Origin of the sequence: Sorangium sp. So ce124 (genome assembly GCF_051525235.1) — a bacterium.
Taxonomy (GTDB): Bacteria; Myxococcota_A; Polyangia; order Polyangiales; family Polyangiaceae; genus Sorangium; species Sorangium atrum.
Genome location: NZ_CP150312.1, coordinates 10,317,109 through 10,432,451, shown reverse-complemented (window position 1 = coordinate 10,432,451; position 115,343 = coordinate 10,317,109). Strand labels below are relative to the sequence as shown.

Sequence of the window (115,343 nt, the reverse complement as noted above, 5' to 3'; positions counted from 1 at the left end):
GCCCGCGCTGGCGCTGCCAGCGCGAACAGGCGTGATACGCTGCTCTCCATGAAGACGGCCGTGAAGCAGCGGGCCAGCGCCTGCGGCATGCTCTTCTGCGTCGGGGCTGTGCTCGCGCTCGGCGGCGCGGCGATGACCGCGTGCGAGGACGAGGTCGCGAAGCAGCGTCCGCGCAGCGGCAGCGGTCAGGGGGCGCAAGAGCCGGTGGACGGGTTCGATCCGGACACCGAAGACCCGAGCGGACCACCGGCCGCGGATGCGGGTGGGCTCTGCGGCAAGCGGATCCACCAGGTCGAGATCGCCGAAGCGCCGAACATCTACTTCGTCCTCGATGCGTCAGGCAGCATGCTCAGCCCCGCTTCCGCGAGCTCGAGCGCGACCCGATACGACCGGGTCCGTGAGGCCGCGGTCGACCTCGTGCGGAACCTGGGCCCGCTGATCAACGTCGGCGCCGCCGTGTTCCCCGTGGACGCGACCGACGAGGCGCCGTGCAGGCCGGGCGGCGAGGTGTTCGCTGTCACGCCGGGGGCTCCCTTCGCAGAGGGACAGGAGGGCTCAACGACGACATCGCGGTTCCGCGCGGCGACGCGGGCCGCGCCGCTCGGCGGGACGCCTACCGCGGCGACCCTCGCGGCGCTGACGCCGAAGCTCGTCGGGCTCCCCGGAAAGACCATCGTCGTGCTCGCGACCGACGGAGGTCCGAACTGCAACAGCTCGGCGAAGTGCGACGCCAACGGGTGCATCGCCAACATCGAGCAGCAGTGCCCCGAGGAGAACTGCTGCTCGCCCTTGGGTCCCTCGGGCCCCGAAGGGTGCCTCGATCGCGACGATACGGTCGCCGCGATCGAGCTGCTCGCGGCGAGCGGGATCGATGTCTATGTCGTCGGCATCCCCGGGAGCGAGTTCTACGGCGATGTCCTCGACCAGATGGCGCTCGCCGGCGGCACGGCGCAGTTCGTCAGTCCGTTCTACTTCAAGGTGGACAACCTCGACACGCTTGGGAACGTCCTCTCGAAGATCGCCAGCATCGTCGTCTCCTGCGAGTTCGACCTGGTCGACCCGCCTCCCGAGGCGGGACAGACGAACGTCTACCTGGACGACGAGCTGGTCGCCTACGACCCGGAGAACGGCTGGCGCTGGAAGTCGCCCGCGGTGGTCGAGCTCCTCGGGGAGGCATGCACGAAGCTCAAGAGCGGGCGGGTGGGGCAAGTCCAGATCGTCTCCGGCTGTCCCACGGAGGTGGCGAGGTGAAGCGCGAGGCGACGAAGCTCTCGGCCTCGCTGATCCAGCTGACGGCCGACGCTGCGGACGACGCCGCGCTCGACGAGATCGACGCGGTCGCGGCCGCGGCGTTCGACGTGCCGCAGTTCTCCGCGCGAGAAGAGCTGCGCCGCCCCTGGACGCGCTGCTGGGTCGCGCGCGAAGAGCGGCGCGCGCTCGCCTTCCTCATCGCGTGGCACGTCGCCGACGAGCTCCACGTGCTCAACGTGGCCACTTGCCCGGCCGCGCAGCGGCGCGGGCTCGCGACGGCGTTGATGAACCGGTCGCTCGAGTATGCACAGGAGCAGCAAGTGCGGCTGATCCTGCTCGAGGTGCGCCGCTCGAACCGGGCAGCGATCCGGCTCTACAGGAAGCTCGGCTTCACCGCGATGGGGGTACGCCCTCGGTACTACAGCGACAACGGCGAGGACGCGATCGAGATGGTGCTCACGCTCGATCCAGCGACAGGCGCGGTGCAGCCAGGCCGCGACGAGATCCGCATCGAGATCTGAGCCGCGCCGCGTGGCTCAGCGCGGGGCCGCGGCAGGCGCCGCCGCGGGGAAGCGAGACACCGCGGCGAGCGGCGGCAGCCGCGCCGCCACCACCTGCATCGGGGTGAGCAGCAGCGGCCGGAGCAGCGTCTTGGCCCGCTCGTCGAAGGGCTGGAGGAGCGCGTCGGCCTGTCGCGTCGCCTCGACCAACCGATCGGCCATGAGGCGCGCATCGACGTTGGGGTTCAGATCCTCGAGGCGCTGGATCTCGTCGCGAAGAGCGCTGAGCAACGAGATGTACCTCGCCAGGGGCGTGTCCGTGATCGGCGCCGAGCCGCTCGGCGCGGCCGGCACGCCGAACTCGACGGTCCGCTTGAACTCGTCCGGCACCGAGCTCGGCCGGTTTCTTATGAGCTTGACGTTGACGGGGACCTTCAGCCTCGTCTTCTGCTCGATCTTCCGCTCGAGGTACTCCTTCCCCCGCTTGGCCAGGGCCGAGTCCTCGATCGCGCCGCGATCCCGCTTCCACTGCGTGTTGTCCTCGAGCGCTCGGATGATGCGGAGGTACGGGTAATCCGCCTGGGTGAGCGCCTGGTACGTCTCCTTCGCCTCCTTCAGGTTGGCCGGGACCCGCACGGTGAGGTCCGCCATCCAGTCGGTCCACTGCGCGATGTAGCTGGCGTCGTAGTCGGCCGCGAGGCCGTCCAGGTTCTTGCTGATCGAGGCCTCCTCGCCGGGCGCGAGGTCCACGACCCACCGCTCAGCCATCAAGCTGTCGGCGCCGCTCTCGAGCCTCTCGAGCACCGCGAAGTGCCCCCTCTCGGTGTACGGACCGTCCACCTCCTTCCAGCGCTTCTCCTTCGCGTACAGCTTGCTGCCGATGATCTTCAGCACGGCGGGGCGGTCGGCGAACATGTCGCCGAGCGTGTGCGGAGGGTACTTGCGGTTGGCGCGGCTGTTGTCACCCGTCTCGTCGTACTTCTCCTCGATGATCGCGTTGACGAAGAAGTCGTAGTACCGCTTCCGCGGTGGCACGGCCTGGAGCGTCGCGCGCACGCTCGCGACCAGATCCTCCTTGCGCGCGATCGGCGTGACCCGCTTCTCCTTGATGAGCGTCAGGTAGTACTCGACGTGCCGATCGAGCTGCTTCTTCAGCTCGGTCTCGGTGAGGTTGGAGGTCGCCCGCAGCACCTCGGCCCAGAGCGAGGTGAACCTGTCCTTCGCCCACGCGACGTCGAGGTGCTCGACGTCGCTCAGCATCAGGTACAGCTTGAGGTCGTTCCGCTCGCGGAGGTAGTGGTCGCCCTTCGCGAGCTTGAGGCGATCCTCGAGCCGCTGCTTGCACGGGATCACGAAGCCGTTCTGGAGGCTCGCGACGTAGACGTGCACGAGCGGCGGGTACACCGTCTCGCCCTGGAACATCGTCCACCCCTTCCCGTCCGGCGGCCCCTCCTCGCGCGCCTTGTCGATCTCCTTCAGCCGGTCCAGCGCAGGCCCCAGCGCGGCGAGCTTCTCCGAGAGGGGTCGCGTGTCCTCCCATCGGAGCGCGCTGACGGTGCGCGCGTCCGCCTCCACGTCGCGCAGGAACGCGCGGTTGTTGACGAACGACACCACGCTGGGGATCGCGAGGATGACCCCGAGCGCCGCGGCCGCCGCGCTGATCGCGCCGCGGACGAGCCGCTGGCGCCGGATCTCGCTCGCGCTCCTCGCGGCGATGTCCCCGTCCGGGAAGACGACGTTCATGAAGACGTCGTGGAGGAAGTAGCTCTTCGACTCCACGTTCTGCTGCGCCGCGGCCTCGTGCGTGCGGATCCCCATCGCCTGGCCCATGCGCTGGAGGACCCGGTCGAGCGGCCTGCCCTCCTGCGTGCCGCTCGTGAAGTAGAAGCCGCGAAAGATGGGCGTCCCCTGGAACGCGTTGACCATGAAGACGGTCGAGACCAGATCGGAGAGGTTCCGCCGGATACCCGAGAACTCGAGCGGGAACTGGTAGACGCGCTCGCGCACCTCGCGGCTGCGCTCCATCACGAGCCGCTTCAGCGAGCGGCCGTGGATCTGCCTCGCCAGGGCGTCGAACTCGGCGTCGAAGAGCCTCCCTGGGTCGGCCTTGTCCGCGCTCAGCTTGAGCGTCGCTCCCCACGCCTGCGCGCGATCGCTCTTGCGCATGTCGCCGAAGAACTCCGAGAAGCCCGCGATGAGGTCGCACTTCGTGAACAGGAGGTAGACGGGCAGCACCATGTGGAGCTGCGTCATCACCTCGTCGATGCGCGCCCGGAGCTTCTTCCCCATCAGCTCGATGTGCTGCTCGCTCGCGTCGATGAGATCCGCCACGCTCACGGCGACCAGGATGCCGTTGAGCGGGCGGCGAGCGCGGTGCTTGAGGAGCATCTGCAGGAACGCGATCCACTCCTCGTGATCGTCCTGCTCCGTCGTGTAGCGCCCCGCGGTGTCGAGGAGGATCGCCTCGTTGGTGAACCACCAGTCGCAGTTGCGCGTGCCGCCGACGCCGCGCACGCCGCCGCCGTTGCTCGGGTGCGCGTACGGGAAGACGAGGCCCGAGTGCTTCAACGCCGTCGTCTTCCCCGCCCCGGGCGGGCCGATGATGACGTACCAGGGCAGCGAGTAGAGCGCGGCGTTGCCGTGCTCCTTTCCCTTGCCGAGCTTCGAGCTCTTCAGGGCGCTGATGCCGCCCTGGACCTGCCGCTGGAGCTCCTGGATCTCGGCGCGGCGCTCGGGCCGCGCGTTGAGCGCCTGCTGCGCTCCTTGCTGGACGATGGCCCGCTCAAGCGCAGAGGCGGCGCGGCGCGCGTTGATCCGGCGGTACACGAAGAGCGCGATCGCGGAGAGCGCGATGACGACGCTCGTCGCGATCGGGATCGCGGTGGGCAGGCCGAACGTGAAGCACGCCGCCCACGAGATGAGGAACAACAGCCCGAAGAGGACCCACAACACGCCAGCGACGATACCACCGGTCGCCGCTCCCGGAGCACGTCCGCGCGGCGCCGCCCAGCGAGCGTGATCTGCCCGCGCGCGGCGATCCCGGCGTCAGTCGCCGCCGCGCTCGTAGTCGCCCGGGTCGAGCGCGGCGTCGGTGTCCTCGCCGGCCGCGAGCCGACGCGAACGGATCGCGTCCACGGCGATGTCGATCACCTCGAGCCGCGTCGAGGGGGCGTAGTACTCGTTTTCCGAGACCGACGGCAGCTCCGCGAGCCTGGCCGCGACCGCCTCGCGATCGTCTTCCTGCAGCTCCAGCGCCGCCGGATCGCCGCTCAGGGAGTCCTCTGCGAGGTCCAGCGCGGCGTCGGCCCGATGTCCGCGCGTGAGCGCCTCGCGCACGAAGAGGACGGGGCTGAAAGCGAGGTAGACCGACCCGAACTGCACCTGCCAGTAGGTCGGATCTTCGCCATCCAGGCGCCACCACGACGCGTGCCGGCGCCGGATCACCTCGCCGAAGTAAGCGCCTGCCATGTGCGCGACCATCGGCAAGGCCTCGACCCGCTCCGACGTCGCGCCGCGCGCCTGCTCGAGGTAGTGGTCGAGCAGAGGCAAGGTCTCCGGCCGATAGTCAAGCCGTACGCCGAGGGCGCGCTCCACAAACCGCACGCACCCCTCGGCGAGATCCTGCACGGTGGACGGCGGCGGCGCGACAGGTTCGACAGCTGTAGCGGACAGCGCAGACTCGGCCGGCCGCTCCGCAGAAATCGGAGAGGTCCCTGCACCGTTCTGTTTGGTATTCATGGGCTCCACGCTATTCTTCTCCGGTGCGGGTGGCCGCTCGTCAATGTGGTCGTGCTAGGAGCGCCTCGGCAAGCTCCGCAAGGACCGTGTCCGGCCCTCGACCGTCCTCTGCAGATCCCCGGGCGCAGCGTGAGCACGGGCCGTCGGAACCAACAAAGCTGACGAAACCGACAAAGCCGATGAATCTGGCGGAGCCGACGGAACCGCCGGAGGCAACGGAACCGCCGGAACCAGCAGGACCGACGAACCAGCCGACACAGCGGGAACGCCAACGAGAACGAGAACGAGAACGAGAACGAGCTAACAAAGCTCGGCGCCGGTCCAACCGGCCCGTCCGCGGATTCGGGTTTGAATTCCTAACGGAAGTCGAGGCCTTCGTGCTAAGCTCCGCCCTCGCGTCGAAATGAGACTCGGGATTTTCAGCGATACGCACGCCAACTACGAGGCGCTCAGCGCTGTGCTCGAGTCCTACCGCCACGAACGTATCGACGTTTACTACTGCCTCGGGGATACGGTCGGCTACGGCGGCTCGCCGAACGAGTGCGCCGATCTCGTCCGCAAGGTGGCCAAGAAGACGATCCTCGGCAACCACGACGCGGCCGTCGCTGGTCGGATGGACTACTCGTATTACTACGAGGCCGCCCGGCAGGCGCTCGACACCCACGCTGCGATGCTGTCCGCCGAGAACGCGGCCTGGCTCCGGAGCCTGACGTACCAGGAGAAGTTGACGGACATCAACGTCGACCTCTGCCATGGCTCACCCGTCCGGCTCGAAGAGTTCGAGTACATCTTCGCCCCGGAGCAGGCGCGCGAATGCCTCCCGATGTGGAACGAGCTCGGTCACATCACGCTGATCGGCCACTCCCACCTCTGCAAGGTGTTCGCGCTCACACCGAACAGCGTCGAAGAGCTCCCCGCGGTGGACTTCCAGCTCGAGCAGGGTCGCAAGTACATCGTGAGCGTCGGCTCGGTCGGACAGCCGCGGGACTACGACAACCGCGCGAGCTACACGGTCTACGACAGCGACACGAAGCGCTTCGAGTTCAAGCGCGTCGAGTACGACATCGAGACGGCGGCGGAGAAGGTGCTGCGCGCCAAGCTCGAGCGCAACTTCGCTCATCGCCTCTACATCGGGGTCTGAGACTCCAGGCAACGGCCGCATCTGGCGCGACCTCGGTGCGGCAGGACCAGGGGCACACGCGCGCTGGTGCGCGGACACGTCGCGCATGGCCCGATACCGACCTGGCGCCGCTACAGGGCGGCCCGAGGCGCTGCAGGCTCCGGGCGTTCGAAGGCCGGTGCCGCGCCCCCTTCAGCGGCCCCCTTCATTTCCAGGGCGGCGGGCCCGACCAGAACGGCGTGGCCGGCAATGATAGAGCAGCATGCTCGTCTGGTTGTCGGGCGGCTCCGGGGAAAAATCGCTGCGAAGCGCCGTGAGCTCGAAGCCGTTGTAGTGGAGCAGGGCTTCGAGCTCCTGCGGGTAGAACTGACGATGGGCGAGCGGCGTCATCCAGCGCTCGCCGCCGTCGACGGGCGAGAACTCCATGGAAACGAACAGGATCTGCCGGACCTTGTCGTAGTCGAACCGCTCCGTGTACCGGACGAACTCGCCAGGGCCATCCTTCGCGGGGTACCGGAACCGCGGCGTGGCATAGGCGCGATCCGGATCTCGCGCGAGCTCCGCCGGCTCGGGCATGGAAACGTCGAAGACGAGCTCGCCCTTCGGCGTCAGATGCTCGCGCGCACGCGCGAGGAATCGCTCCACGTCCACGCGCGTGTACAGGTGCAAGAAGGCGTTGAACGGGCAGATCACGAGCGGAAAGCGGCGCCCTAGCCGCAGCGCCCGCATGTCGCCCCGCCGGAGGCTCACGCGAGAGGAGACATCGCGCGGCTCGCGTCCAAGCTGCGCGCGCAGATCGCCGAGCATCGGCGCCGACAGGTCCACGCCGGCGATCTGGACCCCCGCCCTCGCGACAGGCAGCGTGATCCGTCCGTTGCCGCAGCCGTACTCGAGCACTGGGCCCGCCGACGCGATGGCGAGGTCGACGTAGTAGCGGACGTCATCCTTCCGGCGCGCGTACGTCTTCGCGTAGTACGCCGGATCCTCGTAGTGGGCCGACGTCCCAGCCTCGAGCTCCGGATCGCGACGCTGGCCGGAGCCCGAACCATGCGCCGGCCGCTTCGTGGCCATCCCGCTCATGCGAGGCAACAGATCAAGCGGAGCGCTGGCACGGTAACGGGAGCGAGCTGCGGAACGGAGCCCCGACGGAGGCGCGCATCACCGGACGCGCGCCCTTCCGATGCGGCATCAGCGCTGGCCGCCGGCGTTCATCTGCTGGAGCCACTCGGAGACGACCTCGTGGGAGCTCCGGTGGAAATGCACCTTGCCCGCCGCGATCTCTCGGAGGCTGGTCACGGCAGGCTTGTTCTTCGTCTTCACGAGGGCGTCCGAGCCCTTCATGAGCTGCCGCGTCCGGTTGGCCGCGAGCACGACGAGAGCAAAACGGTTTTCCTCGCGCTCGAGGCAGTCTTCCACAGTCACACGCGCCATAGGGGGGCCGAGAGTAGCTCCCCGCCCCGGCAAGCGCAAGGTACATGCCGCCCCGGCGGTCCTGCCTGCTCTGCCTGCTCTGGTTCCTCTGCTTCCTCTGGCTCCTCTGGTTCCTCTGCTTCCCTCCGCTCCCTCTACTCTCTCGGCTTCCTCTGGTTCTGCTTTCGCTCTTCCTCCTTGGCCTCCTTGGCGGCGCGCGCTGCCGCTTGGCCCGAGCGATGGGTCACGTTGCTCGTTGCCCTCCACGCAGGTCCCGGCTACGAGGTCGCACCGTGGCCGCTGACCAGGACTCTCTCCTTCCCCCTCCCCCTCGTCCGGCCCCCGGGCTGAAGTACCGCCGCATCGTGCTCAAGCTGAGCGGCGAAGCGCTCTGCGGCGAGGAAGGGGGGTTCGGCATACGTCCCGAGACGCTCCACCACGTGGCCGGCGAGGTCGCCGAGCTCCAGCGGATGGGGGTGCAGATCGGGGTCGTCGTGGGCGGCGGCAACATCTTCCGCGGGCTGAAGGGCGCGAGCGCGGGGATGGACCGCTCCCAGAGCGACTACATGGGCATGCTCGCCACCGTCATCAACGCGCTCGCCCTGCAGGACGCGCTCGAGAAGACGGGCGTGCCGACGCGCGTGATGACCGCGATCGAGATCCGGCAGGTCGCCGAGCCGTACATCCGCCGCAGGGCGATGCGGCACCTGGAGAAGGGCAGCATCGTCATCTTCGCCGCGGGCACGGGCAACCCGTTCTTCTCGACCGATACGGCGGCAGCGCTGCGGGCCATGGAGATCCAGGCGCAGGCGCTGTTCAAGGCGACCAAGGTCGAAGGCATCTACGACCGCGATCCCGTGCGCCACGAAGGCGCGCAGATGTTCGCGCACCTGAGCTACGACCGCTTCCTCGCCGACAGGATCGGGGTCATGGACTCGACGGCGGTCACGCTCTGCCGCGAGAACAAGATGCCCATCCGGGTGTTCAAGCTCATGACCCGCGGCAACATCCTCCGCGTCTGCAGGGGCGAAGAGATCGGCACGATCGTCGACTGAGCGCGCGTTCGAGCGCCTTGCGCGCGCGACGAGCCGAGGCGTCCGCCGACGCGCCAGCCTGAACGAGGCGCAGCGACCTCGAGCCACGCTGAAACCGTGCTAGACCCCGAGCCAGCAATGACCCGAGCTCCGGTGCGCCGACCCCTGCTCGCCATCTCGCTCGTCGCGCTCGTCGCGAGCTGCGACGAGCCCGCCCTCCAGGTCCCCTCGGACGCGGGGGATCCGGTCTTTGGCCTCACCGCCGAGCAGTCGGCGCGCGTGCTCGCGAAGGTCGGGGACAGGGTGATCACCCTGGGCGACTTCGGCAGGACGCTGGAGCGCATGGATCAGTTCGATCGGCTCCGGTATCAGACGAAGGAGCGGCGCCGCGAGCTGCTCAGCGAGATCGTCGACGCGGAGCTGCTCGCGCTGGAAGCCCGGCGCCGGGGCCTCGACAAGGACCCCGCTGTCGAGGACGCGATCCGGCAGATCCTCCGCGAGGCGATGATCGCACGGGCTCGAAAGGGCCTGCCGGCGCCGGCCGACATCCCCGCGTCCGAGGTGCGCGCGTACTACGAGGCGAACGCGGACAAGTTCAGCGAGCCCGAGCGCAGGCGCGTCGCCGCCATCGTCGTCGGCGACAGAGCGCTCGGGGAGAAGGTCCTCAAGGAGGCGCAGAAGGCCGGGAGCAGCAGCGCGTGGGGGGAGCTCTTCCTCAAGCACTCGCTCACGGCGCCGAAGGACAAGAGCGCTGCCCCGCCGCTCGAGCTCGCCGGAGAGCTCGGCATCGTCGGCCCGCCCGGCGATCAGCGCGGCGCCCACCCCCGCGTCCCACAGCCGGTCCGCGAGGCCGCCTTTCGCATCGGCAGCGTGGGCGCGGTCGGCGAGGAGCTCGTCGAGGCCGAAGGACGGTTCTTCATCGTCCGCCTGAACGGGCTCACCAGCGGGCACCGGCGCGAGTTCGCGGAGGCCGAACGCTCGATCCGGGTCGCGCTCCTCCAGCAGAAGATGCAGGACCAGGAGCGCGCCATCGAGGACGAGCTGCGGAAGAAGTTCCCCGTCGAGATCAACGAGGCGGCGCTCTCCTCGGTCAAGCTGCCGGAGCAGCTCATGCAGACCGGGAGCGCGGCGCAGCCCGATCCCGCGAAGCCCCGCGCGCCACGGCCGGAGCAGGCCGGCGCTGCCGCGGCGCCGTCGAGCGATGCCGGAAAGTAGCGAGCTCGTCGCCGCCGCGCGGCTCGCCCGGCGACCCGGCGAGGAAGGCGCGAACGCCCGCGCCGTCGCGCTGCCGGAGCGACCGGGTCCGCTCGCCACGAGCGCGCAGGAAGCGCGACCAGCCCGCGTGAAGGCGCGGAAGAGCGACTGGACATGGCAGCTGCGCCATGCGCTCTCGAGCGCCGACGACCTCCACCGGGCGCTGTCGCTCACGCCGGAGGAGCTCGCCGGCGCCAGGCGCGCCGAAAGGGCGGGGCTGCCCGTCCGCGTCACCCCCTATTACCTGAGCCTCTGCGACAAGGGCGATCCGGCGTGCCCGATCCGCCGGCAGTGCGTGCCCCTCGCGGACGAGGCCGCCGAGGTGCCCGGCGATCTGGTCGATCCCCTCGGCGAGGTCGCGCACGAGGTCGCCCCCCACCTCGTGCAGCGGTACCCGGATCGCGCGCTGCTCCTCGCGACCGACCGCTGCGCCGTGTACTGCCGCTTCTGCACCCGCTCACGCATGGTCGGCGACGGCGGCGGCGCGGTGGCGCTCGAGCGCCTCGCGCCCGCGATGGCGTACCTGGAGGCGCACCCGGAGGTGCGCGATGTCATCGTGAGCGGGGGCGACCCCCTCGCCGTCTCGACGGACCGCGTCGTGCGGCTCATCGCTCGGCTGCGGCAGATCCGGAGCGTGGAGACGATCCGGATCGCCACGCGCGTGCCGGTCACGCTGCCGCAGCGGATCACCGCAGAGCTCGTGCGCGCGCTCAAGCCGTACCACCCGCTCTGGGTGATGACGCACTTCAACCACCCGAAGGAGCTCACGCCCGCCGCCGAGCGCGCCTGCAAGCGCCTCGCGGATCACGGCTTCCCCGTCATGAACCAGACCGTGCTGCTGCGCGGCATCAACGACGATGCGACGACGCTGGCCACGCTCTTCCGGGGTCTCGTGCGCTGGCGGGTGCGCCCCTATTACCTGCTCCAGATGGACCCCGTGCGCGGCACGGCGCACCTGCGCACACCGCTCGCGACCGGCGTCTCCCTCATGGAGCAGCTCCAGGGCCGGCTCACCGGCATCGCGCTGCCGAAGCTGATCGTGGATACGCCAGGCGGGATGGGCAAGGTGCCCATCGGCCCCGAGTACGTCGTCGATCGCGGGCCGGGGCGCACCGTCCTCCGCACGCACCGCGGCGTCGAGGTCGAGTACGTCGACCCCCCGGCCGGGTCTGGCGGCTGAGCCGCCGGCTCAGCGACCCGGGCCCCGCGAGAGCGGCTTCGCGACCCGGAACGACAGGTTCAGCGCCCGCGCGATCCCGAAGAAGCGGGTGCGCGACGCGCTCCTGCACTGCTGCGAGTCCGCGGCCCAGTTCCCGGAGCGGGCGATGCGCCACGGCGGCGCGTCCCCGCCAGCGTCGGCGGCCGATTCGAGCTCGCCCGACGTCTCCGCCCACGATCTCTCGCCGTTCACGTCGGCGACCCACTCGCGCACGCCGCCCGCCATGTCGCGCACGCCGTAGGGCGAGGTGTCGATGGGAAAGGTCCCGACCGGCTCTGGCTGCGCCAGGAACGGCCGCGACGAGCGCATCAGGCAGAACGTCGGGTCGAAGTGATCTCCCCACGGATAGAACCGGCCGTCGGTCCCGCGAGCCGCCTTCTCCCACTCCAGCTCGGTCGGGAGTCGGAGCTCGATCCCGTCGCGCTCGCTCCGGAAACGGCAGTAGGCCACGGCGTCGAACCAGTCGATGAGGATGACCGGCAGGTTCCAGAGGTGCCCTTCCTCCGCCGGGAACCGCTTCTGCGCGTCGCCCTCGACCACGCTGGGCAACGGCTCCCAGCCGCCGCTGCTGGCGGGCCGCGCGACGTAGCCCTCGGAGCCGCGCGTCCCGTGCGGCGCGCGCTTGAGGGCGAGATCGAGATCGCGCGTCTCGAGCTCGTTCAGGAACTCGCAATACTCGCGGAAGGTGACGGGGAACTTCGCGATCGCGACGTCGGGGACGTGGAGCTCGGCGCGGCGGAGCGGATCGTAGGCCTGCGCGTCGCCGCCGGCGATGAAGGTCCCCCCGGGGATGTACACGAACCCCTCGCCGATCTCCGCGTCGGTGTAGAGGTTGACCTCGACGCGGTGGTGGGTGCCCCGCTTGAGCAGCAGCGGGTAGCGCACGTCTCGGCAGCCGGCGCGCTTCAGGATGAAGAGGTAGCTGCCTGGCTTGAGGTGCACCTCGCGGAGCGGGGTGCGGCCGAGCGAGCGCTCGTCGCTGGCCACGAGGATGCGATCCTTCTCGACGTAGCGGTACGCGACGACGCTCGCGCCGGGCGGCGACGAGTCGAACGAGAGGACCGAATCGGCGGTGAGCAGCGCGGCGTAGCGGCCCACGTCGAACTCCGCCACGAGCGCCTCGTGGTAGATGCGCGCCGCGTGCTGGTGCTCCTGGTCCGCCCGCACCGCGCGCGACCAGTACAGGTCCGCGAGCCCTGCGCGCGCCTCGACCAGGTCCGGATCGTACGCCAGCGCCTTCGTGTAGAGATCGATCGCCTCCGCCGCGGCGCGCGCCTGCTCGCGCTCGACCCCGGCGGCCCTGTCCTCGAGCTGCCACCCCGCCCGCTTGCGCTCGATCGCCTCGTACTCCTTCACGTCCTTGAGCAGCCGCCGCGCCTCCTCGACGAGCCGCTCGCGCTCGCCGTCGAGCCGCCGGTCGCGCTCGAGCGGCGCCTTGGCGAGCTCGCAGAGCTTGATGGCCTCCTCGCGGCGGCGCATCCGCTCCTTGGCGCCCTCGAGGAACGCCTCCGCCTCCGCCGCGACGCGGTCGGCGGTCGGCGGCCGCTGATCGGGATCCTTCGCGAGCATCGCCAGGCAGAGGTCCTCGAGCAGCAGCGGGCAGCTCGGCGCGATCGAGCGCGGCGGCCTGGGGTCGCGCGTCTGCGTCGCGAGGATCACGGCGAGGACCGTCGGCGCGTCGAACGGGTGCTCGCCGGTGAGGATCTCGTAGAGCACCACGCCGAGCGCGAAGATGTCCGCGCGGTGATCGATCCGCGCGTGGTCCCCTCGGATCTGCTCGGGCGCGATGTAGCCGGGCGTGCCCGAGAGCGCGCTCGCGATCGCCTCGTGCCGCCTCCTGCCGAAGTCCTGCCCGCTCGGATCGACGGAGATCGGCTCGCTCACCTCCGCCCTCGCGAGCAGCTTCGCGTTGCCCCAGTCGCCCAGGTAGACCTCGCCGTAGTCGCCGAGCAGCACGTTCTCCGGCTTGATGTCGCGGTGGGCGACGCCTCGCCGGTGCGCGTAGGCCAGCGCCCGGGAGATCTGCACGAACGCGCCGATGAGCCGGACGAGCGGCCATTGCCTGCGGAGCTCGGGGTTCGTCAGCACGTTCTGCAGGCTCTGCCGCTTGACGACCCGCATGGAGTAGTAGGGCTGGCCGTTCGGCAGCGTGCCGAGGTCATAGACCGGGATGATGTTCGGGTGCTCGAGCTGGGCCGTGATCCGCGCCTCGGTCCGGAAGCGGTTGCCCACCGCGGAGTCCTCCTCGGCCCCCGGCTTCAAGGTCTTCAGCGCGACAACGCGCCCGATCTCGCGGTCGCGCGCCTTCACGACCTTCCCGGCGCCCCCGGCCCCGAGCGCCTCGCCCACCTCGTACCGGCTGCCGCCGGAGTTCACGGCGCGCGTGGCGGAGGTCGCGAGCGTCGGGAAATCGGCCCCGACGTCCTCTCCTGGCAGGTCGATCTCCCGCTGGGTGTCGAAGCGCAGCGCGTCCTCGTCCTCGCTCTGCGGCGAGAGGGCGCGCGCGACGGGCGGGCTGCGGCCCTCCTGCGCGAGCAGCTCCGGCAGCGCCGCCAGCTGCTCGGGCGTGAGGATCCCCTCGAAGAGCTCCTGGGGCGTCGACGCGCCGCCGAGCGTCCATCGGCAAGCCATATCCCAAAGGGCGTTGGGCTCGATGAGCCCTCGCGCCACGGCGGCGACGGCCAGGGCACGAGCCTCACGAGTCTGAGCGAGCTTCACTCGAGCGACCTCTCGTCCGAAACGATCTCACCCCGCGACGCGAGGCGGAAGGCCACGCTGAGGCCGTCGAGCGCGAGGCGCCGCGAGCCAGGAGCGCGTGGCGCTCCCGCGAACGCTCGAGGGCTGCCGGTGACGCTGTTCCGTGCGCATCTCACGAGGCGCCGCACGTCAGTTGCCGTGGCAGGCGACCGCTCTGCTGCCACGCCGGCCCGAGCTGCCCCGTTCGAAGTCGCGGCGCGGCGGGTCCGCAGCGGCGATGGCGGCCCCCGCGTCCCGGTCTTCAGATGGTCTACGTATCGGGAATTCCTGCATTTACCATCGGCAGCTGAGCGCCGTTCAGCGTACGTGGTGTCCCCTCGCCCGCGCAAGAGAGTAGGGCGGAGCCGCTCGAGGACCCCGGTCATTTTTCGTCGCAGGCCCTCGCTCCTCGCACGTCTCCGCGTCGCGCAAGCTTCGCGTGCTTCGCGTGTTTCGTATGTTTCGCACGGTTCGCACGTTTCCGCCGGCCTCGCCCCCTTGTCGCACCGGCTGCAGGGGTCGTCGCCCTGCCATGGCATCGCGCCGTCGCGCGCAGCAGGATTTCGATCCCTCCGGGGCGCCTGTCAGGGCGCCGGCATGGCTGCTCCGACGACCCCCCAGACCTCCGGCGCTCGTTTGTCCCGACTCCATGAACCGCCGCGCGCTCGCCGGGGGGCAGGACTTCACCGTGATCGGCGGCTCGCTCTCCGGCGCGTACGCATCGAAGATCTGCCAGGTGATGGCCCTCGCGATGAAGATAGGCGCCCCATCATCGCTCACGGAGCGAAGCTCCTCTATGCGTTCGCCAGAGCCACCGTGCCCAAGGTGACGGGGATCACCCGCAAAGCATACGGCGGCGCTTACGACGTCAGGGCTCCAAGCACATCCGGGCCCGATTACAACCTCGCCTCCCCAGCGGCCGAGATCGCGCTCATGGGCCCGGAAAGCGCGGTGAGCATCGTGTACCGCGGCGAGCTCCAGCGAGCGGCCGACCCGGCCGCCGGCCGCGCATGCTTCGCCGATGACGACAAGGCGAAATTCGCCAACCCGTACAAGACGGCCGAGCTCGGCTTCTCGGCTTCATAGACGAGGTGATCTACCCGCGCATGCTCCACACTCGACTGGCTCGGGCCCTCGACCTCCTGCGCGACGAGCGGGACAGGAACCCACCGAAGAAGCACGGAGACATCCCGCTTTAGCAGAATTTTGCGACAGCTGGGGCCCCGCGAGAGCGGTGCTCTGGCCGTGCTCTTGGAGAGATCTGCGAGCAAACCGCTTAGAGCGCCACGGCAGGTGGGTGCCGGGGCGAGCGACGCCGTTGCGCGGCCGATCCCGAGCGTGTAGAAACGACTTGCGTGGCTGTTTTTCTTTGAACTCCACGCGCGATGCTTCTCTCTGACCGACGATCTGCACAGGTGCACCCGGGGGCCGGTCGCAGGAAAACGGGTGGTTTGGCAGGCATGCCGAGCGTTGGGGGGGCGCCGAGTACACGAATGAAGGGTCGGTTGGGTTCTGTGGAGGTATTGAGCATGAAATCTTGGGTATTCGCTGCGGTTCTGATTTCCGGCTGCGCCCTCGTGGCTTGCGGTGATGACGGCAACACGCCGTCGGGCTCCAGCACCACCAGCAGCAGCGGGAGCAGCAGCTCTGGCGGCGGCAGCGGCGGTGGCGGCGGCAACGGCGGTAATGGCGGCTCCGGCGGCAGCGGCGGCGCCGGCGGAGAAGGAGGCGCGAGCGCCACGAGCACTTCCTCGACGGGTACCCCGACCTGTGATGACACGACGGACACGTGCGGCCGCGACACGAATACGGGCTGCTACAAGTGCGCCGTCGATGGGCCGTGCAAAGAGGTCCGCAAGGCCTGCGTGGACAGCGGCGATTGTCGTGCTCTGGTGGTGTGTATCGATGGCTGCGCCGCGGAGGCAGACCCGGCCGCGTGCATCGAGACGTGCCGCACGGACAAGGCGGCCGGGGTCGAGGCCTACGACGCCCTCCTCACGTGCACTGTTTGCGAGGAGTGCGCCGAACGCTGCGATGCCGCCGGAGAGCCGGTGTGTGGCCTATGAGCTTCTGACAACAGCAGCGCATCTCCGAAGGGGGCGCCAGATGGCCGCCCCCTTCGGCCTTTATGCGGGCCGAGCCTCGACGGACGGCTCGCCCGCGCCGGCCGCCGCGGGCCGGCAGCCGGCGCAGGGCGGCGCGGGGCACGAAGCCGGCGGCCCGGGAGCAGGACGGAAGCGGCGGCGCGGGGCCTAGGGCTAGGGGACGAGGGGAAAGGGCGGTTCAGGCCCGAGCGAGGGCCGGGAGGGCCTCCTGAGGGACGTCGCCCCAGGTCGCGCGCCCTCGCCGCCGTGCGCAGGCCTCGACCCGGCGCTCCTGGCCCAGGGCCCGGCCCAGCCCGCAGGCGCCGGCGGTCGGCGGGCTCGGCGCCGGGCCCCGTCGAGGCAGAGCGGCGTAGACGCGAGGTAGCTCACGCGCTGGCGGCCGGCCTGCCTCGGCGACCTCCGGTCCCGGGCCCCAATCGCGCAGCATACTCCGGGTTGCGCCTTCATGGGCCGGGCAACCCGTGGTAACGCTTGGCGGCGCCGCCGATGTGCGGCATCCGACATGGGAAAGAACCTTCTCGTCATCAATGTGGACATCCGCGAGACACGCGTCGCGCTGATCGAAAACGGGATCATCGCTGAGCTGCATCTCGAGCGGGAGAGCTCCAAGGGGACGCTCGGAAACATCTACCTCGGCAAGGTCAGCCGCGTTTTGCCCGGAATGCAGGCCGCGTTCATCGACGTGGGGCTCGAGCGAGCAGCCTTCCTGCACGTCGAGGACCTCATCCGGCCCGACGATTTCGAGGCGTACCTGGCTGGGCACCGCCGGACTGCCGAGGAAGAGCGCGCCTCCTCGCGAGGCCGCGCCGCGCGCGGCAGCGAGGCGCCTGGGCCTGAGGAAAGCGAGGTGCATGAGCTATCGGGCGCAGAAGCCGCGCCCGAGAGCCCCGACCTGGCCCCCGGACGCCACGAGCTCCGGGAACCGGCGGACTTCGGGGCAGACGAAGGATTCGAGGCCGGCGTCCCGGCCGAGGCCGGCGGCTCGCTCGACGAAGGGAGCGACGTGCCGATCGAGCTGCCGACGGCGCTCGACGTGCTCGGAAGCCCCTCCGGCCAGGCGTTCGCCGGCGTGGGGACGATGGTGGCGCTCGACGAGGCCGACGACTCGGAGCCGGAGATCGACGACGGGCACGCGCACGACGGCGCGGACGACGACGACGAGGAGCTGGTCGCGCCTGGCGGAGGCAGCGACGCCGACGAAGCGAGCGCAGAGGAATCCGGCCCCGACGAGGTGAGCGTCGAGGACGACGACGAGCTCGACACGCCCGCCTACGAGGTCGAGCCTGCCTCACCGCCACCGGAGGATGGCGCGGACGCGTGGAGCGCGGCCGAGGAGCATCCGGAGGCGCTGAGCAACACGGCGGACAGCGGCGAGACGGAAGCGCATGATGCGAGCACGTCGGACGAGTCCGTCGCGCACGGCGCTGCCGGCGAGTGGCCGGCCGGACAGGAGGCGAGCGCGCCGCCGGTCCCGGAGGCCGCGGCAGCCGCCTCGGGCGATGACGTCCCGCCGGCAGCGCGGGCGCGCAGCGGGCGCGCGCGCGGACGGCGGGAGGCGCGCGTGCGCCGATCGGGACGGACGCGCGACCGGCGCGCCAACCTCGAGGGCGGCAGCGCCGCGCCCGTGGAAGCGGCCCCCGCGGAAGCACGCGAGGGGCGCGAAGGCCGCGAGGCGCCGCGCGAGGGACGCCACGCGCCGCGCGAGGGCCGAGAAGGCCGCGAGGGGCGCGAGGCGCCGCGCGAAGGCCGCGAGGGGCGCGAGGCGCCGCGCGAAGGCCGTGAGGGGCGTGAGGCGCCGCGCGAAGGCCGTGAGGGCCGGGACGGACGCGAAGGGCGCGACCGGAGCGGCAAAGGACAGCAGGGCGGGCGTGACCGCGAACAACGCGGGCGCGAGCAGCGGGCGCGTGGGCGCGAGCAGCCGCGGGACGGCAAGGGCAAGAGCGCAGCGCGGGGCCAGCAGAGCTCACGCAGCTGGCAGAACGAGCCGCCGCGGATCTCGAAGTCGACGCCGATCCGCGAGGTCGTCCGCGAAGGGCAGGAGGTCATCGTCCAGGTCTCGAAGGAGCCGATCGGGACGAAGGGCGCCCGGGTCACGAGCCACATCTCGTTGCCCGGCCGCTATGTCGTGTACCTGCCGACGGTCGATCACATCGGGATCTCCAAGCGCATCGGCTCGGAGAAGGAGCGATCCCGGCTGCGGGACGCCATCGAGGCGATGAAGCCCCCGCAGGGCGGGCTCATCGTGCGCACGCTCGCCGAGGGCCTCACGAAGAAGCAGCTCAAGGCCGACGTCGGCTACCTCGTTCGCCTCTGGGGCGAGGTCGCGAAGAAGCGCGAGAGCGGCGTGAGGGCGCCGGCGGTGCTCTACACCGAGCTCGACCTCGTGCTGAAGACCGCCCGCGACCTCTTCACCGACGACATCGAGAAGATCGTGATCGACGACCGCGAGGAGTACATCCGGCTGCGGCGCTTCGTCGAGATGTTCATGCCCGAGCGCGCCGACGCGGTGGAGCTCTACGAGGGGACGGAGCCGATCTTCGACGCGTACGGGATCGAGGACGAGATCCAGCGCGCGCTGTCGCGGAAGGTCCCGCTCCCCTCGGGCGGGCACCTGATCATCGATCAGGCCGAGGCGCTCACCGCGATCGACGTGAACACAGGGCGGTTCGTCGGCAAGGGGTCGAAGGATCTCGAGGAGACGATCCTGACCACGAACCTGGAGGCGGTCGAGGAGATCGCCTATCAGCTCCGGTTCCGCAACATCGGCGGGCTCATCATCCTCGACCTCATCGACATGGAGCGCGCCCAGAACCGGGAAAAGGTGCGGCGCCGCCTCGAGGAGTTGCTCTCCAGGGACAAGGCGAAGACCACGCTGAACCGGATCTCCGATCTGGGCCTCATCGAGATGACCCGGAAGCGGACGCGCGAGAGCCTCGGGCGGACGATCCTCGAGCCGTGCTTCTACTGCGACGGGACGGGCCAGCTGCAGTCCAAGCAGACGGTCGCCTACGAGATCCTGCGGCAGATACGGCGCGAGCGGATGAACCTGCCCGGCTACTCGGTCGTGGTCAACGCGCACCCGGCCGTGATCGATCTGCTGAAGAACGACGAGCGCATCGCCGTGCAAGAGGCGGAGCGGCTGTTCCAGCGCCGGATCGATCTCGTGCCCCGGAAGGAGTACCACCTCGAGCAGTTCGATCTGCAAGGCAGGTAAGGCGTCATGGTGGACGATCAGGGTTCTCCGGAGAGCAGCGACGCGAAGACGGGGCGCAAGGAAGAGCGCGTCACCATCAACAAGGAGTTCGAGTCCTACGACGCGTTCATCAACGAGTACGTGACGAACATCTCGCGGACCGGCGTGTTCGTGCGCTCGAAGACACCGCTCGCCGTCGGGACGAAGGTGAACCTGCGGTTCACCGTGATCATGGACGACATCGAGACGGTCGAGGGCGTCGGCGAGGTCGTGCGCGTGCACGACGATCCGCAGGGGATGGGGGTCGTCTTCACCGAGCTGTCCGGCTACTCGCAGGGGCTCATCGACAAGCTCCTGACCAGCCAGGGGCACCGCACCTCGAAGGGCTAGGCAGAGGGGCGTCGGCGATGTTCACCGGGCTTGTCGAGACGATCGGGGTCCTCCGCCGCCGGAGCGGCGGCGCCGTGGCCCGCGCGCTCGTCGAGGCGAGCCTCGGGCCGCTGACGCTCGGCGAGTCCGTGAGCGTGAACGGCGCCTGCCTCACCGTCGATCGCATCGCGCCCGGCGGGTTCGAGTGCGACATGTCGGCCGAGACCCTCGGCCGCACCACGCTCGGCGCGCTGCCGCTCGGCGCGCGCGTCCACCTCGAGCGCGCGACGCCGCTCGGCGCGCGGATGGGGGGGCACGTGGTGCTGGGCCACGTCGACGGGCTCGGCCGCGTCGTCGAGCACGCGCGGGCCGGCGACGCGATCCGCCTCCGGGTGAGCGCCCCGCCCGAGCTCGCGCCGTACCTCGCTCCCAAGGGCTCGATCGCCGTCGACGGCGCGAGCCTCACGCTCAACGCCGTGTCCGCGCCGGGCGCCGCCGAGATCTGGTTCGATGTGATGCTGGTGCCGCACACCATCGGCCGGACTCTCCTCGGAGAGCTCCGCCCCGGCGCGGCCGTCAACCTTGAAGTTGACGTGCTCGCGCGCTACGTGGCGCGGGCGCTCGAGGTCGCATCGCTCGCCAGCGTGAAGGGCCTCTCGAGCCAAGACGCGCGCGGCGGCGATGCCTCCGCCGAGCGCGGCGAAGAGCGCGGAAATACGGGAGAGCATGCGGATCACGACGAACGACTCCTCGCAAAGCTGCGCGCGGGGGGATTCTGGTGAGGCTGTGTCAGCCGCCTCGAGCGGCAGGCTCGACCAGGACATGACCTCCGGGGGCCCGATGCCTCATCGGCTGACCATCGACAAAGCGGTCCTCGACCGTGTGAACACCGCGCTCGATCACATCCGCGCGGGCAAGATGGTGATCCTCGTCGACGACGAGGATCGCGAGAACGAGGGGGATCTCTGCATGGCCGCGGAGGCGGTCACCCCCGAGGCGATCAACTTCATGGCCATGCACGGGCGCGGCCTCATCTGCCTCGCCCTCGACGAGGAGCAGGTGGCGCGCCTCGAGCTGCCGATGATGTCCGCGCCAGGGCGGAGCGGACCGCCGCTCGGCACCGCCTTCACCGTCAGCATCGAGGCGCGCACCGGGGTGACGACCGGGATCAGCGCCGCCGATCGGGCGCACACGATCCGGGTCGCGATCGCGCGCGACGCCGCGCCCGAGGATCTCGTCACGCCGGGGCACGTCTTTCCGCTGAAGGCGCGCCGCGGGGGCGTGCTCGTGCGGACGGGGCAGACCGAGGGGTCCGTGGATCTCGCGCGCCTCGCCGGGCTCCGGCCGGCGGGCGTGATCTGCGAGATCATGAACGACGACGGCAGCATGGCCCGCATGCGGGACCTCGAGATGTTCGCCGCGAAGCACGGCCTGCTGATCGTGACGGTGGCGGACCTCATCCAGTACCGGCTCCAGACCGAGCGGCTGGTCCGCTGCGTGGGCGAGCGGACGCTGCGGCTCGACCTGACGGGCACGGAGTGGACCGTGTACGTCTACGAGGTGATCAACGAGCAGCGGCAGTTCCTCGCGCTGACCAAGGGCGTGGTGGCGACGCCGGACCCCATCCTGTGCCGCGTGCACTCCGGGTCGACCATCGCGGACCTCTTCAGCTCGACGCCCCTCGACGGCGGCTCGAACCTGCGCGAGGCGCTCCTCGCGATCGAGAGCGCCGGCGTCGGGGTGGTCGTCTACATCCCGTCGCGAGGGGACCTGGGCCGCGAGCTGGAGCTGCTGAAGGGCTCGGGCTCCGACGAGGCGCTCCCCGTCGTGAAGACGCAGCAGCCGTGGACGCTGCGGGAGTTCGGCCTCGGCGCGCAGGTCCTGGCGGACCTCGGGGTGCACCAGATCCGGCTCCTCACGAACAGCCAGCCGAAGATCGCGGGGATCACCGGGTACGGGCTCACCGTGATCGAGCGGGTGCCGCTCGTCTCGATGAAGGGCGAGGCCTGACAGACGGGCGCGCTCGTCTCGATGAAGGGCGAGGCCTGGCAGACGGGCGCGCTCGTTCGCTGGTAATAGGACGCTCGGACAGGTTCGCGATCGCGGCGATCGCGCGCCTCGCGCGGCAGGAGAGAGGAACGGCGGATGGCAGAGCAAGCGGTCGGGCAGGCACAGGCGAGGGTGATCGAAGGGAACCTGGTGGTCCCGCCGGGGGCGCGCTTCGCGCTCGTGGCGAGCCGCTTCAACCACTTCATCGTCGACCGCCTGGTCGAGGGCGCGCTCGACGCCATCGCGCGGCACGGCGGCGCGCTCGGTCGGACGTCGATCGTGCGCGTCCCGGGCGCGTGGGAGATGCCCACCATCGTGGGGAGGCTCGCGCACAAGAAGAGCGTCGACGCGATCATCACCCTGGGCGCTGTGATCCGGGGCTCGACGCCGCATTTCGACTACGTGGCGGCCGAGGTCACGAAGGGGATCGCGACCGTGTCGCTCCAGACCGGGGTGCCGGTCACGTTCGGGGTGCTCACGACCGACTCGATCGAGCAAGCGGTCGAGCGGGCGGGCACGAAGCATGGCAATAAGGGGTGGGAGGCCGCCGTCAGCGCGATCGAGATGCTCGCGCTCGGCGCCGCGCTGGACACCGCTGGCCTGTAAACGAAGGTTCTGAGAGATGGGTGCGCGCTCTACCGGCCGCGAAGCGGCCTTGCAGATGCTGTTCGCGGTGGAAGCTGGCGGGAGCTCGGCGCCGCGCGTCGTCGCGACCTTCTGGCGCGAGACGCCGGGCGATCCCGAGGGACGCGCCTACGCGGACGAGGTGGTGGTCGGGGTCGCCGAGGATCTCGCGGCCGTGGACGAGGCGATCCGGAAGGCGAGCACGAACTGGCGCCTCGAGCGGATGGCGCGCGTCGATCGGAACGTCCTCCGGCTCGGCGCGTGGGAGCTCATGAACCGCCCGGAGGTGCCGCGCGCGGTCATCCTCGACGAGGCGGTCGAGCTCGCCAAGCGCTACGGCAGCGAGGAGAGCGGCGCCTTCGTGAACGGCGTGCTCGACCGGATCGCCGAGAACCTCGGCCGCGTCGACCGGGATCGCTGAGCGTCACGGCGCGCCCGTCGCTCGGGCGCGCGATCGCTCACCACTTCAGCCAGGCGACCGTCACGCCGTCGCCGCCCTCGCTCGGGCCGCCCGGGCGGAGGCGCGCCACGTACGGGCTCCCGCGCAGCGCCTCGCGGACGGCATCGCGCAGGGCGCCCGTGCCGTGCCCGTGGACGAGGAACGTAACCTTGCGGCCCGCGCCGAGCGAGCGGTCGAGGAACTGCTCGGCCATGGCGACCGCCTCGTGGGCGCGCAGGCCGCGGAGATCCACCGTGTTGTCCGCCGTCTGGATCGGGACGTCGGGGTCGGCGGCGGCGTCCAGATCGACGCGGCGCTGCGGCGGCGCCGCGGCGGCCGGCGGCGCGCCGGTGCCGCGCAGCTCGGCGATCGAGGTCGTGAGCTTGAGCGAGCCGGCGGTGACCCGCAGCTGGCCGCCCGACAGGACCTCGACCACCTCGGCCTCGGCCCGCAAGCGAGGCACGTAGACGCGGGCGCCGACGCGGATCGCGGCCGGATCGATCGCCGGCCGCGCCTGCGGCTCGTCCTTCGGGCGCAGCTCGAGCTCGCCGCCGATCGACGTCTTCTGCCCGACCGCGTCCATGGCGCGAGCGGCCGCGCGCACGTCCTCCTCGGTGGGCTTGCCGCGCAGGCGCGCCTGCGCCGCCTTGAGGTCCTCGCGCGCGCGCCGCAGGCTGGCGAGCAGCGCCTCCCCCTCCCGCGTGATCACGCCGCGCTCCTTGTCCCGAGCCCGCTCGATCTCCGCCTCCAGCTCGCGCCGCTTCGCGCGGGAGGCGGCCGCTTCCCGCGCGGCGTCCTCGCGCGCGAGCTCGAGCGCGCGGCGCTCGGCGGAGAGCTTCTCGACCATCTGCTCGAAGGTGACCGCTTCCTTCGTGAGGAAGCGCTCGGCCCGCTCGAGCACGGCGCCCGGGATGCCGAACCGCCGCGCGACGGCGAGCGCGCTCGAGGCGCCGGGCACGCCGACGACGAGCCGGAAGGTCGGGCTCATGGTGGCGAGATCGAAGCCGACCGAGGCGTTCTCGAAGCGCTGATCCCCGAGCGCGAGCGCCTTGAGGCCCTCGTAGTGCGTGGTGCTGGCGACGGTGCCCCCGCGCGCGCACAGCGAGTCGAGCACGGCCGCGGCGAGCGCCTCGCCCTCGCGCGGATCGGTGCCGCCGGCGAGCTCGTCGAGCAGGACGAGCGCGCCGGGGCGCGTCTCGCCGAGGATGTGCCCCAGGTTCTTCACGTGGGCGCTGAAGGTCGACAGGTTCTTGTGGAGGTTCTGCTCGTCGCCGACGTCAGTCAGCACGACGTCGAAGAGCGCGACGCGAGAGCCCTCCCTCGCCGCGACCGGCAGGCCCGCGCGGACCATCAGCGCCGCGAGCCCGAGCGTCTTCAGGGCCACGGTCTTGCCGCCGGCGTTCGGTCCGGAGACGATCATCGCGCGGCCCGCGCTCATCGCGAGGTCGCTCGGGACCACCTTCACGCCGTCGAGCGCGAGGAGCGGGTGGCGGCCCCCGACGAGCTCGATGGAGGTCGGCCTCGAGCCGCCCTCCGAGGCGCCCCGCCCGGCATCGAAGGCGTCCTCCGGGACGTGCGGGAAGGTGAGGTCGAGGTCCTCCGCGAGCCGCGCCGCCGCGGCCCGCACGTCGGCGTGGGCCAGCGCGCGCGCGGCGGCCGCGACGCTCTCGACGTCCTCGGCCACGCGGGCGGTGAGCGCCGCGTAGATCGCGAGCTCCTCCCGCGCGACCTCGGCGTCGACCATCTTCATCCGGTTGCCCGTCTCGACGAGCACCCGGGGCTCCACGAACACGGTGGCGCCGCTCGCGCTCGTCGCGTGGACGATGCCGGGGAAGCGCTCGTGCGCGTCGGATCGCACCGGCAGCACGTAGCGCCCGTCGCGCTCCGTCCAGTAGCGGTCCTGGAGGATGTCCTCGTGCTTCTGGATGAGGTCCTCGAGGCGCCGGACGAGCCGCTCGCGCACGGCGCGCCGCTCCGCGCGCAGCGCCTCCAGGCGAGGCGACGCGCGATCGGCGAGCGTGCCGTCCGGGTCGAAGGCCGCCGCGAGCTCGCGCGCGACGGCGTCGAGCTCCGGGTTGGTCGCGCACGCGGCGTAGAGCGCGGGCGCGATCTGACGCCGGTTCTGCAGGTACTGCCGCGACGTCCGCGCGGCCTCCAGGAGGCCGAGCACTGCGCGCAGCTCCTCGTTCGCGAGCGCCGCGCCGATGCGGGCCCGATCGAGCGCGTCCTCGAGCTCGGCGACGTCGCGCGACGGCACCGGCTCCCCGGCGCGAGCGAGCTCCACCGCCTCGCGCACCTCCGCGAGCGCGGTGAGGGCCTCGGCGCGCGTCGACGCGAACGGCAGCGCCCGCGCCAGCCGCTTCCCGCCCCGAGACGCGCATCGCTCCGCGAGCGCCTCGAGGACGCGATCCCACTCGAGGTCGGCGCGGGTCTTGGTGGGACAGGGATCTGCGAAGGGCCCTTCGGGGTTGTAGTCCATCACGCTTCGGTCGGATCGCGGGCCACGCCGCCGGCCCCGCTCGGCATCGGGTTCTGCTCCTTCTCGAGGTAGCGGAAGATGGTGCGCGGGTCGACGCCGAGGTCGCGGGCCGTCTGCGTGCGGTTGCCGTTGTTGCGCTCGAGCGCCTCCAGCACGTACCGCCGCTGGAACTCCTCCTTGGCCTTCTCCAGCGGCATGATGGCCGTCTCGGCGCCCGGGCCGAGATCGAGGTCCTCCACGGCGAGGAGCGCCTGGTCGCAGAGGACGAGCGCCTTTTTAATGCGGTTCTCGAGCTGCCGGATGTTGCCCGGCCAGGGGTACTTCTTGATCGCGGCGAGCGCGGCCGGGCTGAAGCCTCGCACGGCGCTGCCGAGCTCGTCGGCGTATTTCGAGAGCAGGACCTTGGCGATGATGAGCACGTCGTCGCCGCGCTCGCGGAGCGGCGGGAGCCACAGGTTCACGACGTTGAGCCGGTAGTAGAGATCCTCCCGGAAATTGCCGGCGCGGATCTCCTCCTCGAGGTTCCTGTTCGTGGCGGCGACGATGCGGATGTCGACCTTCTCGGGCTTCGAGTCGCCGACGCGGAAGACGACCCGCTCCTGGAGCGCGCGGAGGAGCTTCACCTGGAGGTTCAGCGGCAGCTCGCCGATCTCGTCGAGGAACAGCGTGCCCTTGTCGGCGATCTGGAACTTGCCCGGGCGGCTGGCGATGGCGCCGGTGAAGGCGCCCTTCACGTGGCCGAAGAGCTCGCTCTCGATGAGGTTCTCGGGGATCGCGCCGCAGTTGATGGTGACGAAGGGGCCGCCCTCGCGCGGGCTGCGCCGGTGCAGCTCCCGCGCGATGAGCTCCTTCCCGGTCCCCGTCTCGCCCGTGATGAGCACGCTGATGTCGGTCGCCGCGACCTTCTGCAGCTTGCGGAACACCTCGAGCATCGACGGGCAGGCGCCGATGATCTCGCCGAACTTCTTGTCGTGCAGCTCGGCGACGAGCTTGGCTTTGTCGGCCCTGAGGGCGTTCAGGAGCATCGCGTTCTGGAGGATGAGCGAGGCCTGGGACGCGAAGATGCTGAGCAGGTCGAGCTGGGCGCGGTCGAAGAGGTGCTTGATCTTGTCGTTGCCGACGTAGAGCGCGCCGATGATCTGGCCCTGCGACAGGAGCGGCGCGCACATCACGCTGGAGAGCTTCATCGCGATGACGCTGTCGCTCCGGCCGAACTGCGTGTCGGCGAGCGCGTCGGACACGATCACCGGGCGGCCCGAGACGATGACCTGGCGCACGATGCTGTCCGAGATCCCCCCGGCCGCGTCGGTGATGGCCTCCTTGCGGACGTTGCGCGACGCGCGCACCGCCAGCTTGCGCTCGCCGCCCGCGGCCGGAGCGCCGCCGCACACCGCCGTGTCGGCGGCCGCCTCCGCCCCCTCGAGGAGCAGGAGGAAACCCTTGTCGGCGTGCGTCAGCTCGATGACGTCGTCGAGCATCGCCTCGAGGAGCTCGTCGACGCTGCGCCGGTTGATGAGCTTCTCGCTGAACGCGAACAGCTTGCGGACGCCGGCGAGCTCCGACGAGCCCTGCGGCGGCGCGGACCGCTCTGCCCCGCCGTCGCCCGCCGGGAGCCGCTCCTGGACGGTCGGCGCCTCGGCGAACATCGAGAAGCCGACCTCGACCGTGCCGAGCTGGAGCCGGTCGCCGTGCACAAGGCGGGCGCGCCGCTTCTTCTTGCCGTTGATCGCGATCTCCCCGTCGCGCTCGCACTCCTCCAGCACGAAATCGCGCCCGTCGAACACGATCTGCGCGTGATGGTCCAGCACCCCTGCCCCCGCAACGGCGACGTCGTTTCCGAGCGCCTTGCCGATCGTCGTGACCGGTTTGTGGACGCTGTACAGGCGTGGCGCGCCCTCGGAGGGGAAATACTTCAGGGTCGGCATCGAGGGGAGCATAGCAGGCGTGCCGCGGCCTCATGCAGCCGTGTTGGACGGCACACCGCGGCTTACCAGAGCTCTCCGACGACGACGGCGCCGAGCCCGCCTCGGTAGGGCGTGAGGCTGCCGCCGAGCACGCGCGCGAACGGGGGGCGGCCACGATCTTCCTGGTCGTCCAGGGCGACGGAGGAGCTCGAGTCCGGCCTCCCGAGGAACAAGGCGCCCGCGACGAGGCCGAGGGTGCCCGCCGCGCCCTGGGCGATGAGGCCGCGGCGGGGGTCGTGATCGCTCCCGATGTACGCGAGGTAGATGGGCAACGACACCACCGTGCCGATGCCGAGCCCGCCCCACATCCACGCGAGCTGGTTCCACGAGGGCGTCCACGCGACGGACAGGCCGACGGCGCCCGCGGTCGCGACGTTGAAGCCGATGAGGCCCCCGAGCGAGACGCTGTCGTTCGACTCGCTCCAGTCGCCATTGCTGGCGGCGGCCCCGAACGCGCTGCCGATGAGCGAGCCCCAGACGGCGCCCGAGGCGACGAGCATGTTGGTCTGCGGCTTGGGCCGGAGGAGGTAGTAGAACCCCCAGCCCGCCGCGCCGCCGACGGTGGAGCCGACCACCTCGGCGGTCGCGAGCCCGAGGAAGCCCCACTCCTTGCCCTTCCGCGCGCTGACGTACTGGTAGGAGGCGATGCCGAGCCCCTCGCCCGCGCCGATCACCATGCCCGTGGCGATCGCGGACGGCATGCCGCGCGGCATCGGCGGCGAGTCGAGGAAGTAGACGCCGACCGGCGCCGCGACGCCGAGGAGCGCGGGGGCGATGAACTGCACGCCGGGATCGTCGATGCCGGCGACCGCGTCGATCCAGATGCCGGTCCCCACGCCGTAGGCCACGGAGGTGGCGTAGAGGTAGCCGACCTCGAGCGGCGTCGACTTGGGCTCGCTCTTCTTCTGCGGCGCGTACCCGTAGCCGCCGTACCCGCCGCCGTACTGGCCTCCGTACCCGCCGCCGTACTGACCGCCGTACGCGCCGCCCTGCTGACCACCGTAGGGCGGCGTGCCGTACTGGGCAGCGGCCGTCGAGCTTACGCTCGACAGGAGGAGCGCGGAGAGGAGACTCACGAGAGGTCGCGTTTGCATCGCGCCGCCACTTTACACGCTCGCGAGAGGCGAGGCGCGCTGCGGCGCGAGAAAGTGCCTTCCCGCGAGCCGGCCCCGCGTCTCACTCTCTCGTGAGGGCGCGGGTCATGAGGTCCACGACGGCCTGCTGCGGCGGCTTTCCCTCGTACAGCATCCGGTACACCTCGATCGTAATCGGCGCGCTCACGCCCAGCTTGTCCGCGAGGTCGTGCGCGCTCTTTGCGGTCTTCACGCCCTCGGCGACATGGCCGAGGCCGGCGAGGATCTCGTCGAGCTTCCGTCCCCTGCCCATCTCGATCCCGACGGTGCGGTTGCGCGACAGCTCGCCCGTGCACGTGAGCACCAGGTCGCCCATGCCGGAGAGCCCCGCGAGCGTGAGCGGGTTCGCCCCCTTCGCCGCCGCCACGCGGCCGATCTCCGCGAGGCCGCGCGTGATGAGCCCGGCGCGCGCGTTGTGGCCGAAGCCGAGGCCGTCGCAGATGCCGGCGGCGATGGCGATGACGTTCTTGAGGGCGCCGCCGACCTCCACGCCCACGACGTCATCGGACGAGTAGACCCGGAACCGATCGGTCGCGAACATGCGCTGCACCGCGTGCGTCTCCCGCTCGCTCCTGCCGGCGACCACGACCGTGGTCGGCTGGCCGGCCGCGACCTCGCGCGCGAAGCTCGGGCCCGACAGGTACGAGAGCCGCGGCTCGGCCTCGCGCCCGAGCTCGTCGACCAGCACCTCGCTCATCAGCATCAGCGAGTCGTTCTCGATGCCCTTCGTCGCGCTGCACACGAGCGCGTCCCGGGGGATGTGGCGCCCTGCCTCCCGGACGACCTCGCGCAGCGCGTGCGACGGGACGACCACGACGGCGAGCTCCGCGCCGCGGAGCGCGTCCTCGAGATCGCCGGTCGCCCGCAGGCTCGCGGGCAGCTCCACGCCCGGCAGGTACCGGTCGTTCTGGCGCTCGCGGCCGATGCGCTCGGCGAGCTCGCCGTGGTGCGCCCAGAGCGCGGTGGGGTTGCCCTTGTCCGCCAGCAACTTCGCCAGCGCCGTCCCCCACGCGCCGGCCCCGATGACTGCGACGTTCGCCATGGGAGTGACCCTATCACCACCCACGCGCAGAGGCCGAAGGCGACGCGCCTCGCGGCGCGTCGGGGCCGAAGGCGACGCGCCTCGCGGCGCGTCGGGGCCGAAGGCGACGCGCCTCACGGCGCGCGGCTCGACCCGCCGGCGCGCTGCTCGACCCGCCGGTGTTTCGACTATGCTGCGCCCATGCTCTTCCGCACCGCCGCGCTGCGCGCGCTCGGCCTCGCGCTCTGCCTCTCGCTGCTCGGAACGGTGTGCGGCGCGTGCGGCCAAGGCGCGCTCGGCGTGATGCCCGGCGTCGTGAACGATCCGGGAAACCTGTCCCTCCGCAGGGCCATCCTCGCCTTCGCGACGAGCCAGCTCTGCAGCGAGATGCGGAAACGGAGCGTTCCGCTGCGCCTCCGCGACGAGGATCCGGTGACGGGCCGGTTCTACCCGGGCTCGTGCGTCGCCCAGGAGCTCGCGAACGGGCACCTGTTCCTCCAGTTCGGGGGGAGCGGCGTCGTCTGGACGAACCTGACGAAGCGCATGAGCTTCGATGCGAGCGCGGCCGTCGAGTACGACCACGACTTCCTGATGGATGGCGACACGATGTACGTGTACTTCCGCCAGCGCTCGACCACGGCGGCGACCTTCACGACCAAGCTCATCGAGCAGCCCAGCGCGGTCTCGCTCGGCGGCGTGTCGCTCGCCCAGGGCAGCGCGTACGCGAACGCGCTCGGCGCCCAGCTCCTGAAGACCGAGATCGCCCGGGGGTTCACCGTCATCCGCGACGACGACGGCGCCGTGCAGTTCGGGCTCGGCATCATCGAGAAGGGGCAGCGGCCCGACGCCCCGTACCAGCGCCGCGACAACGGCAAGCTGCTCCTGGCGAACGAGCGCACCGAGGTCCACCAGGAGCAGCGCGATTACATCGGCCCCCTGGAGATCGCGGGCAACGGCGAGGCCCTGACGCTCACGGTCGCCGTCGAGGGCGCGCCCGGCGTTGACGTCATCCTCGTGCCTCGAGGCACCGGGGAGCCGTGGCTCCAGGCGTACCTGACGCAGCCCGCGCCGGCGCCCCTGACAGCCGCGCCGCTGCTCGACGAGCCTGTGTACTCCGGCGCCCCCTGGCGGCGAACGGTGCCGCTGCCCAAGGGGCAGTACTACCTGGTCATCGACAACACGAGCGCCGCGGGGCGGACACAGCCAACGACGTACGCCCGCGACGACCGCGCTGCCCTCGTGAGCTACGCCGTCGAGGTCGGAGACGCGCCCTGACGAGGGCAAGCGAGCGCAAACGAGCGTAAACGAGCGCAAACGAGCGTAAACGAGCGTAAACGAGCGTAAACGAGCGTAAACGAGGGCAAACAAGGGCGACGAGGGCGAACGAGGACACGCGGGCGACGACGCCGACGGACCGCGCGTCGCCCGCCGCGCCTGCGCACTTGCCGCGGCGAGGGGCGGCGTATACATAAGCTCTCTCTTGCCGCCGCGCCCCGATGATCAACCCCAGAGCGTCCCGTCGGTCGCGGCCAGTCGGTCCGCAAGCTCGGAGTTCAAACCCTCGATGAGGGGAAGCGCGAGCTCGGAGCCCCGCGTGAGCGCGGCCAAGGCGACCGGCGGCGCGGACCCGCGCTCGACTGGCAGCTCTCCTCCGCCAGGGGGCAGGGACGGCCGGGCGCCGCTGCGCTTCCTGTTCCACCTCGTGTGGATCTGCATCGTTCCCTTCGCGCTCGCGGTCCTGAACGTCTGGCTGCTCACCCCGCCGGCGGGAGGGAGCTCCCAGCCGCTCCGGGTCTTCGTCGGCGAGCAGCAGATCCCGGCCGGCATCGTGCTCTTCACGATCTTCGCGATGATCCTCTGGCGGTTCCGCCACGAGCTGCCGTTCGCGTCGGCGATCGGCGTCGGCGGCCGCCGGGACATCCCGCCGAAGGCGCGCGCTCGCTTCGAGGACGCCGCGGCGCTCCTCGAGGAGGCCAACCGGATCCTGCGCAGCCGCAAGCGTGACGTCGAGCGCGAGCTGACGAGCGGCGAGCGCGAGCAGGTGACGCAGGCGATCGCGGCCCTCGAGCGCGCGATGAGCGCCGACACGTTCGACGCCGACGAGTTCGACGCGGCCCACAGCCGCGCCGATCGCGCGGTCGGCGAGCACCTCGGCCGCTGGCGCAAGGGCGAGATGCGCGAGTACGCGGAGTCGATCGGCATCGCCGTGGCCGTCGCGCTCCTCCTGCGCGCCTTCGTCGTCGAGGCGTTCAAGATCCCGAGCGGCTCGATGATCCCGACCCTCATGGTCGGCGACCACATCTTCGTCAACAAGTTCACCTACGGCCCGCTCATCCCCTGGACCGACCAGCGCCTCTTCCCTCGCCTGCCGCCGTCGCGCGGGGACGTGATGGTGTTCAAGTTCCCCGAGAACAAGGAGCAGGACTTCATCAAGCGGACGATCGCCATCCCTGGCGACACGCTGGAGGCGATCAACGGCCGCCCCGTCATCAACGGCTGGCTCGTCCCCCACTGTCACGTCGGCCCCTACCACTACGAGGGCCGGCAAGCGGAGCTGTTCGTCGAGTACCTCGGAGACAAGTCGTACTTCACGCTCTACGAGAAGAACCCCGACGGGATGATGTGCGTGGAGAGCGACGACTGCACCCCGGGCTCCACGTGCCGGGGCGGCATCTGCGGCGATCTCCAGGGCCCCTTTAAGGTGGCCGCCGACGAGGCGTGGGTGATGGGCGACAACCGCAACAACAGCCACGACTCGCGCAGCTGGCGCGGCGGGCTCGGCGCGGGCGTGCCCTTCGATCACATCAAGGGTCGCGCGATGTTCGTGTGGATGAGCTTCGGCCCCGGCGGCGGCATCGCGCAGGATCGCCTCTTCGTGAACGTCATGGGGCGCCCGAAGCTCCCCGGCGCCCACGAGGCGGCCCTGCACGACGGCCTCGACAAATGCCTCCGCGAGCGGCCCCCCGTCTCCGAGACGACCCCGCCTCCCCCGCCCGCGCGCCCTCAGTCCAAGCGCCGCTGAAGCCCGTCGGCAGCGCGTGGGAGCGCGGTCTCCCCCACGCGTGTGTGCGGTCCCGCCGCCTCGCGGTCGACGCGGCGAGTCATCCGCTTCAGGGCGACGGTGCAGACGGTGCGCCCGGGGCGCCGCGAGATCGAGCCGAAGAGGCCGAGCGAGGCGCCGGAGACGGGATCAACCCGAGCGCAATTTTCTAGTGGGCGCTCGCTCGTTCACGCGCCACGCTTCACGTGCCCGAGGCGCCCGTGCGGCAGCTGCGTGCGCCTCGAACCCCGAACAGGAGCCAGGTGCATGAGCGACGCGATGTGGGCGCTGACGTACAACCGCGAGAAGCAGCCGTGGGAGTCCACCGTCGGGCTGTCCAAGGATCAGGTCGAGCGCCCGGCGATCGATGAGGCCAGGGACTACCACGACCGCGCGAGCGTCCTCGTCAAGCCGATCATGACGGGCTTCTGCGGCTCGGATCGCGGCATCTGGTTCCGCAGCGCCTTCAAGGACATGATCCTCTCGTCGCTCGAGCGCGATCGGAAGGCGACGCGCACGATCGGCCACGAGCTGCTCGGCCGCGTGGTCGACCTCGGGACCGACGCGCGCCGGTCCTTCGGGCTGGAGATCGGGGACATCGTGTCGACCGAGAGCCACATCGCCTGCGGCGCTTGCTACCAGTGCCGCGTCGGCGACACCCACGTGTGCGCGGACGACAAGATCATCGGGATCAGCGAGGATGGCTGCTTCGCCGAGCTCGTCAAGCTGCCCGCGAAGAACCTGTGGCGCACCGACATCGCGAGGATCCGGCCCGAGGTCGCCGCGGTGCAGGAGCCGTTCGGCAACGCCGTGCACGCGTGCACCAAGGTGAACCTCCGCGGCAAGCGCGTGGCCATCTTCGGCTGCGGCACCATCGGCCTGTTCGCGATCGCGATCGCCCGCGCGATGGGGGCGATCTACGTCATCGGCGTGGAGCCGGCGGAGCGGAACGCCGAGATGGCCCGCCGCCTGGGCGCCGACGCTGTCCTGCGCCCGCACCGGGCGAGCCCCGAGCGGCCCCACGCGAGCGATCCCGAGCTGACGGAGCGGGTGCGGAAGCTCACGGACGGCGTGGGCGTCGACGTCGTGCTCGAGATGAGCGGCGTGAACAGCAGCGTCAACAACGCGATCCACGCGGCGAGGCGCGGGGGCGACGTGATCCTCTTCGGCCTGAAGAGCGGCGACGCGGTGATCGAGAACTTCGATCGCCTCATCGTGGACGGCATCAGCCTCCACAGCGTGATCGGCCGACGCATCTTCGAGACGTGGCACATCACGCGCCACCTGCTCGAGTCACGCGATCCGAACATCCACGACCTCATCTGGGAGGTCATCCTGAACCGGGGCGAGGGGACGGTGTTCGACTTCGAGGACTACGACGCGGCGGCCTTCCAGGAGGCGATCTCGAGCCACCCGAAGGTGATCCTCCGGTACTGAGCCGCTCAGGCGACGACGCCGAGGCGCCCGCCGACCCGCCGGAAGGCGTCGATCGCCTGATCGACGTGCTCGGGCTCGTGCGCGGCCGAGAGCTGCACCCGGATGCGGGCCTCGCCCTTCGGCACGACGGGGTACGAGAAGCCGATCACATAGATGCCCTCGGCGAGCAGCGCCTTCGCCATCTCGTTCGCGAGCTGCGCCTCGCCCAGCATGATGGGCACGATCGGGTGGGGGCCGGGCTTGATGGTGAAGCCGGCCTGCGTCATCCCCTGCCGGAACCGGCGCGCGTTCTCCATCACCCGCATGCGCAGCGAGGGCTCCGCGTCGATGAGGTCGAAGACGGCGATCGAGGCGCCGGCGATGGCCGGGGCGAGCGTGTTGGAGAACAGGTACGGCCGCGATCGCTGCCGGAGCAGGTCGACGATCGGCTGCCGGCCGGTCGTGAAGCCGCCGCTCGCCCCGCCCAGCGCCTTGCCCAGGGTGGAGGTGATCACGTCGACGCGGTGCATGACCCCGCAGAGCTCCGCGGTCCCGCGGCCCGTCGGCCCGATGAACCCGGTCGCGTGCGAGTCGTCGACCATCACCATCGCGCGGTACTTGTCGGCGAGATCGCAGATGGTATCGAGCTTGGCCAGGTACCCGTCCATCGAGAACACGCCGTCGGTGGCGATGAGCCGGAGCCGCTTGCCGGCCGTCGCGCGGAGGATGTCCTCGAGGGCGGCCATGTCCCCGTTCGGGTAGCGGTGCCGCTCGGCCTTGCAGAGGCGGATACCGTCGATGATCGACGCGTGGTTCAGCGCGTCCGAGATGACGGCGTCCTCCTCGCCGAGGAGCGTCTCGAAGAGGCCGCCGTTCGCGTCGAAGCACGACGAGTAGAGGATGGCGTCCTCGGTGCCGAAGAAGCGGGCGATCCGGGACTCCAGCCGGCGGTGGAGGTCCTGCGTGCCGCAGATGAAGCGCACGCTGGAGAGGCCGAAGCCGTGCGTGTCGATTGCCTCCTTCGCCGCCGCGATGACCGCCGGGTGCGACGACAGGCCAAGGTAGTTGTTCGCGCAGAAGTTGAGGACCCCGGCGCCACCTTCGGTCCGGATCACCGGCCCCTGCGGCGTCGCGAGGATCCGCTCTTCCTTGTAGAGGCCCGCCGCACGGATGTCCTCCAACGCCCGTACGTACAGTGACCGAGCGACATCGAACATGACTTCGTTATAAAACGGGGCAGTCAGCGGGTCGACGGGGGAACGGCGTCCGGGCGGCGCCGCTGCTCATGGGCCTGAGCGCCAGCAGGCGACCCCGGACACGAGAGGCAGGGTGCACGCGGCTTTGTCGCGCGCAGCGCGGCCGGGGCCTACTCGACCCGGGAGCCCCGTGGCAGAACGGGCAGCGTCCAGCGCCGCGCGATCGCCGTGCGGCTCGGGTCGCGTGCGCCAGCGCGCGCCGCGCGAGCCGAGCGCACGAGCGGCGCCCTCGGGAGGAGCAGGCATGACGGAAGCCAGGGGGGACTTCCGGCGAAGCGCCGGTGTGCTGTGCGCTGTCGCGTCGCTCGCGGCCGCCGCGAGCAACCCGGGCTGCAGCCGCGCGGAGGATCCGCCCGGACGGACCAGCGCGAGCTCCACCGGAGGGGCACCAGGCACAACTGCGGCGAGCGGTACGGGAGGCGGGGGCGGCGCGGGGGGTGATGCTCCCTATGCGGTCTCGCCGCTCGTCCCGGCGATCGCGTTCGACGCGACGCCGGATGCCGGCGGAGCTTACGTGTACTTCACAGGCCTCGGCGCGGACGGCAGGGCCGGCGTCTTCAGGATCGGCGCGCAAGGCGGCGCCGGCGCCGCCGAGATCGCCGCCGGGCCGCCGCTCGTCGCGCCGCTCGGGATCGCGACGAGCGCCGACGGCGGTCGCCTCTTCGTGGCCGACCCAGGCGCGGGCGGCCCGGCGCTCGACGACGCGGGCGCCCTCTTCGCGATCGACCTGCCCGGCGGCGCGATCGCCCCGATCGACGGCGGCGAGGGGCTGCAGGCGCGCGGCCTCGAGGTCGCGCGCGGCGCGGACAACGAGGAGCGGATCATCTTCTCGGGGCGCGATCGCGACGACGGTCAGCCCGGCGTGTTCTCGCTGCCGGCGCACGGCGGCGAGGTGTCGGCGCTCGCCAAGGGGAGCCCGCTTGTCGACCCGAGCGGGATCGCGGTCGCCGGCCCGGGCGACGTCTTCGTGTGCGACGCCCTCGCGAGCCCCGACAAGACGGCGACCATCTTCAGGATCGAGGACGGCTTCGTGAGCCCGTTCGCGACCGGGCTCCACGTCGGTTATCCGTGCGGCATCGCGCTGACGCGCGACGACGCGGCGCTGCTCGTGCTCACGCGCGACCCGACCCGAGGCGCCGACGAGATCGTATGGATCGAGGTGGCGTCCGGGGCGCGGTCGGCGACGGCCGCCGGCGCGCCTGGCCACGACGAGCCCGGGGGGCTGCACCGGGCGAGGGGCGCCGACGTCTTCGCGTTCGTCGATCACAGGGCCCAGGAGCAAGGCTCGGTGTTCCTGCTCAGGCAATGAGCCGCAGAGGAGCGATGGAAGGACCCGCACGCATGATCCACCGACCGTCGCGCGCCGTCGCCGTCTTCACGGCGTCCGTCGCGCTCAGCGCGCCCGGCCTCGCCGCGGCGTCGAGCCACCGCGAGGCGCCGGCCATCGCGAGGGATCCGGCCGCCGACAACACCGACCTGTACGCGTGGGTGGAAGGCGGCAACCTCGTGATCCTCGCGAGCTACATTCCGCTCGAGGAGCCCGCCAGCGGGCCGAACTTCCACGGCTTCTCGGACGACGTGCTCTACGAGGTGCACGTCGCGCGCGGGCCGTCGAGCCTCGAGGACGCGCTGACCTATCAGTTCCGGTTCTCGACGAGGCCGTACCCGGCGGCGGATCCGGCGGGGATCACGCCGGCGCCGAGCGGCGGCAACGAGTTCTTCTCGCAGCTCGCCGGCGGGGAGCAGACGTACACCGTGACGAAGATCGAGGGCGGAGCGTCGACCGTGCTCCTGAGGGACGCCCCGGTCGCGCCGCCGAACATCGGGAGGAGGACGAACCAGCTCGCCTACCGGATCACGGGCGGCGGTTACCCGGCCTTCGCGACGTCCTCGAAGTTCCTCAAGCAGATGGCGGGCGGCGCGGGGCGCGCCTGGGCCGGGCCGCGCGACGACGGGTACTACGCGGATCTCGGCCGCGCGTCCGATCTGGCGGGGCTGTGCCCGCTCCTCGCGGCGCCGAACCCGTCGTGCACCGCGCGCGACAACCTCGCCGGCTTCAACGTCCACACGCTCGCGCTCGAGATCCCGCTCGCGGCGGTCAACGGCGGCGCGGAGCCCACGCCGGGGCCGAGCGACCGGCAGACGCTCGGCATCTGGGCCTCCGCGAGCCGCCGCAAGGTGCGGATCCTGCGCGCGAACGGCAAGGAAGACGGCCTCGGTCCCTGGGTCCAGGTCTCGCGTGTCGGCCTGCCGCTGATCAACACCTGGATCATCGGCCTGCAGGACAAGGACAAGTACAACCGCGCGCACCCGCGCGACGATCTCGCCAACTTCGGGGCCTATTTCCTGAACCCGATCCTGGTGCGCGACGCCGAGTTCGCCGGGCTCTACCAGGCAGGCCAGCCGCTCGCGGCCTTCGATCCCGAGGCGCTGAGGCAGGGCCGGACCGACCTCATCGACACCTTCAACCTGAAGCCCGCGAGCCTCGGAGGGCACAACCTGGAGACCTTCGGCGACGTGCTCCGGATCGATCTGGGCATGCCGTCGGGCTTCCCGAACGGCCGGGCGCTGGTCCCCGGCGCGGATCACGAGCAGACCGACGTCACCGACGCGGTGCTCACGCTCATGCTGACCGGCGCGCTCGGCACGACGGCGGGGGACGGCGTCGCCGCGAACGACGCGCGGTTCCTCCCGGCCTTCCCCTACCTCGCGACGGCCTGGGAGGGCGCGACCCAGGGCCACTTCCGGCCCTGAGCCGCCCGACGTGGCGCCGCGCGCGGAGCTCGCCTGTCACGGCGCCGCGCATCGCATCCCGCACGCGCCGCCTGCGGCGTCCCCGCGCCCTCCTCGAATACACGCGGAGCGGCACTCGCCGTCGCGCGTGCAGGCCTCGCCCTCGGCCTTCGGCGCCGCGCAGCGCCCGTCCACGCACCGCGCGCCGGCCGCGCAGAGCCCGCCGATGCAGGCGGCGCCGGCGGGGGGCAGCGCCGCCTCGCTGCAGCGCGCGTCGACGCAGCGGCGGCCCCGCCCGCAGGCCGCGTGGGCCTCGCAGCGGCCGCCGAGCGGAACGTCATCCGCGCACGCGCGCCCGGCGCAGTGGCCGCGGCACTCGGGGTGCGCCTCGGCGTAGCGCGTCTGCCGGGTGACCGCGGCCAGCGCGTCGACCGAGAGGCCGCAGGGCCCCGCGGCGCGCGGGGCGCGGCAGGTGCCCGCGTCGGTGGGGCCGGCGCCATCGCAGCGCAGCCCGCCCGCGCACTCGAGCGACGACCGGCACCGGGCCCCCTCATCGAGCGCGCCCCGCACGATCCCCTCGCACGCGGGCGGGACCGGGGCGGCGAGCGGAGAGACCCAGTCGCACCCATCGAGCGACCGTTCCATCGCCTCGACACAGCGGCCCACCTCGTCGGTCGATAGCGTCACCGCCCGCGTGCGCACCGCGAGGCTCAGCGCGCGCGCACACTCGGCGGCGGCGTGGAAGCCCGCGGCGCCGCCGCAGCACGCCGCCTTGCGCCGCGCGGGCAATGCGTGAAGCGCGTCGCACAGCCGGGCCGCGAGCGGCTCCGGCGCGCCCTCGGCCTTCCCGTAGACAGGGGTGATCTCGTCGCCCGGCGGATTCTCCGCAGACCACGTCGGCGAGGGCGCCGCGTCCGCCTCCGGCGAGGGCGCCACGGTCGCGCCCGCATCCGGTGAGGACGCCGCGGTCGCATCCGCCTCCGGCGAGGTGCGGCGAGCACACGCGGCGCAGAGGTGCAGGATCAGCGTCGCGGCGCAGAGCCGCTGCAGGCGGTCGCCATCCGTCTGGACAGGCAATGCGATCTCCTCCGCGCTGCGCGCTGCTGGTCGATCGAACGATGCGCTGGAGCGGCGAGCTTGCCGGCGCAGACCGGCGATGCAAGCTCTTTCGCGATCGGATCGAGCCTGTGGCGCCCCCGAGAGAGCCGCGGCGCGCCCAGGGCGGAGCTCCAGCGCGAGGGGAGGTCAGCGCTCCGATGCTGCGATGAACGGCTCGCGGGACGAGGACGACGCAGCCGCGCTCGGGGCGCTCAGCGACGCCGCCCTCGAGCTCGGCGCCTTCCAGGTCGCGGCCCAAGCGACTCAGCGGATGGTCGACCAGCGGCCCGGCGCGCTGACGGTTCGTGCGAGGAGCGGCGCGCGAGGCGCGCTGGGGGTGAACACGCGAGGCGTGCCTTGGTGGTGAGAGCTCACGAGTCCGGCCGAGCGGGGACTCGACGTCAGGTGTCGTATTTCACGGTCGACGGGACCACCATCGGTGGAGGGGCGATCGCAGGTTGCGACGGCGCCGGGGCGGACTCATCGTTAGGACCCGAGCCTGGCTGGCTCTTCGGTGGCTGGCCATGGAGCTCCCGCAGCCGGGCGGGCGCGGGCTCGATCGCTGTCGGGGCCTCTTCTCCTCCCGCCTCGACCTCCGCTGTGGGGGGCACGCTCACGGCGGGCGGCGGCGGGACGAACATCCTCGGCACTTGGATGGAGCGGGCGATCGACGCGACCTCCGGGAAGCTCGTGGCCATCCGCTCGACAAACGCCGCACGGGCCGCATCATCGGGGGCGCTCGCCGAGGCCTTCGCGACCCGCAGCGCCGACCAGAGCTCATAATACCAGGCGGAGAGGGAGGCATGCGCTTCCAGCAGGTCACGAATGGTATCCTCGGAAACGATGATATTCTTGCCCATGGGCGAGAGGATACATGACCGAGCGACGCCTCCCACCTCGTTCGAGCGGCCCAACACCGGCGGAGCAGGCGCCGGACCCGACCTCGGCGCGCGCGGCGCCCGGCGCTCTCCGCGGCCCCGGGACACCGGGCGACGGCGGCACGCCGCTCAGGATCGTCACCTATAACGTCCGCTACTTCGGGCACGGCACGCGGGGCATCGCCTCGACAAGCGCCGCCATCACCCGGATCGCGACGACGCTCGCGCGGATGTCCCCGCTGCCCGATCTCGTGTGCCTCCAGGAGGTCGAGACCCAGTCGCTGAGGTCCTCGACGATGAACCCGCGGTGGCACCCGGAGGAGACACAGCTCGATCGCCTGATGACCGAGCTGCACGCGGCGCTGGCGCAGGCAGAGCGGCGCGAGCGCTACGTCGCCTACTACTTCCCCGCGCACGCCTACAGGCTTACCTCGCGGACGAACATCTACACGACCGGGCTCGCGGTGCTCGCGCGCGACACATTCCACATCGGACACCACAACGCGGAGCGCCCGCACGACATCACCCATCGGCGGGGGGTCAAGAGCCTGAAGCAGACGCGCATCTGCGCGCACGTGTCGTTCGAGCACGAGAGCGGGCTGAGCTTCGATGTGTTCAACACCCACCTCAGCCTGCCGAGCGTGTTCTCGCGGGAGTTCTGGACCGGCGAGGCGAGGATGGGGTTCGGGCCGAATCAGATCGAGGAGGCGAGGGTGCTCGCCGATTTCGTCCGCCGCGAGCGCCGGAGCGACAACTTCGTGGTGGTCGGCGACTTCAACTCGCTGCCAGGCTCGCCGGTCGATCGCTTCCTGCGCGAGGAGATCGGCTTCGTGGACGCGTTCGCCAAGGTCCGATGCCTCTCCGAGACGGAGGCGCGCGCCTTCCCGACGGCGGGCTTCATGAACCTCCGCATGCACCTCGACCACGTCTACTCGTCCGAGCGCCTCGAGTGGCTGGACTTCACGGGCACGCACCCGTTCGGGCACAAGGGCGCGTTCGCAGGGCTGTCCGATCACGTCCCCCTGATCGCGCGCTGCCGCCTGCCGGGCGCCGCCGGCTGACCGCCGCGCCGCGCAGGAGCCCTGCGCGCGGCGCGCCGGCCGCTCACCCCGGCAGCCAGAGCAGGTCGTCCATGATGGGCTCGAGGCACGCGGAGATCTGGGGGCCCAGATCACCGCCGCACGCGAGCTTGCCGAAGCAGGCGCGGACCGCGTGCCGACCGCGGCTGTTCATCGCGCCGATCGCCCGCTCGAGCTGCGGGCCGAGGCCTTCCTCCAGGCTCTGCCGGCAGGTGTCGTAGTCGAGGTCTCCGCACCCCGCGAGGCGGCCGCAGAGGACGGCCATGTACGGCGCCAGGTCGGCGCGCGGGAGCGTGGTGGCCGTCATGGCCTCGGAGCCGCAGCGGCTCACCTCCTCCGCATAGGCGGCGGTGAAGGGATCGCCATCGAAGCGCCGCAGCGCTGCCAGCGAGCACTCCGAGGTCGCGCGGAGCATCTTCGGCGAGGCCATCGTCGTCATCTGCGTGCACTGGTCGAACTTCGGCCAGCCCTTCGCCTGATCGGTGGCCCGCTGGTAGAGCTCCTCGAGGTACACGCACCAGGCGCGCTGGGCCTCGCGCTGCTCGCGCTGCTCGACGCTCGTCCCCCGCGCGCCCTGCCCATCGGACGATGCCTGCGCGGGCCGCGCGGGCGCCTTCACGGAGGCGGCGGGCGTCGACGCGCCGCCGCATCCCGACGCGAGGGCCGCGGAGATCAGCGAGGCCGCGCCGAGCATCGAGACGGCGGCGCGGAAGCTGCGTTCATGGATTGTGCCTTTCACGGGAGCCCCCCTTCGTCGAACAGGCTGCGCAGCAGCTTTCGTGGCCCATCGAGGCCATGCGCGTGCAGAACCGGACCAGCGACGTGCACGTGCACAGCCCAGGCCACACGCGCGCCGGCCGAGGCGGCGTCGAGCGAGCGGAGGCGCTGCGGGTGCGCGGCGGCGGACCGGCGCGCGGTCTTTGCTCAATCAGCGGCTGGCCCGAGAGCCGGGCCGCTGGCCGATGAGCAGCTTGAGCTTGAAGAGCGCGCCGATCTGCCCGCGGTCCATGGCGATGCGCGGGAAGTTCAGGGGGTCGAAGGACGAGAGCATGCAAAGGCCGGAGTTGTTGGTGAAGCCGATCTCAAAGCCGGCCTCCCTCACGGCGCGATGGAAGGCGCCGCACAGGCTGTATCCGACGGGGTACGCGACCGCATGCACGGCCTCGTTCAGGGCGTCGGAGAGCACGCGGCGGGAGCGCGCAAGATCGCGAGTAGCTTCTTCGGGCGAGAGCGTCTGGAGGACACGATGGCTGTGCGAGTGCGACTGCACGTCCATGCCCGCCCGCCGCAGCGCCCCGATGTGGTTCCAGTCCATGATCGTCCTGGTCGCGAGCGCGCGCTCCTCGCCGAGGTCGATCGACACCCCCGTGGCGCGCTCGATCTCGTCCCAGAGGCGCCCGATGTCGACCCCGGAGGTGTGCTTGATGGTCTGGCAGACGAGCATCGCCGCGGCGATCGGGTCGCGCAGCGGCTCGAGCACGAGCGTCGCTGGGTAGGCGATCTCGACGCGCGCCCGGCGGCAGCGGTGCATGAGGAGCGCGACGCGATCCCACCAGAAGAGGCGGCCCCTGTCGGGGTACTCGGTGGCGATGAAGAACGTGGCCGTGACCCCGGCGCGCTGGAGGAGGGGCAACGCGACGTCGTGGTTGTCACGGTAGCCGTCGTCGAACGCGACCATGACGGGGTTCGGCGGGAGCTTCCGGCCCTTCGCGAGGAGCCGCACATCCCGGAGGGACACCACGGTGCCGTGCGTCTTGATGACCGCGAGCTGCTCCTCGAACTCGCGCGCGCTCACCTCGGCGACCCCTGGATCGAGCTCGTCCACGTCCGAGACTTCCGCGATGCGGTGGTAGGTGAACACGGAGAGCACGGGCAGCCGAAGCTTCGCGCGCAGCCAGAGGAAGCGATCCAGGAGCCCGAGGGTGTCGAGCACCCCGGCGGCCAGCACACGACGACCGCGCGGCAACCTCCTGCGAATCCACGTCAGTGGATGTGCGACGACGTACACACATGTATTCCAGCACACAATCAGCGTTCGTGCTTGCTCTCGCGGCCGGCTCCGACGGCGAAGCTCCTGCGCTTCCGGCGGGCGAGCCGCCGACCGGGGGAATCCGGTCCGGCAGCGATCCCGCTAAAGTGGCGCCCGATGTTCTTGACGGACAAGGAGGTATCCCAACCTGGGTCGGATGTGCCTCAACCCGGGTCGGCCAGCGTCAACGTGCCTCAACCCGGGTCGGCCAGCGTGGACGTACCTCAACCTCATCAACCTCAACCTGGGTCGGTCATGCCTCAACCCGGGTCGGCCAGCGTGGACGTACTTCAACCTCAACCTGGGTCGGACGTGCCTCAACCCGGGTCGGCCAGCGTGGACGTACCTCAACCTCAACCTGGGTCGGGCGTGCCTCAACCTGGGTCAGGCGTAGGCGTGCCTCAACCTGGGTCGGACGAGGGCCCCCCGTCGAAGCCGCCCTCGCCTCAACCTGGTTCGGTCTCGCCCCAAGCTGGTTCAGCCGAGGCCCCTCTGTCGAAGCCGCTCTCGCCGCTCGGCACCGCCGTGGTTGCGCTCGCGACTGCAACCATCCTGTTTGCGCTGGGGGTCTACACCGTCGAGACGAGCCTGCCAAAACTGGCGGCACGCGGCCGAGCGTCTCGACCGGCGACCGTGGTCACCGGCAGTCCTGTAAGCATCACCGCTGTGGCCTCAAAGCAAGCGGCCGTCCCCGTGCAGCTGGCAGCCGCGCCCCCGGCGAGCGCGACCGACGCCACCGCGCAGCCGACGCCGACCGCATCCCCGACGCCACGTGCTGAGACCGCGGCACCCCCAGCACTGCCAGCTACCAAGGTCGCGGCACCTCCAGCACTGCCAGCCACGGAGGCGGCGGCACCTCCAGCACTACCCGCTATCGAAACGGCAACCCTTCAACAGCAGACATCCGTCGACGCTGCAGCGACGACTCCGCCAACCCCGCGAAAGGGCCACGGCCTGCTCAAGATCAGCTCCTCCCGGAACGCGACCGTCTACGTGACGGGTGTGCCGGTAGGGCCCAGCGATCGACCCGTCGAGGTACGCTGCGGGCGCTTTTTCGTTCGACTGGGCGAGCCGACGCGCGACGGCACGCGGTGGCTCACCGAAGGCAGGACCGTCCGCGTCAGGTGCGGTGTGCTGACGGAGGTGAGCTTCTGAGCTCGTCCGCCCCGCTCTCGGCCGTTGCGAGGACGAGGTAGATCACCGAAGCTGCGCCCGCGCCAAGGAGCGCATCTCGACACGCGGCGAGCGTGGCCCCCGTGGTGGCCACGTCATCGATGAGCGCGACCCTCCGGCGCTGCACGCGCTCTGGCGCGTGCACGCGAAACGCACCCGCCACGTTCTGCAGGCGGACGTCGCGCGGGAGCTGCGCCTGCTGCGCGGTGGGACGGACACGGCAGAGGGCCCGCGGGGCGAAGGACACCGCGAGTCCGTCAGCGACGTGCGCGGCCAGCAGGGCCGCCTGGTTGTACCCACGCTCGGCGAGACGGCGCGGATGCAGCGGCACCGGGACAACCAGGTCGACGCGCACCTCCGCATCGCGCGCCGCGCAGAGCATCAACCGGCCGAGCGGGCGTGCGAGATCGGGGCGATCTCCATACTTGAAGCGCCGGATCCCCTCCGCGATCGCCCCTCCAAACGGAGCGAACGCGACGAGAGGCGTCCCCGCCGCGGCGCGCGAGCCCGCCCCCCCTCGCGGGGCCCCCTCTGCGTAAGGCACGGAGGTCTGCGCGCAACCGGCGCAGAATACCGAGGCATCGGCGATCGGGGTGTCACAGCCCGCACAGGCCGGCGGGCTGAGCGTGCGCGCAGCGGCGGCGAGCACAGAGCGGACTGCGGCGACGAGGGCGCGGGAAGGGCTCATGAGCGACCAGCGCGATCTTCGTCGTGAGTGGGCGTGCGGTTGCGTGGGCGCACGAAAGAAGATCTCTTTGCAAACGACGCGCGGTACGATCGCGATCGTCGTGGTTCACGTCCTGAAATTCCGGCGCTCTACCAGCTGGCGGAGGGACCCCCGTTGAGCGCGTGGAGATGGACGGATGAGCGCGGCGTCCAGCGGAGCCTGAGCACCGCCGAGCTGCGCAGCGCGCTGTCTGCCGGGATCATTCCAGGCTCCACGCTCGTCTGGCGCAAGGGCATGGACGCCTGGGCGCCCGCGTCCAGGCAGCCTGAGCTCGCCGATGCCGCCCAGCTCCGGCGCAAGCCCGAGGCGCGCACCGCCGCGCCCGAGAGGCCGGCCGCCGGGGCCGAAGAGGCTGCTCGCGAGGACGGGGCGGCGCTGGAGATCGAGCTCATCGAGGATCTGGGTCCGGCGCCCGCGCGCAGCGGCCAGCCCATCGGCCCGGCGCCCGCGGAGAGGTCCGCGAACGGGCGGAAGCCGGCGGCGCAGCACGCGACCCGGGCGACCACGCGACCGCAGCCGCCTCCCCCGCCGCGCAAGCGCGAGTCCATGCGGACGCTCACGGGCGTCGAGGCACCGACAGACGCGCCGGCCAGCGGACAGAACGCGCCGATCGTCGTGCCAGCCGCGGGCGGATCGTTCGATGCGGGGGTCGCCCGCGCGATCACCCAGCTGCCCCGTTACGACGGTCCCTCGCCCGGCGACCATGGAACGACCGAGATCCCGCGCGCGCCCAAGCTCCCCTCGGGGGCGGAGGAACCCGAGGAGACCTCGGCGGGTCAGCGCCCTGCCGCAGACGCAGGCCGCGCCGCGGGCGATGCCGGCGCGAAGGCGGACGGCGATCAGCCGGCGCCGCCGAGGCGCGCGGCGGGCGCGGCTGCGCCCAGCAGGCCGGGGGCAGCTGCGCCCAGCAGGCCGGGGGCAGCTGCGCCCAGCAGGCCGGGGGCAGCTGCGCCCAGCAGGCCGGGGGCAGCGCCGAAGGCCGCGGGCGGTACGACGTCGCGCGCGGAGGCGAGACCACCCCGGCCCCCGCCTCTCCCCCTCGATCGCGACGCGGCGCTGACGGGCGCTGCGCCGCAGAACGATGGGCGCGGCGGAGCGACGACCGGCGCCGATCAAGGCGCCGGCAAGCCCCTCTCGGCGACGCCACCGGCGCCCTCGAGCCCCGGTCGCGCCACGAAGCGCCCCGCGCCCACGGGGAAGCGCTCCGTGCCGCCACCTCCAGTTCCGGTCCGGTTCCCCGCCGTCGCCGCGAAGCGGCCTGCGGGCCCGCGCGCGCCTGACGCACCGGATCAGACGGCGGCCGGCGCAAAGGCACTCGTCCGTCTCGGAGCGCTCCCCGCGCCGCCGCCGCGCCCCCCTGCGGACGCGCCCCGCGCCGCGCCCTTGGCAGCAGCGCCTCCCTCGCCGTCGGCCGCGCTGGCAACGCCGACCTTGCCCATCGCCGCGCCGGCCCCACCGGCCGACGCTGCGCCTGTCACGGGCGCCGTCCCCACGGCGATGGCGTCGCCAGGATCGCGCCCTGCGAGCCCAGCGACGTCCACCGACGGTCCCTCGCCCCGCAGCATCGAGGAGGCGCCGGCCGGCGACGGCCGCGAGCCCGCGGCGAGCCGCGATCGCGGCGACGCCCCGGAGCCCTCCACCACGGTGCTGCACCGCGAGACCCCGGAGCTCCCCGCGCCGCCCGTGCCCAGCGAGACGAAGCGCTCTCCTCTGGCCGCCGAGGCGCCGATGGGGCGCCGCGAGTACGCGACGATCCCGTCGGTCGGCGTCGGATCGAGCGCGTCGCAGGGGCACCCGGCGATGCGCTCGTGGCCAGGGCTGCCAGGGCTGCCGAACCCGCAGCGCAGCTCGGCGGCTGCCGACGCGCTCCAGGCCTCGGGCCAGCGCTCGGATCGCGGCTCCGTCCCTGGATCGGGCAACGGCCCGCCAGCGCTCAACCCGCGCGCGCTCGCGGCGCGACGCGGCGACGGCAAGGGGCTCTCTGCAGCCGTGACCGTGCCGGTCTCGTCGCTCATCGGCCTCTGCGGGGCGGCGGTGCTCATGAGCGTCGTCGCCTTCTTCGCGGGCCGCCGCTCCGTCATGGCCGCGGGGCAGCCGCCGGTCGGGACGGCGCGCACAGCGCTCGGCGCAGCGCAGGACGCCGCGCGCTCGGCGATCCCCGTCCCGCCGAAGCCCTGCTGGGTGGCGCGTCAGCCCCAGCCATGGGCGCCGCTCGTTGCGAAGAGCATCCCCTTCGAGGTCACGGCAACGAAGGGCGGCAAGCTCGTGGTGGGGTACGCGAAGAGCCCCATGGAGGCCATCGGCCTCGAGATCGATCCCGCGACCGGGGAGCGGAGCGAGCGGTTCTCGAACCGGGAGGCCGCCGACATCGTGAGCATCTCGCCGGTCGAGGAGCGCTTCACCGTCCTCACGGCCGCGCAGCAGGCCATCCGCTCCCCCGTCAGCGTGCCGGGGCCGAGATCATTCGTCGTCGGTCTGGCGAACGGCGCTCTGGTGGCGGCCGATGCCCCCGACGCCGCCCCCTCCCCGCTCTGGCCGGTGCAAGGTGACGAGCCGCTCGAGGCGCCGCGCGCGCTCGCGGCCGGCTCCGGCGGCTACGCCGTCGCGTTCCGCCGCGAGAAGGCCGTGTGGGCAGGCTGGCTCGACGCCGAGCGCAAGCCCGTCGGTGAGCTCACCCGGGTGACCGGCTCCGGAGGCTCGATCGGCAAGCCATCGCTTGGATGGAACGAGCGCGCGCTCGCCGTCGTCTTTGCCGATCGGCCAGCGGATGGGCGATGGGAAATCCGCGCCGGGCAGGCCGCTCCCGGTACCATCCCCGGGTCGACCCAGGTGATCCCGCTCCCTTCCGGCGGCCCCGGGGGCGACGCCTTCGCGCCGGATATCGCGGGGCTCGGCGATGGACGCTGGCTCCTCGTGTGGACCGAAGGCCCTCCGGGGAGCCGCGCCATGCGCGCGCAGACCCTGGCCGCCGACTTCTCCCCGATCGGGGATCCGATCGCGCTCTCGCCGCCGGCCGGCAACTTCGGGCAAGGCGTGCTCGGCGTGTCGTCGCGCTCCGGTTACGTGGGCGTGGTGTTCCTCTCGAAGCCTGCCGCGAGCTACGAGCTCTGGGGGGTCATCCTCCAATGTGGATGACAAGGCCGCCGGACCGCGCGAGCCGGCTCCGCGCGGCGGCGCTCGCGCTGCTGCTGGTCGCGCCGCCCGCGCCCTTGCTCGCCGCGTGCGCCGCGCAGGTCTCGCTGCTCGATCAGGGGCGGGCCCTGCGCACGGGCAAGCAGCCCTACGACGAGTTCTTCGAGGCCGCCCGGGCGCTCCGCGACGAGTCGCTGAAGGCCGAGGAGCTCTCGAATGCTGCGCCGGCCGAGCTCTCGCGCGCGCTCGGGCTCGATCCGAAATCGGACCGCAAGGCGGCTCTCGAAGCGGCGCGCGCGCGCGCCGCGGAGCTCCGCGCGGCGGGCGTGCTGCTCCAGGTCGAGCTCGTGCCAGAAGCGCGGATCGTGAGCGCCCGAGGCGGTCGCTCGCTGGACGCGGGGGACAGCGATGCCATCGAGGCGTTCGAGGCGTCCTTGAAGAGCTCCCTCGCGATGTCGAAGCAGCTCGGCGAGCTCTCGAACCGCGCCGCGGAGCTCGAGAAGAAGCGGGCGTCGCTGGCGGCCGCATGGGCCGAGGCGCTCGCGGACGATCCGCAGCGCCGCGAGGTGAAGCACGAGCTCGAGGCGGCCGAGCGCGTGATCGCGGAAGCGGGCGCGGCCGCGGATCGACACGCCGGCAGGGCGTCGAAGCTCGCGCTCGATCTGGTGCTCGCCGTCGATTCGGGCGACGCTCCGGCGCGGCGGGGCGCGGCGAGCCGACCACCGCCGAGGCAGCCCGCCACGAGCGTGAAGGCGCCGCCGCGGCGCGGTAGCGGCGCAGGGGCCGCCCCGAAGCCACCCAAGCCGCCGGTGTCGCGCGGCGAGGACGATTTCGATCCCTGACGTCGTCGGCCAGGCGCATGGCGCACGCCGCATGGCGCACGCCGGCATGGCGCGCGGCACGCCAGCTGTCCCCGCAGGACGCCGGGGCCGTCGGGAAGGAGCGGAGCCGCTTCCCCACTTGTCCGACGCGCATCGGGACGCCTATCCTCCGCGAGCGATCCAGGAGCGCCGCCCGCCCGAACGCCGCGGTCCTGGCCGCACCTCTGCAGTCCGACGACCCCGCGCTCCGGCCCTCTTCGCTGATGATCCGATCCCTGCCGTTCGCCTCCATCGCTCTGGGATCGGCGCTCCTCGCGCTCACGTTCGCGCCCGGAAGGGCGGCGGCGCAGGCGTCGCCGCAGTCGGAGGGCCTGGCCGTCGGCGGGTTCACGTTCCGCCCCTCCGTGGAGTTCCGGCTCCGCGGAGAGTTCCGCCGGTACCCGGTCGACACGGGCGGCGACGTCTACAGCTCGAACGCGGTGCTCGCCGAGGGCTTCGGAGGCGCGCTGCCGCCGCTGAGCGACACCGGCAGCGTCGTCAAGACGCAGTGGTTCTTCGCCCAGCGCGCGCGCCTCGGGCTGACCGTCGAGCGCGGCCCCGTCACGGGCGTCGTCACGCTGCAGGACGCGCGGCTCTGGGGGAACGACGACGCGATCTTCGTCGGGCCGGGCGAGCCGGCCCTCCCGGAGACGGCGCCCTACGAGGCGTACATCGATCTGCACAGACGCTCGGGACGCCGCGCCTTCGTCCGGCTGGGCCGGCAGCGGATCGCGTGGGGCGATGGCCGCCTGGTCGGAGCGGACGACGAGACGCTCACCGGGCGATCGCTCGATGCGGTGCGCGCAGGGCTGCAGCTCGGCAACGTCGACATCGAGGCGATGGCCGTGGTCCTCGCTGCGCCAGGAGGCGCTCCGCCCGAGGTGGCAGGGACGCGCAAGCCCATCGCCGCCGGGACAGGGGCCCAGCTCTACGGCCTGAACGCGATCTGGCGGGTCGCTCCCCTGCTCCACCTCGAGGCCACGGCGCTCGCGCGCATCACCCGGGAGCCGCGCCCGACCTGGCTCACGCCCGGCGACACCGTCGTCCTCGACGCGCGCGTCTCGGGCGACCGCCGGGGCTTTCGCTATGCGCTCGAGGGGGCGTACGAGCTCGGCCGCGTGGCCACGTTCGCGGCCGACCGCGCTCTCGGCGCGTTCGCGGCCGCAGCGCGGGCAGAGCTCGAGACGGCGCTCCCCGCGCACCTCACCTTCAGCGCCCGCGGCGCCTACGCGACGGGCGACGATGGCGCGCTCGAGGTGGGCGAGACGCAGCGCCGCTTCGATCCGATCCTGCCCGACGCGCAGGACAACCACGGCCCCATGGGGCTCTACGGGTGGTCCAACGTGATCGAGGGAGGCGGAAGCGTCCGCGCCTCGCCCTTCGAGCCGCTGACCGTCTCCGCCGGCTACACGTTCATCGGCCTCGCCTCTCCAACAGGCAGGTGGGTGACGGCGCGCCTCCTCCCCGTCGGCGCCGCCAGCGACAACGAGAGCCGGACGCTGGGCCACGAGATCGATCTCTCGCTCGCCTTGCAGCCATGGGAGCCGCTGCGGCTCGCGCTCGGCTACGGCCTGTTCATCTTCGGTGACGGCGCCAAGGCGATCTTCACGAGCGCGAACCGCGCGCACGACGACGGCCGCCCGGCCGATCTGCAGCAGTGGGCGTTCCTGCAGGCAACGCTGACCGCCCCCTGAGGCGATCCGGGGAGCGCGCCGGCCGCGCGCTTCGCTCTTCTAATGGGGCAGGGAATCGAGGGGACTCGGGGCGCCGCGCCATCCCGCGCGGCGCCGCAAGTGCGTTGGGGGTGCCGCCCGAGGGCGTCGGGCGCCACCCCCGCGCTCCGGGATCAGGTGCTCGGAGCGGGCTTCGGGGTGCCGAAGATGCTGGCCGCGCGGCGCTTCTCCTTGGCGGCGCGATCCCGATCGCTGTAGCTCGGGATCACGACGCGCTGGCGCTGCGGCAGCTCGCGGCCCCCGACGATGGCGTCGACCTCCTCGGCGTCCAGCGTCTCGCGCTCGAGGAGCGCCGTGGCGAGCCGCTCGAGGATCTCGCGGTTGTCCGTGAGGAGCTGCCGCGCCTCGGCGTGGGCGTCGAGGATGAACCGCCGCACCTCGTCGTCGATCTGGTTGGCGATCGTCTCCGAGTAGTCGCGGCGCCGGCTCGTGAAATCGCGCCCGAGGAACACGCTCTCCTCGTCCGCGCCGTACGAGATCGGCCCGATCACGTCGCTCATGCCGAACTCGGTCACCATGCGCCGCGCGAGGTTCGACGCTTGCTTGATGTCGTTGCCCGCGCCCGTCGTGAACTGGCCGAACACGATCTCCTCCGCCACGCGGCCGCCCATGAGCACCGACAGCCGCGCCTTGGCGAAGTCGCGCGACATGCTGAGCCGGTCCTCCTTCGGCAGCTGCTGCGTGAGGCCGAGCGCCGGGCCGCGCGGGATGATCGTCACCTTGTGGACCGGATCCGAGAACTTCTCCAGGAGCTTCGCGACGAGCGCGTGCCCGGCCTCGTGGTAGGCCGTGGTCCGCTTCTCCTCGTCGCTGATGACCATGCTGCGGCGCTCGGCGCCCATCAGCACCTTGTCCTTGGCCATCTCGAAGTCGACCATCGTGACGACGTCCTTGTCCTGGCGCGCCGCGAGCAGGGCCGCCTCGTTGACAAGGTTCTCGATGTCGGCGCCGACGAACCCGGGCGTGCCCCGCGCCAGGATCTCCATGTCGACGTCCGGACCGAGCGGGACCTTCTTCGTGTGCACCCGGAGGATGCCCTCGCGGCCGCGAACGTCAGGGCGGTTCACGACGATGCGCCGGTCGAAGCGGCCAGGCCGCAGGATCGCAGGGTCGAGGACGTCGGGGCGGTTCGTCGCGGCGACGATGATCACGCCCTCGTTCGACTCGAAGCCGTCCATCTCGACGAGCAGCTGGTTCAACGTCTGCTCGCGCTCGTCATGACCGCCGCCGAGCCCCGCGCCGCGGTGGCGGCCGACCGCGTCGATCTCATCGATGAAGATGATGCACGGCGCGTGCTTCTTGCCCTGCTCGAACAGGTCGCGCACCCGGCTCGCGCCGACGCCGACGAACATCTCGACGAAATCCGAGCCGGAGATCGAGAAGAACGGCACGCCCGCCTCGCCGGCGATCGCGCGCGCGAGGAGCGTCTTGCCCGTCCCGGGGGGGCCCATCATCAGGACGCCCTTCGGGATCCGGCCGCCGAGCTTCTGGAACTTCTTCGGGTCCTTGAGGAACGCGATGATCTCCTCGAGCTCGTCCTTCGCCTCGTCGATGCCCGCGACGTCGGCGAACGTCACCTTGTTCTGCGCCTCGCTGAGCAGCCGCGCGCGCGACTTGCCGAAGCTCATCGCCTTGCCGCCGCCGGCCTGGAGCTGGCGCATGAACAGATAGAACATCACGAGCAGGAAGACCGTCGGCAGGAGGTACATGATCGCCCCCGGCCAGAACGGCGACGTCTCTTCCTTCTCGAAGAACACCGCGACCTTGTTGTCGACGATCGTCTTCGTGATCTCGTCGGCGTTGTCAGGCCCGATCGTGACCTTCTTCGTCTTCGTCCCGCTCTTCGGGTCCTTGACCCAGAAGGTGTACTCGCGGTCCTTGATCGTGACCGACTCGACGTGCGGATCCTTGTCCTTGGCCTCGACCTGGACCTGGGCCATGAACTCGCTGAACGCGACTTGTGTGGCGGGCCGGGAATCCGGGCTCAAGAACTGCCAGATCGCCAAGAACATCATGATCAGCAGAACCCAGAGCAGCAGCGTCTTGTGCGATTGCTTCACGAGGACCCTCTAAGCTCGCGGCGGCGAGCCGGCGTGTACTGAAATTGTACGCGTGTTCCAGTCAGCATGCCACCCGTCGGCTCGGTCGTCGACCGCAGGTCTCCACCGTGGTGACGCAGCGAAAAAAGGGGACTCGACAGGGGCCGCGGGTGGGGTGCATGCGGTCAGGTCCCGCGACGTGCAGACCCGTCCTCGATAAGCACGCTGGACTCCTCTGGAAAGCCCACGGCGATCTCTTCGCCGCCGCGAACGCGGACGCGCAGCGGCCGCCCCAGCTTGCGAGCCCGCTCGAGCGCGAATCGCTGCGCCCGACCGAGCGGAATCGACAGCGGCTCGCTGCCGTCGAGGACGTCTGGATCGCCGCCATGCGGCCGATCTCGCCCGGCGACGAGCATGTCCGAGAGCGCGCAGAGGTGCTCGACGATGGCCGGCGACAGGTCCTCGAGGAGCGGGAGGAGCTCGCGGCGGACGCGGACGCGCGTGAAACGAGGATCCCTGTTGCTGGGATCCTCGGCGAACGCCAGTCGATGTCGGCCGAGGTGGGCGAGGACGTCGGCGCGGCGGGCCTGGAGCAAGGGACGGATGAGCTCGATGTTCGCCGCCGACCCCGGCTCCTGGTCCTGGCACGCCGCGCCAGCGGCGTCGGACGGGAGCGGGGCGCGCGGCGGCAGGACGGCGAGCCCACGCGGCCCCGCGCCCCGCAGCAGGCGCAAGAGCACCGTCTCTGCCCGGTCGTCCGCGGTGTGGCCGGTCGCGATCGCGCGGGCGCCGCACGCCGCCGCGGCAGCCGCCAGCGCGGCAAACCGGGCGGCGCGCGCCCTGGCCTGGAGGTTCGCGCCGGGAGCCACGTCCACGCGGGTCTCGGCGTAAGGAACCCCGAGCTGCTCGGACAGGTCGCGCGCGATCGCGAGCTCGGCCGCGGCCGCGGCGCGGAGGCCGTGGTCGACGCCGTGCGCGACCACCTCGTGGCCGATCCGCCGCCGGAGCAGCGCCAAGACGTGCAGCAGCGCGGTCGAGTCGGGGCCTCCGGAGCAGGCGCAGAGCACGACGTCGCCGCGAGCGAGCAGCCGCTCGTCCCGAATCAGCCGCTCGGCGAGGCGGATCAGCGACGGGGGGTGCGACCGGCCCCGCCTGGGCGGCGGGGGAGGTCCGGCAGGAGGGCTCATCGCAGCTCGAACGCTTTGCAGAAGATGATCTCGTCGCGCCCCTCGAGCGAGGTGCTCAGGTGCGGCGCGACCGGGTAGCCGAGCGAGCAACGAGGCCCGCGGCCAGGCGGCCCGGCGCCCGCCTCATCGGGGTCGGGGGCCACCGGATCGAACGAGGCGCAATCGGGGCAGGCGAACACGAGACGATAACGCCGCGCCTCTTCGCGGAGTCGATCGTCGAGGTGGTGAATCATCCCCGGCAGCGTAGCGCAAGCCGCCGGACGACGGCGCCACGCGGCCGCGCGCGGCCCTCCGGCCGAGCTCGTCGGAGCAGCGGTCGGAGCGGCGAGCAGGCCGGCATGCCCGCGCGGATCAGCGAGCGGATCTGCGGGCGCGGGAGAGCCGGACGATCGACTCGATATGGCTCGTCTGAGGAAAGAGCTCGACCGCCTCGATGTCCGTGATCTCGAAGCCGCCGCGGAGGATCCCGCCGAGATCGCGCGCGAGCGTGGCCGGGTCGCACGAGACGTAGACGACCACACGCGCGCTCGAGGCGGCGATCGCGCGCGCCGCGCCTGGAGCCCCGCTGCGCGGCGGATCGAGCACCACGACGTCGGTGCGCGCCGGGATCGGGTGCTGATCGGCGTCCGCCTCGATCGCCTTGCCGGCGAGGCCTCGAGCGGCGAGGTTCTGCCGCAGGCAAGCGACCGCTTCGGACGAGAGCTCGACGGCCGTGAAGGACGCGAGCCCCGCGTGGCCGGAAGCGGCAGCTCCGGCGGGCTCGGCGGCCGGGGAGGGTCGCTGCGCGCCGCGCGCGAGCAGCACGGAGAGCGTCCCGCTGCCGGCGAACAGCTCAAGGACGTGCGGCGGCCGGGTGGAGTCGAGGTGGGCGAGCTCGGCGGCGCGGCGGGCGAGGACGGCCGCCCCTTCCTCGGACGGCTGCCCGAAGCCGCCCGGCGCGAGGAACAGCGGCAGGCCGTCCGCTCCCAGGATCGCGGGCCGCGGATCGCCGAACGACGCGGCCTCGCGCGCGCCGTCGAGCGTGACGCGAGCGCCGGCCCACTCGCCGCGCGCCGTGCGCTCGTCCAGCCGCTGCCACACGGCCGGCGGCAGCTGACCACGCCACAGGATCTCGACCACCGGGCGGCTCGAGGCGCCCAGCGAGATCAGGACATCGCCCTCCCCCACGGCTCCACGGAGGACGCCGGGCAGCTCGCCGGCGAGCGGCGCGATCGCGTCGACAAGCACCACGCAGCGATCGACCGCCGCCACGGCGTGCGTCCTCGGCGCGCGATAGCCCACGCGCACCTCGCCGCGCTCCGCGCGCGCGAACAACCTCGCCCGCGACCGGTAGCCGAGCGGCAGGGGGGCCGGATGGACGCGGATCGGCGGCAGCTCGGCCTCGGCGAGCGACGTCGCCCGCGCGATGGCTTGTCGGACGATGTGCTCATGCGCGGCCTGCTGCGCCTCGATACGGACGTGCATCCAGTCGCAGCCGCCGCAGGCGTCCGCGAAGCGGCACGGCGGAGCGACGCGATCGGCGCTCGGCTCGACGACACCGAGGAGCCTACCCCTCGCCGGGCGTGCGCTCCGGTCGAGCTCGACCTCGACGAGATCCCCCGGCGCTGTCGCAGGGACGAAGACGACCTCGCCCGCGAGCCGACCGACCCCCGAGCCCCCGGCGGCCAGCGCCTCGATACGCAGCTGGGCTCGCTCGCCGGGGCGGTGCCGCGCCCTGGCACCGTTCGAGCGGCGGTGGACAGACTTCATCCCTTCATCGTAAGGCGGTGCGGGCTGATCGGGCCGGGGTGGACGATGGACGCTCGGTCGCGGAGAGCGAGACCGCGCGCGCGAAAGGCCCCCGCGGGGCGCCCCTGCACGCAGGAGCTCGACTGGCCCGTGGTCGTCGCGTCCGTCGAGGCAGGCGACGCAGGGACAGCGTCCACGCCCCTGGAGGGCGAGGACTGCACGGCGCTCGTCTTCATGTAGATCAGCGCGCCGATACCGAGCACGCACAGCACGGTGAGCGTGATGACGGCGACGAGCACGAGCGTGTTCCTGCCGTTCCCCTTGGACGCCGCGTCCTGCGTGGCGGCCCAGATGGCCGCAGGATCCGGGCGCGGCAGGGAGAGCGCCGTCTCGATCTGCGACTGCGGAGGCTGCGCTGTCGCGGCGGACGCGAACAGCTGGGCCTGCCCCACGGTCATCGGCGCCGGTGCCGCCTGCACCGGCGCGCTGACAGCGGGCGCATGGGCCGGGGCATGACCCTGGCCATTGAACGGGAGCGCATACGGGACGGCCGCGTGCCCCGGCGACGGCACAGCGACGGCGGGGGTCCTGGTCACCCGCGCGTGACGAGCAGGCTCGCTCGCGCCCTGAAGAACCGGCGGTGGATCCTGCGACGAGAGCGCGAGCGTGGACGCGAGCGGGCTGCCCAGATCGCTGTCCAGGAGGCCGCCCTTGGGGAGGGGCGCGAGCTCGCCGGTGTCGAAGTCGCGCGGAGGGTACGGGCTCGAGGAGAGCGGAGGCGGAGCAGCGTCGTGGCCGCCGGGCACGCGCGGTGGGCTCGGGTAGGCGGGCGAAAAGCCGGGGCGCGCCGTCGGCATGCCAGGACGCACCGTGGGAATGCCGGACTGGACGCCGGCCTGGCGAGGCTGCGCTGGCACCGGCTCGGGCACCGTGCCGGCCGCCGGGCGCATCATCGGGCGCTCCCCATGAGGAAGGGATCGCACCGGCTCGGCTTGCTCGCGCGTCGCGACCGTCGTCGGGACATCCTCATCGTCATCCATCAGCGATGAGGCGGACATCTGCCTGTCGTCCGCGTCCCTCGACAGCGGGCGCCCGACCGGCGCGATCCCGCTCGCCGGCGGAGCGTTCTGCCGCAGGATCTGCGGCGGCGTGAGGCGCTGCTGCGGCTCAGGCTCCCGACCGCGGCTGCGCAGCCCGACGCTGTCCGTGGCCGTCGTCGAGCTGCGCGAGCGCACCTGCTCGACGTTGATGGTGGATGTCACCTCGGCGGCCCACGCGAGGTGCGCCTCGCGCTTCTGGATGCGATCGACGAACACCTGCTGCACGAACTGCGCGACCTCTTCGGAGCCAACGAAGACCCCGCTCCTCATCAGGAAATTCTGCAGGGCCCGCGAGAACTCACGCGCGGTCTGGAAGCGATCTTGCTTGTGCTTGGCCAGCGCCTTCATGACCACGCTCTCCAGCTCGATCGGATAGTCGGGCACGATCGTGGACGGCGGCGGGACCACGCAGGCCTGCACCTTCTCGAGCGTGTCGAGATCGGTATCCATCCGGAAGAGGCGCTGGTTCGTCGTGAGCTCCCAGAGGACGACCCCGAGCGCGAACACGTCGGTCGTGCGATCGATCTCGTTGCCGCGCACCTGCTCGGGAGACATGTAGGCCAACTTGCCTTTCAGCGTTCCCGCGCGGGTGGACGACAGCCGGTCGGCCACCTTGGCGATCCCGAAATCCACGACCTTGGTGTAGCCATCGTAGGTGAGGAACAGGTTGTGCGGCGTGACGTCGCGGTGCACCAGGCCGAGCAGCTGGCCGTTCTTTCCGCGCAGCTCGTGAGCGGCGTGAAGCCCCTCTGCTGCATCGGAGCAGATGCGCGCAGCGAGCTCGGGCGAGATGCGCAGCCGGCGCTCCTCCGCGCGGCGCATCACCTCCCGGAGCGGCTCGCCGTGGAGGTACTCCATGGCGATCCAGTAGGTGTTGTCGTCCTTCCCGAGATCGAAGACCTGCGCGACATTGGCGTGGTTGATGCCAGCCGCGATGCGCGCCTCATCCAGGAACATGTCGACGAACTGATCGTCCTCGACCAGATGAGGGTGGATCCGCTTGATCGCGACCCACTTTTGGAAGCCGCCCGGGCCATCCATGCGAGCCAGGTGAACGCTCGCCATTCCGCCCACCCCGATCTCGTCGACCACGCGGTAACGGCCCAGGAAGTAGGTCCCCTGCTGCTTCTCGGACTCCTTCGCGCGCGCTTCAGGCGATGAATTGGTCGACCCGGGGCTTGGAGGTCCGCCCATTCGCGATGCGGGTCGAGGCGGGGGTTGGGGCATGAGCGGTCACTACTTTACCGCGAGTTCGCGGCGCTTTGCCATGTCGTCTCGGCCAGGACACCTTCCGGATGGTCAGCTTCAATCCACCGGGGCGCTGAAAGCTCCTGTCCCGACAGGTAGGACACCGCCTGAGGCCGAGGACGGAGTCGTGACGGGCTCAGGGGAACGGTTGCCCAGGTTGACCTCGCTCGAAGTAGAAGCGGAACCCCCCGGTGACCCGCGAGAGGAGCTCCCGAGGGATGGCGTCTGCGGGGTGACCGAGCCCTGCGTCGCGCGGATCGCCGACCCAGACGTCGAACGTCGCGTCGGTGTACTTGTCGACCGCATCCGTCTCGTTGGGATCGCCGCTGAACAGCGCCTGGAACTTGATGGTCCCGTCGACGGCGTAGAGCACGATGTTCTGGTTGTGGCAGGACCGCTGGAGGTAAAGCGCCATGTGCACGAGCGGCGCGAGCCCCTCCGGCTTCGGCGTCGGTGGAGGCGAGCCCGGCAGCTGGACGCCGGGCGGGAGCCCCACGCTCAGGTCGACGTCGAGCTTGTTCACGGTCCCGTCCCCGCGGATGAGGTCGACGTCATCGATCAGGACCGCGAGCCCGTCCGAGATCTCCTGCAGATCGCTCCCGCGCTGCACCCGGACCTGCAACGTGGAGCGGTAGGGGACCGCGGCGAAGAAGTCCGGGCTCATGTCGTAGCTGTCGTCCCAGCAGCCGGCCGCGCGCAGCCGTTCGCTGATGACCTCGCCTTCCCCCTGCCCGAGCGAGCACCCGAGCGAGAGCGCGCAGGCGAGGGGCGCGAGCGCGCGGGCCCTCATGACGCCGCCTGCGAGCGAAGGGCCGCCTTGATGCGGCCTCCCCCGAGGACGCGATCGCCCCGGTAGACCACGGCCATCTGCCCCGGAGAGACGGACCGCACCGGGCTCGCGAACCGCGCGACGAAGCTCTCCGCGCCCGTCGCGGGGTCGCGGCGCCGCTCGATGATGCCAGGCGCCGCCTCGTGCCGCGCGCGCACCCGCACCTCGGCCTCCAGGGGGAAGACCGCGTCGTCGCACCACACCGCGTCGGCGATCTCGGCGCCCGCGGCGTACAGATCGCCCTCGTCGCCGAGGTGCACCGCGCCGGACGCGGGGTCGAGGCCCACGACGAACGCGGGCCGGCCGAGCGAGACGCCGATGCCCTTGCGCTGGCCCACGGTGAAGCCGTGCACCCCGCCGTGCGCCCCGACCACGCGGCCGTCCCGATCGACGATGGGGCCGGGCCGGAGCCTGTCCGCGGCGCGCTCGGCCACGAACGGCGCGTAACGGCCGGAGGGGATGAAGCAGAGCTCCTGGCTCTCCCCCTTCTCGGCGCCCGGGAGCCCGCGGGCGATCGCCTCGGCGCGCACCTCCTCCTTGGTCGAGTCGCCGAGCGGGAAGAGGAGCCGCGACAGCTCGTCCGACCGGAGCATGTGCAGGAAATAGCTCTGATCCTTGTGCCGATCGCGGCCGCGGTAGAGGCGAGCGCCGCCCTCCTCCAGGACGACCCGCGCATAGTGGCCCGTCGCGACCCACGAGACCCCCAGCCGCTCCGCCAGCGGGAACAGCTCCCGGAGCTTGACCGAGCGGTTGCAGGCCACGCACGGGCTCGGCGTCTCACCCGCGAGGTAGGCCTCGACGAAGGGGTCGACGACGTGCTCCCGGAACAGGGCGCGCCGGTCGAACGTGTAGTGCGGGATCCCGAGGTGGTCGGCGACCCGGCGGGCGTCGTGCTGATCCTCGGGCGCGCAGCAGCGGCTTTTGACGCTGCCGTCGTCGGGGTAGTCCCAGAGGTGCAGCGTCACGCCGACGACCTCGTATCCAGCGTCGCAGAGGCGCGCCGCAGCGACGGACGAGTCGACTCCGCCGCTCATCGCGATGAAGACGCGAGCCCCCGAGGAGGCCCGCTCGCCGGGCCGCGCCGTACCGTCGGCCTCTCGGACCAGAGTTGCCATTTCCGTTCTTATAGCGTGGATTCCTCGCCGCGGCCGGACGCCGCGGGCGAACCCGCACGGGACACCGCGGCGAGCTCGCGCGGGATGCTGCGGCGAGGGCTGGCACGAGGAGCCGGGCGGCGGCGCGCCGGCGAATGAATGATCAGGCTGGCTCTCCGCCATTCACCCTTGGCCACGCCCGCAGGGCGCGTGTACCGTCTGCCAGATGCCGAGCGGGGTCGTGCTCGTGATCGAGGACGAGGAATATATCGCGGACCTGCTCGCCACCGCGATCCGGGAGGCAGGTTACGAGGTCATCTTCTGCGCCACCGCGGAGGCCGGGCTCTCCACCGCCTGCACCCTGGAGCCCGAGTGCATCGTCTGCGACATCGGCCTGCCCGACCACGACGGCTACTGGGTCGCGCGCAACGTGCGCACCCAGCCGTCCCGGGTATCGGTCACCCCGTTCCTGTTCCTCTCCGCGCTCGACGACCAGGAGGCCCGCCTCGAAGGGTTCCACGTGGGCGCCGACGTCTACATGACCAAGCCGTTCCGGGTCGGCGAGGTCGTCGCGCAGATCGGGGCGCTCGTGCAGATGGCGTCGCGCCTGCGCCAGCGGCGGGACAGCCTCATGTCCATCCCGGCGTCCGTCGATCAGACCGCGATCGAGGGCGATCTCAGCCAGATGTCGATCGCGACCGTCCTCACGGTCCTCGAGATGGAGCGGCGGTCGGGTGTGTTCGAGGTGAGCAGCAAGAAACGTCGGGCTCAGCTGGACATCGCCGAAGGGTGCATCGTCGAGGGGACCGTCGGAGGCACGCGCGCCTCGGCGCTCGCCGCGCTCCGCACCATGCTCAGCTGGAAGGTCGGACGGTTCGCGTTCGTGCCAGGCATCCGCCCCCTGCCCGCGGAGCGGACATCCATCGCTGCGTACCTGCTCGAGGCGACCCGGCTCGAGGACGAGAGCGCCCGCGTCGAGCTGCCGTTCCCGCCGTCGCGACGCCGTCCGGAGCCCCGGAGCGCGACGACGGCGCTCGGCGGACCGTCGTCCATTCTGGACGACGTCGCGCCGCCGTCGTCGCGCGTCGTGTCGGAGGAGCGCCTGCGCCGCGGGCCCACCCCTGCGCCACAGAGGGGCTCCGACCCCGCCGTGGCGATCTCCGATGGGCCGCCGTCGCTCGAGCTGAACTTCGACTTCGAGCTGGCGACCCCGGCGGCGCCGCCGACGCTGCCCTCGCTGGCCCGCAGGACAGCGAAGCCGTCGAGCCAGCGCGGCGTGCGCGTGGAGGAGAGCGAGCCTCCGACGCTCCCGCGAGCCGGGAGCCGACCGCCGCCCTCGCGACCGTCCTCGCCAGGCCGCGAGAGACAGAGCACCGCGGAGATGGGCGAGCTCTCCCGCGGGAGCGTCGCTCCCCCAGAGACGCAGCCGGCAAGCCACGAAGGCCCGCCGCGCGCGACCCCGATCCCCCCGAGACCGGTGCCGGCCAGGCCTCCCCGCCCCGACTCGAAGAAGCGCTGACGGCGGGAAAGGGGGAAGGTGAGGAAGCGGAAGCGCCGATCTAGAGCGTCATCCGCTGCTCCACCTCGTCCGGATCGTGATCGCGCAGGTAGCTCAGGTTGACAGCGTTCACGACGGCGTGCGCCAGGACCGGCCCGACGAGCGACCCCGTCGCCGCGAAGATGGCGCCGAGCCCCGCGCCCACGCCCACGGCCCAGCCGATCCACACCCAGCGGCTCGGACCGCGCATCTGGTGCATCAGACCGAAGAGGATCGCGCTCAGCGGCACACCGAGCAGCGGCGTCAGCAGCCCGCGGAAGAGCAGCTCCTCCCCCAGGCTCGAGAGGCCCGCGAGGAGCAGGATCTGGCCGAGCGAGAAGTCGCGCGCGACCGGGCGGAGCTCGGCGTGCAGGCGCCGCGCCCAGCTGAACCGCGCCACGGCGACGCGCGTCGTCACGACGACACCGGCCGCCAGCGTGAGGCCGAGCGCGGCGCTCATCAGCAGCGCGACCAGCGGCGGCAGCGTGAGCCACGGGCTCGGGTGGATCCACGGCCATCCATCCCGCAGCACCAGGCCCAGCGAGGTCGCCAGCGCCGCGAGGACGAGGTAGCCGGACGCCGCCCGCACCGTCGCGTCGGTTCGACCGGTCCGCGCCCATCGCGACGCCATGTCCCATCATGGCACGCCGAAAGAAGCCGGTGAAGCCGCGCGCGCCGTCAGGACCCCTGGCCGAGCGCCGGCAACCGGAGTACGTCGACGCCCATGCACGCGACCGTGGTCATCTTCCCCGGCTCCAACGCCGATGCCGAAGTGATCCATACGCTCCGCGACGTGCTCCAGGTCCGCACGTCGACCGGCCTGCTGCGGGTGCTCCGCCTGCCGATCGCCGACGCCGAAGGGCGGTACCAGGCTGATCCGGAGACGCTCCGCAAGCTCGTCGAGGAGCGCGCCATCGCGCTGCAGTACTGCGACCGGGAGGGGCTGGTCGGCGGCGACGCGAACCCCAACGGATCGGCGATGGACATCGCCGGCATCTACGGCGGGCCCCGGCGGAACGTGCTGGGGCTGATGCCGCACCCCGAACGGATGAGCGAGCCCTTCCAGGGCCACGGCTGCGCCGACGGGCGCGCCCTGTTCCACGCCGTGCTGCGCAGCGTAGGCGGCGCCCGCCCGGCCCCATCCGCGAGCGCGCCGTGAGGGACGCGTCGCCCGGCGCCGCCCGCTGCCGCGTGTGCGCCGCGGCGCTCGCGCCGGAGAGCGACCGCTGTCCGCAGTGCGGCGCGGCCGCGCGCGCCGAGGCCTGCCTGCACTGCGGCGGCGTGACCGGCGTCTCGGCGCACCCCGAGCTGCGCTTCGTGTGCGACGCCTGCGGCGGCCCGCGCGTCCCCGTCGCCGACGACCGCGTCGAGCGATCCGGCCGCGAGGCGCCGCTGCTCCAGAAGGCGCGCGCGGCGGCGTCGGCGCGCTCGGTCTGGCGCGCCGCAGGCATCGCGGCCAGCGCGCTGTTCGGCTTCGAGCTGCTCCTGTTCGCCGTGCTGCTGCTCGTCCTCGACGCGAGCGTCGGGCTCTTCACCGCCGGCCTCCTCACCATGGCGCCCGTCGGCGCCTTCGCCGTCTGGGCGCTCCGGCGGGCGAAGTCGCGGAGCCGGGACATCGCGCCCGCGCTCGACGCCGCCTGGGTCTCCGTCGCCTCCGACGTCGCCCGCCAGGCCGAGGGCCCGCTCACCGCCGGCGGGCTCGCCTCGACCCTCCGCATCGCCGAGTCCCAGGCCGAGGAGCTCCTCGCCCTCCTGGAGGTCAACGACGTCGTGCGCGGCGCGGTGAGCCCCGCGGGCGAGTTCGGCTATGCGCCGAAGCTGCGCGTCGGCGCGGCGCGCGGCGAAGACCGGGGCGAGGCGGGGGCCGAGAGCGTGGCGCGCGCCCTCGCCGCCGAAGAGGAAGCCTTCGCTGCCGAGCCCCTGACGCAACGGACCGCCCATGTCGACCCCGCGAAGCGCTGATCCCAAGCCGAAACCAGGTCCGCCGCAGCAGAAGGCCCGCGCGGGCCGGCCCGCGCCCCAGGAGCGCCGCGCCCTGACCCACATCGGCGGCGCGACGCTGCTCGAGGGCGACCCCGAGGGCGCCGCGAAGCTCGCCCACGCGCTCGACGTGGCCAGCTCGAGCACCGCGGAGGAAGCGGCGCGCGCGCACGTGCACGGGTTCCACAGCTACCCGGCCCGGATGCACCCGGACACGGCCCGCCGGCTGATCGAGGGCCTCTCGAGGCCGGGCGAGCGGGTGCTCGACCCCTTCTGCGGCAGCGGCACCGTCCTCGTCGAGGCCCGGCTCGCGGGTCGGGCGGCGATCGGCGTCGACGCGAACCCGCTGGCCGTGCGCCTCGCCCGCCTGAAGGTGCAGGGCAGCACCCCCGGCGAGCGCGAGCGGCTCGTCGCCGCCGCCCGCGAGGTCGCGGCCGCGGCCGATGAGCGCCGCAAGGCGCGCGCCGGTCCGAGCCGCCGGTACGGCCCCGAGGACGTCGCCCTGTTCGAGCCGCACGTGCTCCTCGAGCTCGACGGGCTCCGCGTCGGCCTCGACCGCATCGCGGGCCACGGCGCCGACGCGCTCCGCGCCGATCTCGAGCTCGTCCTCTCCGCCATCCTGACGAAGCTCAGCCGCCGCACGTCCGACACGTCGGAGCACGAGCTGCCGCGGCGGATCGCCGCCGGCTATCCGGCGCGGCTCTTCCTCCGCAAGGCGGAGGAGCTCGCCCAGCGCCTCGCCGAGGTCGCCACTCAGCTCGAAGCGAGCCCGCCCGCGCTCGTCGAGGAAGGAGACGCGCGCGTGCTCCGCGGCGTCGAGACCGGCTCGGTCCACCTCGCGATCACGTCGCCGCCCTACCCGGGCGTGTACGATTACCTCGCCCACCACGAGGCGAGGCTGCGCTGGCTACGGCTCCGCAGCGCCCGCTTCGAGCAGGACGAGATCGGGGCCCGCCGGCACCTCGACCCGCTCGGCCCCGAGGCCGGCCGCGCGCGCTGGCGCGATGAGCTCGGCGGCGTGCTCACCGCGCTCGCGCGCGTCCTCCGGAGCGGCGCGCCGCTCGTGCTGCTGATCGCCGACAGCGTGGTCGCCGGCGCGCCGGTCTACGCGGTCGACGTGGTCAGGGCGGCCGCGTCCGGCGCGCGCCTCACGGTCCGCGCGGTCGCGTCGCAGCCGCGCCCCCACTTCCACCGCCCCACGGCGCGCGCCTTCCAGCGCCGCCCGCGCCACGAGCACGCCATCCTGCTGATCCGCGCCTGACCCGCCGAGCTCGCCCCGCGGCGCGCGCTCACGGCAGCGCGCGCCGCCGCGCCTGAACCACCGAAAATTGCCCGGCGGCGCGGGCTCGTGGCAGGGTGCGACGGCTTCGGGCAGCGCGCGAGGCGGCCAGCACCGGCCTCCTGCTGCGCGCGGCGCTCCGGCGCGCGCGACGATGGCAAGAGCTCACCTGGCACTTCTTCTCTGGGGCACCTTCGCCCTCGGCTGCGGCAAGGCAGGCGGCGATCCGGGGAAGGTCGACCTCGACAGCACGGGGGTCGACGCCTGCGACAGCTACCTGGCCACGATGACCACCTGCGCGAGCAAGCTGCCCGCGGAGACCAGGAAGAGCCACGAGGCCGCGATCCGGATCGCGCGCGACGTGCTCGAGGCCAAGGCGGAGGCCGACGACGAGGCGCTGAAGGGCGACGCGAGGGCGGAGGCGCGCGTCGCGCTCGCGGCGGCCTGCAAGCAGATGAGCGACGCGGTCCTGGACCGCGAAGCGTGCGGCCGCTGAGCGCCGGGCGGCCCAGCGCCGGCGAGCGCGCACGCAGCGAGGCACGCGCGCGTCCGCCCGCCGCGCTTCACGCGAAGGCGGGCACCTCCGCCGGATAGTGCTGCCGGAGGAACGACGCCCACTGCGGCCGCCGCTCGGCGTGGAACACGTCGCCCGCGAGCATGCTGGTGATGAGCTTGCGCATCGTGGGCCGCTGGTTCGGCTCGAACAGGGTCTCCCGGAACTGGCCTTTGTAAAAACCCTGAACGACCCCAAGGAAGAGATCGACGGCGTAGCGGATCTCCGCCTCGTAGGCGGCGAACGCGGCGCGCGAGGTGTCCCCCGCGTCGAGCGCGCGGTGGATGGCCGTGGCGGCCAGATCGGCGCCCTTGATGGCGAGGTGCGCGCCCGTCGAGAAGAGCGGGTCGAGGAAGCCGCCCGCGTCGCCCACGAAGAGCCATCCATCGCCGGCGAGCTGGTCGACCCGGTACGAGAAATCGGCGAGCGCCCCCACCGGCCTGATGCGCCGCGCGCTCGCGAGGAACTCGCGCGCCCAGCCGCTCTCCGCGACGGTGCGATCGAAGAGCTCGTCGAGGCGCTCCCCCTGCGCCCGGCTCCGGATCCAGCTCGACGACACCACCGCGCCGACGCTCGTCACCTCGCCGCGGAACGGGATGAACCAGAACCACCCGTGCTCGAAGATGACCACCTGGATGTTGCCCTGGTGGATCCCCTCCTCGCGGGGCACGCCCTCGTAATGGGTGAACAGCGCGGTCTTGTCGAGCTCGGCCAGCTGCGCCTTCCGCCGCATCCTCGACGCGAGCAGCGTGTCCCGCCCCGTCGCGTCCACGATCACCGGCGCACGGAGCTCGACGACGTCGCCCGCGTCGGCGCGCGCGGCCGCGGCCTCCTCCGGCGCGGCGCCGTCGGCTCGAGCGCGAGGCCGCGCGCGCACCCCGACGGCGCGGGGGCCCTCGAACACCACCTCGACGGCCTCCCACGACTCGCGCACCTCCGCCCCGAGCTCCGCGGCGTGGCGGAGCAGCAGCTGGTCGAACGCGTCGCGCTCCACCTGGTAGGCGAACTCGAACCTCGGATCGAACGCGTCGGTGAAGCTGTACGTCCGCGTCCGCCCCGTCGACGAGCACAGGAACCGGGCGCCGTATTTGCGGAGGAACCGCGCGTCCAGCTTCTCGTCCAGCCCGAGCCGCTCGAAGACCTCGCGGGATCGCGGCAGCAGCGACTCGCCGATGTGAAAGCGAGGGAACCTCTCCCGCTCGAGCACGAGGGCCCGGCGACCGAGGCGGGCCAGCGACGCGGCGAGCGTCGACCCACCCGGCCCTCCGCCGAGGATGATTGCGTCCCAGCGATCCGTCATCGCTCGTCGTATAATGCGTGCTGACGCCCGAGAAAATGCGCTCTCGGCGTCGGTGAAAGGGAGCCGACACGCCTCCGCCGTCCGGGCCGGGGCCCTCGCGCTCCAGGCGCCGCGGGTCCTCGCGCACCCACGTGCCGGGGCTTGGCGCGCCACGCAGGGAGGAGGGATCGGCGGTGCCCACGGTCGTGTTCGAGGACGGCGCGCTCGGCCGCGCCGTCACCGCGGAGGTGGGAGCCGGCAGGCTCATCGATGTCTGCGACGACGCGCGCGCTCCGGTCGTTTTCTCGTGCCGCGACGCGCGCTGCGCCACATGCCGCGTCGAGGTCGTCGAAGGGGAGCAGCTCCTCGATCCGCCCGCACGCGGCGAGCTCGATCTGCTCGAGCGCCTCGGCGCCCCGCCGCGGCTCCGGCTCGCGTGCCAGGCGGTGCTCCGCGCGGGCTCCGGGCTGGTCCGCTTGCGCGGGGTCGTCGGCCGCGAGGGTTGAGCCGAAGGGGACGCGCGGCGAGCATCGCGCGCGCCCGCCATCAGGCACTGCATCAGGCACCGCCGCAGCGCGCACGTCCGCGCGTGGCGGAGCGCGCTCCGCCGCCTTCGCGATCGTCTGCTCCGGTCGTGCCCTGCCATTGGCGGCACTGGCGAACGGTGTTAAGGCAGGCCCCGTTCTGAGGCCCGGCTCCTCGGGGAGGAGAGCGAGATCAGGCGCCCCCCGGAGCTGCCCGCGCGCGGTGACGACGGGGCGCCGCTCGCCGGGGACGCGCACCGCAACGCATGCGGACGCGGTCGCCCGCCGGGCGTGGAGGCAACGCCGCGCGGAGGAGTGGAGGAGACGTGACCAAAGCCAGGAAGCTGCGCGAACTCATGGCCCGCCCCGGGCCGATCGTCATCATCGGCGCGCACAACGGGCTCTCCGCGAAGATCGGTGAAGAGGCAGGGTTCGACGGGCTCTGGGCTTCCGGCTTCGAGATATCCGCGAGCTACGCCGTGCCGGACGCGAACATCCTCACGATGGCGGAGAACCTCCAGGCCGCCAAGATGATGAACAACACGTCGCTCCCGGTCGTCGCGGACTGCGACAACGGCTACGGCAACGCCGTCAATGTCGTCCGCTGCGTCGAGGAGTACGAGGCGGCGGGCATCGCAGCGATCTGCATGGAAGACAACATCTTCCCGAAGCGCTGCAGCTTCTACGCCGGCGTGAAGCGCGAGCTCGCGGACGTCGAGGAGCACGCGCTCAAGGTCCGCGCGGCGAAGGCGACGCAGAAGGATCGCGACTTCGTGGTCATCGCGCGGACCGAGGCGCTCATCGCCGGCTGGGGGATGGAGGAGGCGCTCCGCCGCGGCCGCGCCTACGCGGACGCGGGCGCCGACATGGTCCTCATCCACTCGAAGAGCAAGGACCCGGACGAGGTGCTCTCCTTCGCCCGCGCGTGGGACCGCCCGAACACGCCGCTCGTCTGCGTGCCGACCATCTACCGCACGACGAGCGTCGATACGCTGCACAAGGCGGGCTTCAAGCTGATCATCTTCGCCAACCACGCGATCCGCTCGTCGATCAAGGCGATGACGGAGACGCTCCAGACGCTGAAGCGCGAGATGTACACCGGCAGCGTCGACGACAAGGTCGTGCCGCTCGAGCGCGTCTACCAGCTCGTGGGCGTCGACAAGATGAAGCAGGAGGAGTCGAGCTTCCTGCCCTCCGGCAGCCCGGGCGTCACCGCCGTCATCCTCGCCGCCGGCCAGAGCCAGGGGCTCCTGCCGCTCACGGAGGAGCTGCCGAAGCCGATGCTCGACCTGAAGGGCAAGAGCATCCTCGAGCGGCAGATCGACGTGCTCAACGCGTGCGGCGTCAAGGACGTCGCCGTCGTGCGCGGGTACAAGAAGGAGGCGATCAAGGTCCCGAACGCCCGCTTCTACGACAACGACGAGTACGCGACGACGAACGAGGTCTTCTCGCTCTTCCGCGCCTCCAAGGAGCTGAGCGGGCCGTTCCTCTTCCTCTACGGCGACATCGTGTTCGAGCGCGGCCACCTCGAGAAGCTCCTCAAGAGCCCGGCGGACATCTCGATCGTCATCGACCGCGCGTACGCCGAGGGCCAGCGGCCCAAGGACGCGCGCGGCGTGCCCGACCTCGTGGCCCTGAAGGACGCGCAGGAGGCCGGCTACCGCTTCGTCGGCGCCGAGGCGCCGCACCGGGTGGCCCGCGTCGGACGCGCGATCCCTGAGGGCGAGGCGCACGGCGAGTTCGTGGGCATGGCCATGTTCACCGCGAAGGGCGCGCGCCTGCTCACCGACTGTTACCACCAGCTTCAGGAGACCCGCGCGAAGGGCGGCTTCCACGAGGCCGAGTCGCTCCGCAGCGCGAGCTTCACCGACCTGCTCCAGGAGCTCATCGACCGCGGCGCGGACGTGCAGGCGATCGACGTCTACAAGGGGTGGATCGAGATCGACACGTTCGAGGACTACCGTCGCGCCTGGGCGCTCATCAAGGAGTGAGGCGATGTCCCACGGTTCCCACGGTTCAGGAAAATCGTATGCGCCCGAGTTCGTCGCCGCGCTCAAGGAGGCGGGGTTCGACTTCTTCGCGGGCGTGCCCTGCTCGCTGTTGAAGGGCCTGGTCTCGCTGCTCGACGCCGACGCGAGCGCTCGTTACATCTCGGCGACCCGCGAGGACAGCGCCATCGGGATGGCGTTCGGCGCCTGGCTCGGCGGCAGGCTGCCGATGGTGCTGATGCAGAACTCCGGGCTCGGCGTCTCTGTGAACGCGCTGGCCTCGCTCAGCACGATGTACGAGGTGCCCGCGCTGCTCGTCATCTCGTGGCGCGGCGAGGGCGGCAACGACGCCCCGGAGCACATCATGATGGGCGAGATCATGCTCCCCATCCTCGATCTGATGAAGATCCAGCACCGCGTCCTCCGGGCCGCCGAGCCGATGGGGCCCCAGGTGCAGTGGGCGAAGGACGTCATGCTCTCCACCAGGCAGCCGGCGGCGCTCATCGTGCCCGCGGGGGTGCTCGAATGAACAAGCTCGAAGCGCTGAAGGTGTTCACGGCGGCGGTCGGCAAGGACGACCTCGTGGTCTGTTGCAACGGCATGATCGGCCGCGAGCTCTACACGACGCAGGACCGGCCCTCGAACTTCTACATGATCGGCTCGATGGGGCTCGGCCTGTCGATCGGCCTGGGGCTCTCGCTCGCGCAGCCGCGCAAGCGGATCTTCGTGCTCGACGGCGACGGCAACGTCCTCATGGGCATGAACGCCCTCGCCAGCGTCGGCAGCGAGCGGCCGGCGAACCTCGTGCACGTCGTCCTCGACAACCGCTCCCACGCCTCGACGGGCGGGCAGCGGACGATCTCGGGCGACGTGAAGCTCGAGTCGGTCGCCAGCGCCGTCGGCTACCGCGCCACGCACCGCGCCGACTCCGTCGAGTCCTTCGAGGCGTCGCTGCGGGTCGCGCTCGTGCAGCCGGGCCCGGTGATGGTCCTCGCCCTCGTCGACGGCGGCACCGTGAAGGGCATCGGCCGCGTCGCGGAGACCCCGCAGGAGCTCGCCTCCCGCTTCGCGGCCGAGGCGCGCCGATGAGGGCGATCCTGCTCGCCGCCGGCCGCGGCCGGCGCATCGGCCGGGACGCTCCGAAGTGCCTCATCTCGATCGAGGGCAAGACGCTGCTCGAGCGCCACCTCGTGAACCTCACCGAGAGCGGCGTCACCGATCTGACGATCGTCGTCGGCTTCCGGCACGAGATGATCGAGGAGGCGCTCGCCTCGCTCCGCCCTTCGCTGAAGGTCGAGCTCGTCAAGAACCCGCGGTTCACCCACGGCAGCATCGTCTCGCTCCACGTCGCGGCCGATCGGCTGTCGGGCGGCGGGCTGTGGATGGACGCCGACGTGCTGTACCCCGCCGCGCTGCTGCGGCGCCTCGTGAGCTCGCCGCACGAGAACTGCCTGCTTGTCGACGCGAGCTCCGAGGAGAGCGGCGAAGAGATGATGGTCGGCGTCCGCGACGGCCGCATCCTCAAGATCGCGCGCCGCGTCGGCAAGGACTGGGACATCGCCGGCGAGACCGTCGGCTTCGCCAAGGTCGGTCCGCAGGGCGGCCGCGCGATGCAGCGCCTCCTGGAGGAGGAGGTCTCCGCAGGCCGCCTCGATCAGGAGTACGAGGCCGCGATGGACCGCGCTTTCCAGGAGATACCGTTCGGTATCGAGCGCGTCGACGACCTTCCCTGGACCGAGATCGACTTCGAAGAGGACGTGGAAAAGGCCCGCCGCCTGGCGAGCTCCCTCTAGAGCGGGCCCGAGCTCGGCGCGGCGCAGCCCGGTCGCCGAGTTCAGGCCACGGCCAGCTTCGCGCGCCGGGATGCGCCGCGGAGGAACCAGCCGTTCAGCCAGATGACCGCGACGATCCAGACGACCCCGCCCGTCGCGAAGAAGACCTGACCCAGCCAGAGCTGGTCGACGAGGAGCGTCAGCACCACCATCGACAGGAACGCGTCGCCGTTCGATATCGCCCAGAGCGCGCCGATGAAGCGAGTGAGCGGCGACGCCTCCTCCCGGATCAGCTGCTTTACCTGATCCGCGCTGGTCGAGGACTGGCTCCGCCGCGGGTCGAACCACTCGTGCTCGAACGCGAGGTGCCCCATGCGCCCGATGAAGACATCGAAATGGGCAAAGAACGAGGACGAGGGGCCGAGCGCCTGGATCTTCCGGCGCAGCACGTCCGCCGTCTCGTCGGTGCCCGTCTCGAAGATCGAGCAGTACTTGAGCTTGAAGTAGTCCGCGGAGAAAGAGCGGAGCGCCCCCTGGAGCAGCGCGATCAGCAGGAGAGCGTTCGTGGACACGGTCGCGCTCCACGGGCCCTCCGCCGGCGGGTGAAGGCGAACGTGCCAGAAGATGCCGGCATAAAGAAAGACGACGCCCAGCCAGTCGGCCAGGCCGTCAATGGCGTGCCCCGCGGGGCTCACCATCCTCTTCGCCCGCGCCAGCGCGCCGTCCACGCAATCCAGGATGGAGCGGAGCTCGAACACGAGCGCCCCCGCGATGAGGTGCCTCGGATCATCGAACGTCACCAGGTAACCGGCCAGCGCAGCGAAGAGCGGCTGAACCAGCGTCACCTGGTTCGGCGTGACCGGCGTCCTCATCAGCGCCCGCACGATCCAGCGCGCGATCGGGTACCGGTAGTAGCGATTGAGCGGGTCCTCCATGCGCATCTTCCACCCGCCGGGCACACCGCCGGACTGAGCGGCAGGTGTGGAGCTCTCGGCAGCTGCGCGCGGTTCAGGCATCGGTGACCCCGGCCCGGACTCTAGGGCAGCCGCCCCTGGGGACCAACTGGATTGCGACCGCTCGATGGACATGGCGTGACAGATCGCTGCGGGCCGGCGTCCTGGCGCCACGCCGCGCTTTCCAGGGCGTATCTCGCGCCGCCGGCGACCGGCTGCGTAGTCGCTTGCGCTCCCTAGGCTTCACCGAGAACCACGCTTCGCACCTCGCGTGCGTAAGCGACAGGCACACTCGAGCGCTCCCTGTCCTGTAAAATCACATTCTCTCGCCTGCGACGTTGCGATGTTGGACGAGCGCGCGCGTCCGCTGGAGCCGGTCTGACGTGGCTGTCGCGCCACGCCGCGCGCTCCGGGGGGCGCCCTGCGAGAATGGCAGCGCGCCGGGGCTCCTCGGCGCTATGGTGCCGCTGTGGCAAGCAGGTCCTGGAGCGCGGCGCTCCTGCTCGTGGCCGCGGGGTGCACCGCGAGCGTGGGATCCATCGGGGCTGTCCTTGGACGAGATAACGAGTCGCTGGCGCTCTACGTGCGCGACGTACCGCCGGGCCTCGCCGCCGAGCGAGCGGGGCTGATCCCGGGCGACGAGATCATGATGATTGATGGCGTGTATGTCCGTGATCTCTCCTCGGCGGAGGTGCGCGATCGGCTCCGCGGCGCCGTCGGGAGCCCCGTCGAGCTCACCGTCGTCCGCGGGCGCGACGTCCGGCGCGTCCGGGTCGTGCGCACGGAGCTCAGGGCGCACGAGGGGCTCAAGCCAAGAGAGGAGCAGATCCCGCCTTGAAGCGGGGCCGGTGGCCGCTCATTGCGCGGCGAGCGCCACGAGCTCGGCATAGTGCTTGTTCGCATAGAAGGAGAGGACATCGACGGCGTCGCGCACCTCGCTCGGATCGAGGTCTTGGAGGCGGTACTCGACGCTGAGAATCACGTCGCCCTCCTCGTCGGCCGAGAGCTTGGCCATGTTGATCTCACGGTTCAGCTGGAGCAGGCGCCGCACGATCACGTCGCCCTCCTCGAGCTCCAGCGGGAGCCGCACGAACGGGATCACCGCGAAGACGACGAAGGGGGGCGAGAGCCGCACGAACAGCGGGAAGTGCCGCTCGGCCCCCTGGAAGTCGCTGCGCATGGTGTCGTTGGATACGACCTCTACAGCCCAGCCCTCGCGCTCGAGGCACGCCTTGATCTCGTCGAACGTCATGCGCGGCATCATAGCCTCTGGCGGCGCGCCTCCGGGAGCACACCGGCCGGCGGCCCGACGCCCCCCGCTCGTCCGGTCTCACGGCTGATCCCACCGGCGAGCTCCCCGCGGCAGCGCAGCTCCTTCGCCTGGAGCAGGGAGCGCGACGCACCGGGAAGCAAGGAAGCTAGCCGAGTGAGAGTGCTGCCCAGGCAGCAGCCGCCGCGAGACGTCGGTGCGGCTCGACAGCGACAGCCGCCAGCGCCGTCCACACGGCGGTCCACACTGATGACCGACAGCCCGGAGGCAGCTCGTCCGGCCGGCGCTTTTGTCCGCGGAAGGCCGCGGCTCGCGTTGACGGTGCCCCGCGCTCGAACTATGCGTAGAGGTCCGATTTCGAGTCCGCCGAAGGAGCGATTCATGCGCCGTTACCAGTTCACATCCGAGTCCGTCACCGAAGGACACCCCGACAAGGTGTGCGACCAGATCTCCGACGCCATTCTGGACGGGATCCTCGAGAAGGATCCGACGGCCCGCGTCGCGTGCGAGACCCTGGTGAAGACGGGGATGGCCGTCGTGGCCGGCGAGATCACCACCTCGGCGTGGGTCGACATGCCGGTCGTCGTGCGCAACACCATCAAGGACATCGGCTACACCGACGCCGCGATGGGCTTCGACTACGAGACGTGCGCGGTGCTCACGGCGATCGAGAAGCAGTCGCCCGACATCTCCCGCGGCGTCACCGAGGGCGAGGGCCTCTTCAAGGAGCAGGGGGCAGGCGACCAGGGGCTTATGTTCGGCTATGCGACGGACGAGACGCCGGAGCTGATGCCCTCCCCGATCAGCTATGCCCACCGCCTCGCCCGGAAGCTCGCGGATCTCCGCAAATCCAAGAAGCTCGACTGGCTGCGCCCCGACGGCAAGACCCAGGTCACGATCGAGTACGAAGATCAGACGCCCGTGCGCGTGAGCGCCGTCGTCGTGTCGACGCAGCACAGCCCCGAGGTCAAGCACAAGACGATCGTCGACGCGGTGCGGAGCCTGATCATCGAGAAGAGCATCCCGGCCAAGCTGATGGATCGGAGCACGAAGATCTACGTGAACCCCACCGGCCGCTTCGTGGTCGGCGGCCCCTTCGGCGACGCCGGCCTCACCGGCCGCAAGATCATCGTCGACACCTACGGCGGCATGGGCCGGCACGGCGGCGGCGCCTTCAGCGGCAAGGACCCGACGAAGGTCGACCGCTCCGCCTGCTACTACGCGCGTTACGTCGCGAAGAACGTCGTCGCCTCCAAGCTCGCGGCGCGCTGCGAGGTGCAGATCGCCTACGCCATCGGCGTCGCCCAGCCGGTCGGCGTCCACGTGAACACCTTCGGCACGGGCCGCGTAGGTGAGGACGTGCTCGAGAAGTACATCATGCAGAACTTCGACATGCGGCCGAAGGCGATCATCGAGCAGCTCGATCTGCTGAAGCCCATCTACCGAAAGACGGCCGCGTACGGCCACTTCGGGCGCGACGAGTTCACCTGGGAGAAGACGGACCGCGCGGCCAAGCTGGCCGAGGACCTGCTGCGCCCGACGCTCGCCGCGGTCCCCGCGGCCACGAACGGCTCGGGGAGCAAGAAGGAGCCGAAGCGCAAGGGCAAGAAGGAAGTGGGCGCCCAGGCCTGATCGTTCGGAACGCTCCGCCCGCTGCGCGTGAGCAGGGCGAACCGTGACGGCCCCTCGGAGGGGCCGAGAGCGCCGGCGCTGTCGAAGCGCCGGCGTTCTGCGTTTTGTCGACCCAGCCCGCCTCTCCCGGAGCGCGCATGAACATGGCGCCTGGGTCGGATGCAGGTGCCACGATGTGGGCACCCACCTCACAAAAAAGCACCGCCATTTGCCGGGATGGGCTGACTGCTGCGGCCGCTTCTGCTGATAAAATCATCGACGACTCCCGTATCGCCGGATCGACCGAACCTCCCTGGTTCCATGCGACCTCGAGGAGCACCGATGAAACCTTGGTTGAATTTCTTGAGCCTCATCACTGCAGCAGGGTGTGTGGGCGCGGCCTGCACCGGGAACATCGGACCGGTAGGCGGCCTCGATGTCGGGGAGGGCGGCGCCGCGAGCGCCTCCAGCACCGGCGGGATACCGCACACGACAGCCGAAACGACGGTCGACGCGTCGACCGTCGCCACGTCCGCGGGTGTGGGCACGGGGAGCGCGGGCTGCAGCGGCTCGCCGGATGTCGACGACGACGGCGACGGCTTCACGGAGCTCGACGGGGACTGCGACGATTGCAACGCGCTGGTCAACCCGCGAGCGCTCGAGCTGCCGACGGTCGGTGGAGAAGGGGGAGCCTCGCCGGAGCCCGTGGACGACGACTGCGACGGCATCGCCGACAACGTGCCCGAGCCGTGCGACGACGGGATCCCGCTCGACGACCTGGATCCGCTCAGCGCCGCGAGGGCGGTCGAGCTGTGCAAGATGTCGTCCGGGCCCGACGACTGGGGCGTGGTCTCTGCGGCCTGGGTCATGGTCGACGGCGCGCCGCCGCCGCAGGAGCCCGAGCTGCTCGCCAACTTCCACCTCGGGCACGGCGTCCTCCCCGCGTTCGGGCCCAACGTCCCGCCCAGGGCGGGCAAGCGGCTGCTCGCCCTCTCGAGCGGCACGGCGCGGACGCAGAACGACGAGGGGTTCGAGAGCCCGGAAGGCTTCGACAAGAAGTACGAAGGTGATTTCCCGCAGGGCTTTCCGAAGGTCCCTCGCAACTGTGAAGATCTCGTGCAAGCGAAGCCGTCCGACCCGACCGCCGTCGAGATCACCATCCGGGTCCCGTCGAACGTCCACGGCTTCGCGTTCAACGTCAATTACGTCACGTTCGACTGGCCAGTCGTCTGCGACAATTTCAACGATTACTTCGTCGCGTTCCTCTCGCCGCGGCCGGCCAACCTCATCGATGGCCACATCCTGTTCGACAGCGAGAGGAACGCGATGAGCGTCAACAGCACCTTCATCGACGTCTGCGGCTGCGCGGGCGGCCCGCCCTGCGATCTCGACGGCAGGGTCTACGCATGCACCCGCGGGACCCGGGAGCTGCTCGGGACGGGGTTCGAGAGCCGCGCTGGGACGAGCTGGCTGGTCACCTCGGCGCCCGTGGAGCCGAACACGGAGATCAAGATCCGATGGGGGGCGTACGACGCCGGAGACCATCAGCTCGATTCGACCGGGCTCGTCGACAACTGGCGGTGGCTCACCGACAAGGACGAGAACGTGATCACGCTCCCCGACGCCCCTGCGGCGAAGCCGTAGGGCGCACCGGCAGCGGCGGCGCGCACACCGGCGTGCGCGGGAGGCGCCGGCCAGCGCGCCCGCGCGCCGGGGCGATCAGGCCACGAGCGGCGCGTCCGAGGTCGCCGCGCCGACGCCGGCGAGCAGCTCCTTGTACCAGGCGGCCGCCCCCGCCGCGCGGCCCGGCAGCGCGCGGCTGCCCCAGAGGACCGAGAGCGTGCGGGTCGTCCCCGCGTGCGTCTTCGCCCGCTGCGCGTCCTTCACCGCGTTCGCGCACGGGCCTTCCGCGTCGAAGACGCAGAGGAGCCCCTCGAGGTCGATCTCCTGCCCCGAGGCGTTGAACACGTAGCGGGAGCCAGCGGGCGCGACCTCGATGCGGAGCGGCGGGCGGGCGCGGTCGAGATCGATCACGCTGATGGGCAGGCCGGTGTGCAGCGACACGGCGTTGCACGCGTCCACGGCCGCGTTGATGGCCGCGAGCGATCCCCCCTCGGCGGCGCGGATGAGGTACTCGGAGGCCGGCTTGCCCCTTCCGGTCGGCTTGTAGCCGCCGTGCCGGAGCAGATCGCGGACCGCCGACCGCACGGCGTCGTCCGAGCGGAACGGGGCCGAGGCCTTGTCGGACAGGAGGCCGCGGAGCGCGTCGCTCCCCTGCAGCTCGCCGAGCGGCGCGGGGAACGTCGTGACGAAGGCGGCGACTTCGAGCAGAGGATGTGCCGGGAGCGTGAGCACGCGGCGCACTCTACACCAGCGGCGAGGCTGCGCGAGCGCCATCCTCGGAGCAGGTCGTGACGGCGAGCTGCTCGCCAGAGGCGTGGCTGGGCGCGCGCGGGAGGAGCGCCTCGAGCGACCGCTTCGGGATCGACCGCACCGCGGTGAACGCGAAGGAAGGCCCGTTGATGCGCCGCGGGGCGCGACAGCGCTCCTGGATGGATGCTCGTCATCTCACACTCTCTCGGTCAATCCCGGGAGTGCGCAGGTCGACTCGGTCGACTCGATGGTACCGTGAGCGATCCCGTCCCTCTGCGGCGCAGATCGACTACCCTGTCCGGCCGTGACGACGGACTCCACACGCCCGAAGCTGAGGTCGCCCGCCGAGCTCCGGCGCTCGATGGGCGGCGCGGCGCGGGGCCGCCCAGGAGGCGCCGCACCGCCGCTCGCCGAGCGCGTGATCCCGTGGCTGCTCGGGGCCACCGTCGCCGGGTCCGTGCTCTCCATCGGCGCTGTCCATACGCCGACGCTGGCCGTGGTGTCCGCGGTCGTGGCGATCGCCGCCGCGCTCTCGCTCCGCGCCAGCGCGCTCGGGGGCGAGGCGTCTCACGTGAAGACGCTGCCGGCGCTCACGCTGCTCGGCTTGACCGCGTATACCCTGCTGCAGGCCGTGCCGATGCCGCTCGCGTGGCTCGAGCGGCTCTCGCCGGCGAGCGCCGACATCTGGTCGCGCTCCCTGATGCCGCTCGGCGAGGCGGCGCCGCGGTACGCCAGCGTCTCGCTCGACCCCGGGGCCACGCTGGTCGAGGCCGTGAAATGGTTGACCTATACCGGTGTCTTCATCACGGCCGCGTTCGTCGGCGCGCGGCACGGCGCGAAGCTCGGGATCACCCTGGTCTTCGGCAGCGCGTTCCTCGCCGCGCTCACGACGATCGCCCACGGGCTGCTCGGCGCGACGACCGTCTTCGGCCTGTATCAACCGCGGTTCTCGGTGGCGTCATGGCACGTCGGGCCGCTGCTCAACCCGAACAACCTCGCCGGTTACCTGAACCTCGGCATCCTCTCGGGGGTCGGGCTGCTGCTCACGAGCAGGCCGCACCTGCCGGCCTGGGTCATCGGCGTCGGGCTCACCACGATCGTCGGGGTCGGCATCATCGCGTCGTCTCGCGGAGGGCTGCTGGCGCTGCCGCTCGGCCTCGCCCTCTTCGCGTTGCTCTCGCGGCGGCGGCGCGGCAGGCACCGCGCCGGCGCCCGCGGCCGGGGCGCGGCGGCCTGGCTGCTGAGCGTGGCCATCGGCGGCGGCGCGCTGCTGGCCGCGCTCGCCGCGACGAACCGCACGCTCTCGGAGATGGCGGACGACAACCTCGACAAGCTGTCGCTCTTTCGCTCGACGCTCCCGCTGCTCGCGGATCACTGGCTCCTCGGCATCGGGCGCGGCGCATTCGAGACGGTGTTCCCCGCGTATCGACAGTCGCCAGGGAACATCGTGTTCACGCACGCCGAGAACGTCGTGATCCAGTGGGCGGCCGAGTGGGGCGCTCCGGTCGCGGCGGCCTCGCTCGTCGCGCTCGGCGTCGCGTTTCGCCCGGGGAAGATCGCCCTGCGCGCGAGCACGGCGGCGCTGGGCGCCTGGGTCGGCTGCGCGGTGCTCCTCCTCCAGAACCTGTTCGATCTCGGGCTCGAGGTGCCAGGCGTCAGCATCGCGCTCGCGGCGACCCTGGGCTCGCTCTGGGGTGAGGCCTACGGCGAGCGGCCGCGGCTGGAGGCTCCGGCGGGCGAGCCCGGCCCGGAGCGGTGGCGGCCGTGGCAGGCGGCGGGTTGCGCGGCGGTCTCCGCGCTCGTGCTCGTCTCCCTGATGGTGCGCTTCGGCTGGCGCGACGTCGACCACGACCGCCGATCGCTGCGCGCGCAGAGCGAGGCCGGCGCGGCGAGCGGCGCCGGCTGGCCACGCTTCCGCGAGGAGCTCCGCGCGGCGATCCTCCGCCACCCCGCGGAGCCGTACTTCCCGTTGCTCGGCGCGGTCGCCGCGCTGCGGGGCAGCGGCGAGAGCCCCATCCCATGGCTCCAGCGCACGCTCGAGCGCTCGCGCCGCCACGGGCGCGCTCACCTCCTGCTCGCGGAGGTGCTCGCGTCGCGCGGCGCCAAGGAGCAGGCGCTCCTGAGCCTGCGGCTCGCCGTGGAGGACGACCCCGGCGTGACCGCCACCGCGGCGGGGCTCGCCCGGCAGTGGACCCAGACGTGGGAGGAGCTGCTGCGGGCCGTGCCGGAAGGCAGGGCCGGGGTCGAGGTGCTCGAGCGCATGGCCACCGCGGGCGACCGCCGGGACGAGGTCGACCTGCGCCTGCGCTGCGCTGAGGAGGCGATCGCGCGCGACCGCGCGCGGGTCGGAGCGCACTGGGCCGCCGGCGACGCGCTGCTCGCGATGCTGGAGGCCCCGGGCTCCGCCCGCTGCAGCGGTGACGACGCGCGGAGGGCCGCCTGCGAGCGGGAGATCGAGGCGCACGCTGCGGCGGTGCAGGGGCTCGACGACCGCTCGTTCTTCGCGGTCCAGCTGAGGGCGCGGCTCCTCCTCCTGGGCAAGAAGGGCGCGGAGGCGGAGCAGCTGCTCGCGGGGAGCTGCGAGCGGCTGGACAACCGGGCCGGCTGTCTTCGCCTGCGGGTCGTCGCGGCGGCGCAGATGGCCTCGTCCGAGAGGCTCCTCCCCGCGCTCCGCGAGCTGCTCTCCGCGTCGTGCACCTCGCTCGCGGCGTGCGCGGCGACGTCGACCTGGGCCGGCGACCTGCTCGCGGCGCGCGGGGACTATCCGTCGGCCGTGACCTACTACGCGCGGGCAGCGCAGGACGAGCCCACGGAGGAGCGCCTCCTCAAGCTGGCCGACGCCGCCGGCCGCGCGGGCGCGCACATCGAGGCGTCGAAGGCGCTGGAGCGCCTGCTGCAGCGGCGCGGGGGGCAGGATCCCGCGCTGCGCAAGCGGGTCCTCGACGAGAAGGCGAAGGCGCTGGCGCCCTCGTTTGACCCGTAGGTAGACTGCGCCCCCGTCCACGTGCGCGCGTCCAGTTCCCTCGAGCGAATCGTTCCGTGAAGTTGTCGTCGTTGCTGCGCGCCTTGACGCATGGAGGCACTGGGGTCGCGTTCGCCGTCCTTCTGCCGCGCGCTGCCTCGCTCGCTGCCCAGTGGGTGCTCGCGCTCGTGGCCGGACCGGCAGAGCTCGCCGCCCTCGCCAACTACACGTCCAGAGGGGTGGTCGTCGTGGCGCTGGTCGCCGCCGGCCTCTCGCCAACCCTGGCGCGCAGGGCGCGAGCGATGGCGACCAGGGCCGGGCGCGCGCTCGCGGGCGGCGCGATCGCGCTCATCGCCTTCATCGCCTTCAGTGTCACGCTCGCCCACGAGCTGGGGTCCGGGCTGGGCGTCATGGCGGGGGTGGTCACCGCGTTCTTCAGCGCGTGCTCACTCTTCGCCGCCGCCTCGACGAGCATCTTGCCCATCTCTCAGCTCCAGGGGCGCTTCCTGCAGACGCTCGCGGTGCTCCTCGTCTTCTCGCCCGGCGCCTCCATGGCGGCCGCGCTCGCGGGCAGCCCGGCTGCGGTGTCCGTCGCGGTCGGGTTCGCCGGTGCCACGCCTGCGCTGCTCCTCGTGCGCCCCACCCGGATCCGACGCGCAGCGCGTTACGCGATGCTCGTCGTTCGGCACGCGGTCCCCTATTCGATCGCGAACTTCTCGACGGTCGTCGTCTATCCGCTCTCGCTCAGCGCCAGCCAGCCGCTCATCGGTGATCATCGCACCGGGCAGCAGGTGCTCTACTGGTCGTTCGTCGCCGCCCTCTCGCAGGCGTCGCAGGCGTTCGCCGCACGCGCTGTCGCGGGCACGCTCGGGGCGGGGGGCGAGACGGACTGGCACGCGCGCGCCGTGCGCGCCTGGCTGCCCGCGGCGGCGGCGCTCTCGGTCATCGCCGCGATCCTCTACACGCTCTTCGCTGTCCCGATCTCCTGGCTGCCGTTCTCGGGTGCCGCGCGCGACGCCATGACGCTGACCATGCTGGTCTCGGGGATGGGTCCGCTCATCACCGATTCCATGTGCGTCTACTTCTGCGGTCCGCGGTCGCGCCGCGCGCTCCCGATCGGCAGCGTGCTAAGCAGCGCGAGCCTGGCCGGCCTTCTGCTGCTGGCGCCCGAGCCCTTGGTCCGGCATTTCGGGGTGTTCGGCCCTTCCGTGCTCGTCGGCGTGGCGCGGCTCGCCTTCCTGACCGACGCGCCGGTGCGGCGATACGCGCTCGTCGCGATGCTCCTGCTGGTCTCGGCCTTCGCGCTGGCGTTGACGCTGGGGCGCCCCCTCGGCGTCTAGCGCCGCGCGCAAGGGATCCCGACGAGATCGCCAGACGCGCGGAGCTACGAACGCGCGTCGCGCGCGCGGCATCCCGCGGTGGCGCGATCGGGCGATCGCCGTCGCGCGGGCCCGCGCGACGGCGAGGAGCGCGGCGGCCAGTGCGCCGAGGCCGGCCGTCCAGGAGTCCGTGTGCTGCCCTGGCGCCTCGGAGCAAACGCAGCCACGACCATAAAGGAGCGTGTCGTACGGCACAGCTGCGGAGCCGGCAACGCCGCCGCCAGCTCCACCTCCGGCCCCGCCACCCCCGCCACTACCTCCCTCACCCCCGGCCCCGCCTCCCTCACCCCCGGCCCCGCCAGCCCCAGCGCCTCCTTCGCCTTGTGGCATCCTCACGATCACGCCGTCCGACCCGCGATCCGGGGAGAGCCCCGCGGCAGAGACCGCGCGCACACCGACATAATACTTCGCCCCGTCGAGCAGCGGCAGCCCTCGAATCGAGACCTCGGAGACGTCGCCGACATTCCGCCACGCCGGCGAGTCGATGTAATCGCCCTGGCCGCCCACGACCGCCACCTGATACGCGATGGCCTCCGCGACCTTCGACCATCTCACATGGAGAGTGTCTCTCGTGTTGATCTCGTCGACGTCCTCGCCTGTATCAGAGCTGCTCGGGTCGACATCCCAGACGAACTCGGGCGCTGGCAGGATCTCGTGCCGTAAGTTGTAGAGATAGCCATCTGCGACGCTCACCACGATGTCGTCATTGCCATCGCCGTCCGTGTCCGCGAGGATCGGCGCGCCGACCGGATTGCCGAAGTGATGGGACCAGAGGAGGCGCTTCGAGCACACGTCGACCGCGTAGAGAAAGCCGTTCGTGGAGCCGACCACGACGGTGCTGCCCTCGGAGGCGCGCCCCGTGAGGTTCCGCGAGCTCGCCACGTCGCCGAGCTGACCCATGACGGCGCTCGCCTGACGTGCGGCCTCCTCGTCAGCGAACGCAGCATCGCCGGCGAGGACCACGGAGCTCGCTCGCCCGGCGACGGAGGCGTCGAGCTCAGTGAACGTGAGGCGCGCCGGCATCATGAACGAGCCCTCGACGAGGAGCGACCGGCCCTCACACGCGGCGATCGCACCGTGCGGATACGGCCGGCTGTCCTCCGTGCCCTTCCAGAGAGCAGCCCTGAGGTCGTGCGACAGCGTCCTCGCCGGGAAGCGCCCCCCCTGCAGCGTCATCTCGAGCTGCGAGTCCCCCGATACGTCGGCGAGGATCGGCATGAAATAGGTGAGCGGCTCGCCGCTCTCGCCGAGGGAGCTGCCGTCCCGACCGGAGAGCACCCGGGCGGAGTTGATCGCGAGCGCGACGTCCTGCGCCCCATCTCCGTTCCAGTCCGCGAGCGCGGCCGCCTGGGTCCCGGCCGCCGCGGCGATGCGCTGATTCCAGCGCACCGCGCCGCTCTGCTCGATGGCGAGCACGTCAGTGCGCAGGTCCTGGTCGACCGTGAGCGCGACGAGCTCCGGGGCGCCGTCTCCATCGAGATCGCCATGCAGCACGTCCCACGCAGGCGGCTTCTCCAGCGAAACCTCGCGCGTCTGCGCGCCGCTGGCGTCGAGCATCGCGACCGAGTACCTCGCCGGATCGGTGAGCGGGTGCCGCCGCCTGAAGCACGCGAGGGTCGCCGGCGCGTTGCCATCGGAGGGCGCGATGGAGGCGCCGAACGCGTCCATCACGCGCCATGCGGCCTTGGCGGGCGCGACATTGCTCGCCCCCTCGGACGCGATCCGGATGAGGTCACTCCGGCTGTCGACCACGACGACGCTGGCCGCCGTGTCGCCGGGAGAGAGCTTCGCTGCGAGCGGAGCGCGGCCGAAGTCGACGTAGGCGCCCGGACCGGTGCTGTAACCGCCGACGCGCGCCCCGGGCAGGAGATCGCGCCCCTCCTGCACCAGGTTCGTGGGCGCGAGCGACGCGTCTAGCAGCGTGAGAAACCCGTCATCGCGGGAGATGACGAGCCGCGGAAAAGCCGGAGACGTCGCCGCCACCGTGTCGAGCGCCGCGATATCGACGCCAGGCTCGACGGGGTATGCCGCGGCCGGCGAGACCCCGCCCTCGAGCATCTCATAGGCGGTGAGGGCTACCGGCTCCGAGGTCGCCTCGAGCACGAGCTCGCCGCGCCCGTCGCCGGTGAGATCCGGGGTGACAAGCGACCAGATATGGCCCGTCCTGCGCGACCTCGACCAGTCCATCCGCGTGCGTATCCGCTCTCCGTCGAGCGACCAGAGCTGCTCGACCCGCTCGGCTCGCCCGCGGCTGAACCGGAAGGCAGACACGCGCGCCTCGCGCGACGTGAGGATCCACTGCTCGGAGCCGGAGCCTCCCGGGATCGCGCCTCGCGCCATCTCGTCGGGGATGGCGGCGAGCTCGTCGCCCGTGGCTGCGTCGAGCACGATGGAGGTCCACGAGCCCCCCGCGCTGCCGCTCACCAGCACCTCGAGCGCGCCATCGCCGTCGAGATCCCACGCGAGCTGCGTCGGAGCGCGGGCGTCGCCGCCGTCCTTCGGCGCGAGGGTCTTGCGCCACACGACGGCGAGCGAGGGGCTCTCGCCCGGTCTGTACGCGAGCAGCGTGACCTCGCGCGCGCCCTGCTGGCCGACGACGCGGTTCTGAAAGCAGAGCGCGTGCTGCCGCGGCGTGGACGGGTCGCCCAGGGTCACGGCCTCGCAGACCGAGCCGCCGAGGTACGCGCCGATGCTCGCCGACTCTGCGAACACGGTCCCCGTTCCCGAGACGAAGAAGAACCGATCATGAGAGGGGACCAGGAGGTCCGATGTCCCGTCGCCATCCCAGTCGCCCACCGTGTTGGCCGTGGCGCTGCAGTGCGAGCGCCGCGGAGGAGCGGACAACCGGTCAACGGCATCGAACCCGCGCGCGAAGCTGTAGATCACGCCGGGGCTGTCCGTGCGAACGGAGCAGCAGCCGCACTCGTCGAGGAAGAGATCGAGGTGGCCGTCGCCGTCGAGATCGGCCAGGCGTGCGGCCCCGAGCGTCCCGAGCTCCGAGGCGTCCTCGCGCCAGAGGATGGCCCCGCTTTCGCCGGCGACGACCGCCGCCCCGGCGCCGCTCAGCACGACCGCTTCGAGCGACCCGTCGCCGTCGAGATCATCGAGGGCGTGCAGCGTCTGAAAGCCCATGGAGGGAGTGCTCCAGCGGATGAAGCCCTGCGGATCGGACAGCACCACGCGGCCGCTAGACACGAAGAGCAGGTCGACCTCGCCGTCCTGGTTCGCGTCGCCAGCGAGCACCTTGCCCGTCGAGAGCACGCCGCCGAGGTATGCCCGCCAATAGGGCGCCGGCTTCACGATATTGCTCGTGGACGACGTGGCGCCCGTGCGCTGCGGATCGTGACGGGCAGAAGCCCAGTCGCCGGCGGCGAAGGCGCCGTCGAGCAGGAGCGCGGAACAAACGGCGCTCGCCACCGCGCGGCGCATCAACAAGGAGAATCGTTCCATGCGGTTCTTCCCGACGCGCGCCGCTGCCAGCCGCGCGGCGGCATTGTACGCGATCACCACGGAGGTAGCACCGCGCACACCCGGCTGCACCCGGCCGCGCCATGGCCATCATTGTAAGCCATCATCCAGCCCGCGCACACCACGCCACATCGGCCCCTCATTCCGCGCGCAAGCTTGAAAGTTTGTGGCTCGGGGAGCACCTTAGCCCTCCGCCGGACCCCTAGCTGGATGGTAGCGCCTCGAGCGCATGACTTATGGCTGACGAATTCAGAGCCCCTCCCACGACCGCGGCCCGCCACGATGCTCCAGACGAGCACACCATCGACCTCGTCGCCGCCTGGCGGACGGTCAGCAAGCACTGGGCCGTCGCACTGACGACCCTGCTCTTCGTCGCCCTCAGCGTCACGTTCTACACGCTCGGACAGAAGAAGATCTACCAGTCGACGGCGACATTGCAGTTCGATCCGAACCCCCCCCGCCCGCTCGGCCGGGGCGTCGATACCGTCGTCGACATGGGCTCGGGCTCGTACTGGAACAACCGCGAGTACTACGAGACCCAGTACAAGGTCATGCGGTCGATGCGGGTGGCGCTGGCAGTCGTCGCCCAGCTCAATCTTCAGAACGACGCGCACTTCCTCAATGATCTGCCGAGGGACGCCGCCGCCCCCGCGCCGATGAGCGTGAGCCCGGAGGAGGCCGCCGAGCTGGTCCGCGAGCGGCTCGCGGTCGAGCCGGTGAAAGACAGCCGCCTCGCCATCGTCCGCTACAACGACGCAGATCGCGAGCGGGCGCAGCGGATCCTTTCCATGCTGATGGACGTCTACATCGAGCAGAACCTCGATGACGCGCTCACCTCGACGAACTCGGCGGTCGACTGGCTCCGGACGCAGCTCGACAAGCTGAAGAACGATCTCGAGACGAGCGAGACGTCGCTCTATGAGTACAAGAAGAGCAACAACATCCTCGACATCGATTTCGAGGACAAGACCAACCTGCTTCGCGAGGAGATGAAGCAGATCAACGACGCCCTCACGACCGTGCGCACGCGGCGCGAGGAGTTCGCCGCGCGCACCCACGAGCTGTCGCAGGTCGACCCGAACAACCCGCTCGATCTCCCCGCCTCCGAGCTCATCCAGAGCCCGCTTCTCCAGATGCTGCGCGCTCGCCATGAGGAGTTCGTCCGTGAACGCGACGCGCTCGTCGGCTCCGGCAAGGGCGAGAACCACCCGGAGGTACGCGCTGCGATTGAGCGGGTGGCCGCCAACAAGAGCGCGCTGATCGCCGAGATCAAGAATGTTCAGGGCGCCGTGAGCCGCGATCTCGCCATCGTGAAGCGCCAGGAGACAGGCCTCGCGGGGCTGCTCGATGGCGCCAAGAAGCAGGCCTTCGAGCTGAACTCCCTCAAGATCGAGTACGACCGGCTCCGCAGGACGAAGGAGAACACGGAGAAGCTCTACCAGCTCGTCCTGGAGCGCACGAAGGAGAGCGATCTGCAGCGGATGATGCGGGTGAACAACATCCGCGTCCTCGACAGGCCGAACCTCCCGCTCATGGCGATCCGGCCCCGCGTCCCGGTCAACATCGCGATCGGGATCCTCGCCGGGCTGCTCCTCGGGATCGGTGCGGCGATGGCGCGGGCGATGCTCGATCGCACCCTGACGACGCCAGACGAGGTCGAGCGGGAGCTCGGCCTGCCCTTCCTGGGCCTGCTCCCGGAGTTCGACCGGCGGGACAGAGGCGAAGCCCTCCCCCGCCGGGCGCGCCGCCGGGGCAAGCTCGCAGTCCAGCTGGGCCGGCCCGAGTTCATCGTCCATGATCAGCCGAAGAGCGGGATCGCCGAGGCGGCCCGGGCGATCCGGACGAACCTGCTCTTCATGTCGCCTGACCAACCCTACAAGACGCTCCTCATCGCGAGCGCCGGCCCCGCCGAGGGCAAAACAACGGTGTGCTGCTGCATCGCCGTCGCCATGGCGCAGGCCGGGCAGCGGGTCGTCCTCATCGATTGCGACCTTCGCAGGCCGCGCCTCCACACCATCTTCGACAAGGGACCGGAGCTCGGCGTGACGAGCGCGCTGCTCGACGACTCCGTGGTGGACGACGAGAGCGCGCTCAGGACCGAGGTGGAGAACCTGTATGTCATCCCCGCCGGCCCCATTCCGCCGAACCCGGCGGAGCTCCTGCACAGCGATCGCTTCAGGGCGCTGCTCCGCAAGCTTCAGGGTCGCTTCGACCGGGTGATCATCGACAGCCCGCCCATCGGCGCCGTCACCGACGGCGCCGTGCTGTCGACGCTGGTGGACGGCACCCTTCTCGTCGTGCGGGCCTCGGCCACGACGCGCGACTTCGCGCGCCACGGGATCCGGGCGGTGCTCGACGTCGGCGGCAAGACCGTGGGCGTCGTGCTGAACGCCGCCGACCTGAACCGCCGGGAGTATGGCACATACCGCTACTACGGCGACAAGAAGGACGGCTACTACCGGGCGACCGCCGAGCACGCACCACCCGACGACGCGGATGCCCCACCGCCTTCCCTGCCGAACTGAGGAGCACCGCCGTTGGTCCCCATCAGGCTTCCCCGTGCGAGCGGTGCCCGGCGCATCCGCGTCGCGGCGCCCACGAGGACGCGCGCACCCCTCGGGCGGCTCGCCGCGACGATCCTCGTCGCGACGCTGGCGACCACCGGTCCGGTCCTCGAGGGCGCGCTGGGAGATGGGCGCGGGTGGACGATCGGCCTGCTCGTGCTGCTGCTCGCCCCGTCGCTCGCCCGCGCCGGCGGCCCTCGTTTCCATCCGCTGGATCCCGAGACGTACGTTCCGGCCACATACTTCCTCAGCGTCGCTTATTCACCCATCCTGGACCTGTTGACGTCCCGCGGGTTCTACCTGCCGAGCCGCGCGGTGGCGGCGATGGAGGCGGCCTACGCCGGCGCAGTCGGATGCGCCCTCGCGTGCACCGCGCTCAGCCGTGTCCAGGAGAGCCCCAACACGGAGCGCCTGGTCCCCATGCGCAGGCCCAGGGCGATGCTGGACGAGGACTGGGGGACGATCGCTGTCGGCGTGCTCGGGCTCGGGCTCATCGCCGTTTGGATCGCCTCGATCGGCGTCGAGCGTTTCTTCACGACCAGCTATGCCGACAACCACCTCCTGGAGGACGGCAAGGGGGTGCTGACCGCGGGCTGGCACCTGGTCCGGCTCGCTATGGTGTACTGCTGCCTGCGGATCGCGTCGGCCCGCAAGGCCGGCGTGCCCGTCCCGACGATGGTCACCCTTGCCGGCCTGTCGTTCTTCGCGAGCTTCCTCCTCAATACGGTCATCGGCCGACGAGGCCCCCTCGTCTGGGCTCTGCTCTGCATGGCGCTCAGCCTGCACGTCTATGGCATTCAGATTCGACGCCTTTGGCTGGTCCTCGGCATGGTGGGCATCGTCTTTTATGGCCTCTTCATGGAAGGCGCCCGGCTCGCGACGGGCAGCGGGGTCGCCGCACAGCTCGAGTCGGCGACCGCGTACCTCGATAGCATCAACAGCCCCTTCGAGATCCGGGAGCTCCAAATCGTCTACAGCAACCTCGTCACGATCGTGAACGACAGGCCTCCTCTCATCACCTACGCTGGTGAGAGCTGGGTCAACGCGTTCCTCATCCTAATACCCAAGCCGCTCTGGGACGGGCGGCCGCTCAGCCTGGCGCAGCGCTACGCGATGTGGATGGATCCCGAGTTCGCGCGCCGCGGCGGCGGCTTCGCGATGAACGCTACCGCGGAAGGGTTCTTGAATTCCGGCCTCGTCGGCACCGCCGTCGAGATCGCGGTGTTCAGCGGGCTCTTCTTCATGCTGCCGCTCACCTTGTCGGCCTCGCGCAACACGACGCTGTTCATCCGTGCCTCCGCGGTGTGCCTCGCCTCGTTTGCATACAACCAGTTCCGGGGCGAGCTCACCTCGCTGCTCAAGATCGCGCTCTCGATAGGGCTCGCGATGCTCGCGGGCGTCGTGCTCACGACGTGCGCCAGGTACTCCCGCCGGGCGCTTGCCGCCATGCGCCCGTGGAGCCACAGACCGGCGCGGAGCCCGCGCGTCTTACGGCTCAGTCAGCCGCCAGCGCAGAACCGATAGCCAGAGCCGATGGGGCTTACGACGTGGGACGGCAGCGTGGTCAGGACCCAGCAGCAGGGACCAGCTGTGCATAGAGCGCCGCGTACTCCGCCATCACCTTCCTGGTCGCGTAGCGGCGCACGGTGTGCACGCGCGCAGCCTCGCCGAGGCGCCTCCGCAGCGACGGGTCATCACGCAGCGAGAGCAACGCATCCCGCAGCGCAGCCTCGTTGCCCGGCGGCACCGCAATGGCGACACGCCCCTCGTCGCCTTCGATGACCTCGGGCACGGCGCCGACCGGCGTGACGACGCACGGCAGCCCGCTCGCCATGGCCTCGAGCAGCGCGTTCGGCAACCCCTCGCCGTGGCTCGGCAGGCAGAAGATATCTGTGCCGCGGTACACCGCGGGCATCGCGTCCGCCGGCTGTTCGCCGAGCAGCTCCAGGCGCCCCTGCCGCGTGAGCTCCCCGAGCGCTCGATCAAGCTGCCTCTCGTGATCCGCGTCAGACCCGTAGCCGCGCTTCCCTGCGATCATGAGCGTCAGGCCCTCGACGGCCAGCAGCGCCCGTGCGAGCTCGAGGACGCCCTTCTGCGACGTGACCAGGCCCGCGAAGAGCACCCGCGGCGGCGCGGCGCCTTCCGCGCGCGGCGCCGGTGCGGGGCAGTAGCGCTCCGTGTCGACGGGGTTCGGGACGCGGACCACCCGGCGCCCCGGGAGCAGGTCCTGCATGTAGGCCTGCAGCTCCTTCGAGAGCGTGAGGATGGCCGCCGCGCGGCCGAGCACGGCGCGCACGGCCTGCCGGGTGGGCCAGGGCAAGGCGCGATGCCAGCGGATGATCTGCGGAGAAAGCCGGATGTGGAGCACGGTCGGCACGCCCGCGCGACGGCACATCTCGATCGCGATGCCCTCGCGGGCCGTCGCCCAGAACAGGGTGGTGCACAGGTGGACGACGTCCGGCCGGCGCCGCGCGAGGAGCTGGCGGAGCTCGCCCAGGGCATCGGCCGCGCGGAGCACGCGCGCGAATCTGAACCGGCTCGTCGTCTCGATGCCCGAGCTTCGGGGTGAGGTGTCGACGGCGTCGGCCTCGATGCCTGCGGCTGGCGCCGCAGCGAGATAATTCTGCATCCATCGCGCGATTCCGCCATCCGGCGGTGGAATCGGTCCCCAGAGCGCTACGCGCACCGGTGCGCCTCAGAATCGCGCATCCGAGACGATCCGCGCCCAGTTGGCGCGGAACCATGCCACGTTGGCCGCGAGACCATCGTGCAGGTTCGTCCGCGCCTCGAAGCCGAGGACGCGCGCGGCCTTCTCGGTCGACGCCTGGCGACGGCGCTGCGTGTCCCACGAGCGGCGCCCGACGACGCGCACGCCAGCGCGGCTGCCGACCATCTCATTGATGTTCTGCGCGAGGTCGATGATGCGGGTCTCCCGGCTGGACGCCAGGTTGAACGCCTCGCCGGAGGCTGCAGGCACCACGCCCGACCGGAGCAGCCCGTCGACGATGTCGCCCACATAGGTGAAGGAGCGCGTCTCTTCTCCCGTGCCGGTGATCGGGAGCGGCTCGCCGCGCATCGCCCAGTAGATGAAGTTGGGGATGACATTACGGTAGCTGCCCGGCACCTCGCCCGGGCCGTAGGAGTTGAAGAGGCGGGCTCGCACGGTGCTGAGCTTCTTGTGGCCGGTGAAGTAGTTGCAGTAGAGCTCGCCCATCAGCTTGGTGGCCTGATACGGCGTGTGCACGTCAAGCGAGACATAATCCTCGGGGACCGGCCTAGGCGGGTCGCTGCCGTACGCCGCGCAACCGGAGGAGCAGAAGACCACGCGGTCGACCCTGCTCCGCTCCGCGTGCTGCAGCACGCGCAGCGTCCCGAGGCCATTCACCTCGAGATCCCGCTCCGGGTTGTCCACCGAGTTCTGGTTCGCGAAAAGCGCGGCGAGATGGAAGACGTAGGAGGGCTTCTCCCGGAACACCTCCGCGAGCACATCGTCGTTGACGACGCTCCCCTCCACGAAGCGCACATTGGTCCGCTGCGGCAGGCACCACCGGTACGCGGAGGAGAGGTCGTCGACGACGATCACCTCTGCGCCTTCGTCGGCGAGGGCCGCCGTGAGCGTGCTCCCGATGGCACCCGCGCCCCCGGTGACGATCACCAGACGGTCCTTGTAACCCTGCCTGATGGTCTCCTGCCTCTCTGTACCTTCGCTCATGAGATGACTCCTTCTGCGGTGCGCGGAGGGGAATCGCACGCACATGGGCCCCTCGCAACTGTCCCTTCGCGTACCGAAACCTGCTTTCGACTTGCGTCCACTTCTCCGCTCGCATGGCGCTGGCCTGTTGCGCTCGCCGTCATCGCGCCGCGCGCGAAGACTTCCTCGTACCGGGTTATCAGCGAATCGCGGGTGAACCAGGTGAGAAAAAACCTGCGCCCGGTCTCGCCCATGGCGCGCCGGGCCTCTGGAGCCATACCGTGTAGCTGACGTATGGCCGCCGCGAGCGCCAGCGGATCCCCGGGCTCGCACGCGAGACCCGCCCCGCTGTCCCGGACCAGGTCCGCCGGATCTCCGCCCGCTCCGACCAGCACTGGCCGCCCCGCAGCCATGTAGGCCGGAATCTTGGAGGGGATCGTCATTTCGAAGCATGGATCCCTCCGCAGATGTGCGAGGAGCACGTCGGCCATCGCGAAGAAGTAAGGCATGCGCTCGTGCGGCTGCTGACCGATGAAAACGACGTTCGGGAGCGCGCGATCCGCGGCCTCGCGCCGGAGCCGGGGCGCGTCGACTCCCTCCCCCACGAACACGATGCGTATGTCAGCGAGATCGCGCAGAAGGTCGGCCGCGGCAAGAACGCTGGAGAGGGCCTGGGCGGCACCCATGTTGCCCGCGAACAGAACCACGAACTTTCCCGACAGCCCGTGCTCCTCGGCGAGTTGCGGATCGGGCTCCATAGGTCGGTAGATCCGATCGTCTGCCCAGTTCGGGATCAGGTGCACCTTGTTGGGAGAGACGCCTTTGCGCACGAGCTCCCGCTTGAGGCCCGGGCTGATGACCGTGATGGCCGCAGACCGGTCGTAGATGGCTGAGGTCAGGCGATCGATGCCGGAGAGCACGAGGCGGTTGTTCAGCATGCCCGAGGCCGCCGCCGTCTCCGGCCACATGTCCTGGACCTCGTAGATCATGGGGATCCCACGCAGCGCGGTGAGCCAGGCGGCCGCCAGCCCGAGGCTGGGCGGGGGATTGTGGACCCAGGCGACGTCCGCCGGCCCGGAGAGCACCGGGCCGAGCAGCGCGGTCGATGCAGCGAAGCTCGCGTAGTTGAGGGTCCGCAACACCCGCGAACGGCTGTGGTCGGGATAGATGGGGAGGCGGATCACCTTCACGCCGCCCGTGCGCTCCACGTCCCAGAGGCGCTGCCGGTACCCGGGATAGATACGACCCTGAGGGTAGCTCGGGAACGCACAGATCGATGCCACCTCATGTCCGCGCTCCACCAGCGCTTCCGCGAGCAGGTGGGGGCGAGCCACCGGCTCGGGGGCGTACCACTGGGATAGCAGCAGGATTCTCACCGTGACCCTCTGGTGCGTCGGCGCGCGCTGGCATTCATCCGAAACGCGCGCGAGCGTTCAAACGCGCGCGAGCGTTCATTCGCCGAGCCCCAAGCCCGCAGGAGCCTGCAGTATCAAGGACTTCGGGCCTTCCGCGGGGGCGCGCAGCTCCTCGCATAGGGAAATGCTCACCCCTGCGAAGCCTCCAGCCTCACTAGAAAAATTAAGCTCGACCGCAGTAGGGCTTGGCATCTCAGCAAGGAGCGTCCTTTACCATCCGTTCGAGATGCGACGCAAGGATGGATCGACGATCGTCCTCAACGGCGTGCGCAGATCCGCGCTGTGAGGTAACCTCCCAACAAGGGGGGCGGGCGAGTCCTTCAGGAGATCTCTGGCGGCCCGGCAGCGCTTGGAGCGCCAAACAGCCGGCCGCGCTCCGCGATGATTACAGATGAGTTCGCTGACAGGGCACAGAATGCAGAATCTGAGCGAAGATCAGCAACGGGCACGACGTCACCGAGCCTCAGTTTCGACTTGACAGCATGATCGTTTCTGCGCTGCAAAGCCTGTGCCCCAGCAGTGCATTCACGGCGCGGCGCCTCCGACGCCGAAGTACATCCACCGCCACGGTGGCCTGCACCGGAGTGCTGCGTTACGAGGCATCTCGACGATGCGCGAATCGGCGCGTCGACAACATCATGGACATAGAGAGGAGAAAGCACGCCCCGAGGCCGAGCCAACGAATCTCTCGCCCCGACGCACCATACGTCGGAGCCAGGGTGGCAACACCCGCTCCGCGGTAGAGGCTTTTGCTTTGCTGGCTGTCAGCCCATAGGAGGACCTTGACTTCCAAATCGCGTCCGTAGTATCATGGGCCAGCGGCCCTGGCGTTGGGGATTTTCGACGCTCAGACGCACTGCTTTTGCCAATCCTCCCGCCGGCTGGTCCCACTGTACTGACTTGGTGTATTATAGCGGGGCGCGTCTTCGTGTGATACGGGCTCATCCGCGTCGTTCGGCTCGCTGCGGCGTACTTTCATACGCCTCACTCGCCTGCCTAGCGGCTGAGCCCGTATCACACGAACCTGCACCCCGCTATAGGGGCGGAGCGCACCGACGAAGGATTGTCATCCATGACAACGAGCTACGAAATCGGCGCTCGGCGCCGCACCGTCAAGGTGCGAAGCTCACAGAGAGGATGAGCGATGGTAAGCACGCTCACCGCAGTCATCCTTGCGCTGATCCTCTCCTGGGCGGCAACGCCGCTGGTGCGCCGGCTGGCCTTCGTCGTCGGGGCGGTGGACAAGCCGACCGCGAGGCGCGTGCACACGCGCAGCATACCGCGCCTCGGTGGGCTCGCGATCGTGGCCGGCTTCATATTGCCGCTCTTCATTCTCGTGGCGCTGCAGACGCAGATCGCGGTCATGTGGTTCTCCCAGGGCTCGCTGGTGGTGGGCTTGCTGGCTGGCGGGCTGACGATCGCGGCGGCTGGCGCCTGGGATGACATCCAGGGGATGCGAGCGCAGCACAAGCTGCTTGTGCAGGTCCTCGCCGCTTCGGCCGCGTGGGGCTTCGGGCTCCGCGTCGAGAGCGTGACGCTACCGTACTTCGGGCATGTGTCCTTCCATCCTTATTCATTCCTGGTGACGATTCCGTGGTTTGTCGGGATCATCAACGCGGTCAACCTGATCGACGGGCTCGACGGGCTCGCGGCAGGCGTGGGCTTCTTCGCTTGCGTCGCCAACTTCATCATCGCATACCTCGGCGGGTACCCGGGGAACCTGGTCATCTGCCTGCTCGCCGCGACGCTCGCGGGCGCGATCGTCGGGTTCCTGTTCCACAACTTCCACCCCGCGACCATCTTCATGGGCGACACCGGGAGCATGTTCCTCGGCTTCATGCTCGCGGCGATCCCGCTCGTCGGCGTGGGCACGACCAAGGGCGGGACCGCGCTCGCGATCCTGGTGCCCCTGCTCGCCCTGGGCCTGCCGATCTTCGACATGATCTCGGCGATGGTGCGGCGATTTCTAGCCCGGCGGTCGATCTTCTCGGCGGACCGCTCGCACATCCATCACAAGCTGCTCGACAAGGGCCACTCGCACCGCGGCGCGGTGCTCATCCTGTATGGGTTGAGCCTCCTGTTCACCGTGGTCTCGCTCGTGGCCTACGTCGGCCGCTCGCACGAGATCGGCCTCGCGCTCGTGGGGAGCAGCGCGGTGCTCTTCATTGTGGTGCGCGCGGCGGGCTCCATGCCCATATTCGGCGCACGAGCGCGCGACGCGCGGTACCAGCGCGACGCCACCGTGGAGGCGCTGCGCCACGCCGTGCCGAGGGTGCTGGTCGAGCTGGAGACGACGAGCGGAACGGAGAAGCTCCGCGGGGTGCTCGAGCGCCTGGCGGTGGAGGCGCAGCTCATGGCGGTCGAGGCAAGCTCCACCGGCGCCAACGGGAGCGCGCGCGTGAGACCGTGGCGCTGGACGCAGGACACGGCCACCCCGCAGCAACTCCGCGAGGCAGTCGTCGCGACGTTCCTGATCGACCTGACCGGTGAGCTCGTCGAGCTTCGCTTCCGCTGGGACAGTGAGGATGGCACGGTCCATCCGCAGGCGGACATGCTGCTGCAGCTCGTCGCAGACGCCACCGAGCGCCTGCTGCGCGGGCCGCATGCGCGCCCGCTGAAGCCGCGCGCGCAAGAGCACCTGTCGGTCGTGTGATGGCCTTCGCCGCGCAGCAGACTTGCTGGCGCTGCGCAACGTGACCGAGGAGACATCGTGGAGATTGCCCGCAGGATCGTCGAATTCAACCTCAAGACGAACGAGCTATTTTACCGCTTCACAGATCGCGAGCATTACTGGAAAGTCTACCAGGGCATGGTGGATGAGGCGGTAACGCCAGCGAAGGATATTATTCATCTTGGCTGCGGGCCGCTCTGGTTCGGCAAGGTGGCGACGGTGCCGTTGGACGGCAAGACGATCTATGCCGTCGATCCGGACGAGCGAGCGCTCGCCCGCAACCCATCTCCGCACCGCATCTGCGCGTTCGGCGAGTCCATTCCGTTGCCAGACGGCTGCGTGGAGGTGATCGCCGCGGATCATCTGCTCGAGCATCTGGCGAATCCGGAGGCCGTGCTGCACGAGGCGCACCGCCTGCTACGTCCGGGCGGCCGGTTCTTGTTTACCGCGCCGAACCTGCTCTCCTACACGGGGCTGGCGACCCATCTGACGCCGTACTGGTTCCACACGTATTACCTGGGGCTGCTGCGCGCGATGAAGGGTCGCAGCGATATCCTAGCGTACCCGACCTATTTCCGCATGAACACGCTGTGGGCCGTGGAGCGCATCGCGAGGGCGACGGGCTTTCGTGTGGAGAAGATCCACACGGGGGTGGATCACCCGACGTACACCGTGCTGTTCCCCGTGCTGCACCAGGCGGTGATCGCGCTTCACGTCTTGCTCGAGAAGGTCGAGTCGCTCGCCCCGTTCCGCATCACGCTCACCGGCTGCCTCGTCCGCGAGTAGGCGCGGCCTGGCCGGGCCGCGCGCCGCGCGCGGCCCGGCCAGCGAGCGCGGGCAGGGCACGGCGGCGGCTCGCGCGATGGTCCGGGCCGCGCGCGGCGGCCACCAGCTCGCGCCTGGCGCGACATACCCATCGCCGCCCGTGGGGACCGGAGCTGCGAGGCGCCAGGACCGCGCGTTCAGATCCCCGCGCGCCGCCCGGCTCATAGCTCGTAGTACTTCAGCATACGCCCAGACGCGATGATCCTGAACGGGTTGCCCGCAACCACCGTGTTCGATGGAACATCCTTGTTCACGACGCTGTTGGCTCCGATGATCACGTTGTCGCCAACCGTGATGTCACCGATGACGACGCTCCCGGCCCCGATGTACACGTCATTTCCAATCCGCGGGGCCCTCTTGCGCCCGAAATTTTTGCCTATAGTGACGTTCTGGCCGACGATGCAGTTATCGCCGATGACCGCGTCGGGGTGGATCACCACCCCGAGCCCCCAGTAGCCCAGGCGAAAATTCTCTCCGATCGTGGCCGAAGACGGGACAAACGCCGCGAACGCGAACCTGTTCAGCCACGTGATGGACATGGCGACCGAGGGCATCTTCCTCTGATGGAAGAAGTTCCCTATCCGGTACAACAGCACGGGAGGATTCTTTACTGATTTGAGGTTCATGGCTTCGACGAACTTGCCCTGGCGTTGCTCGTAGAATCCTTCGGCGGTCGATTCGACGGACCCGCGCAGCCTGCCGACGCGAGAGCTCCCCCGAGGGACCTCGGCATCAGGTCCTCTCGGCAGCGCAGAAGATGTACGGGGATGTGACAGGGTTCGGGCGGAACGCCAAGCCGTGCGCGTCGAGCGCCCAGACGATGCCAGCCGCCGCAGAGGCCGCTCCCAACGCCGGCAGACGGAGCCAGCGCGGCCCGATGCCGCCCACCCCGAAGAGGCTGACGTCGAGCGGAAGGATGTACTCGCTCCACAGTACATTGAGCCCTGCGTCGCGGTGGGCCTGGGTCAACGCCTCACGGTTGAGCGGGACATGGACGTCGTAGTTGGGCCTGTTGGTCACCTTGGCCACCCACCCGACGAGGCCGCACATGTTGGGAATCTCCGTGACCATGCGTCCGCCTGGGCGCAGGTAGCGCGCGCATGCGCGAAGGCATGCCGCTGTGTCCTCGAAGTGCTCGACCACGCCGAGCGATACGACCGCGTCGAAGGCGCCCACCAAGCGCTCCGGCGGGTCGAACAGGTCGGCGTACACGATCTCTCCCGGGATGCCGGCGCGCGCGAGGATGTCCCGCTCCTGATTGCAGCCAATCTCGGTGTAATCGATCCCCGTGATATGAAACCCAAACTCGCGGGCGAAGTAAGGGAGCCAGGCGGAGCGACCGCAACCAACCTCCAGCAGGCGTTTTCCCCTCGTAACCGTGCCCTCGAACGCGCGAACGAACTCACGATGAAAAGTCTGGAGCACGTATTGCCTGAGCCCAGGCGCGCGCGGATTCACCGGCTTCGGAAGCGACCGGTTCGACCACATTTGATTCCAATGCGCTCTTCCTGCCTTGTCTCCGGCCGACATCGCCACGTCGTTCATCGCGTCCTCGCTAGGCAGGCCGCCGGCATAGACGGGTGCCTGGCGGAAAGAAACCACGATTTCCCACATCGGTCCAGGGCAAAAACGCGCGGCGTTTTGGGCCCGCACCGGCCGCGCGCCACGTCCGGCTCGGCGAGATCGAGCCTCGACAGCCGCGCAAGGCCATGCTGACGATCAAGGTCGTGAGCTGCAGACGCTGCGGCAACGACCTACATTTACCCCCTGGAGGGCGGGATCGGCTCCGCGAGATCCTGGCCCCCGTCGTGATGAGGCACGACTTCGCCGGCTGGGTCGTCCAGGCGTAAGGGTCAACCCGAGGCGGGTCGCTTTGCCAGGGCTCGACATTTCCGAATTTTTATTCGCTTCTCCTCTCGGGCTTCATAGCACCACCGAATCACACTCTCCCGCAACCGCTTGGAATCACTAAAGTTCTCATCGTATCACGGGCTCTAAAACCCAAATCATTCGATCGCTTACAGAGCTGCGCGGCGCAGTGGTGCTAGCTTTCTCTCGTGCTAGCACCAAACGCCCCCGAGCCCATCGGAGCGTTCACCGACGACTTCCGCCTCAACGCATGATCGACGCCTGAGCCCGGCTGCTGCGGGCTCTCGTCCCAGTGGGATGCTTGTCGTGAGGAGGCGACGATGGCGACGGACACAACGACGACCCAGGCGAACGAGGCGCCGCCGCAGGCGTGGGTACGCTGGCAGCGCGAGCATGCGGACGTGCTGGAGGGGGCGACAGGATCGCAGCAAGTCCTGCTGGAAGCGGCGGTGCGGTTCGTGGCCGTCATCGCGGCCCAGCCGATCCTGCTCCGCGTAGCAGCCTATTTCCTCCTGCATGCGGAGATGGGCCTGTCCGCGGCGCAAGTGGACGCGGCGGTGGGCCGCACCGACCGGGCCATGCGCACCGTGCGCACGCTCACGGCGCAGCAGATGCTCGAGTCGATCTGGGCGGAGCTCGGGCGACACCGGCAACCGCGGCTGCGCCCGGAACATGCTGGTCCGATCGCCAAGTACCTCGTCGACCCTCCACGATGCACTCAGCCCGAGGTGGTCGCGTTCATCGAGCGCGAGCGCGGGATCGACATCGAGCAGCAGACGCTCCGCCGGTTTCTCGACGCCTACGGCCTTTACGCCTTTCGCCCTGATCACGATCGCGCGGAGGCGCATGTCGCGCGCCCACCTCGTCGGGCGCACCCATTTCGGGGGCGCCTTCCTCCTGCTGCCGGCCGCGCTCGCCCTGAGCCGCGTCGCGGAGGGCACGCTGGCCAGGGCGCTGGGAAGCGCGGGCAAGGCGCGGCGCCTTGTGCTGTCGCTGTTCTTCCGCGCGGCCCTGGGCACCGAGCGCATCCTTCATTTCGAGACCCTCGACGATCCGGGCTTCGCAATCCTGTCTGGCGGCAAGAAGGTCATCTCTCGGTCTCGCCTCGGTGGGCTGGTGCGCGCGGTGACGACGGAAGGGGTCAAGAAGCTCACACTCGCCACCGAGTCGCGGGGTGCGCTGCGCCACCGCAGGGTGACACTGAGCCTCGATGAGCACGTCGTCGCCCGCTTCACGCGCAAGTTCAAGATCCCGAAGGGCTTCCACACCCTCCGCAACAAGAAGATGCGCGCCGAGAAGCTCTTCTTCCTGCACTGGCCCGAGGCGCGCCGCTTCCTCGGGCTCGTCGTCACCCCCGGCAACGGCAAGCTCATCGAGCGGACCCTCGGCTTCCTCCGCGCTGTGCGTCGGCGCGTCCAGGTCCATCAACTTCGCCTGATCATCGACGCGGGCGCCTCCGCCACCAACGAAGGCCTCCGGCGCCTCGATCACTTTGGCAAGACCGTGTTCTTGATCCGCGCGCCTCGTCGGCCGGGCTATGTGGACGCCTGGAAGCGATTGCCACGAGCGCGGTTCACCCCCTACGAGGAGCCCGGCCGGTACAAGGGCGCCAAGCCCAAGAAGATCGAGCTCGCCGAGACGACCACCACGATCCGCGGCATCGCTCGGCCCCTCCGTACCGTTGTCGTGCGCGAGCACGCGATGAAGGGCGCGGTAATACCAGTGAGCGACCGAGATCGTGGTCGCCTCGACGTGTACCACCAGCTCTGCGTGCATGATCGGCTCGACGTGCACGGGCGACGCGTCGCGCGAAGGCGCGCATAGCAGCGCTGACGCGAGCGCAGCCGCAGGCGACGCAGCCGCAGGCGACGCAGCCGCAGGCGCGCGTGCGGGCGCGGGCGCAGGTGCGGGCGCCGCGCACGGCATCGACTTCATCGCGCGTTCCGGTGGCCTCGGCGTCACGAGCGCGCGCCATGACGAGCGAGGTGCGACGACGCCGTGGTAGCGGACAAGCGGACGCGCCGAGGACGGCCGGCTTCGTCGCCGCGAGCGCGCGCAGCTCGAACGACAGCGACATCACCCAATGTCTGAGCGGCGCGTTGGGAAGCACGCGATCGACGAGGGTCGCGGCCTCGTTGCACATCCGGCGCGCGGCGCAGCTCGGGCATGGGCTGCGCTGCTTGCACGAGAAGGCGACGGCGTTGCTGCTTGCGACCGTCGTGCCGCTCCGCCAGCTCGTCTCCTGGCTGTCCGGCGTGGCCGCGATCGACGCGAGCGCGTTGCTCAAGCAGCGCCTGCTCGCGGGCGCGCTCTCGCTCGAGCCGGAGGAGGTCCGGAGCGACGGCGCCGGCCGGTTCCTCAGCCGCGTGATCGAGTCCGAGGCCATCGAGGCGCTCGCCCTCGGCGGCGGCGTCGCCTCGATCGCGGCGGCGCTGGAGCTCGTCGTGGCGGCGGTCGTGCTCGCGCAGGGCGCGGCGGGCGCGCTTCATGCGCTCCTCCTGCTCGTCTGGGCAGCGGTGGTCTTCGCGCTCTGCCTCCGCTTCTACCGGCGCCGCGAGCGCTGGACGGCGGCGCGGCTCGCGATAACCCACGACCTCATCGAGCGGCTGGTTGGCCACCGCACCCGCCTCGCCCAGGAGGTCCCCGGGCGCGTTCATCGCGGAGAGGACGAGGCGCTCTCGCAGTACCTGCTCCGGTCGCGCGAGCTCGACCACAGCCAGGTCGAGCTCGCCGCGATCGTGCCGCGCGGATGGCTCATGGCGGGCATCGTGGGCCTCTTGCCGCCGTTCCTGTCCGGCGGCGGATCCCCGGCCACGTACGCCGTCGCGCTCGGGGGCGTCCTGCTCGCGAGCCGCGCCCTGCAGGGGCTCGCGGCCGGCCTGTCGAGCCTCGCGAGCGCGGCCATCGCGTGGCAGCAGGTGGTCACGGTGTTCCGGGCGGCCGCCCGCGGGGCGCCGCCGCCGCCTCCGCTGCCGCCCGGCGCCGCGCGCACGCCCGACGGACGCCTCCCCGGCGGGCCCGACGGCCCGGCCGAAGGTGGGGTGCGCCCCGTGGTCCTGGACGCGCACGGGCTCGTATTCCGGCACAAGGGCCGGGCGAGGCCCACGGTGAGCGACCTCTCGCTCCGGATCACGGCGGGCGAGCGCATCCTGCTCGAGGGGCGTCGAGCGGCGGGAAGTCGACGCTGAGCGCTGTCCTCTCGGGGCTGCGCGTGCCCGAGTCGGGGCTGCTCCTGCTGAACGGGCTCGATCGCCACATGCTGGGCGCGCCCGCGTGGCGCCGCCTCGTCGCGGCGGCGCCGCAGTTTCACGAGAATCACGTCCTCGCCGGGACGTTCGCCTACAACCTCCTGATGGGCCGGCGCTGGCCGCCGCGGCCCGGCGATCTCGAGGAGGCCGAGGCGCTCTGCCACGAGCTCGGTCTCGGCGATCTGCTCGCGAGGATGCCGTCGGGGCTCGATCAGGTGGTGGGCGAGACGGGCTGGCAGCTCTCGCACGGCGAGCGGAGCCGGCTCTACATCGCCCGCGCGCTCCTGCAGGGCGCCGAGATCGTGCTGCTCGACGAGAGCTTCGCGGCGCTCGACCCAGAGACGCTAGAACGAGCGCTCCGGTATGTGCTCGGGCGGGCGCGGCCCCTCGTCGTCATCGCCCACCCGTGACATCCGGCGCGCCATGGTGAATGCTGCAGTCCGGTGCAGCAACGAAGCCCTTGGGAGATATGGAGGAACCATGCGTACCCCCCGCACGCTTCTTGGGTTGGCGATCGGCGCTCTAATGGCCATGTCGGCCGTGACCGCACAGGCCGCGATATCCATCTCCGTCGTCGAAGCGACGGACGGACAGTTCGTCCAGGGAAACCTCTTGACCGTACACGTCATCCCAGAGGGGGACGCCACTCCCTCTCTCGTGACGGCAGAGTACGGAGGCATGGCGATCGAGCTCGCTCCGGCGGCCTCTGGCTCCTATGAAGGGACGTTCGACATCAGCGAGGTCGCCTACGGGCCTCACCCGCTGACGGTCAGCGTATTCGACCCGTCGGGGGGCGAGGAGACCGCGCAGACGATCGTGCACAAGTACGCGCCGCCGACGGCCTGGCTGTCGATGCCGAGGCCGAGCAGCGTGCTCGGACCCGCGCCGATCTTCGATGCGAGGTGCACGCCGACTCCGCCTTACGACTGCACCGACGTTTGCGTGACCCTCTCCGTGATGGGTGAAACCAAGGGGCAGCGCTGCTCCCACCGCGAGCCGGGCGAGTCGCCGGCGCCGCTGGCGCTCTATTGGTATTTCCCTTGGCGTCAAGATCCCACCACGCCGCTCCTCTCTGAGGGGGACGTGGTGACCATCACCGTCTCCGCGCGCGCCGGGCTTCAAGGGAGCGCCAGCCCTGGCCCCGAGGTGAAAGAGGAGGTCGGGCCCATGTACGTCGAGACGAGCAGCAAGCTCACCTCTGCCCAGAGCGTTCCCGGTGCCATCCTCGATTTCGACGCCACACGCATCCTGTTCGCCCATCACCTCGGGCCGGTCGGCGTCATGAGCCGCGCCACGCAAGAGGTGACGTGGCTCTCGACGCTCCCGCGGGATCCGGCGGGGACCGTCACGACGTACGGCGCGCTCACGCCGTCCGGGGCCGTGGTCCAGTCGTCGAGCGGCCGCATCTTCAAGTGGGTCGACGGCCAGTGGACCAGGATAGTCCAGTCCGGGCGGCTCGACGCCGTGAACGGGGACAAGCTCGTCTGGACCTGGGAAGACGACGACAGGGGGTACGTGCACGTGCTGTCCACCGGCGTCAACACGCCGATCTGGAACCGGCCGGGCAGCACGTCGCCGTTCCAGACCGACATCACGCCGTCGGGGGACGTCTATTACAGCTCCTACGAGGAGCCCTGGATTCGCCACCTCATGACCGCCCGCATCGGGAACCATCCCGGCCAATTGCAGCGGCCGATCTCCGACGGCGTGAACGTCGCCGGCGAGTGGTGGGACGGGACGACGAGCTCGAGTTATCTCTTCACGGCGACCGGAGAGGAGGTGTTCCTCGGCGACTCGATCTCCGGAAGCTCCGGCGGGCTCCTGCTGCACGCGGGCTACACCGGGTTCCTGATGAGCGACGGCGCCGTCAATCAGGTCTGGTTGCGGACCCCGGACGGCGAGCCGCACCAGATCAGCGACTTCGCGAGCTCGAGCTCCTTCGATCAGCAGAAACTGCATGTCGGCCACGACGGCATCAGCGACAGCGGTGAAGTCGTGTTCCTCAACGGCAGGAAGCGTCATATCGGCGGCCCGGGCCTCGAGCCCGAGGCGGTCAGCTCGGACCTCGGGCACGCGCGTTGGATCGACGGGAGCTTGCAGCTTTCCATCGGGAACACGCTGTTCCAGGTCGAGCGCGCGTCGGCCGCCGACGCCGGCGAGCCGCCGATCGCCGCGCTGCGCGCCGCTCCGGAAGGGCTCGATGCGCACGACCGGAGCGCCGGCGGGCCCCTCGACGCGGAGGCGCTGGGGGCGCTCGATCTCACGACGCGGCAGCTCGCCCTCCACGAGCCCGTCGTGCCGAGCGAGCAGGACGGGGCGGACGACGCGGCCTTCGGCGCGCGGGGCGAACGCATCCCGGCGGGCCTGGGTTGCAGCGCCGGCACGGCGGGATCGAGCGGGGGCGCCACGGCGCTGGTGATGGCGCTCGCGGGCCTCGCGCTCGGCCGGCGCGGCCGCCGGCGCTCGTAGCACGCCGCGCGGGAGCCGCGCGGGCTCGTCGAGAGCGCCGCGCGGCCCCGCCTCACGCATCCCTCAGCGCGCCGCGGCCCCCTCGCGGCGAGCAGGCCCGCAGAGCGCGCACCTGTGCCGCGAACCACCTCGGCTCGGCTCAAGGGACATCGGTCCAGCTCACGGGCGATAACCGGAATACGGATAGATCCCCAGCGAGTGAGGGCGCGCCAACCATCGCGACCACAGCCGCGCGTACCGGGCGCGGCGTCGCGAGGCCGATCGTGCCGCCGTGAGCGATGGCGGCGGCGCGGCTTCGCCACCGGCGTCGCCGTCGTGCGTGACGGATCAGGCTGCCGAGAAGTTGGCCTTTACGGTCACCGTCGCTCCGCCCGAGAGCGCGCCCGCCGAAGAGACACCGGCCGCGTCGCACTCGGCAGGAGACTCAATCGATGGATGCGACCATGGTGAGGTTGTCCCCGGAGCCGACGCGCACGCGCCTGCTCATCACGCAGGGAGCGAAGGACATCGGCAAGGTGATCCTGCCGCCGGCGCCGGGGGTGCACCGGCGTGCGGCGACGACGTTGCACGAGGGGCTCTCGCACTTTTTGGGAGAGCGTCTCTGCGTTGTGCTGTGTGTGGACGAAGAATCGACTTCGTCGAGCGAGCTCGGCCTCCTCGACGGACTCGGTTACGGCGAGCGCAACGTCTTTTACGAGGTGGGCGTGGCAGCACGTGCGTCCCGCGTCCGTCGTCGCGCAGCACGCGCCCTGCGGCTGCCAGGTGACTTCCGTGACCTGAGGCAGCTGACGTGGGAGTGGTCGCGATGACGATCGATCGACAGATCGAGGCCGAGATCCGCCGTCTCTTCTTCTGCGAGCACTGGAAGAAGGGGACGAGCGCGGAGCAGCTCGGCCTGCATCACGACGTCGTGGACCGTGTCGTCGGTCCCCATGGTCCCTCGCCGAAGAACAAGGGCCCGCGCCCGAGCGTGCTCGACGCCTACCACGGTTTTGTGCTCAAAACCCTCGGTCTTTATCCAACGCTGGCCTCGACATGCCTGTACGACATGATCGTCGAGCGCGGCTATACTGGCAGCATCCGGACGCTCCGGCGATTCGTTCTCTTGAATCGCCCGGTGCCGACACACGAGGTGTACCTGCGGATCGAGACCCTTGCAGGCGAGCAGTCGCAGATCGACTGGGCCCACGTCGGCAAACTCCGCGTTTCGGGCGGAGTGCGCCCGCTCTACTGCTTCGTGCTGGTGCTGCGCTACTCACGCGCAATATGGGCCGAGTTCGTGCTGGAGCAGACGACGGCGAGCCTTCTCCGCTCGCTCGTACGCGCGGCGCAGTACTTCGGCGGCGTCACCCACGAGTGGCTCTTCGATTACGTGGCGCGTCACATAATCGAAGAACCACCCGAGCGGCGACCCCGCGCCGTCCGACGACGACGTGGAGCTGACCCGGGAGATCGAGCACGCCGCCCACCTGCTCGGCGTTCCCCTCCAGGACCACGTCATCGTGACGCCCGCCGGGCGCTTCGCCTCGGTCTTCCGGGCTGGCTTATCCCGCTAGAGCGACGAACGGGTTGAAACCGCGTGCGATCAGCAAGAAGTTGAACCGCCAAAGCGCCAAGGACGCCAAGATTTTATTGTCTTCTTGGCGTCCTTGGCGCTTTGGCGGTTGTTTTCTCTGGTTTCCAAGCTGATCGGTACTCTAGACGCTCGCGAGCCTGGCGCCCACCGGCCTCACCGCCGCCACATCCCTGCGCCGCACGGGGCGATCCCCAGGCCGGGGACGCCGCCGCCGCCGCGGGCGCCCCCGCCGGGGTCCCGCCCCGGGCCGCACAGGGTGCTTCCTGTCCCGCTCCTGGCCAGAACGATGCCAACCCAGCTATCCCCGCAACATCCCAGATCCTTCTCTCGAATACTTCCCCCGCGCTCCCCGCCACAGAGCAGGAATTCGACACCCTCGCTTCTTCTATAAATCGTCTTCCTCTCCAGTTCTCCCTGGACACCTCTCTTCACATCATGAATAGAGGACGCTGGCCCGTCTGGCATTCCAGCGCAATCCGCGCTCCTGCCACGGACGAGGGTGATCTCATGAGCAAATACACCGCATCGGAAGTGATCCAGCTCCCCCGCTTCACCGCCGTCGGGGCGATGGCGCTGGGCGAGCAGCTGCTCACGGCGGCGAAGCCTTCCAGGAAGCAGCTCGCGAAGGGCATTGCGCGGGTGCTCGCGGCGCTTTCGTCGCGCCACGGCGAGCTCGCGTCGGCGCTGCGCGATCAGGTCTCGCTTTCAGGGGGAGGGGAGGAGAGCGAGGATGCCGTCCAGTGCGACCGCGTCCTCGACGGTTGCTGGAGCGGCCTCCACGACTTCCTGACCGCGTTCACCAAGCTGCCGCCCGGCGCGCCCGAGGTCGCCGAGGCGAGCTCGCTGAAGGCGACCCTCTTCACCGGAGGGCTCAAGTTCCTCCAGCGCACGTACGTCCTGCAATGGTCGGAGAGCGAGCTCCGGATCCAGCGGATCCACAAGAACGGCCTCGACGCGCGCATCGAGGCGCTCGGCGGCAAGCGGTTCCTCGCCGCCCTCGAGGCCGCGCACGCCGCGTACGGCAAGGCGCTCGGCGTCACCGCGCCTGCGGCCGCCGCCACGGCGGCGCCGCCGAGCGTGCGCGAGGCGCTCGACGCGTTCACCGAGGCGCTGCGCGCGTACGTGATCAAGGTGATGGGCTCGGTCGAGCCCGACAAGTCGGAGACGCAGGAGCTTGCGGACAAGCTGCTCGCGCCGCTCGCGAGCTGGAGCGTCGGGCCGAGCGGCCGGGGAGCCGCCCGGAAGAACGGCAAACCCGAGGGCGAGCCCGCAGCGCCTGTCCCGCCCGGCGCGCCCGTTCCGCCCGATGGGCAGAGCGCCGAGCCGGTGCCGGCCGACCTCTGAGCCCGCTCGCGTAACGCATGCGCGCAGGTGGCGCTGCGCCCCCTCCGCTTCGTCCCCCTCGTCACCCGCCCCAGGAGCAAGCCTCCGTCCCCCGCCGTGGCGCCGTCCGGTGCCACGGGCGCTCGGGCGTCCCGTCCCCCTTCCTCGGTCTGCCACGGAGCGGACAGCGCCCGTGACCTGTGCCAGGCCGCCGTGACCTGTGCCAAGTGAGGGGGGTCCGGCACCGGCTCAAACGCAATGCATTGCGACACACCGGAGTCCGGACCCCTCGATGTCGCTCTGCAGAGCGTCTTCGGGAGCAAAAATGTGCCAGAATTCGCCTCTCGCATCGCATTTTTGTGCCAAGAGCCCCTCGAACGCCCTCCTTGTTGTGCCAGAAGGGGGGTCGGGATCCCTCCAGCCCGCAGATCAGAGCGTCTGCCGTGGCTCGGGACCCCTCCAGACCGCAGATCAGAGCGTCCGCCGCGGCTCGGGAACGCCTCTCGTAGGATCGCGGAGCACGACCTGCGCGGGATCGCGGTCGCGCCATCTACTAGCCGTCGACTCCAGCCGATACCGTCGTAATAGGTAACACGTGCGCGTCGTTCATGAGCCCTGCGGCCACGCAAGTCGACGTCGGGCGTCCCCGAGCAGCCGCTGCGCGCACGCACTTCGCAGCGTGCGGCGTCCAAAGCGTGCTCCTCCAGCATATCAAGGAGCGCCCGATTCCGCCTCCTTCCGCTGTTTCACGCTGGCCCCGTACGACCCGGTTGACAGTCTTGGCGCTCCGACCTACAAGGTCCCCAACCCTCACGCGTACGTAAGGGTCATGGTTTCAACCGAGCACGGTTTCGAGCGCGATGGCCCGATGACCACCCGCCACCACCTTCCGCTAGCCCACGAGCAAAGCATCGCGGGGCCCGTCACGTCCAGCACGTCCCGAACGGACGACCTGATGGGGGCTCTCGGTGGCGCCGAGGAGGAGGAGCGCCTCCTTCAGGTGGGGGACATCGCCAAGGCAACCGGGAAAACCGTGCGGGCAATCCACCACTACGAAGAGGTGGGGTTGCTCACGCCGCACGCCCGCTCCAAGGGGCGCTACAGGCTCTACGATCACGCGGCCCTGACCCGCGTCCGGTGGATCGGCAAGCTCCACGACCTCGGCCTGTCGCTGAGCCAGATCCAGCAGATCGTCTCGACCTGGGAGTCGTCCCCCTCGGCCCCCGGCGCGATGGCGCAGATCCGCCACGTCTACCAGCAGAAGCTCGAAGAGGTGCGGGAGCAGGTCGCGCACCTCAAAGCCCTCGAGCACGAGCTCGTGGCGAGCCTCGCCTACCTCGACACCTGCGAGACGTGCGACCCGGCGGAGCTCGTCGCCGCCTGCACGAACTGTAACCTCCACGACAAGAGCACGGCTGAGCCCGAGCTCGTCGCCGGTATCCGCGGCAATGGGCATTGCCGCCACGGCTCGAATCACCGCTGAGCGAGAAACACCATGGGTATCCAGCTTCCGATCTACATGGACTACCACGCGACGACGCCTGTCGATCAGCGTGTCCTCGACGCCATGCTGCCGTATTTCAACGGCAAATTCGGCAACGCCGCGAGCCGGAGCCACGTCTTCGGCTGGACGGCCGAGGAGGCGGTCGGCCACGCGCGCGAGACGCTCGCCAGGTTCATCGGCGCCTCGAACCCCAAGGAGATCGTCTTCACCTCCGGCGCGACCGAGAGCGACAACATCGCCATCAAGGGGGTCGCCGAGTTCTACAAGGACAAGGGCAACCACATCATCACGAGCGTCATCGAGCACAAGGCGGTGCTCGACACCTGCAAGCGGCTCGAGAAGCAGGGCTACGAGGTCACCTACCTCAAGGTCGACAAGTACGGAATGGTCGACCCGGACGACGTCGCCCGGGCGATCACCGACAAGACGATCCTTGTGTCGATCATGCTGGCCAACAACGAGGTCGGCACGGTCCAGCCCATCGCCGAGATCGGGAAGATCACGAAATCGAAGGGCGTCCTGCTCCACTCCGACGCGGTGCAGGGGGTCGGGAAGGTCCCGTTCAACGTCGAGCAGATGGGGGTCGACCTCGCGTCGGTGACGGCCCACAAGATCTACGGCCCGAAGGGCATCGGCTGCCTGTACGTGCGCAGGTCGAAGCCGCGCGTCCGCATCACCGCGCAGATGGACGGCGGCGGCCACGAGTTCGGCATGCGGTCCGGCACGCTCAACGTGCCCGGCATCGTCGGGTTCGCCAAGGCGGCCGAGATCCTCATCGAGGAGGGCGAGGCGGAGTCGGCGCGCATCCTGTCGCTGCGCGAGCGGCTCAGGAACCGGCTCTGGAAGGAGCTCGACGCCATCCAGCTGAACGGCTCGCCCGATCGGCGGCTGCCGGGCAACCTCAACGTGTCGTTCAGCTTCGTCGAGGGCGAGGCCATGATGATGGCGATCAAGGACGTGGCGGTCTCGAGCGGCTCGGCGTGCACGAGCGCCAGCCTGGAGCCCTCCTACGTCCTCCACGCGATGGGCATCGGCGACGACCTCGCCCACTCGTCCATCCGGTTCGGGCTCGGGCGCTTCACCACCGAGGAGGAGGTCGACTACGTGGCCGACCTCGTGATCCGGAAGGTGAACAAGCTGCGCGACATGTCGCCGCTCTACGAGATGCACAAAGAGGGGATCGACCTGAACAGCGTGCAGTGGGCGGCCCACTGACGAGCGGCGCGGGCGCCGCCGGCCCGACAGAGCGAGATTTCGAGACGAAAGGAAACGGTCGAGGAGAGAGCCATGGCATACAGCGATAAGGTCATCGAGCACTACGAGAACCCCCAGAACGTCGGCACGCTCGACAAGAATGACGAGCACGTCGGCACCGGGCTCGTCGGCGCTCCGGCCTGCGGCGACGTCATGCGCTTGCAGATCAAGGTCGGCGAGGGCGGCGTCATCGAGGACGCGAAGTTCAAGACGTTCGGCTGCGGGTCGGCCATCGCGTCGTCGTCGCTCGCCACCGAGTGGCTGAAGGGCAAGACGATCGACGAGGCCGAGACGATCAAGAACAGCATGATCGCCGAGGAGCTCCACCTGCCTCCGGTGAAGATCCATTGCTCGGTCCTCGCCGAGGACGCGATCAAGAGCGCCATCGCCGACTTCCGCGCCAAGCAGCAGGCGAAGAAGGAGCTCGCGGGCGCGGCGCCTTCGGCCACCGCGACGGCGAGCGCTGAGTAACAGCGCCGGGGCTTCGGGGCGGAGGCGGCCCACAGCACCGGAACCGGAACCGGAACCGGAGAAGGAACGACGCATGCAGAGCAGTGAGCAGACCACGACCAAGGCGGCGGACACCGGGCCGCACGCCGCGCCGACCGCGACCGCGGACGCCGCGCCCGCGCGCGGCGACGGGGCCTCGGGCGAGGCGGAGGCGAAGTCGAAGCGGACGCTCTCGGTCAGCGACGCCGCGGTGCAGGCCATCCGGGCGCAGCTCGCCAAGCGCGGCACGCCCGAGGGCGCCATCCGGGTCGGGATCCGCGGCGGCGGCTGCTCCGGGTTCTCCTACGTCATCGAGTTCGAGGACAAGCCGCCCCGGTCCGGCGACCTCGTCCTGGAGTTCGCCGAGCCGGACAAGGCGACCGTGCGCGTCTTCTGCGACAAGAAGAGCATCCTCTACCTGGGCGGCTCGGTGCTCGACTGGGAGAAGACGCTCATGTTCCAGGGCTTCAAGTTCAAGAACCCGCACGAGGCGACGCGCTGCGGCTGCGGGCACTCGTTCACGGTGGCCTGAGCCGCCGCAGGGAGCGCGCGCGAGAGCTCGCCGAGGCGCCTCCCCCAGAGCACGCCATGACCGATCCCTTCGATACCCTGGGCGTCGAGCCGCGGTTCGACCTCGACCTGCGCACGCTGGAGCAGCGCCACCGCGACCTCTCCCGCGCGCTCCACCCCGATCGCTACGCGGGCGCCCCCGCGGCCGAGCGCCGGCTCGCGCTCGGCCGCGCGATCGAGGCGAACGACTCCCTGCGCGTCCTCAAGGATCCGATCCGCCGGGCGGAGGCGCTGCTCCAGCGAGCCGGGGTCGCGCGGGGCGAGGAGGGCGAGCAGAAGGCCTCCCCCGCCCTGCTCATGGAGATGATGGAGTCGCGCGAAGAGCTCGCCGAGGCGGCGAAGGGGCGCGATCCCGCGCGGATCGCGCGGCTCGGCGAGGCGATGCTCGCGCGCGAGCAGGCGACCCTCACGGCGATCCAGGGCGCCTTCGCCGCCGCAGGGAATGATCCGGAGCAGCTGAAGGGCGTGCTCGCCTTGCTCAGCGAGCTCCGCTACATCCGGCGGTTCCTCGACGAAGTGAGCGCCATCGAAGAAGAGCTCGCAGATTTGAAATGACCCTCCTCGAAATTTTCGACCCCAAAGCAAGGCCCAGCCCGATCGGCATCGATCTCGGGACGACGAACTCGCTCGTCGCTCGCGTGCGCGACGGCCGCCCGGTGGTCATCGACGACTGCAACGGAGAGCGGCTCGTGCCTTCGGTCGTGCACTACGACGAGCGCGGGCACGCGGTCGTGGGCGACAGCGCGCGGCGGCTCGCGCAGAGCTACCCCCGCGAGACCATCGTCAGCGTGAAGCGCTTCATGGGCCGCGGCGCGAACGATCCGGAGACGCGGCGGCTCGGGCCGTACGAGTTCGCGGAGCCCAAGGGCCCCGAGGACGCGAAGAGCGTGCGCTTCAAGGTGCGGGACGCGGTCGTGACGCCCGTCGAGGTGTCGGCGGAGATCTTGAAGGAGCTCCGCACCTCGGCGGAGCGCGAGCTCCGCTCCGTGGGCGGCGCTGTGATCACGGTGCCGGCGTACTTCGACGACGCCCAGCGGCAGGCGACCAAGGACGCCGGCCGGCTGGCCGGGCTGGAGGTGCTGCGCCTGCTCAACGAGCCGACCGCCGCGGCGCTCGCCTACGGGCTCGACAAGCAGCAAAACGGCCTGTTCGCCGTGTACGACCTCGGCGGCGGGACGTTCGACGTCACCGTGCTCCTGCTCGACAACGGGGTCTTCCAGGTGAAGTCCACCGGGGGCGACAGCTCGCTCGGCGGCGACGACATGGACAGGGCGCTCGCAGAGCGGCTGCTCGAGGAGATGGGCGCGACGCGGCGCACGCCCGAGGTGGTGCGGCTCGCGCTCGACACCGCCCGCAGCATCAAGCACGCGCTGACCGACGCGACGCAGATCGAGATCGAGCTGCCCGTGCAGGCGGCGGAGGCGACGGGCGGCCCGGCGTCGAAGCTGGTCACCGTGACCCGCGACGAGCTGAACGCGCTCATCACGCCGCTCCTGGAGCGCACGGGCGTCGCGTGCCGCCGCGCGCTCCGCGACGCGGGCGTCCAGGCCGCGGACCTCGACGGCGTGATCCTCGTGGGCGGCGCGACGCGCGTGCCCCACGTGCGCGACTACGTGGCGAGCCTCTTCGGCAAGGAGCCGCTCAAGGACATCGATCCCGAGGAGGTCGTCGCGCTCGGCGCGGCCATCCAGGCCGACATCCTGGCCGGCTCGATGGATCGCGCGGACGAGGTGCTCCTGCTCGACGTGCTGCCGCTGTCGCTCGGCATCGAGACGATGGGCGGCGTCGCCGAGAAGATCCTGCCGAGGAACACGACGATCCCGGCAGGGGCGCGGCAGGTCTTCACGACGTACGCGGACAACCAGACCGGGTTCGATCTCCACATCGTGCAGGGCGAGCGGGAGCTCGCCGCCGACTGCCGATCGCTCGCGCGCTTCGTGCTGAAGGGGATCCCGCCGATGCCCGCGGGCATGGCGCGGCTCGAGGTGACGTTCCGCGTGGACGCCGACGGCCTGCTCGGCGTGACCGCGCGCGAGCTGACGACGGGGGTCGAGCAGAAGGTCGAGGTCAAGCCGAGCTACGGGCTGACCGATGAGGAGGTCGAGGACATGCTCCTCGCGGCGCTGGACCACGGCGAGGAAGACCTCCTCAAGCGCCGGCTGGTCGAGGCGCGGGTCGAGGGCGAGCGCGTGGCGATGGCGACGCGCAAGGCGCTCGCCGCGGACGCCGATCTGCTCGAGCCGGGCGAGCGCGAGGCGATCGAGGGCGCGCTGAAGGGCCTCGACGCCGCGATCCGCGGGGACAAGCCGGGGCTCATCCTGGCGCGCACGGAGGCGCTCGACGAGGCGACGCACGGCTGGGCTGGTCGGCGGATGGACCGCGCCGTGGCCAGGGCGATCGCGGGCAAGCAGGTCGAGGACGTCGAGGCGAAGGTCGCCGCGGCGAAGGGCGTGGACGCGCACCTGGCCGAGCACGGCGGGGACGACGCGAGCCACCCGCCGGTCGAGGCGGGCGGCGCTGGCCCGGCGAAGGCCGGCGTCGAGGCGAGGAGGAGCTGATGGCCAAGGTCCGATTTCTGGCGCACGGCCGCGCGTGGGAGGTCGAGGCCCCGGTGGGCTCGTCCGTCCTCCAGGCGTCGAAGTCCGTGGGCGCGCCCGAGGGCGACGCGTGCGGCGGCGTCTGCGCGTGCTCCACCTGCCACGTCTACGTCACGAAGGGGCGCGAGCTCCTCAGCGAGGCCGAGGAGGACGAGGAGGACATCCTCGACAAGGCCTTCGACGTCCGGTCGACGAGCCGCCTCGGCTGTCAGGCGAAGATCTTGAAAGACGGCGATATCGAGGCGGAGATCTCCCGCGAGAGCCTCGACGCTTTCTACAACGAGCACCCGAACGTGAAGGATCCGCGCAAGGGCTGAGCCCTCGGCGCGGGCCGACCAGCGCCATCAGCGCGCAACGACGGCAGGGACGGCTACGGCGGCGGGCTCACCTTCGTGGTCGTCGGCTTCGGTTCGCGCTGCGCGGGCGGCGGGCGGCGGAGCTTGTCCAGCTCCGTGCGCGCCTCGACGGCGATGCGCCGAGCGATGTGGGCGAAGGCCGAGACGGCCTCCCTGGCGGGCGGCGTCGAGACGATCGCGACGAGGTGCTGCGCGGCCGTCTTCCTGCCGATGGGGACGAGGAAGAAGGTCAGGGCGGCGAGGAGGAATACGACGCCGTTCGTGAGGCGCTTGAAGAACTCGCCGACCACAGGCGCGGAGCGTAGATGGAGCGATCGGCCGGGGCCCAGTTCTCGGGCGCCTTTTGCCCTTCCGCCGGGCGCGGCCTGCTGCGCCGAGCGCGTGGACGGCGGACCGCCCCATGTTCGCTGCCCCTTGCCAGAGCGCCGGCGACTCACGACATACGGCGAGCGCATCGACCCGGGGGCGCCGAGCAGTGGAGTCCGGCCGTCCCGGGGCGATCGAGCGATCGGCACGGCCGCCGGAAGGCGGCCGGGACAAGGAGGGGACTGAGATGCTCAAGCCTGTTCTATTCACCATCATGATGGCGGCGGCGTCCGCGCCGGCCTCTGCTGCTGCAGAGGGGCAGGGCTCGACAGGGCAGCAGGCCCAGGCCAACCAAACCAAGCTCAGCGAATCAGATCGGGAGTTCGTCGAGAAGGCTGGTCAGGGAGGGCTCCTGGAGGTGCGGCTCGGGCAGCTCGCGAAGCAGCGCACCGCGAGCCCGGAAGTGAAGCGCTTCGCGCAGCGGATGGTCGACGATCACACGGCGATCAACAAGCGGCTCGCGGAGCTCGCGCACCGCAAGGACGCGCTCGTGCCGCAGGAGCTCGCGCAGAAGCACCGCGAGGACGTCGACAAGCTGTCCAAGAAGACAGGGGCCGAGTTCGACAGGGACTACATGAGCGCGATGGTCGATGACCACCAGCGCGACATCGAGGAGTTCGAGAAGGCCTCGAAGGAGGCGAAGGACGCCGACGTGAAGCACTTCGCCGCCTCGACGCTGCCGCAGCTCCAGGAGCACCTCGCGATGGCGAAGCAGGTCCACGGCAAGGTGAAGGGGAAGTAGCGGCGCGAGCGCGCCGGCCCCGCGCGGCGCGGCCGGCGCACCGCCGCGCCGCCGACGAGGGCGAGGTCAGGCGACCACGCGCGCCGCGCGCTCGGGCCTCTCCGCTGGCGGCGGGGTCGTCCTCGACCTCGCCGCGCCGCGGACGGGCGCGAGCTTGCCCCGGAGCTTCTGGTACGCGGCCGTGTCGACCGGCTCGCCCCGGACCCAGGTGCGGATGAACGGCGCCACCCCGGACTCCCAGGCGGCCCCGAGGCGAAGCGCGAGGAACTCGCCGTAGAGCGCGGTGAAGAGCGTCTCGAGCTCCTCGATGAGGTACATGCGCTCGTAGAACTGCTCGTCCACGGCGTCCTTGACGACGCTCGGGATCTTCACGCCCGAGAGCGAGAACGCGTCGGCGTTGAACAGGAAGGCATACTCGAGCTCTCCGCGCGTGACGCGGACGCGCGCGTGCGACGGGAGCTTGCCCTGGCGCAGCGCCTCGTGGGCCTCGGGGGCGCTGCTCGGCGCCGCGCCCTTGAGCCGGCTCTGCTCCTTCTCCTGGACGAGGGTGATCTGCCCCTCGAGCCAGAGCTCGCAGACGCCGAGGGCGTCCAGGGAGAAGCGGCCCTCGAAGAGCTCGCTCTCGAACCAGAGCCAGACGAGGAATTCGCGGCCGACGAACCGGCGCTGCTCGATCAGCTCAGCGAGGCTCACAGGGCACCTCCAAGGGTCGATTCAGCGTGGAAGACCGTGGGCTTGAGCAGCTCGAACGCGGCCAGCTGCTCGGCCGTCAAGCCGAGCTCACGGGCGGCCGTGTACGGGCTCTCCGGCACGAGATCGAGCTCGAAGGTCTCCTCGAAGAGCTCCGAGAGCCCCTCGTGCGCGCGCGG

The 115,343-nt window shown here is 70.9% G+C and carries 93 protein-coding genes and 1 pseudogene (1 of these 94 running past the window's edge); 58 read left to right on the top strand and 36 right to left on the bottom strand.

Going from position 1 to position 115,343, the window contains the following annotated elements:
• Positions 1 to 48 precede the first annotated feature (48 nt).
• Both WMF19_RS39270 and rimI read left to right on the top strand, forming a co-directional pair.
• A complete protein-coding gene (locus WMF19_RS39270; RefSeq protein WP_437895032.1) occupies positions 49 to 1,251 on the top strand; it encodes a vWA domain-containing protein in 1,203 nt (400 codons plus the stop codon).
• A complete protein-coding gene (gene rimI, locus WMF19_RS39265) occupies positions 1,248 to 1,772 on the top strand; it encodes a ribosomal protein S18-alanine N-acetyltransferase (RefSeq protein ID WP_437325087.1) in 525 nt (174 codons plus the stop codon). Before WMF19_RS39270 ends, rimI begins: the two co-directional genes overlap by 4 nt.
• Positions 1,773 to 1,787: 15 nt before the next feature.
• On the opposite strand, the gene tssM is transcribed toward rimI, so the two are convergent.
• Positions 1,788 to 4,703 (bottom strand): type VI secretion system membrane subunit TssM, encoded by a 2,916-nt coding sequence (tssM, locus tag WMF19_RS39260; RefSeq protein ID WP_437895031.1) that lies wholly within the window; start codon positions 4,701 to 4,703, stop codon positions 1,788 to 1,790.
• A gap of 93 nt (positions 4,704 to 4,796) precedes the next feature.
• Entirely contained in the window at positions 4,797 to 5,489 is a 693-nt protein-coding gene (locus tag WMF19_RS39255; RefSeq protein WP_437895030.1) for a hypothetical protein, read from the bottom strand.
• 403 nt (positions 5,490 to 5,892) lie between these two features.
• Between WMF19_RS39255 and WMF19_RS39250 the strand changes: the two genes are divergently transcribed.
• Complete coding sequence (locus tag WMF19_RS39250; protein WP_272102835.1) at positions 5,893 to 6,630, top strand: metallophosphoesterase family protein; 738 nt, start codon at positions 5,893 to 5,895, stop codon at positions 6,628 to 6,630.
• 171 nt (positions 6,631 to 6,801) lie between these two features.
• Here the strand turns inward: WMF19_RS39250 and WMF19_RS39245 are convergent, their stop codons facing one another.
• Together WMF19_RS39245 and rpoZ are read right to left on the bottom strand one after the other, a co-directional pair.
• Complete coding sequence (locus WMF19_RS39245) at positions 6,802 to 7,680, bottom strand: class I SAM-dependent methyltransferase (RefSeq protein ID WP_437895029.1); 879 nt, start codon at positions 7,678 to 7,680, stop codon at positions 6,802 to 6,804.
• A gap of 117 nt (positions 7,681 to 7,797) precedes the next feature.
• A complete protein-coding gene (gene rpoZ / locus WMF19_RS39240; RefSeq protein WP_044966694.1) occupies positions 7,798 to 8,040 on the bottom strand; it encodes a DNA-directed RNA polymerase subunit omega in 243 nt (80 codons plus the stop codon).
• A 272-nt stretch (positions 8,041 to 8,312) separates the two neighbouring features.
• Between rpoZ and pyrH the strand changes: the two genes are divergently transcribed.
• The 3 genes from pyrH (at position 8,313) to WMF19_RS39225 (ending at position 11,487) form a co-directional block, all read left to right on the top strand.
• On the top strand, positions 8,313 to 9,074 hold the full coding sequence (gene pyrH, locus WMF19_RS39235; protein WP_080599110.1) for a UMP kinase: 762 nt from the start codon (positions 8,313 to 8,315) through the stop codon (positions 9,072 to 9,074).
• 132 nt (positions 9,075 to 9,206) lie between these two features.
• Positions 9,207 to 10,268, top strand: coding sequence for a peptidylprolyl isomerase (locus tag WMF19_RS39230; RefSeq protein ID WP_437895028.1), 1,062 nt, complete (start codon positions 9,207 to 9,209; stop codon positions 10,266 to 10,268).
• The gene (locus tag WMF19_RS39225) at positions 10,255 to 11,487 is read left to right on the top strand and encodes a KamA family radical SAM protein (protein WP_437895027.1); all 1,233 of its coding nucleotides are present in this window, start codon (positions 10,255 to 10,257) and stop codon (positions 11,485 to 11,487) included. Before WMF19_RS39230 ends, WMF19_RS39225 begins: the two co-directional genes overlap by 14 nt.
• A 9-nt stretch (positions 11,488 to 11,496) precedes the next feature.
• Here the strand turns inward: WMF19_RS39225 and WMF19_RS39220 are convergent, their stop codons facing one another.
• The gene (locus WMF19_RS39220) at positions 11,497 to 14,157 is read right to left on the bottom strand and encodes a protein kinase domain-containing protein (RefSeq protein WP_437325093.1); all 2,661 of its coding nucleotides are present in this window, start codon (positions 14,155 to 14,157) and stop codon (positions 11,497 to 11,499) included.
• Positions 14,158 to 14,859: 702 nt separating this feature from the next.
• Between WMF19_RS39220 and WMF19_RS39215 the strand changes: the two genes are divergently transcribed.
• The 8 genes from WMF19_RS39215 (at position 14,860) to nusB (ending at position 23,023) form a co-directional block, all read left to right on the top strand.
• Complete coding sequence (locus tag WMF19_RS39215) at positions 14,860 to 15,348, top strand: carboxyl transferase domain-containing protein (protein ID WP_437895026.1); 489 nt, start codon at positions 14,860 to 14,862, stop codon at positions 15,346 to 15,348.
• A 443-nt stretch (positions 15,349 to 15,791) separates the two neighbouring features.
• A complete protein-coding gene (locus WMF19_RS39210; protein WP_437895025.1) occupies positions 15,792 to 16,328 on the top strand; it encodes a hypothetical protein in 537 nt (178 codons plus the stop codon).
• Positions 16,329 to 16,869: 541 nt separating this feature from the next.
• Positions 16,870 to 19,581 (top strand): Rne/Rng family ribonuclease, encoded by a 2,712-nt coding sequence (locus tag WMF19_RS39205; protein ID WP_437895024.1) that lies wholly within the window; start codon positions 16,870 to 16,872, stop codon positions 19,579 to 19,581.
• Between the two features lie 6 nt (positions 19,582 to 19,587).
• Positions 19,588 to 19,950 (top strand): PilZ domain-containing protein, encoded by a 363-nt coding sequence (locus WMF19_RS39200; protein ID WP_272102827.1) that lies wholly within the window; start codon positions 19,588 to 19,590, stop codon positions 19,948 to 19,950.
• Positions 19,951 to 19,967: 17 nt separating this feature from the next.
• A complete protein-coding gene (locus WMF19_RS39195) occupies positions 19,968 to 20,711 on the top strand; it encodes a riboflavin synthase (RefSeq protein ID WP_437325096.1) in 744 nt (247 codons plus the stop codon).
• A gap of 58 nt (positions 20,712 to 20,769) precedes the next feature.
• Complete coding sequence (gene ribB / locus WMF19_RS39190; protein ID WP_437901719.1) at positions 20,770 to 21,939, top strand: 3,4-dihydroxy-2-butanone-4-phosphate synthase; 1,170 nt, start codon at positions 20,770 to 20,772, stop codon at positions 21,937 to 21,939.
• 135 nt (positions 21,940 to 22,074) lie between these two features.
• Positions 22,075 to 22,584: a 6,7-dimethyl-8-ribityllumazine synthase gene (gene ribH / locus WMF19_RS39185; protein ID WP_272102824.1), complete on the top strand. Its 510-nt coding sequence runs from the start codon at positions 22,075 to 22,077 to the stop codon at positions 22,582 to 22,584.
• Positions 22,585 to 22,600: 16 nt separating this feature from the next.
• On the top strand, positions 22,601 to 23,023 hold the full coding sequence (gene nusB / locus WMF19_RS39180; RefSeq protein ID WP_012239877.1) for a transcription antitermination factor NusB: 423 nt from the start codon (positions 22,601 to 22,603) through the stop codon (positions 23,021 to 23,023).
• Positions 23,024 to 23,060: 37 nt separating this feature from the next.
• Here the strand turns inward: nusB and WMF19_RS39175 are convergent, their stop codons facing one another.
• The 4 genes from WMF19_RS39175 to WMF19_RS39160 form a co-directional block, all read right to left on the bottom strand.
• The gene (locus tag WMF19_RS39175; RefSeq protein ID WP_437895023.1) at positions 23,061 to 25,520 is read right to left on the bottom strand and encodes an endonuclease MutS2; all 2,460 of its coding nucleotides are present in this window, start codon (positions 25,518 to 25,520) and stop codon (positions 23,061 to 23,063) included.
• Positions 25,520 to 27,457: a sigma 54-interacting transcriptional regulator gene (locus WMF19_RS39170; RefSeq protein WP_437895022.1), complete on the bottom strand. Its 1,938-nt coding sequence runs from the start codon at positions 27,455 to 27,457 to the stop codon at positions 25,520 to 25,522. The genes WMF19_RS39175 and WMF19_RS39170 overlap by 1 nt, the downstream gene beginning before the upstream one ends.
• A 50-nt stretch (positions 27,458 to 27,507) precedes the next feature.
• Complete coding sequence (locus WMF19_RS39165) at positions 27,508 to 28,578, bottom strand: hypothetical protein (protein WP_437895021.1); 1,071 nt, start codon at positions 28,576 to 28,578, stop codon at positions 27,508 to 27,510.
• 82 nt (positions 28,579 to 28,660) lie between these two features.
• The gene (locus tag WMF19_RS39160; RefSeq protein ID WP_272102820.1) at positions 28,661 to 29,659 is read right to left on the bottom strand and encodes an NAD(P)H-dependent glycerol-3-phosphate dehydrogenase; all 999 of its coding nucleotides are present in this window, start codon (positions 29,657 to 29,659) and stop codon (positions 28,661 to 28,663) included.
• Positions 29,660 to 29,839: 180 nt separating this feature from the next.
• Here WMF19_RS39160 and WMF19_RS39155 point away from each other — a divergent pair, with 180 nt between their 5' ends.
• The 3 genes from WMF19_RS39155 (at position 29,840) to WMF19_RS39145 (ending at position 34,115) form a co-directional block, all read left to right on the top strand.
• Complete coding sequence (locus WMF19_RS39155) at positions 29,840 to 30,913, top strand: hypothetical protein (protein ID WP_437895020.1); 1,074 nt, start codon at positions 29,840 to 29,842, stop codon at positions 30,911 to 30,913.
• Between the two features lie 319 nt (positions 30,914 to 31,232).
• On the top strand, positions 31,233 to 32,660 hold the full coding sequence (gene lepB / locus WMF19_RS39150; RefSeq protein ID WP_437325102.1) for a signal peptidase I: 1,428 nt from the start codon (positions 31,233 to 31,235) through the stop codon (positions 32,658 to 32,660).
• A 285-nt stretch (positions 32,661 to 32,945) separates the two neighbouring features.
• On the top strand, positions 32,946 to 34,115 hold the full coding sequence (locus WMF19_RS39145; protein ID WP_437895019.1) for a zinc-binding dehydrogenase: 1,170 nt from the start codon (positions 32,946 to 32,948) through the stop codon (positions 34,113 to 34,115).
• 5 nt (positions 34,116 to 34,120) lie between these two features.
• Here WMF19_RS39145 and kbl read toward each other — a convergent pair whose 3' ends face one another.
• Positions 34,121 to 35,311: a glycine C-acetyltransferase gene (gene kbl / locus WMF19_RS39140; protein WP_437325104.1), complete on the bottom strand. Its 1,191-nt coding sequence runs from the start codon at positions 35,309 to 35,311 to the stop codon at positions 34,121 to 34,123.
• A 283-nt stretch (positions 35,312 to 35,594) separates the two neighbouring features.
• Here kbl and WMF19_RS39135 point away from each other — a divergent pair, with 283 nt between their 5' ends.
• A complete protein-coding gene (locus WMF19_RS39135; RefSeq protein ID WP_437895018.1) occupies positions 35,595 to 36,659 on the top strand; it encodes a hypothetical protein in 1,065 nt (354 codons plus the stop codon).
• Positions 36,660 to 36,691: 32 nt separating this feature from the next.
• Positions 36,692 to 38,104, top strand: a complete 1,413-nt coding sequence (locus tag WMF19_RS39130) for a DUF4331 domain-containing protein (RefSeq protein WP_437325106.1) — start codon at positions 36,692 to 36,694, stop codon at positions 38,102 to 38,104.
• 36 nt (positions 38,105 to 38,140) lie between these two features.
• Here the strand turns inward: WMF19_RS39130 and WMF19_RS39125 are convergent, their stop codons facing one another.
• Positions 38,141 to 39,160 carry a hypothetical protein gene (locus tag WMF19_RS39125; protein WP_437895016.1) on the bottom strand — a complete coding sequence of 340 codons (1,020 nt, stop codon included), beginning with the start codon at positions 39,158 to 39,160 and terminating at the stop codon, positions 38,141 to 38,143.
• Positions 39,161 to 39,347: 187 nt separating this feature from the next.
• Here WMF19_RS39125 and WMF19_RS39120 point away from each other — a divergent pair, with 187 nt between their 5' ends.
• Positions 39,348 to 39,548, top strand: a complete 201-nt coding sequence (locus tag WMF19_RS39120; protein WP_437895015.1) for a hypothetical protein — start codon at positions 39,348 to 39,350, stop codon at positions 39,546 to 39,548.
• Between the two features lie 34 nt (positions 39,549 to 39,582).
• Here the strand turns inward: WMF19_RS39120 and WMF19_RS39115 are convergent, their stop codons facing one another.
• Complete coding sequence (locus WMF19_RS39115) at positions 39,583 to 40,041, bottom strand: hypothetical protein (protein WP_437895014.1); 459 nt, start codon at positions 40,039 to 40,041, stop codon at positions 39,583 to 39,585.
• Positions 40,042 to 40,055: 14 nt separating this feature from the next.
• On the opposite strand from WMF19_RS39115, the gene WMF19_RS39110 reads away from it, so the two are divergent.
• Positions 40,056 to 41,120, top strand: coding sequence for an endonuclease/exonuclease/phosphatase family protein (locus tag WMF19_RS39110; RefSeq protein WP_272102810.1), 1,065 nt, complete (start codon positions 40,056 to 40,058; stop codon positions 41,118 to 41,120).
• Positions 41,121 to 41,163: 43 nt separating this feature from the next.
• On the opposite strand, the gene WMF19_RS39105 is transcribed toward WMF19_RS39110, so the two are convergent.
• The 3 genes from WMF19_RS39105 to WMF19_RS39095 form a co-directional block, all read right to left on the bottom strand.
• The gene (locus tag WMF19_RS39105; RefSeq protein ID WP_437895013.1) at positions 41,164 to 41,877 is read right to left on the bottom strand and encodes a hypothetical protein; all 714 of its coding nucleotides are present in this window, start codon (positions 41,875 to 41,877) and stop codon (positions 41,164 to 41,166) included.
• 189 nt (positions 41,878 to 42,066) lie between these two features.
• Positions 42,067 to 43,104 carry a polysaccharide deacetylase family protein gene (locus WMF19_RS39100; RefSeq protein ID WP_437325111.1) on the bottom strand — a complete coding sequence of 346 codons (1,038 nt, stop codon included), beginning with the start codon at positions 43,102 to 43,104 and terminating at the stop codon, positions 42,067 to 42,069.
• 1,183 nt (positions 43,105 to 44,287) lie between these two features.
• Entirely contained in the window at positions 44,288 to 44,884 is a 597-nt protein-coding gene (locus tag WMF19_RS39095) for a ComF family protein (RefSeq protein ID WP_437895012.1), read from the bottom strand.
• A gap of 297 nt (positions 44,885 to 45,181) precedes the next feature.
• Here WMF19_RS39095 and WMF19_RS39090 point away from each other — a divergent pair, with 297 nt between their 5' ends.
• The 3 genes from WMF19_RS39090 to WMF19_RS39080 are packed head-to-tail and all read left to right on the top strand — an operon-like array spanning position 45,182 to position 50,753.
• Positions 45,182 to 48,202 (top strand): GYF domain-containing protein, encoded by a 3,021-nt coding sequence (locus tag WMF19_RS39090; RefSeq protein ID WP_437895011.1) that lies wholly within the window; start codon positions 45,182 to 45,184, stop codon positions 48,200 to 48,202.
• Complete coding sequence (locus WMF19_RS39085; protein WP_437895010.1) at positions 48,199 to 49,041, top strand: hypothetical protein; 843 nt, start codon at positions 48,199 to 48,201, stop codon at positions 49,039 to 49,041. Before WMF19_RS39090 ends, WMF19_RS39085 begins: the two co-directional genes overlap by 4 nt.
• Positions 49,042 to 49,058: 17 nt before the next feature.
• Positions 49,059 to 50,753: an alginate export family protein gene (locus tag WMF19_RS39080; protein WP_437895009.1), complete on the top strand. Its 1,695-nt coding sequence runs from the start codon at positions 49,059 to 49,061 to the stop codon at positions 50,751 to 50,753.
• A gap of 152 nt (positions 50,754 to 50,905) precedes the next feature.
• On the opposite strand, the gene ftsH is transcribed toward WMF19_RS39080, so the two are convergent.
• The 7 genes from ftsH to mnmA all read right to left on the bottom strand — a co-directional run bounded on the left by ftsH (position 50,906) and on the right by mnmA (position 60,038).
• Complete coding sequence (gene ftsH / locus WMF19_RS39075) at positions 50,906 to 52,852, bottom strand: ATP-dependent zinc metalloprotease FtsH (protein WP_272102803.1); 1,947 nt, start codon at positions 52,850 to 52,852, stop codon at positions 50,906 to 50,908.
• Positions 52,853 to 53,016: 164 nt separating this feature from the next.
• Positions 53,017 to 54,018 (bottom strand): tRNA lysidine(34) synthetase TilS, encoded by a 1,002-nt coding sequence (tilS, locus tag WMF19_RS39070; protein ID WP_437895008.1) that lies wholly within the window; start codon positions 54,016 to 54,018, stop codon positions 53,017 to 53,019.
• A complete protein-coding gene (locus WMF19_RS39065; RefSeq protein WP_437794899.1) occupies positions 54,015 to 54,251 on the bottom strand; it encodes a hypothetical protein in 237 nt (78 codons plus the stop codon). Before WMF19_RS39065 ends, tilS begins: the two co-directional genes overlap by 4 nt.
• A gap of 118 nt (positions 54,252 to 54,369) precedes the next feature.
• Positions 54,370 to 55,767 (bottom strand): class I SAM-dependent RNA methyltransferase, encoded by a 1,398-nt coding sequence (locus WMF19_RS39060; protein ID WP_437895007.1) that lies wholly within the window; start codon positions 55,765 to 55,767, stop codon positions 54,370 to 54,372.
• Entirely contained in the window at positions 55,764 to 58,040 is a 2,277-nt protein-coding gene (locus tag WMF19_RS39055; RefSeq protein WP_437895006.1) for a protein kinase domain-containing protein, read from the bottom strand. Before WMF19_RS39055 ends, WMF19_RS39060 begins: the two co-directional genes overlap by 4 nt.
• A gap of 190 nt (positions 58,041 to 58,230) precedes the next feature.
• Positions 58,231 to 58,884, bottom strand: a complete 654-nt coding sequence (locus WMF19_RS39050; protein WP_437325121.1) for a hypothetical protein — start codon at positions 58,882 to 58,884, stop codon at positions 58,231 to 58,233.
• Entirely contained in the window at positions 58,881 to 60,038 is a 1,158-nt protein-coding gene (mnmA, locus tag WMF19_RS39045; RefSeq protein WP_437325122.1) for a tRNA 2-thiouridine(34) synthase MnmA, read from the bottom strand. Before mnmA ends, WMF19_RS39050 begins: the two co-directional genes overlap by 4 nt.
• Before the next feature lie 205 nt (positions 60,039 to 60,243).
• On the opposite strand from mnmA, the gene WMF19_RS39040 reads away from it, so the two are divergent.
• Positions 60,244 to 61,536: a response regulator gene (locus WMF19_RS39040; RefSeq protein WP_437895005.1), complete on the top strand. Its 1,293-nt coding sequence runs from the start codon at positions 60,244 to 60,246 to the stop codon at positions 61,534 to 61,536.
• 40 nt (positions 61,537 to 61,576) lie between these two features.
• On the opposite strand, the gene WMF19_RS39035 is transcribed toward WMF19_RS39040, so the two are convergent.
• A complete protein-coding gene (locus tag WMF19_RS39035) occupies positions 61,577 to 62,185 on the bottom strand; it encodes a CPBP family intramembrane glutamic endopeptidase (RefSeq protein WP_437895004.1) in 609 nt (202 codons plus the stop codon).
• Positions 62,186 to 62,278: 93 nt separating this feature from the next.
• On the opposite strand from WMF19_RS39035, the gene WMF19_RS39030 reads away from it, so the two are divergent.
• The 4 genes from WMF19_RS39030 (at position 62,279) to WMF19_RS39015 (ending at position 65,309) form a co-directional block, all read left to right on the top strand.
• Positions 62,279 to 62,713, top strand: a complete 435-nt coding sequence (locus WMF19_RS39030) for a phosphoribosylformylglycinamidine synthase subunit PurQ (RefSeq protein WP_437895003.1) — start codon at positions 62,279 to 62,281, stop codon at positions 62,711 to 62,713.
• On the top strand, positions 62,710 to 63,516 hold the full coding sequence (locus WMF19_RS39025; protein WP_437895002.1) for a zinc ribbon domain-containing protein: 807 nt from the start codon (positions 62,710 to 62,712) through the stop codon (positions 63,514 to 63,516). The genes WMF19_RS39030 and WMF19_RS39025 overlap by 4 nt, the downstream gene beginning before the upstream one ends.
• Complete coding sequence (locus WMF19_RS39020) at positions 63,494 to 64,795, top strand: DNA methyltransferase (protein WP_437895001.1); 1,302 nt, start codon at positions 63,494 to 63,496, stop codon at positions 64,793 to 64,795. Before WMF19_RS39025 ends, WMF19_RS39020 begins: the two co-directional genes overlap by 23 nt.
• Before the next feature lie 172 nt (positions 64,796 to 64,967).
• Positions 64,968 to 65,309 (top strand): hypothetical protein, encoded by a 342-nt coding sequence (locus tag WMF19_RS39015; RefSeq protein ID WP_437895000.1) that lies wholly within the window; start codon positions 64,968 to 64,970, stop codon positions 65,307 to 65,309.
• A gap of 67 nt (positions 65,310 to 65,376) precedes the next feature.
• Here WMF19_RS39015 and WMF19_RS39010 read toward each other — a convergent pair whose 3' ends face one another.
• Positions 65,377 to 66,666, bottom strand: a complete 1,290-nt coding sequence (locus WMF19_RS39010; RefSeq protein ID WP_437894999.1) for an NAD(P)/FAD-dependent oxidoreductase — start codon at positions 66,664 to 66,666, stop codon at positions 65,377 to 65,379.
• Positions 66,667 to 66,839: 173 nt separating this feature from the next.
• Between WMF19_RS39010 and WMF19_RS39005 the strand changes: the two genes are divergently transcribed.
• The 5 genes from WMF19_RS39005 to WMF19_RS38985 all read left to right on the top strand — a co-directional run bounded on the left by WMF19_RS39005 (position 66,840) and on the right by WMF19_RS38985 (position 70,950).
• Positions 66,840 to 67,151, top strand: a complete 312-nt coding sequence (locus WMF19_RS39005; RefSeq protein ID WP_437325129.1) for a 2Fe-2S iron-sulfur cluster-binding protein — start codon at positions 66,840 to 66,842, stop codon at positions 67,149 to 67,151.
• A 344-nt stretch (positions 67,152 to 67,495) separates the two neighbouring features.
• Entirely contained in the window at positions 67,496 to 69,160 is a 1,665-nt protein-coding gene (locus tag WMF19_RS39000) for an isocitrate lyase/phosphoenolpyruvate mutase family protein (protein WP_437894998.1), read from the top strand.
• Positions 69,161 to 69,164: 4 nt separating this feature from the next.
• The gene (locus WMF19_RS38995) at positions 69,165 to 69,686 is read left to right on the top strand and encodes a thiamine pyrophosphate-binding protein (RefSeq protein WP_437325131.1); all 522 of its coding nucleotides are present in this window, start codon (positions 69,165 to 69,167) and stop codon (positions 69,684 to 69,686) included.
• Positions 69,683 to 70,246: a thiamine pyrophosphate-dependent enzyme gene (locus WMF19_RS38990; RefSeq protein ID WP_012239915.1), complete on the top strand. Its 564-nt coding sequence runs from the start codon at positions 69,683 to 69,685 to the stop codon at positions 70,244 to 70,246. The genes WMF19_RS38995 and WMF19_RS38990 overlap by 4 nt, the downstream gene beginning before the upstream one ends.
• Positions 70,243 to 70,950, top strand: a complete 708-nt coding sequence (locus WMF19_RS38985; RefSeq protein ID WP_437894997.1) for an NTP transferase domain-containing protein — start codon at positions 70,243 to 70,245, stop codon at positions 70,948 to 70,950. Before WMF19_RS38990 ends, WMF19_RS38985 begins: the two co-directional genes overlap by 4 nt.
• Before the next feature lie 41 nt (positions 70,951 to 70,991).
• Here WMF19_RS38985 and WMF19_RS38980 read toward each other — a convergent pair whose 3' ends face one another.
• Positions 70,992 to 71,864 carry a CDP-alcohol phosphatidyltransferase family protein gene (locus tag WMF19_RS38980; RefSeq protein WP_437894996.1) on the bottom strand — a complete coding sequence of 291 codons (873 nt, stop codon included), beginning with the start codon at positions 71,862 to 71,864 and terminating at the stop codon, positions 70,992 to 70,994.
• 487 nt (positions 71,865 to 72,351) lie between these two features.
• On the opposite strand from WMF19_RS38980, the gene WMF19_RS38975 reads away from it, so the two are divergent.
• Entirely contained in the window at positions 72,352 to 72,720 is a 369-nt protein-coding gene (locus tag WMF19_RS38975) for a PDZ domain-containing protein (RefSeq protein ID WP_437894995.1), read from the top strand.
• An 18-nt stretch (positions 72,721 to 72,738) separates the two neighbouring features.
• On the opposite strand, the gene WMF19_RS38970 is transcribed toward WMF19_RS38975, so the two are convergent.
• Positions 72,739 to 73,134 (bottom strand): YbjN domain-containing protein, encoded by a 396-nt coding sequence (locus tag WMF19_RS38970; RefSeq protein ID WP_437325136.1) that lies wholly within the window; start codon positions 73,132 to 73,134, stop codon positions 72,739 to 72,741.
• A 399-nt stretch (positions 73,135 to 73,533) separates the two neighbouring features.
• On the opposite strand from WMF19_RS38970, the gene metK reads away from it, so the two are divergent.
• Together metK and WMF19_RS38960 are read left to right on the top strand one after the other, a co-directional pair.
• Positions 73,534 to 74,784 carry a methionine adenosyltransferase gene (gene metK / locus WMF19_RS38965; RefSeq protein ID WP_437894994.1) on the top strand — a complete coding sequence of 417 codons (1,251 nt, stop codon included), beginning with the start codon at positions 73,534 to 73,536 and terminating at the stop codon, positions 74,782 to 74,784.
• 321 nt (positions 74,785 to 75,105) lie between these two features.
• The gene (locus tag WMF19_RS38960; protein WP_437894993.1) at positions 75,106 to 76,407 is read left to right on the top strand and encodes a hypothetical protein; all 1,302 of its coding nucleotides are present in this window, start codon (positions 75,106 to 75,108) and stop codon (positions 76,405 to 76,407) included.
• Between the two features lie 75 nt (positions 76,408 to 76,482).
• Here WMF19_RS38960 and WMF19_RS38955 read toward each other — a convergent pair whose 3' ends face one another.
• Positions 76,483 to 77,118, bottom strand: a complete 636-nt coding sequence (locus WMF19_RS38955) for a phenylalanine--tRNA ligase beta subunit-related protein (protein WP_437894992.1) — start codon at positions 77,116 to 77,118, stop codon at positions 76,483 to 76,485.
• A gap of 322 nt (positions 77,119 to 77,440) precedes the next feature.
• Here WMF19_RS38955 and WMF19_RS38950 point away from each other — a divergent pair, with 322 nt between their 5' ends.
• From WMF19_RS38950 to WMF19_RS38935, 4 genes are all read left to right on the top strand, one after another.
• On the top strand, positions 77,441 to 80,119 hold the full coding sequence (locus tag WMF19_RS38950; protein WP_437894991.1) for an O-antigen ligase family protein: 2,679 nt from the start codon (positions 77,441 to 77,443) through the stop codon (positions 80,117 to 80,119).
• A 56-nt stretch (positions 80,120 to 80,175) separates the two neighbouring features.
• Entirely contained in the window at positions 80,176 to 81,438 is a 1,263-nt protein-coding gene (locus WMF19_RS38945; protein ID WP_437894990.1) for a hypothetical protein, read from the top strand.
• A 3,743-nt stretch (positions 81,439 to 85,181) separates the two neighbouring features.
• Positions 85,182 to 87,470 (top strand): GumC family protein, encoded by a 2,289-nt coding sequence (locus WMF19_RS38940; protein WP_437894989.1) that lies wholly within the window; start codon positions 85,182 to 85,184, stop codon positions 87,468 to 87,470.
• A 12-nt stretch (positions 87,471 to 87,482) separates the two neighbouring features.
• On the top strand, positions 87,483 to 89,033 hold the full coding sequence (locus WMF19_RS38935) for a hypothetical protein (RefSeq protein WP_437894988.1): 1,551 nt from the start codon (positions 87,483 to 87,485) through the stop codon (positions 89,031 to 89,033).
• A 40-nt stretch (positions 89,034 to 89,073) separates the two neighbouring features.
• Here WMF19_RS38935 and WMF19_RS38930 read toward each other — a convergent pair whose 3' ends face one another.
• From WMF19_RS38930 to WMF19_RS38920, 3 genes are read right to left on the bottom strand one after another with little or no spacing between them, the layout of a single operon-like run.
• Positions 89,074 to 90,195, bottom strand: coding sequence for a glycosyltransferase family 4 protein (locus WMF19_RS38930; protein ID WP_437894986.1), 1,122 nt, complete (start codon positions 90,193 to 90,195; stop codon positions 89,074 to 89,076).
• A 9-nt stretch (positions 90,196 to 90,204) separates the two neighbouring features.
• The gene (locus tag WMF19_RS38925) at positions 90,205 to 91,221 is read right to left on the bottom strand and encodes an NAD-dependent epimerase/dehydratase family protein (RefSeq protein WP_437894985.1); all 1,017 of its coding nucleotides are present in this window, start codon (positions 91,219 to 91,221) and stop codon (positions 90,205 to 90,207) included.
• The gene (locus tag WMF19_RS38920; protein ID WP_437894984.1) at positions 91,218 to 92,576 is read right to left on the bottom strand and encodes a glycosyltransferase family 4 protein; all 1,359 of its coding nucleotides are present in this window, start codon (positions 92,574 to 92,576) and stop codon (positions 91,218 to 91,220) included. The genes WMF19_RS38925 and WMF19_RS38920 overlap by 4 nt, the downstream gene beginning before the upstream one ends.
• A 1,183-nt stretch (positions 92,577 to 93,759) precedes the next feature.
• Here WMF19_RS38920 and WMF19_RS38915 point away from each other — a divergent pair.
• Both WMF19_RS38915 and WMF19_RS38910 read left to right on the top strand, forming a co-directional pair.
• On the top strand, positions 93,760 to 95,268 hold the full coding sequence (locus WMF19_RS38915) for a glycosyltransferase family 4 protein (protein WP_437894983.1): 1,509 nt from the start codon (positions 93,760 to 93,762) through the stop codon (positions 95,266 to 95,268).
• 57 nt (positions 95,269 to 95,325) lie between these two features.
• On the top strand, positions 95,326 to 96,072 hold the full coding sequence (locus WMF19_RS38910) for a class I SAM-dependent methyltransferase (RefSeq protein WP_437894982.1): 747 nt from the start codon (positions 95,326 to 95,328) through the stop codon (positions 96,070 to 96,072).
• 200 nt (positions 96,073 to 96,272) lie between these two features.
• Here the strand turns inward: WMF19_RS38910 and WMF19_RS38905 are convergent, their stop codons facing one another.
• Both WMF19_RS38905 and WMF19_RS38900 read right to left on the bottom strand, forming a co-directional pair.
• Positions 96,273 to 96,737 carry a serine O-acetyltransferase gene (locus WMF19_RS38905; RefSeq protein WP_437894981.1) on the bottom strand — a complete coding sequence of 155 codons (465 nt, stop codon included), beginning with the start codon at positions 96,735 to 96,737 and terminating at the stop codon, positions 96,273 to 96,275.
• A gap of 106 nt (positions 96,738 to 96,843) precedes the next feature.
• Positions 96,844 to 97,713 (bottom strand): class I SAM-dependent methyltransferase, encoded by an 870-nt coding sequence (locus WMF19_RS38900; protein WP_437894980.1) that lies wholly within the window; start codon positions 97,711 to 97,713, stop codon positions 96,844 to 96,846.
• A 125-nt stretch (positions 97,714 to 97,838) separates the two neighbouring features.
• Here WMF19_RS38900 and WMF19_RS38895 point away from each other — a divergent pair, with 125 nt between their 5' ends.
• Positions 97,839 to 97,961, top strand: coding sequence for a hypothetical protein (locus tag WMF19_RS38895; RefSeq protein ID WP_437894978.1), 123 nt, complete (start codon positions 97,839 to 97,841; stop codon positions 97,959 to 97,961).
• Between the two features lie 865 nt (positions 97,962 to 98,826).
• Complete coding sequence (locus WMF19_RS38890; RefSeq protein WP_437894977.1) at positions 98,827 to 99,804, top strand: hypothetical protein; 978 nt, start codon at positions 98,827 to 98,829, stop codon at positions 99,802 to 99,804.
• Between the two features lie 304 nt (positions 99,805 to 100,108).
• Here the strand turns inward: WMF19_RS38890 and WMF19_RS38885 are convergent.
• A pseudogene (locus WMF19_RS38885) lies at positions 100,109 to 100,366 on the bottom strand (hypothetical protein); the annotation flags it as partial.
• Between the two features lie 825 nt (positions 100,367 to 101,191).
• On the opposite strand from WMF19_RS38885, the gene WMF19_RS38880 reads away from it, so the two are divergent.
• From WMF19_RS38880 to WMF19_RS38825, 12 genes are all read left to right on the top strand, one after another.
• Positions 101,192 to 101,638, top strand: coding sequence for an ATP-binding cassette domain-containing protein (locus tag WMF19_RS38880; protein WP_437894976.1), 447 nt, complete (start codon positions 101,192 to 101,194; stop codon positions 101,636 to 101,638).
• Positions 101,639 to 101,768: 130 nt separating this feature from the next.
• Entirely contained in the window at positions 101,769 to 103,697 is a 1,929-nt protein-coding gene (locus WMF19_RS38875; protein ID WP_437894975.1) for a hypothetical protein, read from the top strand.
• A 443-nt stretch (positions 103,698 to 104,140) separates the two neighbouring features.
• The gene (locus tag WMF19_RS38870; RefSeq protein ID WP_437894974.1) at positions 104,141 to 104,506 is read left to right on the top strand and encodes a hypothetical protein; all 366 of its coding nucleotides are present in this window, start codon (positions 104,141 to 104,143) and stop codon (positions 104,504 to 104,506) included.
• Positions 104,488 to 105,270, top strand: coding sequence for a hypothetical protein (locus WMF19_RS38865; protein ID WP_437894973.1), 783 nt, complete (start codon positions 104,488 to 104,490; stop codon positions 105,268 to 105,270). The genes WMF19_RS38870 and WMF19_RS38865 overlap by 19 nt, the downstream gene beginning before the upstream one ends.
• 510 nt (positions 105,271 to 105,780) lie before the next feature.
• Positions 105,781 to 106,617 (top strand): hypothetical protein, encoded by an 837-nt coding sequence (locus WMF19_RS38860; RefSeq protein WP_437894972.1) that lies wholly within the window; start codon positions 105,781 to 105,783, stop codon positions 106,615 to 106,617.
• Positions 106,618 to 107,551: 934 nt separating this feature from the next.
• A complete protein-coding gene (locus tag WMF19_RS38855; protein WP_437894971.1) occupies positions 107,552 to 108,079 on the top strand; it encodes a MerR family transcriptional regulator in 528 nt (175 codons plus the stop codon).
• 18 nt (positions 108,080 to 108,097) lie between these two features.
• Entirely contained in the window at positions 108,098 to 109,315 is a 1,218-nt protein-coding gene (locus tag WMF19_RS38850; protein ID WP_437901718.1) for an IscS subfamily cysteine desulfurase, read from the top strand.
• Positions 109,316 to 109,387: 72 nt separating this feature from the next.
• Entirely contained in the window at positions 109,388 to 109,825 is a 438-nt protein-coding gene (iscU, locus tag WMF19_RS38845) for a Fe-S cluster assembly scaffold IscU (protein ID WP_272102765.1), read from the top strand.
• Between the two features lie 73 nt (positions 109,826 to 109,898).
• On the top strand, positions 109,899 to 110,375 hold the full coding sequence (locus WMF19_RS38840) for a HesB/IscA family protein (protein WP_437325153.1): 477 nt from the start codon (positions 109,899 to 109,901) through the stop codon (positions 110,373 to 110,375).
• Positions 110,376 to 110,431: 56 nt separating this feature from the next.
• Positions 110,432 to 110,968, top strand: a complete 537-nt coding sequence (gene hscB, locus WMF19_RS38835; RefSeq protein ID WP_437894970.1) for a Fe-S protein assembly co-chaperone HscB — start codon at positions 110,432 to 110,434, stop codon at positions 110,966 to 110,968.
• Complete coding sequence (gene hscA, locus WMF19_RS38830; protein WP_437894968.1) at positions 110,965 to 112,971, top strand: Fe-S protein assembly chaperone HscA; 2,007 nt, start codon at positions 110,965 to 110,967, stop codon at positions 112,969 to 112,971. Before hscB ends, hscA begins: the two co-directional genes overlap by 4 nt.
• On the top strand, positions 112,971 to 113,327 hold the full coding sequence (locus tag WMF19_RS38825) for a 2Fe-2S iron-sulfur cluster-binding protein (RefSeq protein ID WP_437295123.1): 357 nt from the start codon (positions 112,971 to 112,973) through the stop codon (positions 113,325 to 113,327). Before hscA ends, WMF19_RS38825 begins: the two co-directional genes overlap by 1 nt.
• Before the next feature lie 53 nt (positions 113,328 to 113,380).
• Here the strand turns inward: WMF19_RS38825 and WMF19_RS38820 are convergent, their stop codons facing one another.
• A complete protein-coding gene (locus tag WMF19_RS38820; RefSeq protein ID WP_437794973.1) occupies positions 113,381 to 113,656 on the bottom strand; it encodes a hypothetical protein in 276 nt (91 codons plus the stop codon).
• A gap of 263 nt (positions 113,657 to 113,919) precedes the next feature.
• Between WMF19_RS38820 and WMF19_RS38815 the strand changes: the two genes are divergently transcribed.
• Positions 113,920 to 114,474, top strand: coding sequence for a DUF4142 domain-containing protein (locus WMF19_RS38815; protein WP_272102759.1), 555 nt, complete (start codon positions 113,920 to 113,922; stop codon positions 114,472 to 114,474).
• A 66-nt stretch (positions 114,475 to 114,540) separates the two neighbouring features.
• On the opposite strand, the gene WMF19_RS38810 is transcribed toward WMF19_RS38815, so the two are convergent.
• Together WMF19_RS38810 and WMF19_RS38805 are read right to left on the bottom strand one after the other, a co-directional pair.
• Positions 114,541 to 115,167, bottom strand: coding sequence for a hypothetical protein (locus WMF19_RS38810; RefSeq protein ID WP_012239945.1), 627 nt, complete (start codon positions 115,165 to 115,167; stop codon positions 114,541 to 114,543).
• Positions 115,164 to 115,343: the 3' portion of a hypothetical protein gene (locus WMF19_RS38805; protein ID WP_272102758.1), read on the bottom strand. Its footprint extends 459 nt past the window's final position; only the last 180 of its 639 coding nucleotides appear in the window; its start codon lies beyond the right edge, outside the window; the stop codon is at positions 115,164 to 115,166. The genes WMF19_RS38810 and WMF19_RS38805 overlap by 4 nt, the downstream gene beginning before the upstream one ends.

What these genes read in the sequence shown, in the direction of transcription:
- WMF19_RS39245 (WP_437895029.1), bottom strand. Translation starts at nt 7,680, where the DNA reads ATGGCCACGAAGCGGCCGGCGCATGGTTCGGGCTCCGGCCAGCGTCGC.
- WMF19_RS39205 (WP_437895024.1), top strand. Translation starts at nt 16,870, where the DNA reads ATGGGAAAGAACCTTCTCGTCATCAATGTGGACATCCGCGAGACACGC.
- WMF19_RS39225 (WP_437895027.1), top strand. Translation starts at nt 10,255, where the DNA reads ATGCCGGAAAGTAGCGAGCTCGTCGCCGCCGCGCGGCTCGCCCGGCGA.
- WMF19_RS39220 (WP_437325093.1), bottom strand. Translation starts at nt 14,157, where the DNA reads ATGGCTTGCCGATGGACGCTCGGCGGCGCGTCGACGCCCCAGGAGCTC.
- WMF19_RS39080 (WP_437895009.1), top strand. Translation starts at nt 49,059, where the DNA reads ATGGCGCACGCCGCATGGCGCACGCCGGCATGGCGCGCGGCACGCCAG.
- WMF19_RS39110 (WP_272102810.1), top strand. Translation starts at nt 40,056, where the DNA reads ATGACCGAGCGACGCCTCCCACCTCGTTCGAGCGGCCCAACACCGGCG.
- WMF19_RS38860 (WP_437894972.1), top strand. Translation starts at nt 105,781, where the DNA reads ATGAGCAAATACACCGCATCGGAAGTGATCCAGCTCCCCCGCTTCACC.
- WMF19_RS38890 (WP_437894977.1), top strand. Translation starts at nt 98,827, where the DNA reads ATGTCGCGCGCCCACCTCGTCGGGCGCACCCATTTCGGGGGCGCCTTC.
- hscB (WP_437894970.1), top strand. Translation starts at nt 110,432, where the DNA reads ATGACCGATCCCTTCGATACCCTGGGCGTCGAGCCGCGGTTCGACCTC.
- WMF19_RS38925 (WP_437894985.1), bottom strand. Translation starts at nt 91,221, where the DNA reads ATGAGCGAAGGTACAGAGAGGCAGGAGACCATCAGGCAGGGTTACAAG.
- WMF19_RS38995 (WP_437325131.1), top strand. Translation starts at nt 69,165, where the DNA reads ATGTCCCACGGTTCCCACGGTTCAGGAAAATCGTATGCGCCCGAGTTC.
- WMF19_RS38870 (WP_437894974.1), top strand. Translation starts at nt 104,141, where the DNA reads ATGGTGAGGTTGTCCCCGGAGCCGACGCGCACGCGCCTGCTCATCACG.
- metK (WP_437894994.1), top strand. Translation starts at nt 73,534, where the DNA reads ATGCGCCGTTACCAGTTCACATCCGAGTCCGTCACCGAAGGACACCCC.
- WMF19_RS39255 (WP_437895030.1), bottom strand. Translation starts at nt 5,489, where the DNA reads ATGAATACCAAACAGAACGGTGCAGGGACCTCTCCGATTTCTGCGGAG.
- WMF19_RS39010 (WP_437894999.1), bottom strand. Translation starts at nt 66,666, where the DNA reads ATGACGGATCGCTGGGACGCAATCATCCTCGGCGGAGGGCCGGGTGGG.
- WMF19_RS39250 (WP_272102835.1), top strand. Translation starts at nt 5,893, where the DNA reads ATGAGACTCGGGATTTTCAGCGATACGCACGCCAACTACGAGGCGCTC.
- WMF19_RS39195 (WP_437325096.1), top strand. Translation starts at nt 19,968, where the DNA reads ATGTTCACCGGGCTTGTCGAGACGATCGGGGTCCTCCGCCGCCGGAGC.
- WMF19_RS39165 (WP_437895021.1), bottom strand. Translation starts at nt 28,578, where the DNA reads ATGCAAACGCGACCTCTCGTGAGTCTCCTCTCCGCGCTCCTCCTGTCG.
- mnmA (WP_437325122.1), bottom strand. Translation starts at nt 60,038, where the DNA reads ATGGCAACTCTGGTCCGAGAGGCCGACGGTACGGCGCGGCCCGGCGAG.
- WMF19_RS39060 (WP_437895007.1), bottom strand. Translation starts at nt 55,767, where the DNA reads ATGAAGTCTGTCCACCGCCGCTCGAACGGTGCCAGGGCGCGGCACCGC.
- WMF19_RS39085 (WP_437895010.1), top strand. Translation starts at nt 48,199, where the DNA reads ATGACAAGGCCGCCGGACCGCGCGAGCCGGCTCCGCGCGGCGGCGCTC.
- WMF19_RS39020 (WP_437895001.1), top strand. Translation starts at nt 63,494, where the DNA reads ATGTCGACCCCGCGAAGCGCTGATCCCAAGCCGAAACCAGGTCCGCCG.
- WMF19_RS39155 (WP_437895020.1), top strand. Translation starts at nt 29,840, where the DNA reads ATGCTCTTCCGCACCGCCGCGCTGCGCGCGCTCGGCCTCGCGCTCTGC.
- WMF19_RS38905 (WP_437894981.1), bottom strand. Translation starts at nt 96,737, where the DNA reads ATGAACCTCAAATCAGTAAAGAATCCTCCCGTGCTGTTGTACCGGATA.
- rpoZ (WP_044966694.1), bottom strand. Translation starts at nt 8,040, where the DNA reads ATGGCGCGTGTGACTGTGGAAGACTGCCTCGAGCGCGAGGAAAACCGT.
- hscA (WP_437894968.1), top strand. Translation starts at nt 110,965, where the DNA reads ATGACCCTCCTCGAAATTTTCGACCCCAAAGCAAGGCCCAGCCCGATC.
- WMF19_RS39270 (WP_437895032.1), top strand. Translation starts at nt 49, where the DNA reads ATGAAGACGGCCGTGAAGCAGCGGGCCAGCGCCTGCGGCATGCTCTTC.
- WMF19_RS38940 (WP_437894989.1), top strand. Translation starts at nt 85,182, where the DNA reads ATGGCTGACGAATTCAGAGCCCCTCCCACGACCGCGGCCCGCCACGAT.
- WMF19_RS38825 (WP_437295123.1), top strand. Translation starts at nt 112,971, where the DNA reads ATGGCCAAGGTCCGATTTCTGGCGCACGGCCGCGCGTGGGAGGTCGAG.
- WMF19_RS38970 (WP_437325136.1), bottom strand. Translation starts at nt 73,134, where the DNA reads ATGACGTTCGACGAGATCAAGGCGTGCCTCGAGCGCGAGGGCTGGGCT.
- WMF19_RS38960 (WP_437894993.1), top strand. Translation starts at nt 75,106, where the DNA reads ATGAAACCTTGGTTGAATTTCTTGAGCCTCATCACTGCAGCAGGGTGT.
- WMF19_RS39035 (WP_437895004.1), bottom strand. Translation starts at nt 62,185, where the DNA reads ATGGCGTCGCGATGGGCGCGGACCGGTCGAACCGACGCGACGGTGCGG.
- iscU (WP_272102765.1), top strand. Translation starts at nt 109,388, where the DNA reads ATGGCATACAGCGATAAGGTCATCGAGCACTACGAGAACCCCCAGAAC.
- kbl (WP_437325104.1), bottom strand. Translation starts at nt 35,311, where the DNA reads ATGTTCGATGTCGCTCGGTCACTGTACGTACGGGCGTTGGAGGACATC.
- WMF19_RS39040 (WP_437895005.1), top strand. Translation starts at nt 60,244, where the DNA reads ATGCCGAGCGGGGTCGTGCTCGTGATCGAGGACGAGGAATATATCGCG.
- ribH (WP_272102824.1), top strand. Translation starts at nt 22,075, where the DNA reads ATGGCAGAGCAAGCGGTCGGGCAGGCACAGGCGAGGGTGATCGAAGGG.
- WMF19_RS38915 (WP_437894983.1), top strand. Translation starts at nt 93,760, where the DNA reads ATGGTAAGCACGCTCACCGCAGTCATCCTTGCGCTGATCCTCTCCTGG.
- WMF19_RS39145 (WP_437895019.1), top strand. Translation starts at nt 32,946, where the DNA reads ATGAGCGACGCGATGTGGGCGCTGACGTACAACCGCGAGAAGCAGCCG.
- WMF19_RS39160 (WP_272102820.1), bottom strand. Translation starts at nt 29,659, where the DNA reads ATGGCGAACGTCGCAGTCATCGGGGCCGGCGCGTGGGGGACGGCGCTG.
- WMF19_RS39030 (WP_437895003.1), top strand. Translation starts at nt 62,279, where the DNA reads ATGCACGCGACCGTGGTCATCTTCCCCGGCTCCAACGCCGATGCCGAA.
- WMF19_RS39050 (WP_437325121.1), bottom strand. Translation starts at nt 58,884, where the DNA reads ATGAGGGCCCGCGCGCTCGCGCCCCTCGCCTGCGCGCTCTCGCTCGGG.
- WMF19_RS39175 (WP_437895023.1), bottom strand. Translation starts at nt 25,520, where the DNA reads ATGGACTACAACCCCGAAGGGCCCTTCGCAGATCCCTGTCCCACCAAG.
- tilS (WP_437895008.1), bottom strand. Translation starts at nt 54,018, where the DNA reads ATGAGCCCTCCTGCCGGACCTCCCCCGCCGCCCAGGCGGGGCCGGTCG.
- WMF19_RS39130 (WP_437325106.1), top strand. Translation starts at nt 36,692, where the DNA reads ATGATCCACCGACCGTCGCGCGCCGTCGCCGTCTTCACGGCGTCCGTC.
- ribB (WP_437901719.1), top strand. Translation starts at nt 20,770, where the DNA reads ATGCCTCATCGGCTGACCATCGACAAAGCGGTCCTCGACCGTGTGAAC.
- WMF19_RS38815 (WP_272102759.1), top strand. Translation starts at nt 113,920, where the DNA reads ATGCTCAAGCCTGTTCTATTCACCATCATGATGGCGGCGGCGTCCGCG.
- WMF19_RS39215 (WP_437895026.1), top strand. Translation starts at nt 14,860, where the DNA reads ATGGCTGCTCCGACGACCCCCCAGACCTCCGGCGCTCGTTTGTCCCGA.
- WMF19_RS39015 (WP_437895000.1), top strand. Translation starts at nt 64,968, where the DNA reads ATGGCAAGAGCTCACCTGGCACTTCTTCTCTGGGGCACCTTCGCCCTC.
- WMF19_RS38840 (WP_437325153.1), top strand. Translation starts at nt 109,899, where the DNA reads ATGCAGAGCAGTGAGCAGACCACGACCAAGGCGGCGGACACCGGGCCG.
- WMF19_RS39065 (WP_437794899.1), bottom strand. Translation starts at nt 54,251, where the DNA reads ATGATTCACCACCTCGACGATCGACTCCGCGAAGAGGCGCGGCGTTAT.
- WMF19_RS39200 (WP_272102827.1), top strand. Translation starts at nt 19,588, where the DNA reads ATGGTGGACGATCAGGGTTCTCCGGAGAGCAGCGACGCGAAGACGGGG.
- WMF19_RS38990 (WP_012239915.1), top strand. Translation starts at nt 69,683, where the DNA reads ATGAACAAGCTCGAAGCGCTGAAGGTGTTCACGGCGGCGGTCGGCAAG.
- WMF19_RS39170 (WP_437895022.1), bottom strand. Translation starts at nt 27,457, where the DNA reads ATGCTCCCCTCGATGCCGACCCTGAAGTATTTCCCCTCCGAGGGCGCG.
- WMF19_RS39135 (WP_437895018.1), top strand. Translation starts at nt 35,595, where the DNA reads ATGACGGAAGCCAGGGGGGACTTCCGGCGAAGCGCCGGTGTGCTGTGC.
- WMF19_RS38985 (WP_437894997.1), top strand. Translation starts at nt 70,243, where the DNA reads ATGAGGGCGATCCTGCTCGCCGCCGGCCGCGGCCGGCGCATCGGCCGG.
- WMF19_RS39210 (WP_437895025.1), top strand. Translation starts at nt 15,792, where the DNA reads ATGAAATCTTGGGTATTCGCTGCGGTTCTGATTTCCGGCTGCGCCCTC.
- nusB (WP_012239877.1), top strand. Translation starts at nt 22,601, where the DNA reads ATGGGTGCGCGCTCTACCGGCCGCGAAGCGGCCTTGCAGATGCTGTTC.
- WMF19_RS39055 (WP_437895006.1), bottom strand. Translation starts at nt 58,040, where the DNA reads ATGGGCGGACCTCCAAGCCCCGGGTCGACCAATTCATCGCCTGAAGCG.
- WMF19_RS39120 (WP_437895015.1), top strand. Translation starts at nt 39,348, where the DNA reads ATGAACGGCTCGCGGGACGAGGACGACGCAGCCGCGCTCGGGGCGCTC.
- WMF19_RS38980 (WP_437894996.1), bottom strand. Translation starts at nt 71,864, where the DNA reads ATGGAGGACCCGCTCAATCGCTACTACCGGTACCCGATCGCGCGCTGG.
- WMF19_RS39115 (WP_437895014.1), bottom strand. Translation starts at nt 40,041, where the DNA reads ATGGGCAAGAATATCATCGTTTCCGAGGATACCATTCGTGACCTGCTG.
- WMF19_RS38855 (WP_437894971.1), top strand. Translation starts at nt 107,552, where the DNA reads ATGGGGGCTCTCGGTGGCGCCGAGGAGGAGGAGCGCCTCCTTCAGGTG.